This is a genomic window from Streptomyces sp. NPDC001480 (assembly GCF_042894725.1).
Taxonomy (GTDB): Bacteria; Actinomycetota; Actinomycetes; order Streptomycetales; family Streptomycetaceae; genus Streptomyces.
In genome coordinates this window covers 177,463-273,505 of the sequence record NZ_JBIAVX010000013.1, presented here as the reverse complement: position 1 = coordinate 273,505, position 96,043 = coordinate 177,463, and the positions used below count along the sequence as shown (strand labels likewise).

Here is a 96,043-nt window from a genome sequence, read left to right as displayed (position 1 = left end):
TCTATCAGATCTTTTCTCGATCCGATTTCCTCGGTGCTTTCCAGGTTCCCGCTCTCGCGTTTCCCTTTCCGGCGTTTCCGACTCTATCAGATCCTCGCGGTGTCTGATTCCCAGTCAGAGGGGGTTGCCGTCCCGGCTGTTGGGCCGTTCCGACGTCTCAAACCTTAGCGGATCCGCTCGGCGATTCCCAATCGGGCCGCCGTGCTCCTATTCGAATTGAATTCGGGCACGCCGAAATCAACCCCGTCAGGAGATCGTGCTGTTGGCTTGAGGGTGCCGCTCGCGGCGGCGGAGGTGCTGCCGCAGAACCGTTACGGCTCCGTGGCAACCCGAAGAACTTTACGGATCGGGCAGGGGGCTGTCAAGCGCCCTGCCGCAGGCACTTCGGTCGGTTTCAGTCGAGGTCGCTGAGCCGGCCGCCGGCGTCCGGCTGGGCGTATTCCACCCGGCGGAGGAGCCTGGTCAGGACCTCGCCGAGGGCGGCCCGCTCTGCGGGGGAGAGGTCCTGGAGCAGATCCTCCTCGAAGACCGTCGCCAGGCGCATGGCCTCGAGCCACTTCTCACGGCCGTCGGGGGTCAGCTCCACGATGACTCGGACGCGGTTGGACTCGTCCCTCTCCCGGGTGACCAGACCCTCGGCGACCATGCGGTCGATCCGGTGGGTCATGGCGGCCGGCGTGAGGCCCAGCCGCTTGGCGAGGTCGCTGGGGCCCAGCCGGTAGGGGATGCCGGAGAGGACGAGGGCCTTGAGGACCTCCCACTCGGCGTTGCTGATGCCCAGGCCGGCGGTCTGGCGGCCGTAGGCGACGTTCATCCGGCGGTTCAGACGGGACAGCGCCGAGACGATCTGCTCCACCTGGGGGTCGAGGTCCTGGAACTCGCGCTGATAGGCGGCGATCTGCTCGTCGAGGGTCGGCTCGCTGCTGACGCCGCCGGGGGTGTCGGCCATGGCCGCAGTATGGCACGCGGCGGCTTTGCCTCTAAGTCCTTGAGTGTGTACTCTTTAGCTTCGAACTTTAGGTTCTAAGTCTTCAGATCTAACTCGTGAGAGAGGTGAACGTGACCAGGGCGATGGGCGCAGCGATGCGCCGGATCCACGTGGGCAACGCACTCAGCGCGTTCGGGCTCGGCTTCACCGTCCCCTACCTGTACGTCTATGTGGCGCAGGTGCGGGGGCTGGGGGCCATGACGGCGGGGCTCGTCCTCGCCGTCTTCGCCGTGGCCGCGCTGATCGTGCTGCCGTTCGCCGGTCGGGCGATCGTGCGGCGCGGCCCGCTTCCGGTCCTGCTCGCCGCCCTCGTCATGGCCGCACTGGGCGCGCTGAGCCTGGGACTGGCGGGCAGCGCGGTGGCCGTACTGCTGTCGGCGGCGGCGCTGGGGGCCGGGCAGGCCGTGATGCAGCCGGCGCTGGCGACGATGATCGTGGACTGCTCCACGGCGGACACGCGGTCCCGGGCGTTCGCCATGCAGTTCTTCCTTCAGAACCTCGGGCTGGGCGTCGGTGGTCTCATAGGTGGCCACCTGGTCGACACGACCCGGGTCTCGTCCTTCACGCTGCTGTTCGCGATCGAGGCGGCGATCTTCCTGCTGCTGGTCGTGATGCTGTCGACCGTGCGGATGCCGCACTCTCCGCGGATCGAGGAGGCGCCGGCCGGGTCGGCGAAGGGCGGCTGGAGGCAGCTGCTCGGGAACCGGGCGATGGTGCAGCTGTGTGTGCTGGGCTTCGTACTGTTCTTCGCCTGCTACGGGCAGTTCGAGTCGGGGCTGAGTGCGTACGGCGTCGAGGCGGCGGGGATATCCACCTCCGCGCTCGGTTCCGCGCTGGCCGCCAACACGCTGATGATCGTCGTCGCCCAGTTCGCCGTGCTGAGGTTCGTCGAGCGGCGCCGGCGGTCGCGGGTGATCGCGGGTGTGGGGCTGATCTGGGCCGTCGCTTGGCTCACGGCGGGGTACGCGGGGCTCGGGCACGGCAGCCGGGAGATGGCGACCGCCGCGTTCGTGGCGACGTACGCCCTGTTCGGGCTGGGTGAGGCGATGCTGTCGCCGACGGTCGCCCCGCTGGTGGCCGATCTGGCGCCGGAGGGCATGGCCGGGCAGTACAACTCCGCTTTCGCCCTGGTGAAGCAGCTGGCGCTGGCTGTCGGCCCGGCGGTGGGCGGGCCGCTGGGGGCCGCGCTGGCCGCCCCGTACATCGTGACCTTCCTGCTGTTCTCGCTGGGGATCACCATCCTGGCACTGCGGCTCGGGCGGCGGCTCACCGCCGCCCAGGATCATCCGTGGGCCGCCGCGAAGAGCCGGGTCGTGGCCCGGGGCGGCGCTCCGGCGGAGTCCTTGGCCGCGTAGGCGGCGGGGCCCGCCCCCGGCCCCGGATGCCCCGCCAGCCCCGCTAGCCCCTCGGCAGCACGAACTCGCACCACACGGCCTTGCCTCCGCCCGGTGTACGTCTGGAGCCCCAGTTGGAGGCGATCGTCGCCACGATGGCGATGCCCCTGCCCGACTCGTCGCCCGGTTCCGCGCGGCGGCGGCGCGGGAGGTGGTCGTCGCCGTCCGTGACCTCGATGATCAGGCGGCGGTCGGTGCGGCGGAGCCGCAGCCGCATGGGCGGGGTGCCGTGCTGGAGGGAGTTGGCGACCAGCTCGGACGCGGCGAGGACGCCGAGGTCGTGGAGGTCGGCCGGGAAGCGCCAGCTGGTCAGCACGCCGGAGGCGAAGGCACGCGCGCGTGGGGCCGCTTCCACGCCGCCGAGGAGTTCCAGGGCGGCGTTGCGGAAGAGCTCGCCGTCGGGGCCCGTGCGGGCGGGGTGCTGGAGGACGAGGACCGCCACGTCGTCGTCGTGGTCGGCGGTGACGCCGGCCGAGCGGACCAGGCGGTCGCAGATGACCTGGGGGGTGCCGGTCGCGCCGGCGAGGGCGCGCTCCAGGGCGGCGATGCCCTCGTCGAGGTCCTCGTTGCGCCGTTCCACCAGGCCGTCCGTGTAGAGGACGGCCGTGGAGCCGGGGGTCAGCGGCACCGAGCCGGAGGCGTGCATCCAGCCGCCGGTGCCGAGCGGCGGGCCGGTCGGTTCGTCGGCGCGCTGGACGGTGCCGGTCTCGTCGCGGACGAGGATCGGCAGGTGGCCGGCGGACGCGTACACCAGCCGGCCCTCGTTCGGGTCGTGGATGGCGTACACGCACGTGGCGATCTGGTTGGCGTCGATCTCGGCGGCGAGGCCGTCGAGGAGCTGGAGGACCTCGTGCGGGGGGAGGTCGAGGCGGGCGTACGCGCGGACGGCCGTACGGAGCTGGCCCATGACCGCGGCGGCCCGCACGCCTCTGCCCATGACGTCGCCGATGACGAGTGCGGTGCGTCCGCCGCCGAGGGTGATGACGTCGTACCAGTCGCCGCCGACCGCGGCCTCCGTGCCGCCGGGCTGGTAGGTGGCGGCGATGCGGAGGTCGTCGGGCTGTTCCAGTTCCTGCGGGAGCAGGGAGCGCTGGAGGGTCACGGCCGTCTCGCGTTGGCGGCGTTCGCTGGCGCGCAGGCGGGCGGCGGCCTCGGCGTGGTCGGTGACGTCGGTGGCGAAGACCAGCACGGCCCCGCCGCCGTCGTGTTCGCCGTCCTCGGGGACGGGCGTGCAGGTGAAGGTGTAGGAGCGGCCGTCGACGGCCTTGCGGGACTTGAGGGTGCGTGGCTTGCCGCTGCGCAGGACCTGGTCGAGGAGGGGCAGCAGGCCCAGTTCGGCCAGTTCCGGGAGGCCCTCGCAGGCGGGCTTGCCCAGGTTGCGGGCGCCGAAGGCGGCGGTGTAGGCGTCGTTGAGGTAGGCGATGCGGTGGTCGGGGCCGTGCACCAGGGCGACGAGGGCCGGGACGCGGTCGAGGACCTCACGCGCGGGCAGTTCGTCGACGGCGGGTACGGGTGGGGTGCCGTCGGCCGGCTGTTCGGCGCGGGCCGCGGGCACGGAGCCTTCTCCCCGCCGGTCCAGGGAGACCGCGTGCTCGGTCCGCGCTGCGGCGCGGCGCTGCGTTCCGGGGAGCCGGGCGCTCCAGCGCGTGAAGTTCACAGTGGGGAAAGCCTCGTGGGTGCTGAGGGCGGGCGGGTGCCCGTCGGAGGTCGTGGGGAAGTCTGACAGGTGGCCGTCCGCGGCGACATCCGTCAGACGCCGGGGTGGGCCTGGGAGTTCCTGGATCCGGTCAGGACGACCCCTTCGGGTTGTCCTTGGGGCTGTGCGGAGGCTTTCCACCGGCTGCCAGTTCGAACTCCGCACGGGGGTGTTCGAGTGAGCCGAGGGAGACGATCTCCCGTTTGAAGAGCCCGGCGAGGGTCCACTCGGCGAGCACGCGGGCCTTGCGGTTGAAGGTGGGCACCCTGCTGAGGTGGTAGACGCGGTGCATGAACCAGGCAGGGTAGCCCTTCAGCTTGCGTCCGTAGACCTGGGCGACGCCCTTGTGGAGGCCGAGGGAGGCGACGGAACCGAGGTAGCCGTGCGCGTACGTGTCGAGGGGTTCGCCGCGCAGTGCGTGGACGATGTTGTCGCCGAGGACCTTGGCCTGGCGGACGGCGTGCTGGGCGTTGGGGGCGGTCTCGGTGCCGGGTTCGGCGGCGGTGACGTCGGGGACGGCCGCGGCGTCACCGGCGGCCCAGGCGTGGTCGGTGCCGTCGACTGTCAGCTGCGGGGTGCACCTGAGCCGGCCGCGTTCGTTCAGGGGCAGGTCGGTGGCGGCGAGCAGGGGGCTGGGTTTGACGCCGGCGGTCCACACGACCGTACGGGTCGGGAAGCGCTGGCCGTCACTGAGTACGGCGACGCGGTCGGCGCAGGATTCGAGGCGGGTCCCGAGCAGGACCTGGATGCCCCGGCGGCGCAGTTCGGTGACGGTGTAGCGGCCCATCTCCTCGCCGACCTCGGGCAGGATCCGGTCGGAGGCCTCGACGAGGATCCATTTCAGGTCCTGGGGCTGGACGTTGTGGTAGTAGCGGGTGGCGTAGCGGGCCATGTCCTCGAGTTCGGCGAGGGCCTCGACGCCGGCGTAGCCGCCGCCGACGAAGACGTAGGTGAGGGCGGCGTCGCGGATGGCCGGGTCCCGGGTGGAGGAGGCGATGTCCAGCTGCTCGATGACGTGGTTGCGCAGGCCGATGGCTTCCTCGACGGTCTTGAACCCGATGCCGTGTTCGGCGAGGCCGGGGATGGGGAGCGTGCGGGAGATCGAGCCGGGGGCGAGGACGAGTTCGTCGTAGGTCAGGTGTTCGGTGGGAGCGCCTTCCTCGGTCGCGAGCGTGGTGAGGGTGGCGGTGCGTGCCGCGTGGTCGATGGACGTCACCTCGCCGACGACGATGTGGCACCGGTCCAGTACGCGACGCAGCGGTACGACGACGTGACGAGGGGAAATCAAACCGGCGGCCGCTTCGGGAAGGAACGGCTGGTACGTCATGTAGGGGTCGGGAGTGACGACAGTGATGTCGACGGTCCCCTGCCTGAGCTCCTGTTTCAGCTTTCGCTGAAGGCGCAGGGCCGTGTACATCCCGACGTAGCCGCCGCCGACAACGAGAATGCGCGCACGTTCCTTCACCATCCCATGACGCACCCGGCGCTGTTGTTTGTCCACAGCCCCGGCAAATTGTGTGACCGGCGCGCGGGCGTGCGCGGGGGTGGCAGGTTCGGCGGATCCGGGCGAAAGCGGGCAGGTCAGCGGGGGCGGGCGGAAGGGCGCGGGGGTGTGTAATCGGGACGTATGCGCCTCGTACTCCGATCGGGGGGCGCTCCGTGCGGAACCTGCCCCTTCTGAATTGACAGCCTCTCAACTATGTTCGTGTCGACGGGGTGTGGAGAATGTGGTCGAACGGGTTCGCGACGGGCGGTCCCGATCGGGGAACGGTGCCAGTTCCGCGCACTCCGGAATCAGTGGCGGGGAGAGTCTCCGGGGGGAGACGTCATTAACCGGGGGAACAACCATGCATATTCAGGACACTCATTGGGCATCCGCGTCCGCCATCGCGCCCGGTGGCGCGACGGTGGGCGGAGTGATGAGCGCGGCGGTGGGCAACGGACGCGGGGACGGTGCGCGGACGACGCCGCTGCGGGTGGACGCACAGCGCAATCTGGAACACGTGCTGCGTGCGGCGCGCGAGGTCTTCGGCGAGCTGGGTTACGGCGCGCCGATGGAGGACGTGGCGCGGCGCGCGCGGGTCGGCGTCGGCACGGTGTACCGGCGCTTCCCGAGCAAGGACGTCCTGGTGCGGCGGATAGCCGAGGAGGAGACCTCCCGGCTGACGGACCAGGCACGTGCGGCGCTCGGTCAGGAGGACGAGCCGTGGTCGGCGCTGTCGCGCTTCCTGCGCACGTCGGTGGCCTCGGGTGCGGGGCGGCTGCTGCCGCCGCAGGTGCTGCGGGTCGGTGTCTCGGAGGACGGCGGCGACGCCGTGGCCGAGGAGCCGCGGGTCCCGCAGCAGCGGACGCAGCCGGGCAACGGCGAACTGCGGCTGGTGTCCGAGCAGCCGGCGGTGGTGGCCGATGACGACGCGGGGGCGGCGGCGCTGCTCGACGTGGTGGGTCAGCTCGTGGAGCGGGCCCGCGCGGCGGGTGAGCTGCGGCCGGACGTGTCGGTGTCGGACGTGCTGCTGGTGATCGCGACGGCGGCGCCCTCGCTGCCGGACGCGGCCCAGCAGGCGGCGGCCTCGGCACGGCTGCTGGACATCCTGCTGGAGGGGCTGCGGTCCCGTCCGGCGTGATGGAACAGGGAAGTGGCACAGGGAAGTAGACCGCATCCGGGCGGGGCGGGCTCCTCGAGCCTTCCCCGTCCGGGTGACTTCCCGCACCGCTCGGCGGGAAGTCCGCCCGGTCGAGTGGATGGTCCGTGAAAGCGCGGTCCTGGACAAAAGCCGGTGTGGCACTCTGACCGGGTGATCGGGTCGGGCTGGGCTGGGCTGGCGGCGGGGGCTTCGCGCGATGAGTGGTGACGGGCGGGACGGGTCACTCGGTGACGGTGACGCGGAGACCGGCGGGCTGACCTCCCCGCAGGTGCCGAGCCAGGGCGGCCGGGCGCACACGCCGCCCGACCGCGCCGAGGGCGGCGTGCCGGCCCAGCGCGAGGGCGGTGCCCTGCCGCCGCGGATCCCGCCGCGGTCCGACGGCGAGCTGATCGGACGGATGCGCGCGGGCGACGACAGCGCGTACGAGGAGTTGTACCGGCGGCACGCGGACGCGCTGCTGCGCTATGCCCGGACCTGCTGCCGTGACGCCCACACCGCGGACGATCTGACCGCCGAGGTCTTCGCCCGCATGCTTCAGGCGGTGCGGGGCGGCTCGGGACCCGAGTACGCCGTGCGCGCCTATCTGCTCACCTCTGTCCGCCGGGTCGCCGCGCAGTGGGCGAAATCGTCCCGGCGTGAGCAACTCGTCGACGACTTCGCGGTGTTCGCCGCACAGTCCGCGCGGGCCCCGCAGGACGAGGGCACGTCGGGCCTGGGCGCCGATGTGCGCGCGCTGCACGAGGCCGAGCAGTCCCTGGCCATGCGGGCGTTCCGCTCGCTGCCGGAGCGCTGGCAGGCCGTGCTGTGGCACACCGAGGTGGAGGACGAGTCGCCCAGCCAGGTCGCCACGCTGTTCGGGCTGGACGCCAACGGCACGCGCGTGCTCGCCAGCCGCGCCCGTGAGGGCTTGAAGCAGGCCTATCTCCAGGCTCATGTCAGCACGGCCCTCACCGACGACGAGGGGTGCGCCCGGTACGCCGACCAGCTCGGCACCTATGCCCGGCGCCGCCTGCGCACCCGTGCCGAGCGGGGGTTACGCAAGCATCTGGAGGAGTGCGCCAGGTGCCGGCTCGCGGCCGCCCAGATCGAGGAGGTCGCCGGCGGCATCCCCGCCGTCGTGCCGGTCGCGGTCATCGGCTGGTTCGGTGCCGCGGGGTATGCCAAGGCGCTCGGGATCATCGCCGGTGGTGCGGGGGTGGGCGCAGCGGGCGCGGCCGCCGTCGCGGGCGGCTCGTCCGGTGGGTCCGGTGCGGGCGGCGGCGGGGCCGCCGTCGCGGAGGGCCTGGGCGCGCCGGTGAAGGCCGGTATCGCGGCCGGGGTGGTCGCGGTCTCGGTGGCCGCTGTGGCGCTCGCGCTGGCCCACCATGACGAGCCGGTCAGGCAGACGGCAGCGCCCCCACCGTCCGCCCCGGCGGTCCGGCCCGAGTCCGGGGCCCCCACCCCCGCGCCCCCGGAGAAGGAACCCGCGCCCGCCCGCCCCGCTGCCGCGCCCGGGCCGAAGGCGACCCCCGCGGCGCTCACCCGGTCTCCCGCACCCGCACCCGCGGGCGGCCCGAGCACCGGGCCGATCCCGGCCCCGGCCCCGACGTCGTCCCCCACCACCCCGGGCACCGGACCGGCCCCCGCCCCCGAACCGACGGGGACCACACCGGCGCCGACCCCGACACCGACCCCCACGCCCGCTCCCCCGCGGACGCCGGTCGTCTACGAGTGGAGCGAGCTGCGCTACGACGTCACCGGTGACGGCACGGCACCCGAGATGCGGATCGCCGACAGCAGCTGGGTGTGGCAGCGGTACGGCGTGACGGTCGCCGGGAAGTGGTACGCGCACGGGGTGACCGTCCACGGCGAGTCATCCGTCACCGTCGACCTCAACCGGTCCTGCTCCGCCTATGACGCGCTGGTCGGCGTCGACGACCTGCCGCTGGGGCTCGGCAAGGTCTTCTTCTCCGTCTACGCGGACGGCGTGCGGCTGTGGAAGTCCGGCGTGGTCGAGGGCGGGGACCCGGCCGTCCCGGTCCATGTGGACCTGGCCGGGCGCCGGACGGTACGGCTGGTGGTCGAGCCGCGCCACGCCCTGGACTCCGCCGCGCTCGCGGACTGGGCTCAGGCGCGGTTCACCTGCCGGTAGCGGTCGGTGTCCTGGCCGCCAGTTCGCGCAGCACGTCGTCCACGGTGAGGGTGGCGCCCCGGGCCCGCTCGGCCGTGTAGCGGTCGCCGGGCAGGGTGGCGCGGGCGGTGGCGTCGATCTGCTCGGCGCGGGTGTGCTCCGGCTCCGAGCGCGGATGGCCGGCACGCCAGTGCTCACCCGTGGCGTACAGCCGGACCGCGCCCGCCAGGTCGCCCATCCGGGCCAGCAGGTCCGCCGCGATGTCCACGAGCACCGCCGTGATCGTCTCGGCGCACCGCTGTTCCGCTGCCTCCCGCAGGGCGTCCGCGACGATCGGCAGCCCGCGCGCCGGGCCCGACTCGCCGGCGGTGATGAGGGCGTCCGTCGCGTGCAGCCCCGCCATGAACTGCGGCGGGGGCGTGCCCTGCCCGGTCGCCACGCGGGCCGCCTCCCACAGTTCGCGCGCGTGGGCGATGTCCCCGTCGTGCTGCGCGAAGTGTGCCCGCAGCAGCAGGATGAAGGCCCGGGCGTCCGCCACCCCGTACCGGTCGGCCGCCAGACCGGCCTCGTTCAGGCCGGTCCGCGCCTGCTCACGGTCCCCGGAGCGGTAGGCGATCTCGGCGAGCCGGGCGAGGAGGAACGGTGCCTCGGCGTACGCGCCGACCTCGTAGGCGAGCCGCAGCGCCTCCTCGTACTCGCTCCCGGCGTCCTCGAACCGGCCGCGCGCCATGGCCGCCTCGCCCGCCGCGCTGCACACCTGCGCCCGCATCCAGCGGTCCCCGGCCCGCCGGCTGAGCACGCGCAGCTCGGCCAGTTCGTCGTCCACGCCCCGCAGGTTGCCGGGCGAGTCCACCACCATGTGCGTGCGGAACATCAGGACGGCGCCGATCTCCCAGTCGCCTCCGTACCGGCGGCAGTTGGCGACCACCAGGTCCATGAGGGGCCGCAGGTCGACCGGTCCGCCCAGGTAGTAGGCGGCCATCGGCCAGAGGAGGCCGGGCATCCGGGCGGCGTGCGGACCGCCGTCCTGGAAGGCGTCCTGCACCCGGGCGATGTAGGCGGGGGCCCGCTCGTCCGCCGTGAGGGCCCGCGAGGAGGACTCGGACGTCAGGAAGAGGTGCAGCATCCGCAGGTCCATGCGCAGGGCGTGCCGGGTATGCCCTTTCTCCCCGTCCGGGGCTTCGAGCAGGGCGCCCACCGGGTCGGCGGATTCGGTCAGGGCGAACAGTTCCTCCGGCGAGGTTCCCTCGGGGGCGGTGTCCAGGGCCACGCCCAGGCGCAGGACGCGCTGCACCCACGCCTCGGACTCCTGACGGTAGTTGCGCAGCCACCAGAACCAGCCCATGCGGAGGACGAGCGCACCGGCCTGCGTCTCGTCGCCGGTCCGGACCGCGCGGTCGAGGGCCGCCCGGATGTTGTCGAGCTCGGTCTCCAGACGGGAGATCCACGGCAGCTGCTCCCCGGAGCGCAGCAGCGGATCGGCCTTCTCGACCAGCGCGCGCACCCACGCGCCGTGCCGCCGCTCGGCCGCCGCGCGCAGCTCGGGGAGCTCGGCGGCGCGCTCGGCGGCGTACTCGTGGATGGTCTCCAGCATGCGGTACCGCATGCCGCCGTCGTGGGCGGGGCCGTCGCGCTCGCACGGGGCGGCCACGATCAGGGACTTGTCGACCAGTGCGCCGATCAGGTCCGCCACCGGTCCGGTGCACACGGCCTCCGCCGCCGGGAGGTCCCAGCCGCCGGCGAACACCGACACCTCGCGCAGGACCGTCCGCTCCCGCTCGTCGAGCAGCTCCCAGGACCAGTCGACGACCGCGCGCAGGGTCTGCTGGCGGGGCAGGACCGTGCGGCTTCCGGAGGTGAGGAGGCGGAAGCGGTCGTCGAGGCGGTCGGCGATCTGCCGGGGCGTCAGCAGCCTGAGCCGGGCCGCGGCCAGCTCGATGGCGAGCGGCAGACCGTCCAGGCGGCGGCAGATCTCGTCCACGGCCTCGGTGTCCTTCAGCGCGGTGGCGGCGTCGGGGCGGACGGCCGCCGCGCGCTCCTCGAAGAGGCGGTGCGCCTGCTCGGGGACGAGGGGTTCGACCGGGCGCACCGACTCGCCGGGGACGCCCAGGGGTTCGCGGCTGGTGGCGAGGATCGTGAGGTCCGGGCAGCGGGTGAGCAGCGTCTCGGCGAGGTGGGCGGCCGCGCCGATGACGTGTTCGCAGTTGTCGAGGATCAGGAGCTGGCTGCGCGGGGCGCAGTACTCGACGAGCAGGGCGACCGGGTCGTCGTGGGGGGCCGCCAGGTCGTTGGTCATGAGCACGGTCTCGCGCAGACCGAGCGCGCTGACCACCGCGCCGGGGACCGCCTCCGGCCGGTCGAGCGGGGCGAGCTCGACCAGCCACGCCTGCGGATGCCCGGCGGCGGCCTCCTCGGCGAGACGGGTCTTCCCCGAGCCGCCCGGTCCGGTGAGGGTGACGAGACGGCCCCTGTGCAAGTCGGAACGAACGGCTTCGAGTTCGGGTTCCCGCCCGACGAAGGAGGTGAGGCGGGGTCGGAGGTTGCCGGTACGGCGGGGCGGGGCCGCCGGCGCCGAAAGCGATGGCGGTGGCGTGGCCTGGTTGAGCAACGAAGCGTGCAGGGCCTGGAGTTCCGGTCCCGGATCGGTGCCGAGGGCGTCGGCGAGGGTGCGGCGGGCGGACTCGTACGCGGCGAGCGCGTCGGCGGTACGGCCCGTGTCCCGCAGGGCGCGGATGAGGAGGGCGTGCAGCGGTTCGTCGTACGGGTGGGCCGTGGTCAGCTCCGTCAGCTCCGGTACGACGGCGTGGGCGCGGCCGAGTCGCAGCGCGGCGTCGGCTCGGGCCCGGGTCGCCTCCAGGCGGAGGGCCTCCGGGCGGGTGGCGGCGGTGCGGTCGGGGAGGTCGGCCAGGGCGGGGCCGCGCCACAGGGCGAGGGCGTCGGTCAGGACGCGGGAGGCGGTGGCCGGGTCGTCGCGGTCCAGGGCGGCGGTGCCGTCGCGGACCATGCGCTCGAAGACGAAGAGGTCGATGTCCTCCCGCGTCGCCGCGAGGCGGTAACCACCGGGTTCCGAGGCGACGGCGTGCTTGCCGACGGCCCGGCGGAGGCGTCCGACCAGGGCCTGGAGGGCGGCCGGGGCGTCCTGGGGCGGGTCGTCCGCCCAGACCTCGTCGATCAGGGTGTCGGGGGTGGCGGTGCGGTCCGGGCGCAGGGCCAGAGCGGTGAGAAGGGCACGCAGACGCTGACCGCCGAGGGGCAGGGGGGTGCCCTGGTCGTCCGTCGCTTGGGTTACGCCCAGGATTCTGTACCGCATCAGGTCATTGTGGTGCCGTGTGAAGCGCTGGGTGCGCGAATTTCAGCCCGTCCGGCGTTTGAGGACGAGGCCGTTCAGGCCGATCGGGGGTCTGGGGGCGCAGCCCCCAGGCACGACGAGCCCCCACTCACCCGCACCCGATACTCATCCGCAAGCCCCGCTTACCCACCCGAGGCCAACGCCCCCCGTCGCGGCGTGATCCCGGAGGGCACCGCACGCGCGCGTGCCGGTGTCCCCGTCCAGCAGGTGCCCCGGCGGGACAGCAGGCGGCGCAGCCACAGTTCCAGGGAGACGAGGTCGGCGAGGCCGTCCAGCGGGAGGGGTTCGCCGGCCGCCGCGCCGCGCAGGGCCTTGCGGACGACGCGGGCCTCGACCAGGCCGGCCTCGGCGAGCAGCGGGGTGCCGAAGAGGGAGACGAGGGAGTCGGCGGCCACCCTCAGCCCGGTGCGGGTGGCGGCGGCCGAGGAGGCGTGGGAGGGGGCGCCCCAGCCGGGCGGGAGGTCGGTGATGCCGGCGCCTTCCAGGACCGTGCGCAGGATGTCGGCGCGCGCTCCGGGCCGGACGCGGAGGGCCTCGGGGAGGTCGCGGCAGGCGCGGACGACCTGGTTGTCCAGGAAGGGTGCGTGCAGGCGCTGGAAGCGGATCTCGGCGGCCTGTTCGAGGACGCGGATGTCCGCGGCGTAGCGGGCGAGTGCGGCACGCGCGCGATGGTCGCCGGGACGCTGCCCGGGACCCACGCCGGAGCGGTTCACCGCCCCCTGGAGCAGAACCGATACTTCAGCGAGTGCCTCTCCGGTCAGCCAGCGTGCCGCCGGCCCGGGTCTGGCCCAGGTGAGCGCCGCGAGGGAGGCCCCGACCGCGCCGCCGGGCTCCTCGAAGCGGCGGCGCAGCAGCCGTTCGGCGAGGGCCTCCACTCCGGTGCGGTAGGGCGTCCGGGCCAGCCGCCGCGCCGCGCCGTACACGCGCGCGGGGACCATCACCGAGCCGTCCGCCTTGGCCAGTGCGGCGACCGGCCGTACCAGGTGGCGCCGTTTGCGGTCCATCAGCAGGTCCGCCAGGCGGGCGGGGTGCGCGTCCAGGACCTGGCGGGCACCGTGGCCCGTGAAGTGGTCCGCGCTGCCGGCGGCCAGGCGCGCGCGGTGGCGGGCCGCCGTGATCAGGGACGGACCCGGTTCGTCGGTGAGGGGCCCGTCCAGGTCGGCGTACGGCAGGACCTCCTCGCCGCCGGTCACCACCACGTGGTGCAGGCGCGGGTTGGCCGCGAGCGTCCCCGCGCGCTCCAGTTCGGCCTCCCGGCCGCCCACGGCCAGGTCGTTGAAGGTGACGGCCAGCAGTCGCTCCCCGGCTCCCGTGCCGTGCCCGAGGACCGTGCCCGGCATGCCCGGCAGCCCGGCCGCCAGCAGGGCCAGGGTGCCCGAGGCCGGTCCGCCGGACAGGTCGGCGCCGATCCCGGGTACGGGCATCCCCCGCGCGGCCCGTCGCTCGGCGGGCCCCATGCCGGGCACCGGGCCGGGGTCTATGTCGGCGCCGGGGACGTGCCGGGGCGCGGAGAGGCGGGCGCGGACGGCGTCCACGAGCGCGTCGCGCACCGCGTCCACGGCGCGGTCGGGGTCGGCCGACGGCGCCGCCACCGCGAGGGAGGCGACCGGCTCGTACCCGGCGATCTCACGCGACCCGGCGCGCAGGATGAGCGCATGCCCCGGCGGAACGCGCCGTACGCCGTCGTACGGCGTGGAGTCGTACAGCGCGGCCGGTACGTCGGGGGCGGCGAGCAGGGCCGCGAGGTGACCGAAGTCGAGGTTGGCCTCGATGAGGTCGGCGAGGGGCAGCGCGGCCGTCGCGTAGGCCGTGCCGCCCGCCCACGGGGTGTGGAACACCGGGCGGGCGCCCGCGAGGTCGCCGCAGACGGTGATGCGGCGGCCGACCTGGACGACGGCCGTGTAGCTGCCGGACCAGGTCGTCAGATGCCTCAGCGCGCCCCCGCGCGCGGTGAACAGGCCGAGCCGCAGCTCCTCGTCGGAGGCCCCGCAGGTGCCCAGGACGGCGATCCGGTTCTGGGCGTCGGCCTTGACCACCCGCACCTCGTCCGGCCGCCAGTCGCCGACCGCCCACAGCGGATCCGGGTCCCCCCACAGGAGTTGGGAGCCGATCGGGTGCACGGTCTCGCCGTCGTCCCCGACAGCGCCGGCGGAGCCGATTCCGGCGGCGCCCGCGGCGGTGCTGCTCCATCCCACCAACCACCGCATGGACGCCTCCACAGGCTGTGGACAACCAGTGCACCGTACGAACCGGGTCCCATGCTGCCATGAAGAACGCGCCCCCGAGGGGCGGCGGCGCCGCCTCGGCTGCCGTCGGCGCGCCCGTGCGCGCGCACTCGTGCGGAAGTCGAACAGAAGCCAACCCCCGTACGGCGCACGGCCGCTGCGACTCGAATGCGCCCCCGAAACGCTCCCCGAAAACGCCCTTCGCGCCCTCAACTCCCATGGTGGGAGCGGGGATCACACCCAAAAGAGGGGGGTCGATTTTCAGCCAATCTGGCGTGGCGTGGACAGGTTCGAGCACGCTCCGTACATGCTCTCCGCAGCGCACGGACAGCGCACAGTCCGGGAGGCGGGCATCGCCTCCCGGACCGGTCCGCCACCCGCGGGGATGAAGGTGGCGGTGTCCCCCAGCCCACTGGATCCAGTACAGCGGGCCGACCCACGCACGACCCATGGAACCGCTCCCCCCGTGGCCGGAGAAGAGCGCACGGACGGGCGCACGGCCACACGACGGGGGCACGGCGCGACAGCCCGTGCACGGTGCGTACAGGGCGAGTGGTCCGTGACGGACCACAATCCCGCCATCCGGAACAATGCCCCTTAACGCTTGGGATGCGGCGAACTACGCTGGGTTTACGAATGCCGCGTGGTTATGCCAGCGCGGCAGCCGTCTGTGTCGAGGGGTGGCGCATGTCCAGGGAGCAACGCGGGCCGAACGAAAAACTCGGCACCGTTCTCGCCCTCGCGGGAATCAGCAACGCAGGACTCGCGCGACGCGTCAACGATCTTGGCGCTCAACGTGGGTTGACTCTTCGCTACGACAAGACGTCGGTGGCGCGCTGGGTGTCGAAGGGCATGGTGCCGCAGGGTGCCGCGCCGCATCTCATCGCCGCCGCCATCGGCCAGAAGCTCGGCCGCCCGGTGCCGCTCCACGAGATCGGCCTGGCGGACGCGGATCCCGCCCCCGAAGTCGGCCTCGCCTTCCCCAGGGACGTGGGACAGGCGGTGCGGTCGGCGACCGATCTGTACCGCCTCGACCTCGCCGGGCGCCGGGCCGGCGCCGGCGGCATCTGGCAGTCGCTGGCCGGCTCGTTCGCAGTGAGCGCGTACGCAACGCCCGCCTCACGCTGGCTGATAACCCCCGCCGACAGCTCGGTCGCGCGGGACGCGAACCTCTCCGAGGGCTCCGGCGCACCGCTCAAAGTCGGCCACAGCGATGTGCAGAAACTGCGGGAGGCAGCCGAGGACGCCAGGCGCTGGGACTCCAAATACGGAGGCGGCGACTGGCGTTCGTCCATGGTGCCCGAGTGCCTCAGGGTGGAGGCGGCACCGCTGCTGCTCGGCTCGTACTCGGACGAGGTCGGCCGCGCCCTCTTCGGGGCCAGCGCCGAACTCACCCGGCTGGCGGGCTGGATGGCCTTCGACACCGGCCAGCAGGAGGCCGCACAGCGCTACTACATCCAGGCGCTGCGCCTCGCCCGCGCGGCCGCGGACGTCCCCCTCGGGGGCTATGTGCTCGCCTCCATGTCGTTGCAGGCGACGTACCGGGGCTTCGGCGACGAGGGCGTCGACCTCGCGCAGGCCGCCCTGGAGCGCAACCGCGGCCTGGCCACCGCCCGCACCATGAGCTTCTTCCGGCTGGTCGAGGCACGCGCCCACGCGCGCGCGGGCGACGCCCAGGCGGCCGGGGCGGCCCTGAAGGCGGCCGAGGGCTGGCTGGAGCGCTCCCGCGACGGCGACCAGGACCCGTCCTGGCTCGGTTTCTACGGCTACGACCGCTTCGCCGCCGACGCCGCCGAGTGCTACCGCGACCTGAAGGCCCCGCGCCAGGTCCGCCGCTTCACCGAGCAGGCCCTGTCGAAGCCGACGGAGGAGTTCGTGCGGTCGCACGGGCTCAGGCTGGTCGTCTCGGCGGTCGCCGAGCTGGAGTCGGGCAACCTGGACGCGGCCTGCGAGCAGGGGGTGCGGGCGGTGGAGGTGGCCGGGCGGATCTCCTCGGCGCGCACCACGGAGTACGTGAAGGATCTCCTGCACCGGCTGGAGCCGTACGGGGACGAGCCGCGGGTGGTGGAGCTGCGGGAACGGGCCCGTCCGTTGCTGATGGCGCCGGCGTAGGGGCCGCGTCTCCTCCGCGGGGTTTCAAGGCGTTGTCAGTGGCGCAGTGCACTATCGACGTGGGAGGTGGTGCAGGTGCGGCCGGGGATCGCTTATGACTGCGACGTGCTCGTGATCGGTGGTGGGATCGTCGGGCTGTCCACCGCGTACGCGATCACGCGTGCCGCGCCGGGCACCCGTGTGACCGTGCTGGAGAAGGAGCCGGGAGCGGCCCGGCACCAGACGGGGCGCAACAGCGGGGTCATCCACAGCGGGATCTACTACCGGCCCGGCTCCCTGAAGGCGCGGTACGCGGTGCGGGGCGCGGCCGAGATGGTGAAGTTCTGCGCGGAGTACGGCGTCGCGCACGCCGTCACCGGCAAGCTGATCGTCGCCACCGAGCGGGAGGAGCTGCCGCGGCTGCACGCGCTCGTGCAGCGCGGCCGGGAGAACGGGATTCCGGTACGGGAGCTCGGATCGGCCCAGATCGCGGAGTACGAGCCTGAGGTGCAGGGGCTCGCGGCGATACACGTCGGGACGACGGGGGTGTGCGACTTCACCGGGGTCGCGCGGCAGCTGGCCGAGGCGTCCGGGGCGGAGATCCGGTACGGGGCGCGGGCCGAGCGGATCGACCGGCGGCCGGAGCTCGGCGTCGCCGTGCGAACCGCGGGCGGGGACGTCGTGCGCGGGCGGGTGCTGGTGAACTGCGCCGGGCTGTACTGCGACGAGGTGGCCCGGCTGACCGGTGACGAGCCCGGGGTGCGGATCGTGCCGTTCCGGGGTGAGTACTACGAGCTGGCGCGTCCGGGGCTGGTGCGTGGGCTGGTGTATCCGGTGCCGGATCCGGCGTTCCCGTTCCTCGGCGTGCATCTCACGCGCGGGATCGACGGCGGCGTGCACATCGGGCCGAACGCGGTGCCGGCGCTGGCCCGCGAGGGGTACGGCTGGGGGGTCGTACGGCCGCGGGAGACGGCGGTGACGCTGGCCTGGCCGGGATCGTGGGCGATCGCCCGGCGGCACTGGCGGTACGGGCTCGGGGAGTTCCGGCGCTCGGTGTCGAAGGCCGCCTTCACCAAGGCCGTACGCAGACTGCTGCCCGCGGTGGAGGAGGCCGATCTCGTACGGGCCCCCGCCGGGGTGCGGGCGCAGGCGGTACTGCGGGACGGCACGCTGGTGGACGACTTCCTGATCAAGGAGGGTCCCCGCGCGGTGCACGTACTGAACGCCCCGTCACCCGCCGCCACCGCTTCGCTGCCGATCGGGCGGGAGGTGGCGAGCAGGGCGTTGAGCGCGCTGGAGGCCCTGGGGTGATCCCCGTCGCGCCGTGGTCCGGCCGGTGTCGCCGAGCGCGTGCGCCTCGGCGGCGTCGGCCTCGGTCGGGCGCCGGGGCGGCCCCGCGTAAAATCGAGTCACTGTGTCTGACTCGTTGAACGCTCCCGAAACCCCCGGCCCCCCGCATCCCGCCCCCGGTGTGTCCATCCGGCACAGCCGGGCCAAGGGGGAGCCACGGTTCCCGGACGGCCCGAAGGCGGACCCGGCGGGGTCGCACTTCGAGCGGCGGATCCGGAGTTTCCAGCCGCGGCGGAGCCGGGTGACGGCGGGGCAGGCCGACGCGTTGCAGCGGTTGTGGCCCAAGTGGGGGCTGGACATCGACGGGCGGCGGGACATCGATCTCGCCGAGCTGTTCGGCAACGACAACCCGGTCGTGCTCGAGATCGGGTTCGGGATGGGAGAGGCCACCGCTCGGATGGCCGCCGCGGATCCCGGCACCAACATCCTCGCGGTGGACGTGCACACCCCGGGCCAGGGCAACCTCCTGGGCATCGCGGACCGCGACGGGCTGTCCAACGTCCGCGTCGGCAACGGCGACGCCATCATCCTGCTGCGCGAGATGCTCACCCCGGACTCGCTGGACGGGCTGCGCGTCTACTTCCCGGACCCCTGGCCGAAGAAGCGGCACCACAAGCGGCGGCTGATCCAGCCGGAGTTCCTCACCCTGGCCGCGACCCGGCTGAGGCCCGGGGCGGTCGTGCACTGCGCGACCGACTGGGAGCCGTACGCCGAGCAGATGCTGGAAGTGCTGACCGAGCACCCGGACTTCGAGAACACCCGGCCCGACGGCGGTTTCGCGCCGCGTCCCGACTTCCGCCCGCTGACCCGTTTCGAGGGACAGGGCCTGGAGAAGGGACATGTGGTGAATGATCTGCTGTTCCGCCGCGTACAGCAGCGGGAGCAGCAGCGACGTTAGGGTCAATGCCGTGGCCACCTTTCCCCCGTATCCGACGCACCCCGCCGGTCCCGTCGACGGTGCGCTCCGGCACCCGCACTGGTGGCAGCGCAGGTGGGTGCGGTACGGGGCGCTGATCACGCTGCTGGCGCTCTCCGGGCTGGTCATCCTGGCCCTCGTGCGGCAGCAGACCGGCACGGAGGGGTTCCTCGTCGGGCTCGGGCTGGCCGTGCTGCCCGTCCCGCTGCTCATAGCCGCCTTCCGCTGGCTGGACCGGGTCGCGCCCGGCCCGTGGCGGAACACGGTCTTCGCCTTCGCCTGGGGCGCCTGCGCGGCGGCGCTGATAGCCATCGTCGCCAACAGCTTCGCCACCAAGTGGATAGCGACGACGGGCGACCCGTCCAGCGCCGACACCCTCGGCGCGACGGTGATAGCGCCGATCGTGGAGGAGTCCGCCAAGGCCGCCGCCGTCCTGCTCGTCTTCCTCTTCCGCAGACGGGACTTCACCGGGATCGTGGACGGCGTGGTGATAGCCGGGGTCACGGCCACCGGGTTCGCCTTCACCGAGAACATCCTCTACCTCGGCACCGCCTTCGGCACCGACCAGATCACCGGCGGCCGCGGCATCGCCTCGGTGACCGCGGCGACCTTCTTCGTGCGCGTCATCATGTCCCCGTTCGCGCACCCCCTGTTCACCGTCATGACCGGCATCGGCTTCGGCATCGCCGCCCTGTCCGCCGACCGGCAGCACGTGCGGCGCGTGCTGGTGCCGCTGGGCGGGCTGCTGCTCGCGATGGGCATGCACGCGCTGTGGAACGGCTCCTCCACCTTCGGCGAGTACGGCTTCTTCGCCGTGTACGGGACCTTCATGCTGCCCGCGTTCGGGCTGCTGACCTGGCTGGTGATCTGGACGCGCCAGCGGGAGCTGCGGACCGTACGGGAGGAGCTCCCGGCGTACGTCCTCGCCGGCTGGCTGGGCCCGGGCGAGCCGTTCGCGCTGGGCTCGATGCGGGCCCGGCGGATGGCCCGTGACTACGCCCGTCATCACGGGGGCAAGCCGGCCGCGCGGGCGGTGGCGCAGTACGAGGCGTACGCGACCTCGCTGGCGTTCCTGCGGCACCGGGGGCGCCGCGGGCGGGCGGGGGCCGACTTCGTCGTACGGGAGCGGGATCTGCTGGCCGAGCTGTGGAGCAGACGGCAGGCGGCACGGCCCGCGCTGGAGTACGCGGCGAGGGCGTCGGCTCCGGTGGTTCCGACACCCTGGCCGGTGTACGGGGTGCAGGGGGCGTACGGGTACGTACAGGGGCCGCCCGGCCCCGGGCCCGGCTACGGGTATCCGGCGGCGCCGTACACCGCCTACAACCCGTACCGGACGTAGCGGAACGGGGCGGGGACGGCTACGCCGACGCCTCGGTGAGCCGCGTCAGCTCCTCCCCGGTGAGTTCCAGCTCGGCCACCCCGAGCAGCGCCGGCAGCTGGTCCACCGTGCGGGCCGAGGCGAGGGGAGCCGCCACCGTCGGCTGCGCGGCGAGCCAGGCGAGGGCCACGGTGGCCACGGGGGCGTCGTGCGCGGCGGCGATCTCGTCGAGGGCCGTCAGGACCTTCTGCCCCCGCTCGGTCTCGAGGTGCTTGGCCGCACCGCCCGCCCGCGCGCTGTCCACGGTGGTACCGGGCCGGTACTTGCCCGTGAGGAAGCCGGAGGCGAGGGCGTAGTACGGCACGACCGCGAGGCCTGCGCGGTCGGTGACGTCCCGCAGCGGTCCCTCGTAGGTGTCGCGCGAGACGAGGTTGTAGTGCGGCTGAAGTGCCACGTACCGGGCGAGGCCCTCGCGCTCGGAGAAGTCGAGGGACGCCTGGAGGCGCTCGGCCGAGATGTTGGAGGCCGCGATGTAGCGCACCTTGCCCGTCCGGACGAGTTCGTCGAGCGCCCCGATGATCTCCTCGACCGGGACCTCGGTCTTGTCGAAGTGGGTGTAGTAAAGGTCGATGTGGTCGGTGCCGAGGCGGCGCAGGGAGGCGTCGGCCGCGGCCTTGATGTTGCCGGCGGTCAGGCCCTGGTACTTCGGGTGCTGGCTGACCTTGGTGGCGATGACGACGTCGGAGCGGTTGCCGCGGGACTTCAGCCAGTTGCCGATGACGGTCTCCGATTCACCGCCCTCGTTGCCGTCGACCCATGCCGAGTAGGAGTCGGCGGTGTCGACGAAGTTGCCGCCGGCGGCCGTGTAGGCGTCCAGGACGGCGAAGGACTGCGCCTCGTCGGCGGTCCAGCCGAAGACGTTGCCGCCGAGGGCGAGCGGGAAGACCTCGAGGTCGGAGTTGCCGAGTTTGCGAAGGGAAGTCATGCCTTGATCCAACAACCGCGGCGGTGGCGCGCATTCCGCGAAGACCGGCAGCCCTGACGTCGGGGGGTGTCGTCAGGGCTGCCGGGGAACTGAGGGACGCGTCAGGGGTTGAGGCCCTTGCTGTGCAGCCACGCCATCGGGTCGATGCCGGTGGCCTGGCCGCCGGGGTGGACCTCGAGGTGCACGTGCGGGCCGGTGACGTTGCCGGTGGCGCCGACGCGGCCGATGACCTCACCGGTGCCGACCTTCTGGCCGACCTTCACGTTGATCGAGGACTGGTGGCAGAACCACAGCTCGGTGCCGTCGTCGAGGGTGAGGATGGTGCGGTAGCCGTAGGCGCCGGCCCAGCCCGCCTCGGTGATCGTGCCGCTGTGGATGGCCTTGATGAGCGTGCCGGTCGGCGCCGCGAAGTCGAGGCCGGTGTGGTAGCCGGAGGACCACATGGCGCCGGGCTGGCCGAAGGTGCCGGTGATCGTGTACGAGGAGGTCGGCAGCGTGTACTGCTTGGCCAGCTTGGCGAGACGGTCGGCCTCGGCCTGCTTCTTGGCGACGGCCTCCGCCTTGTCCTTGGCGGCGGCGGCCTGGGCGGCGGCTTCCTTCTCCGCCTTGGCGGCCGCGGCGGTGGACTGCTTCTCGGCGGCGGCCACGGCGGCGGCGGTCGCCTTGCCGTCGACCTGGTTCTTCTGCTGCTCGGCCTGCGCCATGATCCGGTTGCGCAGGGCCTCGCCGGCGTCGGCGCTGTCCTGGTCGCTGGCGGCGGTTGCCACGCCGACGTGGGACAGGCTTGCCGTGGTGGCCTTGGCGCCGTCGGTGTCGTCGCCCAGCAGGGAGCCGACGGAGGGCAGGTCGGGCATGGAGATGTGGACCGGCGGCTTGCCGGTGTTGGCGCTGGCCATGCCGCCCGCGCCGACGGCGGCTATCACGCCGACGCCCAGGACGGTGGAGCTGCGGGCGAGCCCGCCGCCGCGCTGCTTGCTGACGCGGTGCCGGCCGCGTACCGGGGCGAGGGACTCCTCGGTGGGGTTCCACTCCTCCCAGGGGCCCTCGTCGGTGCGGTACTCGCCGTAGCCGAAGGTCTCGGTGCGCTGGCTCGGCACGAACGGGGCTGTGGGGGCAGGCGGGTTGGACGCCACGCGGGCGTGCTCCTTCCTTCCGTAACGCCTACCGGGTTAGCTGACGGGTTCGGAGCGGGAAGGTCTCCTACGCGCGTATACCGGTCGTGAACCCAAGCGGTTCACGGCGGTGTCGGCGTGATTCACCCCAAGGTGGTGGTTCCCCGGTTCCCTCGCGGGATTCGGCATGTGCGCACGGAGCCGTCTCGGGTGACGGCTGGGACGACCGCGCTGCGTTATCGAACGTTAATAGAGCTACCGGTCAGTTTCCAAGCGGTTCGGCTTGATCATTACGGTTTTCACAGGAGAACTTTCAGGCCATGACCGGCGAAAAACGGGCGAGTTGAGCCCGGCGCGGGGTGGCGGAGGCCGGGAAAGCACTCAGGGCCGGAATCCGTGTACTGGATTCCGGCCCTGAGCCTTCAGTAGCGGGGACAGGATTTGAACCTGCGACCTCTGGGTTATGAGCCCAGCGAGCTACCGAGCTGCTCCACCCCGCGTCGTTGTGTCACCAGTGTACGTCATCCGCGGGACCGCTCGCACACACCTTTTCGAGCAGGGCTTTTTCCGGAGTCCCCGGGGTTCGGGTCAGCCCGGCAGGTGCCGGTTCGGCGCCTTCGCCGCCTCCTCGTACTCCGGCAGGACGACCACGTCCACACCCCCGGCCGCCAGCAGCCCGCTCCCGTCGGCTCCGGTGACGAACGTGTCCGGCTCGCGCCAGGCCGTGACCACCCGCCGTACCCCCGCGTCGAGGATCAGCCGGGCACAGGGCGCCGGCCGGGAGGCCCGCCGGGCGCACGGCTCCAGGCTGCTGTACACCGTGGCGCCGGCCAGCCGGGGGTCGTCGGGCCGGATCTTGGCCAGCGCCGCCTCCTCCGCGTGGACCACGGGATCGTCCCCCTCGCGTGAGTGGCCGCGCGCGAGTTCCGTACCGTCGGCGGCCACCACCACCGCCCCGACGCTGAACGCCGTCTCCGAGGGCGGGCACAGCGCGGCCAGTTCACAGGCGGTCCGCAGCCAGTGGCGGTCGGCCGCGACGGCCGCCGGTCCGGTGCCGGGCGCGGTGGGCTCGTAGCGCATCAGGACGACGTCCTCGATGCGGCGCGTCTCCAGCAGTCTGAGGCGCCCGTCCTGGTAGCCCCCGGGCCCGAACAGGCGGGGTGCACGGGGGTCGCCGACGAGGAGGGGGGCCAGGACGAGCTGCAGCTCGTCGGCCAGGCCCTGCCGCAGCAGCTGGGTGTGGATGGTGCCGCCGCCCTCGACCATCAGGCGGCGCACTCCGCGCACTGCGTACAGATGTTCTAGAAGAGCGGGCCAGTCGAGATCCGGGCCCAGTGGGACGACGTCGGCCGCGATGCCCAGGGCGCGGGCCTGCTCGGCACCCTTGCCGGTCGTGTAGAGGACCTTCTCGCCGCCGGTGTGCCAGAAGTTCGCGTCCGGGTCCAGGTCGCCGGTGCCGCTGACGGTGACCTTGAGCGGGTACTCCGCCCGTCCCGCGGCGAGCCGGGCCGCCCGCCGCTCGTGCGAGTTGACCAGGAGCCTGGGGTTGTCGGCGCGGATGGTGCCGGCGCCGACCAGGATCGCGTCGACGGACGCCCGCACCTCGTCGACCCGGTCGAAGTCGGCCGGGCTGGAGAGCAGCAGCCGGTCGGGGCCGGTGTCGTCGAGGTACCCGTCGAGGGAGACGGCGGCGGACAGCAGGACGTACGGACGGGGCATCGACGCGCTCTCTTCGGGAGGCGGGCAACGGCGGACCCGGTGGACCGGCCAGACCCGGATCTTGGTTCAAGTTTGAAACAAACCTACACTGGTGGCATGACGACCCGCTGGCTCACCCCCGAGGAGCAGCGCGCCTGGCGCGCCTACATCGCCGGCAGCCTCCTCCTGGAGGACGCCATCGACCGGCAGCTCCAGCAGGACACCGGCATGCCGCACCTCTACTACTCCATCCTGGCCAACCTCTCCGAGGCGCCGGAACACAGTCTGCGCATGACCGACCTCGCGGAGAAGTCGAAGATCACCCGGAGCCGGCTGACCTACGCCGTGACCCGGCTGGAGAAGGACGGCCTGGTGCGGCGCGAAGGGTGCCCGTCCGACAAGCGGGGCAGCATCGCCGCGCTGACCGGCGAGGGGATGGCCGTCCTGGAACGTGCGGCGCCGTGTCACGTGGCGACCGTACGCGCCTCCCTCTTCGACCGCCTCAGCCCCGAGCAGGTGCGGCAGCTGGAGGAGATCTTCAGCTCGGTCGCCGACGCGCTCCAGGGCGAGGACGCGGGGTGCGCGCCGGACGACGTGCCGTGGCGGCGCCGGTCGCCGAAGTCCTGTTCGTGACACTCACCCGAGGTCCGCAATTCCGTTGCTTCAAATTTAAAGCATGGGGTAGGGTCCTGGCATCTGCTTCAAATCTGAAGCTCCTTGGACCCCGGAGACCCGCATGCCCGACACCCCCGCCGCCACCCCGCGCGCCCGCGTCCGGGTACCGCTGCGCTTCCACGACGGCTACAGCCTCGACGCCGAACTGGTCACCTTCCACGGCCTCACCGACGGCCAGGAGCACGTGGCCGTCGTCCTCGGCCGCCCCGCCCCCGGCACCGTCCCGCTGGTCCGCCTGCACTCCGAGTGCCTGACCGGGGACGTGTTCGGCTCGGCCCGCTGCGACTGCGGCCCCCAGTTGCGCGAGGCGGTCGAGCGCATCGCCGACCGCGGCGGCGTCCTGCTCTACCTCCGCCAGGAGGGCCGCGGCATCGGCCTCTACAACAAGCTCGACGCGTACGCCCTCCAGGACCAGGGCCTGGACACCTACGAGGCCAACGCCGCCCTCGGCCTGCCGGAGGACGCCCGCGACTACACGTCGGCCGGCCAGATGCTCCGCGCCCTCGGCATCGACGAACTGGACCTGCTCTCCAACAACCCCGACAAGGCCGACCAGCTGCGCGGCCTGGGCCTGGCCGTCCGCGACCGGGTGCCCACGGGGGTCTTCACCACCGCCCACAACGTGCGTTACCTGCGGGCGAAGGTGCTCCAGACCCAGCACACGCTGCCCCTCGCGCAGCTGACGGAGCTCAGCGTGGGCTGAACCGGTGCCCCGAAGGTCATTCCCCGCCCGCTGACCGCCGACCCGGAAGCAGTGCCGCGGGCAGCAGGGCCAGGGCCAGCAGCCCCGCCGCGACGGCGTACGCGATCCGGAACCCAGCCGGGTCCGCGCCCGCCGCGCCCAGCACCACCGACAGCAGCGCGGTGCCCACCGAGGCCCACACCTGCGAGTTGATGCTCAGCGCGGTGCCGGCGGCGGCCACCCGGTCGCCGGGCAGCCCGCGGGTCGCGGTCGTCATCGTCGGCATAAGCACCATGCCGGAGCCGACGCCCATCACCGCCAGCGAGCAGACCACTCGCCAGGGCGCCACGCCGTCCTCCCCGGCCTGCAGCGCCCCCAGCGCCATCCCGGACGCGCCCACCACGATCCCCGCGCAGATCAGGCGCCGCGGCGACACCCGGTCGACTTGCCGCGCGGCGATCTGCATCGCCGTACCGACGGCGAGCCCGACCGGGGCGGCCAGCAGCCCGGCGGCCGTCGCGGTCATGCCGCGCTCCTGCTGCCAGTACAGCGGCCCGAGCAGCAACGAACCGAAGTAGCCGCAGCCGAACAGGGCGAGCGTGGCGGTCCCGGCGGCGAACGTACGGTCCCGCAGCAGCCGCAGGTCGAGCAGCGGGGCGCGCGCGGTGAGCGCACGTCGTACGAAGGCGGCGACGAGCCCGGCACCGGCGAGCGCGGGCGCGAACGCGCCGGGCGCGGCAAACTCGCCCCCCTCTCCGCCCCGGGCCAGCCCGAACAGCAGCAGCGCGAGCCCCGGGGAGAGGGTCAGCAGGCCCGGGACGTCCAGTCCGGGCGGTGTGGCCGCCCTCCCGGGCCGGTCCCGCGGCAGCAGTTTCCCGGCGAGGACCAGGGCCAGCGCGCCGACGGGCAGGTTCACCAGGAAGATCCAGTGCCAGGAGGCCACGTCGACGAGCCGGCCCCCGAGGACCGGCCCGGCCGCCGGGCCGACCAGGATCGGCAGCCCGAGCAGTCCCATGGCCCGGCCCAGCCGGGCACGGTCCGCGACCCGCATCACCATCGCCATCCCGACCGGCATGAGCAGCCCGCCGCCGAGCCCCTGCACCGCGCGGAAGGCGATGAGGCTGCCGGCGTCCCAGGCACAGGCGGCGAGCAGCGAGCCGAGGGTGAACAGGGCGAGGGCGGTCACATAGGTGTGCTTGGCGCCGATCCGGCCCATCGCCCACGCCGAGGTGGGGATGACGGCGGCGAGCGCCAGCGTGTACGCGGTGGCGGTCCACTGGATGGTCTCCAGCGGCGCGCCGAAGGACTCCGAGAGGCCGCGCATCGCGACGTTGACGACCGTCATGTCGAGCACCGACATGACGGAGCCGGTGATCACGACGGTGACGGTGCGGCGGAGCGCGGCGGCGGACGCGGCATCCCGCGCCCCGGCCCGCGCCCCGGCGGTCCCGGTCGCACTCATGTTCCCCGGCCTCCGGTCAGGCCGCGTACGGCCGTTCGGCGCGGGCCGTCCGCAACGCCCGCCCCCACCAGGCCAGTTGCCCGAGCATTCCCTTGGCGGCACCGGCGCAGACGGCCGCGTCGCGCGGGGTGCCGTCCTCCCCGAGGCCGGACCACGGCCCGTGCAGGCTGACGGAGTCGCGCACCGTGACGGCGTGCAGTTCGGCGAAGACCAGCCGGAGCTGCTCGACGGCGCGCAGCCCGCCGCCGAGACCGCCGTACGACACGAAGCCGACCGGCTTGGCCTGCCACTGGCCGTGGTGCCAGTCGATGAGGTTCTTCAGGGCCGCCGGGAAGCTGTGGTTGTACTCGGGGGTGATCACGACGAACGCGTCGGCGGCGTCCAGCCGCGGCGAGACGTCCTTCAGCGCGGCGACCGCCTCGGGGTCCGGCGTGCCGCCCCAGCCGGGCATGACCAGCGGCAGGGGGACGTCCGCGAGGTCGACGACGTCGAGTTCCAGTCCGTCGTCCCCGGCGGCCGTGCCGAGGAACCACTCGGTGACGGCGCTCGCCTGGCGGCCCTCGCGGACGCTGCCGACGATGACGGCGACGCGCAGCGGGGCGGTGTCGGTGTGGCCGGTGCTGGCGGTTGCAGACATGGGTGTCCCCTCGTATCCCTTTTGGGGTGAGCCGCCCTCCGCGGCTCCCTCAGGTAAGCTACAACGCACGTTGTTAAAATTACAACGTGCGTTGTAGATTCGGACGGCGAGGCTGGGAGACGACTGGTGGCCGACAGCAACGAGGACCGGATGGCACAGGCACGGCGCGAGATGTCACCGCGCAAGCTGGAGAAGCAGATCGCCATCGCGCGCGCGTCCTGCACCGTCTTCGGCCGCGATGGCTACACCCGGGCCGCGGTGGACGCGCTCGCCGCCGAGGCCGGCATCTCCACGCGCACGCTCTACAACCACTTCCCGGGCGGCAAGGCCCAGCTCTTCCGTACGGTCGTCGCCTGGACCTCCACCGACGTGCGCGACGCCCAACTCGCCCGCCTGCACGCGGTGCTGGCCCCCGGGCGCCCGCCACGCCCCGAGGACCTGGAGCGCGACCTCGTCGCCCTGGCCCGCGCGTTCGTGGACCTCATGACCGACTACCCGAACCACTTCGCGCTGGTCCGCCACATCCACGCCGAGGCCGACCACGTCCCGCCCGAGGTCCTCCAGGCATGGCAGGACGCCGGACCACGCCCGGTCGGGCAGGCCATGGCCGAGGCGATGACCGGCCTCGCCGACGCGGGCCTGCTCGACGTGCACGGCGACGCGGGCCTGGCGGGCGCCCACTTCTCGGCCCTGACCGCGCACGCGATCGTGCAGCTGTCCCACTACGGGGTCCGGCCGCTGCCCAAGGAGGAGACGGACCGCCTGATCACAGGGGGCGTCGCGGCCTTCCTCCGCGCCTACCGGGCCACCGGGCCGACCGCTCCCACCGGCTGAACCACAGCTGCCCGGCCACTTCGGGCCGCCGCTACCGAACCTGCGCGAGCTCTTCCTGCGCCGAGCCGCCCGGGTCCGCCTGGGCGAGCGGCGTACTCGGCTCCGGCACCTGGGGGACCCCCGGTGCGACGGCCGAGGGGCAGCCGGCCCACCCCGGCGGCTTCACGAGCCCCGCCACGGGGCGGCCCGGCACGGGGGGCGCGTCGACGAAGCCGACCACCGGCGGATACCCACGGCACAACGCGCCGTGCGCCCCCTCGCGCTCCCCGGGGCGGCACGGTCGTCCTCCTCGGTGATCGTGCGCGCCGTGCGAGAGGACGACGACGGGCAGTCGTCGGCCCGTTCGCAGCACCGGTGCGCCCTCGTGGCCGGCCGTGAGCGGCGCCATCGCGATATCGGCCGGAAAGCCAGCCGACGCGAGGAGTGCCCGCGCCACGGCGGGGGACGTCCAGCGGGCCAGTGGATACCGCTCGACGCCCCGGGCGGGGTACCAGACGGCGGCCTTCAACTCGCGGTGATGCCCGGGGCCGGCCACGGGATCGGGACGTGAGGTGTCGACGAGGTGCAGGGGCACCGTCCCCACCGGATACGGTCCGGTGGGCGCGGGAAGGGTGAGCCGCACCGGGCCCGCGCCGGCCGGAGCCGCCCACGCCGGGCGTGCGACGCCCATCGGCACGGCGGTCCCGGCCGCGAGCGCGGCTTTGAGCATGCGCCGGCGCGGCATCCCTTCTCGGTTCGTGAAGGGCGTGGTTGTCACGGATCCTCCCTGGGCGTCTCAGTGGCTCGGTGGCGTACGGCCGTCGCGCGGCGCGGACATGAGGTGGGCGAGTACGGCCAACACCCGGCGGTTGTCGTCGTCAGAAGGGGCGAGCTCCAGCTTGGTGAAGATGCTCGTGCTGTGCTTGGACACGGCCTTCTCGCTGATGAAGAGCCGGTTCGCGATGGCGCTGTTGGAGCGTCCCTCGGCCATGAGCTCCAGCACCTGGCGCTCCCGCTCGGTGAGCCTGGAAATCGGTTCGCGTTCGCCGCGGCTGCGGCGGCCGAGCAGTTTGGTGACCACTTCGGGGTCCATGACCGTGCCGCCCGCGGCGACCGTACGGATCGCGTCGACGAACTCGTCGTCGCTGAACACCCGGTCCTTGAGCAGGTAGCCGACCCCTCCGGCCTGGTCGGCGAGCAGCTCCTGGGCGTAGATCTGCTCGACGTACTGCGAGAGCAGCAGGATCGGCAGCCCGGGTATCCGCTCCCGGGCGGCGAGTGCCGCCCGGAGACCGTCGTCGGTGTGGGTGGGCGGCAGCCTGATGTCCACGATCGCGAGGTCCGGCCGGAACTCCAGCAGTGCGCCGAGCAGGCCCGGCGCGCTGTCGGTGGCCGCCACGATCTCGAACCCACGCGCCTTGAGGAGCCGGACCAGCCCCTCCCGGAGCAGGAAGAGATCCTCCGCTACGACTACGCGCACGGCAGCTCCATGACCACGATCGTCGGCCCCCCGGGCGGGCTGCTGACCGCAAGGACACCGTCGAAGGCCGCCAGCCGCCGCTCCACCCCGGCCAGTCCGGTGCCCAGGGCGGGATCCGCGCCTGTCGATGGATATGCCGGAGAGAACCATGTCTCCGTCGGCCTAGTCGAAGTCGACGCCGTCGAATCGAACGTGCCCGCGTGGGTTGACGAGCGGCACCGGGGCCGTGGGCTCGGGGACGTCGACGGGAAGGTCCAGGTACTCGAAGACACGGTCGAACAACGCGAGTGAGCTCTGCTTCGCGATTCCCGTCTGGAGCAGTGACACCACGGGGCCGAAGAGTCGCTGCTGGAGGGTGGTGAAGGCGACGAGAGTGCCTATGGAGATACGCGGTTCCCCATGGCTGCCGAAGGCTCCTGCCGTCCAGTAGATGACCACCGGCATCGCAGCCATGATCACCGAGATCACCGACTGCCGCCAGCGGCCTGCCATCGAGGAACGCACGGTCAAGTCGGTGAGGGCTCGGGAGTGGCCTGCGAACTCGTTGGTGAAGGTCGCCGTGCGTCCCATCGTGGGCCCGAGGAGGAAGCCGCTCACGGAGAGCGACTCCTCGATCAGCGCGGGCATGACCGCTAGCAGTTCCTGGCGCTTCTGGGTGAGTTCTCGGCGCTCGGCTCCGACGTTGCGGCTGATCCACGCGAAGAGGGGTCTCAGCCCACGCCTGCGTAGGAGTGCTTGCCGGTCACGAAGATGTTCACGCCGTAGAAATTGAAGAGGACGCAGGCGAAGCCCGCCAGGGCGAGGTACGCCGCCTTGCGGCCCTTCCAGCCGGCAGTGGACCGGGCGTGCAGGTAGCAGGCGTAGGCGACCCAGGTGATGAAGGACCAGGTCTCCTTGGGATCCCAGTTCCAGTAGCGCCCCCAGGCCTGTTCGGCCCAGATGGAGCCCGCGATGACGGCGAACGTCCACAGCGGGAAGACCAGGGCGTTGAGGCGGTAGGAGAGCCTGTCGAGGTTGGCGGCGGCGGGCAGCCGTTCCAGGATGCCGTCGAGACGGCTTCCCCGACCTTCGCCTGCAGCAAGACGGCGTTCTCGGGAATCCTGCGCCAGATAGGACACGGTGACCGCGAAGCCGGCGCAGAAGACACCCGCACAGATGGTCATGGCGGAGACGTGGATGCCCAGCCAGTACGAGTGAAGAGCCGGAACCAGCTGCTCGGAGGCGGTGTACAGAACCGTGACGGCCAGGCCGAGGATCAGCAGCGCCGCGATGAGGATCGGCAGGCCGAGCCAGCGCACGTTCTTCCCGGCAGCCAGCAGGGCCAGGTGGGCCCCCACTACGGTCAGCGCGAAGACACAGGAGAACTCGTACATGTTCCCCCAGGGCAACCGCATCACCGACAGCCCTCGGGTGAGCACGCCCCCGGCGTTCAGGAGGAAGCCGAGGGTGGTCAGCGAGACCGCGATCCGCCCCAGCAGGTCGGCCTGCATGTCCGTCCCCGCGACCCCGGGGCCGTCCGCCGGCACATTGTCGCGGCCACCACGGCCGCCGTTGGTAACGACGACCGGCGCTGAGCGGATGAGCGTGGACACGGCACCATCGGGGCCCCCTGCGCGCTGCCCCTGCGGCGACGCTGTCTTGGATCCCGCCCCAGCGGGCGAGGCGTGTGCAGCAGAGATACGAGCAACCGTGCCCCGGCTACCGAAGGTCCACTCAGCGCAATAGGCGAACATCGCCAGCAGGTACACGGCAATCGCCGAGTAGACGAGGTAGTTCGAGATGTTGGCCAAGTTGATGTTGACCGTCGCGGCAGCGAGGCCCACCGTCTACTCCTTCCAGGTCAGGGGAGCGGGAAACGACTCGGCGACCCCTTCGATGGCACGGCATGAATCACCAAACCGGCAGGCACACCGCCGCGCGCCGTCACATGTGCCACCAGGAAACCCGCTACGCGGAAAGGAAGCTGGGATCACACTGTGAGTGTTGCACGCGGCATCAACGGCCTTGACACCAGGTGCTGTTGCGGTGACCCCCGTGTCGAATCCGCCAACGGCGCCGGGCGCTCCACCATCACAAGCGTGATGGTGGAGTGCCGCAGCGTTTCCTTCACGGTGTGGATGTCGCCGCCTCCGTGCGTGAGCGTTGCGGCGACGTGGCGTAGATCCCGGGGACCTCGGACACGTACACGAGCCTGCTCCCTGAGCTGGACCGCGAAATCGCCGAGAAGGCAGCGAAGCCGACCCCCAGGTCGCGTCAGGCAACTGCTGATGCGTCCGCCCAAGCGGCACCCGATCCGCAGGCCACGAGCGCATCCGCTCACGCATCGCTCACGCAGTGGCTCGAAAACGAAGCAGCGCCCGAGCCAGCCGAAGCCGACCCAGGCGCTGCGTAGCAGGTCAGAGGCCATATCCCCCGACCACCAGCGGTAGGCCCTGTGGGACTCGAACCCACAACCAATGGATTAAAAGTCCACTGCTCTGCCAATTGAGCTAAGGGCCCAGGCGATGTTGCCTCCCCGAGCATAGCCGGACGAGGCCGTGTCTCCGATCGGGTATCGGCGACGCGGCCGCGTCGGGCGGTGGAACACGCCGGAACCGTCAGGGATCTACCGGTTCGGGCGCCCCGGCGCGGGAGGCCTCGCGGGCCAGGTTGCGTTCGTGGTCGGCGTTCAGGAACCAGTGGCGGGCGGAGGCCAGCCACCAGGCCACGGCGAAGCCGAGGACGACCAGGACGGCGACCGGGGCGTAGTTGAAGCTCTCCCAGGTGACCGGGGAGACCTGGGGGAGCATGAAGAGGACCGTGATCACGCCGACCCACACCACCGAGACGATCCCGACCGGCTGCGACCAGCGGCCCAGGTGCCAGGGGCCCCGAGCGAAGGCGGCGCCCTTGCGGACCCGCAGCAGGGTCGGGACGACGTACGCGATGTAGAGGCCGATCACCGCGATCGAGGTGACGGCCGCGTACGCCGTGTTGTTGATCAGGTAGGGCAGGCCGAGGACCAGGGCGCCGGTCGTGGCCAGCCAGACCGCCGCCACGGGAGTGCGGGTGCGCGGGCTCACGGTGTGCCACAGGTGCGAGAAGGGCAGCGCGCCGTCGCGGGAGAAGGCGTAGATCATGCGGCTGTTGGCCGTCACCGACGCCATGCCGCAGAACAGCTGGGCGCCGATCACCACGAGCAGCAACAGCTTGCCGGAGGTCGCGCCCAGCGCGTCGAGGAGGATCTGGGCGGGGGGCGCGCCGGTCGAGGACTTCAGCTCCTTGCCGTACGACTGGATCGCGAAGGTGAAGCCGAGCAGGAGGACGAAGCCCGCGATCCAGGACGTCCAGATGGATCTGACGATGCCCTTCGGGCCGGCCGTCGCCGCGTCGTGTGTCTCCTCCGTCATGTGGGCCGAGGCGTCGTAGCCCGTGAAGGTGTACTGGGCCATCAGAAGTCCCAGGAGCACCACGTACGGGCCGCTGCCCCAGCCGGTGTTGTTCACGAACTTCGTGAACACGAAGGAAGCCGACTGGTGGTGGTCCGGTACGAAGGTCAGCGCGCCGACGATGACGGCCACCCCGAGGACGTGCCACCACACACTGACGTTGTTGAGGAAGGCGACGATCCGGACGCCGAAGGTGTTCAGCAGGCCGTGCAGCAGCAGGATCCCGGCGAAGAGCAGGACCGTCCGGCCCGGGGTGACCTCGAAGTCGAACTGGAGGTTCAGATAGGCGCCCAGGAAGGACGCCGCGCCGAAGTCGATACCCGCCGTCACCGCCACCTGGCCCAGCACGTTGAACCAGCCGGTGAACCAGGCCCAGGCGGCGGCCGAACGCGGCGGCGCCAGCCGGTGCGCCCAGAAGTACAGGCCCGCCGACGTCGGGTACGCCGAGCAGATTTCGGCCATCGACAGGCCGACGAACAACGTCATCAGTCCGACCGCCACCCAGCCCCAGGTGATCACCGCGGGGCCGCCGGTGTTCATCCCGAAGAGGTAGAGGGTCAGACAGCCGGACAGGACCGAGATGATCGTGAAAGAGACGGCGTAGTTGGAGAACGCCGACATACGGCGGGCGAGGACCTGGGTGTAGCCGAGCTGGGCAAGCCGTTCCTCGTCCGACAGCCCACTCGCTATCGCGTCATCTGTCATGCCCCCAGCGATTCCCTCACCGGGGGCGTGACATGCGTCACGGGTGACTGAAAAGGGCCCGTACGACGGAGTCGTACGGGCCCTCGCAGGTCACTGGGCGTCAGCCGTTGCGCTTCCAGCGCGGCTTGTCGTCGCGGCGGCCGAAGGAGCCGCCGGTGCCGCGGTGGTCGTCACGACGGCCGTAGGGGCGCTCGTGGCCGCCGGAGCGGAAGCCCGGGCGGTCGCCCTGGCGGTCGCGGTTGAACGGGCGGTCGCCGGCGCGGTGGCCGCCACGCTCGTCGCGACGGGCCGGACGGTCGTCCCGGCGGAACCCGCCCCGGTCGTTGTCACGACGCTCGAAGCCACGGTCGTTGTCACGACGCTCGAAGGAACGCCCGCCGCGGTCGTCACGGCGGAAACCGCCACGGTCACCGTCGCGACGGTCGTCACGGCGGAAGCCGCCCCGGTCGTTGTCACGGCGCTCGAAGCCACGGTCGTTGTCACGGCGCTCGAAGGAACGCCCGCCGCGGTCGTCCCGGCGGTCGTCACGGCGGAAACCGCCACGGTCACCGTCGCGACGGTCGTCACGGCGGAAGCCACCCCGGTCGTTGTCACGGCGCTCGAAGGAACGCCCGCCGCGGTCACGGTCGAAGGAACGGCCGCCGCGGTCGTCCCGGCGCTCACGACGCTCGTACGACGACGAAGCCGCCGGACGCTCCTCGCGCTCGGCCCGGTCGACGTCCGGCGCGGCCGGCTGCTCCGGGACCGAGGCCTCGACGACGGCCTGCGCCTCGGCCTGTGCCTCGGCGACCGCCGCCTCCGGGTCCTCGCCGCGCTCGCGGGCGACCCTGGCGACCAGCCGGTCGGCCTCCTCGCGGAGCTCGGCGGCGCGGCGCTGGGCGCGCTCCAGCTGCTTGGTGAGCTGGGTGACCTCGCGCTCGGCCTGCTGGGCGGCGTTGCCCGCGGACTCGGCCTGGACCTCGGTCATGGAGCGGGCGCCGGTGATCTCGGCGACCTCCGGGTCGAAGGCGGCACCGCCCTGGATGATGTGACGCCCCGCGTCGACGCCGGCGTCCTCCATGAGGCGGAAGATCTGGCGCCGCTGGTGCGGCAGGGAGAGGGAGACGACCGTACCGGTGCGGCCCGCGCGGGCGGTGCGGCCGGCCCGGTGCAGGTAGTCCTTGTGGTCGCCGGCCGGGTCGACGTTCAGGACCAGGTCGATGCCGTCGACGTGGATGCCGCGGGCGGCGACGTCGGTGGCGACCAGGACGTTGACGTAGCCGTCCTTGAAGTCGGCCAGCGTGCGGGTACGGGCGCCCTGGGTCATGCCGCCGTGCAGCGCGTCCGCCTTCACGCCCGCGTCGCGCAGCTGCTCGGCGACGCGGTCGGCGCCGAGCTGGGTGCGGACGAAGATGATGGTGCGGCCCTTGCGGGAGGCGATCGCGGCCGTGACCGGCGCCTTGTCCTTGGGCTTCACGATCAGGATGTGGTGGGACATCGTCGTGACCGCGCCCTGGGCGGCGTCGACCTCGTGCGAGACCGGGTCGTTGAGGTACCGGTCGACGAGGGTCTTGATCTCGTTCTCCATGGTCGCGGAGAACAGCATGCGCTGGCCGCCCGCCGGGACCTGGTCGAGGAGTTCGGTGACCTCGGGCAGGAAGCCCAGGTCGGACATCTGGTCGGCTTCGTCGAGGACCGCGATCTGCACGTCCTCGAGGGAGCAGGCGCCGCGGTTGATGATGTCGCGGAGGCGGCCCGGGGTGGCGACCAGGATGTCGACGCCCCTCTCCAGGGCGTAGATCTGGTTGCCCATGGACGTACCGCCGCAGACGACCTTCATCTTCAGGCCGAGGACGTCACCGTACGGCTGGAGCGCGTCGGCGACCTGCATGGCGAGCTCACGGGTGGGCGTGAGGATGACGGCGCGCGGCTTGTGCTTCTCGGTGCGGCCGCCGGCCAGCGTGGCCAGGGTCGGCAGACCGAAGGAGAGCGTCTTGCCGGAGCCGGTGCGGCCACGGCCGAGGATGTCCTTGCCGGCCAGGGCGTCCGGGATGGTCGCGGCCTGGATCGGGAAGGGGACGGTCACGCCGTTCTGCGCGAGCTTGCGCACGACGCCCTCGGGGAGACCGAGGTCCGCGAAGGTGACCTCGGGCGTGCTGGTCTCGTCGGCGGTCTGGAACTCGGCGTTGTCGGCCTCGATGTTCTCGGGCACCACGACGTGATCAGTACTGGAAATGGACATGCGAATGCGAAACCTTCCGGAGTCTCGTCGGCACGCGCCCGTCAACTCCGTGAGTCGCATGATGACCGCCTCTATGCGGTCCGCCACGGCAAGGGAGAGTACGCGCCACACGGCGCGCTCTGTGGTGGCGCCGGGCAAATGGGATCAAACGATCTACCACCATACGCACCCTCCACCCCCGAAGGCAAACCGAGTCCGGTAGACGTACGTCACACGCCCTTACACCGGTGATCCGGCCACCGGCGCCGGCTCCCGCTGGGCCAGCTGCGGCCCCGTCTCCTCGTGCGCCGACGAGGACGGCTCGGCGGTCGGCGGCTCGCTGGACGCGGGGGGCGGCGGCGGAGGTGGGGGCGGTGGCGTGGGCGTCGGCTCTGCCGTTCGCGAGGGGGTGGGCTGGGCCTGGGTCGGCGCCGGGTCGCCCGGCTTCTCGGTCCTGCCCGGCCCGCTCGGCGCGGACGCGGGGGCGCTGCCCTTCGCCGACGGCGCGGCCGAGGCGGAGGCCGACTTCTTCCCCTGCTTGCGCTTCCCGCCGTGCCCGTGCTTTCCGTCGGCCACCTCGCCGCCGTATCCCCCGCCGCGCCCCGACACCACCGTCAGACCGTCGGGCGCGTCGCCGTCCCGCCGCCCCGCCGAGTGCGACGCTCGGGCCGGGCCCGCGTCGTCACCCACGTTCACACAGCCGGAAGCGGCGGCGAGGACCATCGCGGTGGCGGCCAGACGGACGGGTACGGGAAAGGGGCGCACGGCGGCCACCTCCGATGGAGGAGTGAAGGAGTCAACCTGCCCAACTCCCGCCGCCCACAAGAGGACACGCGACCCGCCGGAAAGGGCCCGGTGACGACTCCGCCCGGACGGCTCAGCCGTAGCCGAGCGTGTGCAGCCGCTCGTCGTCGATCCCGAAGTGGTGTGCGATCTCGTGCACCACGGTCACCTCGGTCTCCGCGACGACGTCCTCCCGCGTCTCGCACATCCTGAGCGTCGGCCCCCGGTAGACGGTGATCCGGTCCGGCAGCACGCCCGCGTACCACTCGCCGCGATCGGTCAGCGGGGTCCCTTCGTACAGCCCGAGCAGCTCGGGATCGTCGGTGGGCGGTTCGTCCTCGACGAACACCGCGACGTTGTCCATCAGCCGCGTCAACTCCGGCGGGATCCGGTCGAGCGCCTCGGCGACCAGTTCCTCGAACTCCTCGCGCGTCATCTCCAGCACAGGGCCATTGTCCGGTACGGCGCCACCGTACGAGAGTCGCGGACCGCCGCATATCCATCCCCGGACCCGGGCATACGGCACCAATGGCCCGCGTCCCCGTCGCAGCCCTGGACCACATGCTGAACCGGACCAAGAACCGCATTCGCAAGCCCCACCCGCGCAAGGGCACCGGCGCCCTCCCCGCGCTCGAACTCTCCGCCCGGCCGAACCCCTGGGTCCGCGCCCTCGGGCTGACGGGCGTCGTACTGGTCGGCGCCTGGCTGGGGCTGCTGATCGTGGGCGACGTACGGGCCCCGGTCGGCCCGATGAACACGACCATGACGCTGCGCCCGTCCCTGACCGGCGGCACCAAGATCAACGTCGCTCCGCTCGGCGCGCTCTCGCTCGACAGCCACATCGCGCCGGTCCGCCTCGACGTCAGCGTCGACCAGCTCGACCCGGTCCGCTCCCAGGCCCTGGTCGACCACCCCGAACGCATCGCCGGGCTCCAGGACGAGATCGCCCGGGACGTCGAGCACGGCACCGTCGACCTGGCCGTACGCTCCTGCGTCGCCGTGGTCGCCGGCGCGACGGCGCTCGGCCTCGCGGTCTACCGCCGCCCGCGCCGCGCCCTGGCGGCCGGCGGGCTCGCGTTCACCCTCCTCGCGGCGTCCGGCGCGACGGCGTACGCCACCTGGAACCCCGAGTCGGTCCTGGAGCCGCGCTTCTCCGGCCTGCTGTCCTCCGCGCCCTCGCTGGTCGGCAACGCGCGCAGCATCGTGACGGAGTTCGACGTCTACCAGAAGGAGCTGGCCCGCCTGGTGACGAACGTGACCAAGCTGTACGACGTCACCTCCACGCTGCCGACCTACCAGCCGGACCCCAGCACCATCCGGGTGCTGCACGTGTCGGACATCCACCTCAACCCGGCGAGCTGGAAGATCATCGGCTCGCTGGTGCAGGAGTACAAGGTGAACGTGATCGTGGACACTGGCGACACCATGGATCACGGCTCGGCGGCCGAGAACGGCTTCCTGGACCCGATCGCCGACCTGGGCGTGCCGTACGTGTGGGTGCGGGGCAACCACGACTCGCGGGTCACACAGAAGTACCTGGGGCGGATGAAGAACGTGCGCGTACTCGACGACGGCAAGGCGGAGTCGGTGGCCGGCCTGCGCTTCGCGGGCATGGGCGATCCGCAGTTCACCCCCGACCGCTCGGGCCACCTCAGCGACGACCAGGAGCGGCTGGCGGGCGACCGGCTGGCCTCCGCCCTGCGCGACCAGCGGACGGCGGGGACCCCGGTGGACGTCGCCCTGATCCACGAGCCCTCCGCCGCGCGGGAGACGGACGGCGAGGTGCCGCTGGTGCTGGCCGGGCACGTCCACCACGAGGGCGACGAGGTCATGAAGCGCGGTACGCGGCTGCGTATCGAAGGCTCCACGGGCGGCAGCGGGCTGCGCGCCGTCGAGCACAAGTACCCGGCGCCGATCGAGGCGTCGATCCTCTACTTCGACCGTGACACCCGTCGCCTCCAGGCCTGGGACGCGATCAAACTGGGCGGCCTGGGCCTGACGACGGCCGAGGTCAGCCGCCACCTCCCGGAGGACAACCAGCCGGGCGCGCACCCGAGCCCGACGAATCCGACACCCTCGTCACCGGCCTCGCCGTCCACCTCCTCGTCCGTGTCGCCGTAAACCGTTTTGGCGATACCCCTCGGCATCCCATATGCTTCTCACGTCCCCGACGCGCTGATGAAGCGCCCAGGCGGGCCGATAGCCCTCATCGTCTAGCGGCCTAGGACGCCGCCCTTTCAAGGCGGTAGCACGGGTTCGAATCCCGTTGGGGGCACGCAAGACCGTGTGCGACACTGTCGTACGCAACGCTTGGTCCTGTGGAGCAGTTTGGAGTGCTCGCCACCCTGTCAAGGTGGAGGCCGCGGGTTCAAATCCCGTCAGGACCGCTGGGGTTTTGTTTCACGTGAAACCCCGTGGCTGGGTAGCTCAGTTGGTACGAGCGATCGCCTGAAAAGCGATAGGTCGCCGGTTCGACCCCGGCCCCAGCCACAACCGCCCTACCAGGGCAAACAGCCCCGCTGGAGATCATCCAGCGGGGCTGTTCTCATGTCATGGCTCCTCGGGGTCGTCGTCGCGCAGCCTGCGCCAGAGGCGGGTGCGGTGCAGTACATAGAGGGCTACGCACAGGACGGCCACCTGCAACCCCACGGCGAGCAGCCAGAAGACGATCTTGCTCTCCAACTCGTCGGTCATGTAGGTGAAGTTCATTCCGAAGAATCCGGTGAGGAACGACAACGGCAGGAAGATCACCGACACGATGGCCAGCCGGTTGATCACACCGTTCTGCTCGCCGGACACGAGGGTGGAGTAACTGACGAAGGCCCGGCGACCGGCCTCCTGGAGTGACTCGATGTCCTTGAGCACCAGCCTCGCACTGTGCTGGAAGGCGCGCGCCAGCCGCTGCCGCTCCTCCGGGAATCGGGGGTTCATCATCCTGCGCGTGAAGGCCTCGTCCGTCACCTCCAGGTAAGGGAGGAGCGTGTGGTGCAGGAGGGCCGAGCGGCGTCGTAGCAGTGTCAGCCGGTAGACCTGCTGGGGGTTCCGCCGCTGGAACATGTCGTCCTCCAGCTCCTCCACCTCCAGCAGGGCCCGCACGGCCGACCGGCGGAACGTCTCCAGGGCCTCCTGGAGGAGCAGGAAGAGCGTGGCAACGGTGTCCGGGGGCCGCTCGCTCGGCAGCCGGGCCGTCACACCGCGCATCAGGGCGATCGGACCCCGGTGAGCCGTGACCAGGTACCGCTCGGTGACGAAGGCATGGACGTGAGTGACCTGGTCCTCCTCGACCACGGGCACGACGAAGCCGGCGCTGTCCCCGAGGAACTCGGCGCGTGCGGCTTCGCCCTCCGTGCCGAACCACGCCAGGTCCACGGCCTCCAGACCGAGCAGGCGGGCGACCGGTGTCTCGTCGGGCTGGGCCGGCTCGGACAGTTCGAGGTCGACGAACAGGAAACGGGATGCCGCGAGTCGCTCACGGGCCTCGGACACGTGTGTTTGAGTGACGGTCCCTTCCGGCATCGACATCACCGATACGATCATCGTCCCTCACCGTGGGTACAGGTTGCGGCACTCTCCAGCCTGCGCAAGTGAGGGGGCCCACGCATACGGACGGACTCGTTCGGGGGACGGTTTGCAGGGATTCGACATCGCACGGCGTGGTTACGACCGGGACCAGGTCGACGCCTACCTGGCGCTGCTGACGGCCGGCGCGGGCCCCGACGCGCCGCCGCCCGCCTTCGACATCGTCCGCCGGGGGTACGACCGGGCGCAGGTCGACGCACGGGTGGCGGAACTGCGGGACCGGGGGCCTGACGTCTGACCGTACGGCCGCTTGGCCGCCGCTTGCCCGCTTGCCCGCTTGGCAGCGGGCCCGACCGGCGCTACGTTCTGGCCGATCGACCGTGACTTGTGGGGGGCGAGGGACGATGAGCCGGGACGGGGCGAAAGCCATCGGGGACGTCGAGCTTGAGAAGGACCGGGCGCGGTACGGGCTGCTCGCGGTGGTCGTGAGCAACCTCGCGATCGCCGGGGTCGCGATCTTCGGGGTGTGGCGGCTCGACGGGGACAAGGCGGTGATCGTCGGCGTACTGACGTCCGCGTTCACCGCGGTGAGCAGCATGACCACGGCCTACCTCGGGATCAAGGCCATTTCCAACACGGCGAGATCGATCGCCCTGGGCGACGGCCCCCGCCGCGAGCCTCCGGCGGCGACGCCGCCCCAGATCCAGCCCCAGCGAGCCGAATAGAAAGCCACCCGGGGCTACCGCCGGGGCAAGAACCGCGCAACCCGGCGCGACGGGGTGCCTCCCCCACTCTCGGCATCGCTCGAGCGGGGGGACCCCCAGCGCCCACCCGTGCCGCCCCAGCGGCACGACTGCCCGCAGCCAGCGCGACACGACACCGACGGCGGACCACCCCGCGGGGACCCTCCGCCCCCCGCCCGACGACCGCCCCGCAGCCGCCGACGGCGGTCAGCCCCTGCAAGGGCCACCCGCACCCGGCGACGAGAGTTGTACGGGTGGGCGGGTGGGAAGGAACCCCCTGCTGAACCGCCGGAGGCAAATCGTTAGCCAGGAATTTCGCCGAGGTGAGATCCTGGACCCCGTATGTCTACGCACCCCGCCCCCGCCCTCGGCACCCTCGCCCCCCGCCTGACCGAGCTGTCGCTGCGCGACGCGCACCGGCTCGGGCGCAGGCTCGAGGGCGCGCGCAAGATCCGTAAGCCGGAGGCCCGCGCCGCCGTCCTCGCCGAGATCGAGGCGGAGGTCGGCAAGGCCGAGGCCCGGATGGACGAGCGGCGCTCCCACGTGCCCGCCGTCACCTACCCCGAACAGCTGCCGGTCAGCCAGAAGAAGGACGAGATCGCGGCCGCCATCCGCGATCACCAGGTCGTCATCGTCGCCGGTGAGACCGGTTCGGGTAAGACCACCCAGATCCCGAAGATCTGTCTCGAACTGGGGCGCGGCGTCCGCGGCATGATCGGCCACACCCAGCCCAGGCGGATCGCCGCCCGGACCGTGGCCGAGCGCGTCGCCGAGGAGATGGACACGCCCCTCGGTGAGGCCGTCGGCTGGAAGGTGCGCTTCACCGACCAGGTGAACCCGGACGCGACCTTCATCAAGCTGATGACGGACGGCATCCTGCTCGCCGAGATCCAGACCGACCGCGAGCTGCGCGCCTACGACACGATCATCATCGACGAGGCCCACGAGCGGTCCCTGAACATCGACTTCCTGCTCGGCTACCTCGCCCAGCTGCTGCCGCGCAGGCCGGACCTCAAGGTCGTCATCACCTCCGCCACCATCGACCCCGAGCGCTTCTCCCGGCACTTCGGCGACGCGCCGATCATCGAGGTCAGCGGCCGGACGTATCCGGTGGAGGTGCGCTACCGGCCGCTCCTCGAAGAGGACTCGGAGGACGCGGACCGGGACCAGATCACGGCGATCACCGACGCCGTCGAGGAACTCATGGCCGAGGGTAAGGGCGACATCCTCGTCTTCCTCTCCGGTGAGCGGGAGATCCGGGACACCGCCGACGCCCTCAGCAAGAAGCAGTACCGCTTCACGGAGATCCTGCCCCTGTACGCCCGGCTCTCCCACGCCGAGCAGCACCGCGTCTTCCAGCAGCACACCGGCCGCAGGATCGTTCTCGCGACGAACGTGGCGGAGACGTCCCTGACCGTCCCCGGCATCAAGTACGTCATCGACCCCGGCTTCGCCCGGATCAGCCGCTACAGCCACCGCACGAAGGTGCAGCGGCTGCCCATCGAGCCGATCTCGCAGGCCAGCGCCAACCAGCGCAAGGGCCGCTGCGGTCGTACGTCCGACGGTATCTGCATCCGCCTCTACACCGAGGACGACTTCCTCGCCCGTCCGGAGTTCACGGACGCGGAGATCCTCCGTACGAACCTGGCCTCCGTCATCCTCCAGATGACCGCGGCCGGCCTCGGTGACATCGAGAAGTTCCCCTTCATCGACCCGCCGGACCACCGCAACATCCGCGACGGCGTGCAGTTGCTCCAGGAACTGCACGCACTGGACCCGGCGCAGAAGGACCCGCGCAAGCGTCTGACGGACACCGGCCGCAAGCTCGCCCAGCTGCCCGTCGACCCACGTCTGGCGCGCATGGTGCTGGAGGCGGAGAAGAACGGCTGTGTCCGCGAGGTCATGGTGATCGCCGCCGCGCTGTCCATCCAGGACCCGCGCGAACGCCCCGCCGACAAACAGACCCAGGCCGACCAGCAGCACGCCCGCTTCAAGGACGAGACCAGCGACTTCCTCGCCTACCTCAACCTGTGGCGGTACGTACGCGAGCAGCAGAAGGAACGGGGATCCAGCTCCTTCAGGCGGATGTGCAAGCAGGAGTACCTGAACTTCCTGCGCATCCGGGAGTGGCAGGACATCTACACGCAGCTGCGTACGGTCGCCAAGCAGATGGGCATCCACCTCAACGACCAGGACGCCCCGGGCGACCGCATCCACGTCTCCCTCCTCGCCGGTTTGCTTTCGCACATCGGCATGAAGGACGTGAAGGACGGCGCGAAGAACGAGTATCTGGGCGCGCGCAGCGCCAAGTTCGCGATTTTCCCGGGCTCGGCGCTGTTCAAGAAGACGCCCCGGTTCGTCATGTCCGCCGAGCTGGTGGAGACCTCCCGGCTCTGGGCCCGGGTCAACGCGAAGATCGAACCCGAGTGGGTCGAGCCGCTCGCCGGCCACCTGCTGAAGCGGACGTACAGCGAACCGCACTGGGAGAAGGACCAGGCGGCCGTGATGGCGTACGAGAAGGTCACGCTGTACGGCGTGCCGATCGTCGCCGACCGGAAGGTCAACTACGGCCGTGTCGACCCGGAGGTCAGCCGCGAGCTGTTCATCCGGAACGCGCTGGTCGAGGGCGACTGGCGGACGCACCACAAATTCTTCGCCGACAACCGCCGGCTCCTCAGCGAGGTCGAGGAGCTGGAGCACCGGGCGCGGCGCCGGGACATCGTGGTCGACGACGAGACGCTGTTCGACTTCTACGACCAGCGGGTGCCGGAACACGTCGTGTCCGGCGCCCACTTCGACTCCTGGTGGAAGCGGAAGCGGCACGAGCAGCCGGAGTTCCTGGACTTCGAGCGGGAGATGCTCATCCGGGAGTCGGCGGAGGCGGTCACCAAGGCCGCCTACCCGGACTCCTGGCGCCAGGGCCCGCTCAAGTTCCGTGTCACGTACCAGTTCGAGCCGGGCGCGGACGCCGACGGTGTCACGGTCCACATCCCCCTCCAGGTCCTGAACCAGGTCACGGACGAGGGCTTCGACTGGCAGATCCCGGGTCAGCGGGAGGAGCTGGTGACGGAGCTGATCCGTTCCCTGCCCAAGCCGATCCGCCGCCACTACGTGCCCGCGCCGAACTACGCGAAGGCCTTCCTTCAGAAGGCGACGCCGCTCGCCGAGCCCCTCACCACGACCATGGCGCGTGAGCTGAGGCTCATGGTCGGCGTGCCCTTCGAGGCCGACGACTTCGACTGGTCGAGGGTCCCCGACCACCTGAGGATCACCTTCCGGATCGTCGACGAGCGACGGCGGAAGCTGGCGGAGGACAAGGACCTTCAGGCGCTGAAGCTGCGCCTGAAGCCGAAGGCGAGGCAGGCCATCTCGCAGGCCGCGGCGGCCACCGCCTCTCGCCAGGGCGGGGAGTCCCTGGAGCGCGAGGGCCTCACCGACTGGACCATCGGCACGCTCAGCCGGGTCTTCGAGACCCGCCGGGCCGGCCAGCCGGTGAAGGCGTACCCGGCGCTGGTGGACGACGGCGACACCGTCTCGGTCCGGCTCTTCGACACGGAGGCGGAGCAGGCGGAGGCCATGTGGAAGGGCACCCGCCGCCTCATCCTGCGCAACATCCCGGTGAACCCGGCGAAGTTCGCGTCCGAGAAGCTGACCAACGCGCAGAAGCTGGGGCTGTCCGCGAACCCCCACGGTTCGATCCAGGCCCTCTTCGACGACTGCGCGATGGCGGCGGCGGACAAGCTGATGGGGGACTTCGGGGGGCCGGCGTGGGACGAGGAGTCGTACCGCAAGCTCTACGACAAGGTGCGCGCGGAGATCGTCGACACGACCGTGCGGACCGTGGGCCAGGTGCAGCAGGTGCTGGCCGCCTGGCAGGCCTGTGAGCGGCGTCTGAAGTCCGTGCGCAGCCCTTCCCTGCTGGCCAATCTGACGGACGTGCGCAAGCAGTTGGACGCCCTCGTGAAGCCCGGCTTCGTGACCTGGGCGGGCATTCGGCGCCTGCCCGACCTCATGCGGTACCTGGTGGCCGCGGACCGGCGGCTCCAGCAGATGCCGACGAACGTCCAGCGGGACATCACGCGCATGCAGAAGGTCCACGAGATGCAGGACGAGTACGCCTGGCTCCTGGAACAGCTTCCCCAGGGCCGCCCTGTCCCCTCCTCCGTCCTGGACATCCGCTGGATGATCGAGGAGCTCCGGGTCAGCTACTTCGCCCACGCGCTGGGCACGGCGTACCCCGTCTCGGACAAGCGGATCGTGAAGGCGATCGACGCGGCTGTCCCGTAGTCGCCCACGTACGGAGGGTGAGTTCGACCAGGACCCTCACCCTCCTGTACAGTCTCTTCTCGCAGCGCAACGCAGCAAAAGCGCCGCGAAACCTGGTCCTGTGGAGCAGTTTGGAGTGCTCGCCACCCTGTCAAGGTGGAGGCCGCGGGTTCAAATCCCGTCAGGACCGCAACAAGAAGAGGCCCGCATCCCGCAAGGGACGCGGGCCTCTCTCATGCCCGCCTCCACCCCTGTCGATGCCGGCCGGCGTAATTCAGCCCGTCCGGCGCTCGAGGACGAGGCCGTTCAGGCCGAAAGCGGGGGCCTGGGGGCGGCAGCCCCCAGCAGGCGGCCACGCGGGCGCCCCGCGGCGGTCTTGACGGCGTCACATTCCGCCGGTACCCCAGAAACCAGGGCTCGGTCCCCCGAGCGGCTCCGGAGGTGGCGTATGGCGGCATCGGCCAGGCACGAGACGCGGGCGCTGCTCAGGGCGCACCTGTCGGCCGCCACGTCCTACCGGCATCTCACGCGCCACTGCCCGATCTGCCACCGCTTACTGCGCTTGGCCCTGGATTCCGCCCCGCGCGGCGCACAGGCCCCGGACGAGGCAGCCGAGGACGAAAACCCGTCCAGGGCTTGACTGTTAGCGCACATACGCCAGTGGCAACAAGCACTCTGGCATGTGACGGGTGTCACCGCATGAGTTTCCGGAACCGAGGTATTTACACACCTCCTACAACTGGTCAATTTAATATGTGCAATTGCACCAGCCCGGAGGGTCGGCCACAGCGGATCCGACAGCGCCCCCCAGAGACCGACAAGCCCGCTCACAGGGACCCCGCACACACCCGGTTCAGCGCACAAAAAAGATCGCGCTGGACCCGGCGGAGTCCAGCGCGATCTACGACGCACCCTGTGTCGCTTGCCCAGAAAGTTCTGTTCGGCTTGGGAGAGGGGCCTGTTGGGGCAGGTCCCGCGTCGCTTGGAGCCAGGGTTTCGGGCGCCTCGGCCGGTTGGGGGAACCTGCCGCAGTGCCCGGTTATTCAGTTGTTCAGGCCTCGCTGCGCTGCTGCGGGATGCCCGCGAGCAGAGCGCGGACCTCGGCCTCGCGGTAGCGGCGGTGCCCGCCGAGCGTACGGATCGACGTGAGCTTGCCGGCCTTCGCCCACCGCGTGACCGTCTTGGGGTCGACACGGAACATGGTGGCGACCTCAGCCGGGGTCAGCAGCGGCTCGGCATCAGGGGTGCGAGCGGTCATGAGCGGCCTCCTCGGGAGAACCGAACCTTCTCGGTTCTTTCCTCTAAATTCTGCACCTTGACCCGCGTTGCCCGAAATGGCGGACGCGAGTCGAGTCGGTTATAGGACGAACGGCTTGTCCTCGGCACTACAACTACACCATCTGTCCAGCCGCGTCGGCCAAACCGATGGAATTGCCCTCCCAGGTGTTCATCAGCGACGGAAGCCGATGGACCATGCCATAGCGGACAGTCACGCCTCTGTGACGATCAGTCACAGGGGCGATCAGGAGTCACCAGACCCCCCAAAGCAGTGCAATGCTGAGATTTCCCCCCACAATCAAGCACAAGTGGACGGAGGAGCCCTCCCCGGACTCCTTGTCCTATTTTGGCATGAGGGGGGGCAAGTGACGCAAGGGTGGTGTACGTGCGGTCCATCACCCTTGTGCCGCCCTCGGAACAAACGCCCGGATCGAGACCAACGTCCCGTCAGGTCACCAAGGTGGCGTTACCGTACGCTGTTCGACGCGGAATCGGCCGTGACGTACGTCACTTACGCCCCGTCAGTTCGCGGAACGCCTGTCCCGCACCGACCGCCAGCGCTCCACGAGCCGCCCGTACGCCTCCCCGGCGGCGGCCCCGTCCCCCCGGCGCAGCGCGTCGATGCCCTCGGCCACGTCGGCCGCCGAGTGGTCGCCCTCCAGCTCGCCGGCGGGCAGCACATGCACCAGGCCGCCGTAGTCCAGCTCCACCAGCGAGCGCGGGTGGAACTCCTCCAGCCAGCGGCCCACGTCCACCAGGCCGTCGATCAGCGGCCCCTCCTCGATGGCGTCCTTCAGCGCGCGCAGCCCGCGCGCCACCCGTCGCCGGGCCTGGACCATGGGTGTGCGGTAGCGCAGCACGGGCGGTTCGGCGCCGGCCGCCCCGGGGTCCCCGGTGCCCTTGGCGTACTCCCGCTCCGCATCGGAGACCAGGACGAACCAGTTGATCGGCACCTGCCAGGTCGCGGTGCGGATCCAGGGGCGGGCGTCCGGGTTGCGGGCGAGCCAGCGCTCGTAGTCCCGCGCGGCCTGCTGGCGTACGACCGGGGGCAGCGCCGCGTCCAGGACCGGCGGCGGCAGCTCCTCGGCGAGATCACCGAGCGCCTGCCAGCCGCGCAGCCGGGTCCGCCAGGGGCAGACGCAGACCACGCCGTCCACATCGAGGACGAAGGCGTCGCCGCTCTCGTGCACCGGCACCGGGACCGGCGGGGTGGGCAGCAGGTCGGCCAGGGAGCGGCGGAGCTCGTCCTGGTAGGAGGGGCGGTCGGAACGCCGGGCGTACCGCGCCCAGTGGCCGCGCTCCGGCTCGGGGAAGGCGGCCAGCGGTTCGTACACGCGCAGGTACGTGGCGTAGGGGACGACCACCGAGGACACCTTGGGCACGCCTGCTCCCTCCCCACCGGATTCGGCTCGAAACCCTCGCGGGACGGGCACGGGATCCGCACGAGAAGGCCTCGACGCGGACGGGAACCACTGCAAATCGTGCCACGCCGATACGTGCGCGAAGGGCACCGGAGAGTGATCCTGAACACTGCGCGGATGGCGCGCGGGCACAGGCTCTACGCTCATGCCAAGCACCCGCCACCCGCACGGGAGCTGGTCTCAAGGACCACCGCCGCTACTCGCTTCAGGAGTCACCACAGTGACCGACGTAACCGGCGCACCTGCTGATGTACTGCACACCCTGTTCCACTCGGACCAGGGCGGTCATGAGCAAGTCGTGCTCTGCCAGGACCGCGCCAGCGGACTCAAGGCCGTCATCGCCATCCACTCCACCGCCCTGGGCCCCGCGCTCGGCGGTACGCGCTTCTACCCGTACGCGACCGAGGCGGAGGCCGTCGCCGACGCCCTCAACCTCGCGCGCGGGATGTCGTACAAGAACGCCATGGCCGGTCTCGACCACGGCGGCGGCAAGGCCGTGATCATCGGCGATCCCGAGCGCCACAAGACCGAGGAGCTGCTGCTCGCCTACGGTCGGTTCGTGGCCTCGCTCGGCGGGCGGTACGTCACCGCCTGCGACGTCGGCACGTACGTGGCCGACATGGACGTCGTGGCGCGCGAGTGCCGCTGGACGACGGGCCGCTCCCCGGAGAACGGCGGGGCCGGCGACTCCTCCGTGCTCACCGCCTTCGGCGTCTACCAGGGCATGCGGGCCTCCGCCCAGCACCTGTGGGGCGACCCCTCGCTGCGCGGCCGCAGGGTCGGCATCGCGGGCGTCGGCAAGGTCGGGCACCACCTGGTCCGGCACCTGCGGGACGAGGGCGCCGAGGTCGTGGTCACGGACGTGCGCGCGGACGCCGTACAGCGCGTCCTGGGCCAGTACACCGAGGGCGTCACGGCCGTCGCGGACACTCAGGCGCTGATCCGCGTCGAGGGTCTCGACATCTACGCCCCCTGCGCGCTCGGCGGGGCGCTGAACGACGACAGCGTGCCCGCGCTGACCGCCAAGGTGGTGTGCGGCGCCGCCAACAACCAGCTCGCCCACCCGGGCGTGGAGAAGGACCTCGCCGACCGCGGGATCCTCTACGCGCCGGACTACGTGGTGAACGCCGGCGGGGTCATCCAGGTGGCCGACGAGCTGCACGGGTTCGACTTCGACCGGTGCAAGGCGAAGGCGGCGAAGATCTTCGACACCACGCTAGCCATATTCGCACGTGCGAAGGAAGACGGTATTCCGCCGGCCGCCGCGGCCGACCGGATCGCCGAGCAGCGGATGGCCGAAGGCAGGGCTTCGCACAGCTGAGCGGTACCCGTCGGCGGGAACTTCGAGAGAACTCTCACTTCCGTCGGCGGGTCGCCCCCGGATAAGTGGTTAAAATCGCCACTGACCAGCAAGGACGGGGCATCTCGAAGCTCCTGTGCACACGCGCGTGCTGCGGGCGACGTACCGTATGGGCGCGGGCTCAGGTACCGTGGAAGCCCTACGGACCGGCTCTCCACGGAGGGTCCGTTCCGGATCATGAACGCGTGTCAGACTCTGGGGCCGTCGAGCCCCGTCACCGAGGGGGTCGAGCCATGGGGCGCGGCCGGGCCAAGGCCAAGCAGACAAAGGTCGCCCGCCAGCTGAAGTACAACAGCGGTGGGACTGACCTGTCACGTCTGGCCAGTGAACTGGGCGCATCGACTTCGAGCCAGCCGCCGAACGGCGAGCCGTTCGAGGACGATGAAGATGACGAGGACGATCTTTACTCTCGATACGCCGACCTCTATGAGGACGACGACGAGGGTGAGGATGAGGGTCCTTCACAACACCGTCGCGGCGCTTGACCTTGCACTGAGCACTCACCCGGTCGGTGGCTCTGCCACCGACCGGGTTCTGTGCTACCCGCAGGTCCGGACGGCGGCGCCGTCAGGCTGAGTACGTGCCGACCAGCTCGGCGCCGGTCTCCTTGTCGCCACGGTCGGTGATCTCGCCCGCCACCCAGGCTTCGACCCCGCGGTCGGCCAGCGTCGCGAGGGCGACGTCCGCCGATTCCTCGGGCACGATCGCGATCATGCCCACGCCCATGTTGAGGGTCTTCTCCAGCTCGAGGCGCTCGACGTCACCGGTCCTGCCGACGAGGTCGAAGACCGGGCCCGGCGTCCAGGTGGAGCGGTCGACGGTCGCGTGCAGTGTGTCCGGGATCACCCGGGCCAGGTTGGCGGCCAGCCCGCCGCCGGTGACGTGGCTGAAGGCGTGCACCTCGGCGGTCCGGGTGAGGGCCAGGCAGTCCAGGGAGTAGATCTTCGTCGGCTCCAGCAGTTCCTCGCCCAGCGTGCGGCCGAACTCCTCGATCCGCGAGTCGAGCGAGAGGCCCGCGGTCTTCAGCAGCACATGGCGGACCAGGGAGTACCCGTTGGAGTGAAGCCCGGAGGCCGCCATGGCGATCACCGCGTCACCCTTACGGATGCGATCCGCGCCGAGCAGCCGGTCGGCCTCCACGACGCCCGTACCGGCGCCCGCGACGTCGAAGTCGTCCTCGCCCAGCAGACCCGGGTGCTCGGCCGTCTCACCGCCCACCAGGGCGCAGCCGGCCAGCACGCAGCCCTCCGCGATGCCCTTGACGATGGCGGCGACCCGCTCGGGGTGGACCTTGCCGACGCAGATGTAGTCGGTCATGAACAGCGGCTCGGCACCGCACACGACGATGTCGTCCATGACCATGGCGACCAGGTCGTGGCCGATGGTGTCGTACACGCCCAGCTGCCGGGCGATGTCGACCTTGGTGCCGACGCCGTCCGTGGCGGAGGCGAGCAGCGGGCGTTCGTAGCGCTTGAGGGCGGAGGCGTCGAAGAGCCCGGCGAAGCCGCCGATGCCGCCGAGGACCTCGGGGCGCCGGGTCTTCTTGACCCATTCCTTCATGAGCTCCACCGCGCGGTCGCCCGCCTCGATGTCGACGCCCGCGCTCGCGTAGCTGGCGCCGCCCACGGCATTACTGGTCTCGGAAGACATGACCTTGAGAACTTTCGTGTCGTACGACGGGGCTTACGGGCGGCGGATCGCGTCGGACGCGGCCGTGGCCGCCGGACCGGCCGCCAGCTCGGTCTCCAGCAGCTGCTTGCCGAGCAGCTCGGGATCCGGGAGCTCCATCGGGTACTCGCCGTCGAAGCAGGCGCGGCACAGGTTCGGCTTGGCGATGGTGGTCGCCTCGATCATGCCGTCGATGGAGATGTACGCCAGCGAGTCGGCGCCCAGCGAGGTGCCGATCTCGTCGATGGTCATGCCGTTGGCGATGAGCTCGGCGCGGGTGGCGAAGTCGATGCCGAAGAAGCAGGGCCACTTCACGGGCGGCGAGGAGATCCGGATGTGGACCTCGGCGGCGCCCGCCTCGCGGAGCATCCGGACCAGGGCACGCTGGGTGTTGCCGCGCACGATGGAGTCGTCGACGACGACCAGGCGCTTGCCCTTGATGACTTCCTTCAGCGGGTTCAGCTTCAGCCGGATACCGAGCTGGCGGATCGTCTGCGAGGGCTGGATGAAGGTCCGGCCGACGTAGGCGTTCTTGACCAGGCCGCTGCCGAAGGGGATGCCGCTGGCCTCGGCGTAGCCGATGGCCGCCGGTGTGCCGGACTCCGGGGTCGCTATGACCAGGTCGGCCTCTACCGGGGCCTCCTTCGCCAGGCGGCGGCCCATCTCGACGCGCGAGAGGTAGACGTTGCGGCCGGCGATGTCGGTGTCCGGGCGGGCCAGGTACACGTACTCGAAGACACAGCCCTTGGGCTTCGCTTCCGCGAACCGGGAGGTGCGCAGGCCGTTCTCGTCGATGGCGACGAACTCGCCCGGCTCGATCTCCCGGACGAAACTGGCGCCGCAGATGTCGAGGGCGGCGGACTCCGAGGCGACGACCCAGCCGCGCTCGAGGCGGCCGAGGACCAGCGGGCGGATGCCCTGCGGGTCGCGGGCGGCGTACAGGGTGTGCTCGTCCATGAAGACGAGGGAGAAGGCGCCGCGGACCTTCGGCAGGACCGCGTGGGCGGCTTCCTCGATGGTCAGCGGCTTGCCGTCGTCGTCGACCTGGGCCGCGAGGAGCGCGGTGAGCAGGTCGGTGTCGTTGGTGGCCGCGACCCGCGTGGAACGCCCGTTGGTGTCCTTGGGCAGGTCGGCGACCATCTCGGCGAGCTGCGCCGTGTTGACCAGGTTGCCGTTGTGGCCGAGCGCGATGGAACCGTGCGCGGTGGCCCGGAACGTCGGCTGGGCGTTCTCCCACACGGAGGCGCCAGTGGTCGAGTAGCGGGCGTGTCCGACCGCGATGTGACCCTGGAGCGAACCGAGCGAGGTCTCGTCGAAGACCTGGGAGACGAGGCCCATGTCCTTGAAGACGAGGATCTGGGAGCCGTTGCTGACCGCGATTCCCGCGGATTCCTGACCCCGGTGCTGGAGGGCGTAGAGCCCGAAGTACGTGAGCTTTGCGACCTCTTCACCCGGAGCCCAGACACCGAAGACGCCACACGCGTCCTGGGGGCCCTTCTCACCGGGGAGCAGATCGTGATTGAGTCGACCGTCACCACGTGGCACGCTCCCGAGTGTAGGCGAGGTCGACCACTGGTCCGAATTGGGGATACGTGCCCGTAACCGGGCAGGCGGTGTCGATCACCTTGGGGCTTTCTGCGTTCCCCCTGGTCAGAGCGGTGCAGCCGCAAGCGGCTCCGCTTCCGCGCCCGCCGTGGGACGCCGTCGCGGGGCTCTCGTACCCGTACATGAGTGAGCTGTCGCACATCATTCGGGTGTGCCGCGGGTGAGGTGCACGCGGTCGCCGTGACTGTTGGTGACGGTGAGCTTCCCGTGGTCGGTACTGGCGGTGAGGGTCTGGCCGGCGATCACCCGGGCGAGGGTGCGCTCGAAGGTCATACGGGGGCGGTCGCAGGCCATCCGGGTGGTGCGCAGGTCCCCGAAGGTGATCCGGTCGCCGTGGACGGCGGCCCGGGCGCTGAACTGGTTGCAGCCGAGGTTTCCGGCCGCCTTGCCGCCCTCGTCGACGCGGAGGCGGGCGGAGGCGGGGGCGCGGAGGGCGGTGCCGTCGGCGGTGACGCCGGTGACGTGCCAGTCGACGCCGGTGACCGGTTCCCGGACCGCCACCGAGCCGCTGCCCGCCCGTTCGGTGCCGCAGGCCACGGCGAGGGGGACGAAAGCGGCGGCCGCGGTCCGGGTGATGCGCTGCTTCCTGATCCGGTTCATGCCGATTCGACGGGGTTCACACCGGCCCGGTTCCGCGGCACCCGACCCCGCTCACGACATCAACGGCAGCAGGCCCCCGAGGTCCGCCCGCTCCCCGCTCGCACTGACCCGGGCCTCCGCCAGGGCGTCCTTCCAGGCCAGTCGGCCGGTGGCGAGCCGGATCCAGGTCAGCGGGTCGGTCTCGACGACGTTGGGCGGGGTGCCCCGGGTGTGCCGGGGGCCTTCGACGCACTGCACGACGGCGTACGGCGGGACGCGCACCTCGGTGGAGCCGCCGGGGGCCTTCACGGCGAGCGCGTCGGCGAGGACCCGGGTGGTGGCGGCGAGCGCCTGACGGTCGAACGGCACCTCGATGCCGGGCACGGCGGCGTTCAGGTCGTCGGTGTGGACGACGAGTTCCACGGCGCGGGTGACGAGGTAGTCGGCGAGCGGCAGTGCGCCCGCGTTGGTCTTGAGCAACCGGCTCCCGGGGTGGGTGTCGAGCTGCTCGGCAAGGTCGCGGGCGACGCCGTCGAGGTAGGTGTCGAGATCCGGGTGCTGTTCGGCGAGCCGCCGGGTGAACTCGTCGATGGCCGCGGAGTTGGCGGAGGTCGCGAACGGCCAGTCGAGCAGTACGGCGTCCTGCTTCGCCGGTTCCGGCAGACCGAGGGAACGCTCGACGGCCGTGAGTGCCATGCCGATGTGCGCGACCAGTTCCCGTACGGTCCACTCCCCGAGCCGGGTGGGGAGCGCCAACTGCTCGGGGGCGAGCCCGCGGACGGCTTCCCGCACGTGGGCGAGCTGGCCGAGAACCGCCGAACGGGTCTTGGCGGGATCGTACGTCCGGGTGCGCTTCTTGGCCGTGGGCATGACGGGGAGCCTATTGCTTCACGGCGTAACCGCTCAGGCCGTTTTCGATCAGGCCGAAGGCGAGCCGGGCGCGTTCAGCCGCGTCGGCGGCGACCTGGTCGGGACTCTCGCCCTCGGCGATACGGCGGTGGTGCTCCTCGACGAGGGCGTTGCGGGCGGCGCTGAGCGTGGCGGCGGCGACCGTGGCGCACATCAGGTCGCCGGTCTCGGCGGCCAGCAGGTCGGCCAGCTCCCGGGTGCCCTTCTGCGAGGCGACGAAGGCACGTTCCATCAGGACCGGGGTCTCCACGACGAGCTGGCGGACCTGCCGGGCGAAGGGCTCGGGGTTCAGCCCGACCGAGGGGTCGCGCTGCTCGACCATCTCCAGGAACTGCCGGCGCACGGCGTCCACGGCGGACTCACCGGGTTCGCGCTCGCGGACCGCGCGGGCCGCGTCGCCGAAGTGGTCCTCCATGGGCCGGAAGATCAGGTCTTCCTTGGTGCCGAAGTAGTTGAAGACGGTCATCTTCGAGACTTCGGCGGCGTCGGCGACCTCCTGCACGGAGACGTTGTCGAATCCCCGTTCGACGAACAGCTCGACCGCGACCCGGTAGATCCGCCGAGCCGTCTGCATCTTCTTCCGGTCGCGCAGACCCATCACCTGATCAGCCATGACGCCACTGTACCAAGCCGAAATTTAGGTCAGGATGAAATTTAATCTGAGCTGAAACATTGACCGGGTACATAAACTTGCGGCATGGTGCTGCCCATGACCGGAACCCAGCGCAAGATCGGTATGTTCGTCTGCCTCGTCACGATCGTCCTGGCCGTCCTGGACATGCAGATCGTGTCCGCGGCCACCGTCCCGATCGTCCGGGACCTCGACCCCCACCACGGCATCGACAGAATCCCCTGGCTGATCAGCGCCTTCTCGCTGGCGTCGGCCGCGATGCTCCCGCTGTACGGCCGGCTGTGCGACGTACTCGGCGCCAAGCGGGTGTTCCTCGGCGCCATCGGAACCTTCCTGCTCGGCTCGGCGCTGTGCGGAGCCGCCCAGTCCATCGGCCAGCTGATCGCGGCCCGGGCGGTGCAGGGTCTCGGCGCGGGCGGCCTGATGAGCGTGACCATGGTCGTGATGGCCCACCTCAAGGAGCCCGGTGCGAAGAAGGACGGCAAGGGCGCCGGGATGGGCGGGATCGTCTCCGGCGGCGGCATGGCGATCGGGCCCTGGATCGGCGGGGTGCTCTCCGACCACGCGAGCTGGCGCTGGATCTTCTACGTCAACCTGCCGCTGGGCCTCGCCGTCCTGACCGTCGGCGCGCTCGTCCTGAAGCTGCCCCGGCACACGCGCAGCCACTCGATCGACTTCCCCGGTGCCGCCCTCGCCGCCGTCTTCTCCACCGCGCTGCTGCTGGTCACGCAGTGGGGCGGCAAGCAGTACGCCTGGTCCTCACCGCGGATCCTCGGCCTCACCCTCGCCGCAGCGGCCGCGCTCGGCCTGTTCCTGTGGCGTCAGGTCACGGCCGCCGAGCCGATCCTGCCGCTGTCCATGTTCCGCGTCCCGGAGCTGCGCTGGGGCTTCGCCATCCAGGGGCTGGTCGGCGCGGGCATGGCCGGGGCGATGTACTACGTGCTGGTCTACCTCCAGGTCGCGCGCGGCATCGCCAGCTCCTCGGCCGGGCTCTACCTGCTGCCCATGGCGGCCGGCATGGGGGTCGTCGGCGTGGTCGTCGGCAGGCTCACCGAACGCGGCCGGCCCGAGAGGACCTTCGTCATCGGCGGCGCGGCCGTCACCGCGACCGCCTTCCTCCTGCTGTCCACGACCGGCACCGGCACGTCCCTGTGGGTGATCCGCGCCGAACTCCTCCTCTTCGGCATCGGCTTCGGCCAGCTCGTCGGCCAGCTCATCCAGCTGGTCCAGGAAGCGGCCCCCCACCACCAGCTCGGCGTCGCCACCACCGGCATCCGCTTCTTCCAGACCCTCGGTACCGCCCTCGGCGCCGCCCTCTTCGGCACCCTCCTCAGCCGCCTCTACGACGGCCCCGGCGACATCGGCGCCCTGGCCGCCCTGCGGGGCCCGGCACGGGCGGCGGCCGTGTCGGCATACGTCGACGCGATGGACGCCGTGTTCCTGTGCGGAGCGGGCGTGATGGCCCTGTGCGTGGCCCTGGCCCTCCTCCTGCCGAAGCCCCGCCCGACCGAGGCCCCGGGAAACGGACCGTCACCCGCGGTGGACCCCGTCCGGGTCTGAGCGGCGGCTGTCAGGAGGTGAGGTCGGAGCTCGGGGTGATCACCCAGTGGTTGCTGCGGATGACCCGGTCGGCGAAGTCGACGTCGGTCTCGCCGAGGAGGCGGAAGCCGAGGGATCGGCAGATGCCGTTCGAGGGGCCGTTGCTCGTCGCGGGGAAGGCGTGGATGTCCCCCCAGCGGTCCTCGTCCCGGGCCCGTTCCAGGAGGGCGCGGGCGGCGAGCTTGGCGAAGCCGCGGCCCTGGAACTCGGGCAGCACCATCCAGCCGATCTCCGACATCGGCTCCTCGCCGGACTCGCCGGACTCGTGCGACCAGACGCACACATGGCCCGCGACCGTTTCGGGGGCGCCGGGATCAGGGACGATCATCTTGATCCACGAGGTGTCGGCCAGTGCCGCCTCGGCGTCCCTGCGCACCTTGTCCTTCATGCCCTCACTGGGCAACGGCCCGCCGAGGTCCCGCATCATCACGGGGTCGCAGCGCATCCGGACGTACGCGTCCACGTCGTCCGCGGTGACATCACGCAACAGCATCGTCGGTCTCCGTCCTCGGGGTCGCCGAAGAGTGACACGGTTTCCCGTCCGCGGTCCACGAGATGACGGAAGCGGAGACAGAACACGGGCAACGGCCCCACCCGCCGAGACAGATGGGGCCGTCCAGCGAACCGCGCCTACGCCAGCAGCGCCGGAATGGTCCCCTCGTGGGCCTCGCGCAGCTCCTCCAGGGACAGCGTGAACTCGCCCTGGATCTCCACCGTCTCACCGTCCACGACACCGATCCGCGTGGCCGGCAGGCCCCGCGCACCGCACATGTCGTTGAAGCGGACCTCCTCCGAACGCGGCACGGCGACGATCGCGCGGCCCGCGGACTCGGAGAGGAGGAAGGTGAAGGCGTCCAGACCGTCGGGGACGACCAGTCGGGCGCCCTTGCCGCCGAGCAGCGCCGACTCCACGACCGCCTGCACCAGACCGCCGTCGGACAGGTCGTGCGCGGAGTCGATCATGCCGTCGCGGGAGGCGGAGATCAGGATCTCGGCCAGCAGCCGCTCGCGCTCCAGGTCGACCTTCGGGGGCAGACCGCCGAGGTGGTCGTGGACCACCTGCGACCAGGCCGAACCGCCGAACTCCTCACGCGTGTCGCCGAGGAGGTACAGCAGCTGGCCCTCCTCCTGGAAGGCGACCGGCGTGCGGCGCGCGACGTCGTCGATCACGCCGAGGACCGCGACCACGGGCGTCGGGTGGATGGCCGCCTCGCCCGTCTGGTTGTAGAGCGAGACGTTGCCGCCGGTCACCGGGGTGCCGAGCTGCTGACAGCCGTCCGCGAGACCCCGTACCGCCTCCGCGAACTGCCACATCACCGCCGGGTCCTCGGGCGAGCCGAAGTTCAGGCAGTCGGAGACCGCGAGCGGCTTGGCGCCGGTCGTCGCGACGTTGCGGTAGGCCTCCGCGAGGGCCAGCTGCGCGCCCGCGTACGGGTCGAGCTTGGCGTACCGGCCGTTGCCGTCGGTGGCGATCGCCACGCCGAGGCCGGTCTCCTCGTCGACGCGGATCATGCCGGAGTCCTCGGGCTGGGCGAGGACGGTGTTGCCCTGCACGAAGTGGTCGTACTGCGAGGTGATCCACTTCTTCGACGCCTGGTTCGGCGACCCGACCAGCTTGAGGACCTGGTCCTTCAGCTCCTCGGACGTCGCCGGCCGCGGGAGCTTGTTCGCGTCGTCGGCCTGGAGCTCGTCCTGCCAGGACGGGCGGGCGTAGGGGCGCTCGTAGACCGGGCCCTCGTGCGCGACCGTGCGCGGGTCGACGTCGACGATCTTGCCGCCGTGCCAGTAGATCTCGAGGCGGTCGCCGTCGGTCACCTCACCGATGACGGTGGCGATGACGTCCCACTTCTCGCAGATCTCCAGGAACCGCTCGACCTTCTCCGGCTCCACGACCGCACACATGCGCTCCTGCGACTCGCTCATGAGGATCTCCTCGGGCGAGAGCGTGGAGTCGCGCAGCGGTACGTCGTCCAGCGTGACGCGCATGCCGCCGGAACCGTTCGAGGCCAGCTCGGACGTGGCGCAGGACAGGCCGGCCGCGCCGAGGTCCTGGATGCCGACGACCAGCTTCTCCTTGAAGGCCTCCAGGGTGCACTCGATGAGGAGCTTCTCCTGGAAGGGGTCGCCGACCTGGACCGCCGGGCGCTTCGACGGCTTGGCGTCGTCGAAGGTCTCGGACGCCAGGATCGACGCGCCGCCGATGCCGTCGCCGCCGGTACGGGCCCCGTACAGGATGACCTTGTTGCCGGCTCCGGACGCCTTCGCGAGGTGGATGTCCTCGTGCCGCATCACACCGATGGCACCGGCGTTGACCAGCGGGTTGCCCTGGTAGCAGGCGTCGAAGACGACCTCGCCGCCGATGTTGGGCAGGCCCAGGCAGTTGCCGTAGCCGCCGATGCCCGCGACGACACCGGGGAGGACGCGCTTGGTGTCGGGGTGGTCGGCGGCGCCGAAGCGCAGCGGGTCGACCACGGCGACCGGGCGGGCGCCCATCGCGATGATGTCGCGGACGATGCCGCCGACACCCGTGGCCGCGCCCTGGTAGGGCTCGACGTAGGACGGGTGGTTGTGCGACTCCACCTTGAAGGTGACCGCGTAGCCCTGGCCGACGTCGACGACACCGGCGTTCTCGCCGATGCCGACGAGGAGGGCGTCGGACTCGGGGGCCTTCTCGCCGAACTGGCGCAGGTGGACCTTGGAGGACTTGTACGAGCAGTGCTCGGACCACATGACGGAGTACATGGCGAGTTCGGCGCCGGTCGGGCGGCGGCCGAGGATCTCCACGACCCGCTCGTACTCGTCCTTCTTCAGGCCGAGTTCGGCCCAGGGCAGCTCGACGTCGGGGGTCGCGGCCGCGTGCTCGACCGTGTCCAGAGGCGTCCGGCTCATGCGTTGACCAGCTTCTTGAGGATCGAGGTGAAGAAGGGGAGGCCGTCGGTGCGGCCGGACCCGATGAGGGGCTCGACGGCGTGCTCCGGGTGCGGCATCAGGCCCACGACGTTCCCGGCCTCGTTGGTGATGCCGGCGATGTCCCGGAGGGAGCCATTGGGGTTGAAGTCGAGGTACCGGAACGCGACCCGGCCCTCGGCCTCCAGCTTGTCGAGCGTGTACTCGTCGGCGACGTACCGGCCGTCCATGTTCTTCAGCGGAATGTGGATCTCCTGGCCCGCGCGGTAGTCGGTGGTCCAGGAGGTCTCCGCGTTCTCCACCCGCAGCTTCTGGTCGCGGCAGATGAAGTGGAGGTGGTCGTTGCCGAGCATCGCGCCCGGGAGCAGGTGGGCCTCCGTGAGGATCTGGAAGCCGTTGCAGATGCCGAGGACCGGCAGACCGGCCTTCGCCTGTTCGATGAGGGGCTCCATCACCGGCGAGAAGCGGGCGATGGCGCCGGCGCGCAGATAGTCGCCGTAGGAGAAACCTCCGCACAGCACCACGGCGTCGACCTGCTTGAGGTCCTTGTCCTTGTGCCAGAGAGCGACCGGTTCGGCACCCGCGAGACGGATCGCCCGCTGGGTGTCCCGGTCGTCGAGGCTTCCCGGGAAAGTGACGACGCCAATACGAGCGGTCACTTCACGGCCTCCGCGACTTCCTCCACCTTGACGGTGAAGTCCTCGATCACGGTGTTGGCGAGGAAGGATTCGGCAAGATCGTGAATGCGGGCGAGCGCGGCCTCGTCGACCGGCCCGTCAACTTCCAGTTCGAATCGCTTTCCCTGACGTACGTCGGAGATGCCGTCGAAACCCAGGCGCGGCAGTGCGCGCTGCACCGCCTGGCCCTGGGGGTCGAGGATCTCCGGCTTGAGCATGACGTCGACTACGACGCGTGCCACTGGCACTCCCGGTGTGTGGTGCTGAGCAGGTTCCTTCAGACTACCCGCACAAAATTTCTACGCGGGTAGAGTTGTAGGAACCTACGTGAGGGCTGTCACGATCCGGTGTCGGACGGCGACCGGCGCGAAAAATTCTGGGAAAGTTCCGGGATCCACCCGTGACCCCTATTGCGCTCGGACACGCGGACGGATTTAGTCGGGCTTCACTTTGCAATGCCGGGCACTGTACAAATGAATTGGCAATAGTCGATACTTTGCCCAATAACAGGCGGACAGTCGACATCTCCCGGGCGTCTTGGCACGTCATCACCGGCGGGGTGTCGCACGAAGGGACCGATATTCGTGGCGCAGAAGGTCGTGGTCACTCTCTTTGACGACATCGACGGCTCGGAAGCGGCGGAAACGATCGCCTTCGGACTCGACGGCAAGTCGTACGAGATCGACCTGAACCAGGTCAATGCCAAGAAACTGCGTAAGGCTCTTGAGCCCTACGTGACGGCCGGCCGCAAGCGGTCGAAGTCGGGCAAGGCGTACCGCCAGACGGAGGTCGCCCCCGATCCCGCGGCGGTCCGCGCCTGGGCCCAGGCGAACAAGATGGACGTACCCGCGCGCGGCCGCATCCCCAAGAAGGTCTACGAGGCGTTCAGCGCGGCACAGTGACGCCCGCGAGGGGTGGCTCCCAGGGTCCGTCAGCGGGCCCTGGGAGCAGCCGAGTTACGCGGGGGACGGCCCCCGGGAGCAGCCGACTTGCGCAACCCCCCTGCTGGTCAGCTAATGTTCGGAGCACGCCGAGGGGCGAAGCCGAAAGGCTGGAGCCCACGGAGTACATGCGGGTGTAGTTCAGTAGCAGAACATCCCCCTTCCAGGGGGAAGGCGCAGTGTGCAATTCCTGTCACCCGCTCTGCACCGCCGGTCCTGAGCAGCTTGTGGATCAGGTAGGCTGGTGCTCGCACCGATCGGTGGGAGCCGGTCGGGAGCAGTGCGGACGTAGCTCAGTTGGTAGAGCGCAACCTTGCCAAGGTTGAGGTCGCGAGTTCGAGCCTCGTCGTCCGCTCCAGTGAGAAGCCCCGGTCAATGGCCGGGGCTTTTTCGTTCCCTCCAGGCTTCTGACATTTGTCACGCCGAGCCATGACACCGCGCACTGCCGACGCCTCCCGTCCGCCGGGACGCTGAAGGCATGAACAGCGACGAACACGAGCACGTGATCGAGGTCACCGACCTCCGGCGCGTGTACGGGGACGGGTTCGAGGCGGTGCGCGGAATCAGTTTCTCCGTGGCCCGCGGGGAGGTTTTCGCCCTGCTCGGCACCAACGGCGCCGGCAAGACCTCGACGGTCGAACTCCTGGAGGGGCTCGCGGCACCGGCCGGGGGCCGGGTACGTGTCCTCGGCCACGACCCCTACCTGGAGCGGGCCGCCGTACGCCCGCGCACCGGCGTGATGCTCCAGGAGGGCGGCTTCCCCTCCGAACTGACGGTCGCCGAGACCGCGCGGATGTGGGCGGGGTGCACGAGCGGGGCCCGGCCCGAGGGGGAGGCACTGGGCCTGGTCGGGCTGACCGGGAAGGCCGGGGTGCGGGTGAAGCAGCTGTCCGGGGGTGAACGGCGGCGGCTGGACCTCGCGCTGGCCCTGCTCGGCGAGCCGGAAGTCCTGTTCCTGGACGAGCCGACGACCGGCCTGGACGTCGAAGGGCGGCGGGAGACCTGGGAGTTGGTGCGGGCGCTGCGTGACACCGGCACCACCGTGCTGCTGACCACCCACTACCTGGAGGAGGCCGAGGGCCTCGCCGACCGGCTCGCGATCCTGCACGAGGGGCGCGTCGCGGCCGCCGGGACCCCCGCCGAGGTGACCGCCGGGCGGCCCTCGCGGATCTCCTTCGACCTGCCCGAGGGCTACTTCCTCGGGGACCTGCCCCCGCTCGACGGGCTGGGGGTGTGCGGACACGAGGTGACCGGCAGGTCCGTACGGCTGCGCACGCGTGAACTCCAGCGCACGGCGACCGGACTGCTGGTGTGGGCCGAGCGGGCCGGGGTGGAACTGCGCCGGCTGGACGTGCGGTCGGCCTCGCTGGAGGAGGCGTTCCTGGGGATCGCGCGGGAGGTCGCCGTATGAGCGCCCTGGCCCCCGCCGCACGGCGGCTGCGTGCCCTCGCCCGCGCCGAACTCGCCCTGCTCGGCCGCAACCGGGGGGCGGTGACCACCGCGCTGCTCATGCCGCTCGCACTGCCCTTCACCGTGCGGCCGGCGGTCGACCAGATCGACCTCAAGGCCGAGGGACTGACCGTCGGCACGGTGACGCTGACCGCCGCGGTCGGCTTCTCCCTCCTCTTCGCCGTGTACACCTCCCTGGTGAGCGCCTACGTCGCCCGCCGCGAGGAACTGGTCCTCAAACGGCTGCGCACCGGCGAACTCGGCGACGTCGAGATCCTCACCGGCACCGCCCTGCCCGCGGTCGGCCTCGGCCTCGCCCAGTCGCTGCTGCTGGCCGCGGCCTGCACGGCCCTCCTGGACGCCGGGGCGCCCAAGGCCCCGTACCTGACAGTCCTGGGGCTGCTGCTGGGCCTGGTGCTGTCCGCCGCGCTCGCGGCGCTCACCGCCTCCTTCACCAGGACCGCCGAGAGCGCCCAGGTGACCGCGCTGCCGCTGGTGCTGGTCTCCATGATGGGCTCGGGCATGGCGATCCCCACGGAGATCCTGCCCGACCGCCTCGCCTCCGTCTGCGAACTCCTCCCGCTGTCCCCGGCGATCCGGCTGGTCCGCGCCGGCTGGACCGGCGAGCTGAGCGCGTACGAGGTGCTGGGCGCCCTGGCCACCGCGCTGGCCTGGACCGTGGTGGCGGTGTTTGCTGTAGGGCGGTGGTTCCGCTGGGAACCGCGGCGCTGACCTACGGGGGGCAGGACATGCGGGGCACCGCGGACACGGGCAGGCCCGCCGGCTGGTGGCGGCGCAAGAGCACGCCGGAGAAGGTCGAGACGTACACGCGGTGGTCGTTCCACCTCTTCGGCGTGATCGAGGTCGCGGCGATCGGGCTGCCGGTGTTCGGGCAGGTGCGCGCGGGCGTCGCGGGCTGGCTGACGGCCATGGTCACCGTCCACGCGGTGACCGGCTGCGTGACCGCCTCCCGGACGCTGGACTGGACGCGCGGGCGGCGCGGGCGACCGGTGCGGCTGTTGTGGGCGCTCGCCATCCTCACCTACGTATTCGCGAGCGTCGCTCTCGGACTGAAGAAGTACGGGCCCGGGGGACCGGGCATGGAAACCGCCGCCGGAACGGTCTTCGCGGGCGTCCTCACCTTCGGCGCGGGCACCCTGGCGCTGGGTGTGCGCAGGCGGCGGCGCGTGTTCGCGGCCGTGCTCGGATCCGTGTTCGGCGCGAGCGCGACGTCGTTCCCGTTCGGCGCGCCCCTGGCCGAAGTGGTGGTCATGACGTTCGTGGTCGTCATCGGCGCCGGATCCCTCGCCACCACCTGCCTCTTCTCCGTCTGGCTGCTCGACTGCGTCTACGAACTCGACGCCGCCCGCGAGACCCGGGCCCGGCTCGCGGTCGCCGAGGAGCGGCTGCGGTTCGGGCGGGACCTGCACGACGTCCTGGGGCGGAACCTGTCCGTCATCTCGCTGAAGAGCGAACTGGCCGTGCAACTGTCCCGGCGCGGGCGGCCGGAGGCGGTGGAACAGATGATCGAGGTGCAGCGCATCGCGCAGGAGTCCCAGCGGGAGGTGCGGGAGGTCGTACGGGGCTACCGGGAGGCCGATCTCGGCGTGGAACTCCTCGGCGCCCAGGGCGTGTTGACGGCGGCCGGGATCGACTGCGAGGTCACCGGGGACGCCGACGGGCTGCCCCCCGAGGTGCAGTCCGCGCTCGGCTGGGTGGTGCGGGAGGCGACGACGAATGTGCTGCGGCACGGGGACGCGGGGCGGTGCGCGGTGGGACTGCGGGCACGGGAGGGGTCTGTGGTGCTGACGGTCGAGAACGACGGGGTCGCCGGACCCGGCGGGAGCGGCGGGGCCGTCCGCTCCGGCGAGGGCGGCGGTTCGGGGCTCGCCGGGCTGCGGGAACGGCTGGCGGCGGTCGACGGGTCGCTGGAGGCGGGGCCGGTCGGGCCGGACGGGTTCAGGCTGGTCGCGGAAGTGCCCTTGGCGCGTGTGACCGGTGCGGCCGGTGTGAGTGAGGTCGCGTCATGAGTACTCCGACTCCGGTACGACTGCTGCTCGCCGACGACGAGCATCTGATCCGGGGCGCGCTGGCCGCGCTGCTCGCGCTGGAGGACGACCTCCTGGTCGTCGCGGAGGCGGCCACCGGCCCGGAGGCGCTGGCGATGGCGCGGGCCCACGCACCCGATGTGGCGGTCCTGGACCTCCAGATGCCGGGTGCCGACGGTGTGAAGGTCGCCACAGCCCTGCGTGCCGAACTGCCCGGCTGCCAGGTGCTGATCGTCACCGGTCACGGGCGGCCCGGACATCTGAAGAGGGCCCTCGCGGCGGGTGTGCGGGGATTCGTTCCGAAGACGGTCAGTGCGCAGCGGCTCGCGGAGATCATCCGTACCGTGCACGCCGGGAACCGCTATGTCGACCCGGAGTTGGCCGCCGACGCGATCTCCGCCGGGGACTCGCCGCTGACCGCGCGGGAGGCGGAGGTGCTGGAGCTGGCCGCGGACGGGGCGCCGGTCGCGGAGATCGCCGAGCGGGCCGCGCTGTCGCCGGGGACCGTGCGGAACTACCTCTCCTCGGCCGCGACGAAGCTCGGTGCGGAGAACCGGCATACGGCTGTGCGTCTCGCTCGGCAGCGAGGTTGGGTATAGTTGCTCTCGCGCCACGGCGCACTGCGGACGTAGCTCAGTTGGTAGAGCGCAACCTTGCCAAGGTTGAGGTCGCGAGTTCGAGCCTCGTCGTCCGCTCTGATCAAGCCCCCCGGTTTTGCCGGGGGGCTTCTTCGTGTGCCCCTTCGAGCGCTGCTTCCCGCGTTACGACCAGCGGACGCCCGTCAGACGCTCGTACGCCTCCACGTACTTCGCCCGGGTCGCGTCCACGACCTGCTGCGGCAGGGCGGGCGGGGGCTGCTCGCTCCTGCGGTCCCAGCCGGACTCGGCGGAGGTCAGCCAGTCACGGACGAACTGCTTGTCGTACGAGGGCTGCGCACGGCCCGGCTGCCACTGGTCGGCCGGCCAGAAGCGGGAGGAGTCCGGGGTGAGGACCTCGTCGGCGAGGACGAGGGTGTCGCCGTCGAAGCCGAACTCGAACTTGGTGTCGGCCAGGATGATCCCGCGGTCGCGGGCGATGTCCCGGCCGCGGGTGTAGACGGCGAGGGTGGCCTGGCGCAGCCGGGCGGCGGTGTCGGCGCCGACCTGGCGGGCGACCTCCTCGTAGGACACGTTCTCGTCGTGCTCGCCCACCTCGGCCTTGGTGGCGGGGGTGAAGATCGGGGCGGGCAGCTCGGAGCCGTCGACGAGGCCCTCGGGGAGGGCGAGGCCGCAGACCGTGCGGGACTCCTGGTACTCGGCGAGGCCCGAGCCGGTGAGGTAGCCGCGGGCCACGCACTCCACCGGGAGCATCTTCAGGGACTTGCAGACCAGGGTGCGGCCCCGCCAGTCGGCGGGGGCCCCGGCGGGCAGCTCGGTGCTGATCACATGGTTGGGGACCAGGTCGCGCAGCTGGTCGAACCACCACAGGGAGAGCTGGGTGAGGACCCGGCCCTTGTCGGGGATCTCGGTCGGCAGCACCCAGTCGTAGGCGGACAGGCGGTCGCTGGCGACCATCACGAGGTCCCCCGCCTCGTTCTGGTACAGCTCGCGCACCTTGCCGGTGTGCAGATGCACCAGACCCGGAACCTGGATCGGTTCGGGCTTTTCGACGAATCCGGACACGGTTCCTCCCCGTGGTTCTGTCCAATGACTTGATTGTCCCGTATGGGACGGGGGTCGCGGACGGCGGGTCGGTCGTGACGGCGCTCGGCGGTCAGTCGCGCTTGCAGATACGGTCCAGCAGATTGGCGGTGGCGCGCTGGATACGGGGGTCCACGTGGCCGGGGCGGTCCAGGGCCGGAGACCAGGCGAAGGTGCCGGCGGCGAACACCAGGGCGCCGGAGGGGGCGCGGTAGAGGGAGGTCTCCTGGTGGCGCAGCACGCCCTCGCTGTCGGTGTACGGGGAGTGGGAGAGCAGGATGCGCTCCTCGTGCTCGGGGAGCGGGGTGCGCGGGAAGTAGCGGTCGGCCTCGCCGGCGACCATGCCCGCGATCTCGTCGCCCTCGTGCGCGCCCGTCGCCTCCCACAGCCAGTGCTTGGCGTTGCGCACGACCAGGGGATGCGGCTCGGGGACCCGGCCCGCGTACTGGATGCCGACCAACTGCTGCTCGGGGCGGTCGATCTCGCGCCAGAGCACGGGCTTGCCCGGGCCCTTGCGTTTGCGGCAGGTCAGCAGCCGGTCGGGGACGCCGGAGGGGGACGGGCCGAGCTCGACCTGCCAGTACATGGTGTTGGCGGAGAGGAAGACCAGGGAGGTGCCGTTCTCCCGGGCCAGCTCGGCCGTGCGGCGCATCTGCGTCGACCAGTACTCGTCGTGGCCGGGGAAGACCAGGCCCCGGTAGCGGGTGGGGTCGACCCGGCCGGCGTGCAGGTCGCGGGCGTCGGCGTAGGCGATGTCGTAGCCGTAGCGCTCGGCCCAGCGGATGAAGTCGTAGGCGTGACCCACGTGCAGGGGCAGGCCCGCGCCCGCGTAGGGGCGGTCGAAGGAGACCGTGGTCGCGGCGTCGGCCTCGCCCAGCAGGCGGCCCTTCTCGTCCCAGGCGTGGTAGAGGCTGGCGCCGGTGTGGCCGTCCTCCGGGTAGAGGTTGTAGGCCTGCCAGGTGATGTCGGGCAGCAGCAGGAGCAGGTCCGCCGGGTGGTTGTCCCGGACGGTGAACGGCACGTGGGAGCGGTAGCCGTCGGCGGTGGTGAGCACCGCGACGTACGCCCCGATCGTCCAGTACGACGGCACCTGTAGGCGCCAGGAGAGCCACCAGTGGTGGCAGGAGACCGTGCGGTCGGCGGTCAGCGGCGGGGACTGGACGATGCCGGAGAGGCGGGGGCTGGTGGTGATCTTCGCCGCGCCGTCGCCGCCGTAGTGGCCGATGCGGTAGATGTCCACGCTGAACTGCTGGGGCGGGTCGACGGTGATGTGGAAGTCGACGGCCTCGCCGGGCGCGACCGCTCCGGTGGAGGTGAAGCCCTTGATCTGGCTGTGCACGTCGTCGGCGGAGCGCGGACCGCCGCCGGAGGCGCGGGGGGCCGGGACGCGCGGGGTGTCCCGGCCGCCGCGGGCCGTCTGTGTGTGCTGCTGGGTGGTGTCCACGTACCAGGGGACGACGTGTCCGGTGTCGTCGAAGTACGTCTCGCTGCCACGCAGCCAGGGAACAGGGCCCTGCCCGAAGGGGTCCGTGACAGCGTGCGCGAGTGCTCCCGACTCCCAGCGGCGGATGTGGTCCGAGGCCATGGCCGCTCCCCTCCCTCGTGCCCCCGTGATCTCGTCTGTGCGACTCGTACGTGTGCGGCGCTCGTGTGCCTGTCGTATGTCGTATGCGCTTGCCATGCGCGTGGCCGGTCCCAGCACATCACATTCAGCACGCGTACGGTCACTATTCGTTGCGAATTGACCTGAACTGGAAGTGCCCGCTCCGGAAAAGCGGCCGTCAGACGAGGCGTACCGGCTTCTCCGGACGTATGCCCCACTCCACCAGCCAGGCCCGCAGCGGGGCCGGGTCCCCCTCCTCGATCAGGCTGAGCACCCGGGAGGAGAGGTCGGCGGCTCTTTCGCCGTTGACGAGAAGCAGCGGGCCGTCGAGCCAGTCCATCCCCGGGCTCGCGCCGGCCGTGTCGACCGCGGCGCAGCACACCATCGCCGTGACGTGGTCGGCGAGCAGGTCACGGCCGACTCGCGGGGGCTGGAGCGGGAACAGGGGCAGCGCGCCGTCGTCCCAGAGGTCGGTGGCGGGGCTCTGGCCCGCGGCGCCCGGACCGGCCGGGGCCGCCGGGCCCGGCCCGGCGGACTCCTCACGGGCCACCTCGGCACTGAGCCTGGCGGCGAGCATGGCGCTGCGCTCGTTCAGGGGGTCGGCGTCGGCGGGCTCCTGACCGGATTCGGCGGGCTCGTGGCCGGATTCGGCGGCCTTAGCACCCGGCGGCCGCTGCCCGCCCGGGCCGGCCTGCGCGGCGTCGGTGGCCGGCGGGGACGCGAGGTGGTCCAGGACCCGGGACAGGGTCGGCCCGTAGGGCGCCGTGGGGGCGGCGGGGGCGGGGCGGACGCCCAGGGAGTCCAGGACCCGGTGGAGGCGGGCCGCGTCGGTGCGCCAGGTGCGGTCGACGACCTCCTCCGGGTACTCCTGCCAGTCGACCGGGGCCCACTGCGGGCAGGGCTCGGCGGGACCGCCGTGGAAGAGGCGGGCGGCGAGCAGGGAGGCGGCCTCGTCCACCGCGCCGGGCTCCTCCAGCAGGTCGCAGGCGGGACGCTCGCCCAGCCGGGAGGCGAAGCCCTCGGCCAGCCGGTCGCGCCGGGACAGTTCGGTGAGCGCGGCGACGACGCCCGCGTCCAGCCGGGACGGCCAGCGGCCCATCCGCCAGGCGGGCAGCGCGACCCGGGTCAGCAGCCGGTCCCAGCCCGCGTACGCCAGCCCCACCTGCTCCTGGGCGACGATCCGCAGCCCGTAATCCACAGCCTGTGCACGCTCGGCGGCCGCCGCCGCGATCCCGCGTTCCATCAGGGCCGCGTGCTCCCGGCACCCCCGCAGCAGCAGCCGGGCCACCCAGCCGAGGCCCGCGCACACTCCCCGGGTCAGCGGACAGCGGCCGGGCGTCGAGGCCACCGCCACCGCCGCGTCCAGTCCCCGTACGAAGCGCCGGGCCGCCGCTATGTCCGGGTGCGCGGAGGGCCCGGTGCCGGCGACGACCGGGGCGAGGACCGCCCGTAGCTCACCGACCCGCATCCACCACAGGAACGGGGAGCCGATGACGAGGACGGGCGCGGCGGGCGTACGGCGGTGGCGCCGCCCCGGCCCCGCTATCTCGTCGCCGGACTCGCGCGGCGGCGGGCCGTGGGCCGGGTGCGTACGGTCCTCCAGCCAGCTGTCGCAGTCCGGCGTGAGCGCTATCGCGGACGGCACGGGCACGTCGAGGCGGTCGGCGAGGTCGCGCACCATGCGGTACAGGTCCGGCGCGGAGTGCTCGGCGATCGGCACCGTGGGGGTCACCGCGGGCCTGGCGCGGGCGACGACCAGGCCGATGCCCACGGCGGCCAGCAGTACCAGCAGCGCCAGCGCGCCCACGACCCACCGGGCGACGTCCCAGCCCCGGCCGACGAGGTGGCCGCTGGAACCGCCCGCCAGCAGGATCACGGCGACCGCCGCGGGCAGTACGGCGACGGCCAGCGCCCGGCCGCGCACCCGCAGCACGGCGAGGGCCCGGGAACGCGCGGCCTGTGCGCCCGCCTCCACACCCATACCGGTCACGACCGGACCTCACCCCCTCCGTGCTGTCCTCGCGCTGTCCTGGCGTTGGTCACTCCCCCACTGTGGCACCCGCCACCGACATCGCAATGCCGGTGGGCCAAGTGCCGGAACGCTTGCGCCGCACCCTAGTTGGGGCCTGCGCCCCCGTCAGCCGGATGGGGCATCGGTCACTCGATGGAATGGCCTTGGTCAGAGGTGTACGACGCACAGCAAGGATCGGGCCCCGGATTCGCATCCGGGGCCCGGGTGTCCACAAGGCGCTCACGACCGGCGGTTTTACGCGCCGGCCGCCTCCAGGGCCGCCTTCGCCGCGATGTCCGTACGGTGCTGGGATCCGTCGAGGCGGATGCGGGCGACGGCGGTGTACGCCCGGTCGCGCGCCTCGGTCAGGTCCTTGCCGGTGGCTGTGACGGACAGCACACGTCCGCCCGCGCTCACGACGGTGTCGCCGTCGCGCCTGGTGCCGGCGTGCAGGACGTAGGCGTGCGGGGCGTCCACGGCCGCCACGTCGTCGAGGCCGGTGATCGGGTCGCCGGTGCGCGGGGTGCCGGGGTAGTTGTGCGAGGCCACGACCACGGTGACGGCCGCTTCGTCGCTCCAGCGCAGCGGCTCCAGGTCGCTCAGGGTGCCGTTCGCGGCGGCGAGCAGGACTCCGGCCAGCGGGGTCTTCAGCCGGGCCAGCACGACCTGGGTCTCGGGGTCGCCGAAGCGGGCGTTGAACTCGATGACCCGTACGCCACGGCCGGTGATCGCGAGACCGGCGTAGAGAAGGCCGGAAAACGGCGTGCCCCGGCGGCGCATCTCGTCGACGGTCGGCTGGAGGACGGTCTGGAGCACCTCCTCGACCAGCTTCGGGTCGGCCCACGGCAGCGGGGAGTACGCCCCCATGCCGCCGGTGTTCGGACCCTGGTCGCCGTCCAGCGCCCGCTTGAAGTCCTGGGCGGGCTGAAGCGGGACCACCGTCCGGCCGTCGGTGATCGCGAAGAGCGAGACCTCCGGGCCGTCGAGGAACTCCTCGATGACGACGCGCTCACAGCCGGCCGCGTGGGCCTTGGCCGCCTCGATGTCGGAGGTGACCACGACACCCTTGCCGGCGGCCAGCCCGTCGTCCTTGACCACGTACGGGGCGCCGAAGGCGTCGAGGGCCTCGGCGACCTCGTCGGCGCTCGTGCACACGTACGAACGGGCGGTGGGTACGCCGCCCGCCGCCATCACGTCCTTGGCGAAGGCCTTGGACCCCTCGAGCTGGGCGGCTTCCCCGGAGGGGCCGAACACCGGAACGCCCGCCTCGCGCACGGCGTCGGCGACCCCGGCGACCAGCGGGGCCTCCGGGCCCACCACCACCAGGTCGGCGCCCAGCTCGCCGGCCAGCGCGGACACGGCCTTGCCGTCGAGCGCGTCGACCTGGCGCAGCTCGGCGACCTCGGCGATGCCGGCGTTGCCGGGCGCGCAGTACAGCGCGGTGACGTCGGGGTCGAGGGACAGGGAACGGCACAGGGCGTGTTCGCGGGCGCCGCTTCCGATGACGAGGACCTTCACGGGGTCAGCCTATCGGGCGTTCCTCATAAGAGCCGGGGGGTGGGGAGCTTGTGCGTTCCTACGAAGCGCACTGAAGCGGACGCCGAAGCTGACGCCGAACCGAACGCCGGAGCGGACGCGGGCCCCCGGAGGGCTACTCGTTGGTGAACTCCTCCACCACCGTCGCGCCCAGCTCCCGCACGATGAGTTCGTGGCCGGAGAGGGCCGACTCGTCGAGATCGGGGTCGTCGTCCTCCGGGATGTCGTCCTCGGGGGAGACGGGGGCCGGCTCGGGCGCGGGGGCCGGACGGGGCGCGGGGGCCGCCGGGGCCGGAGGTCCGGCCTGCGGCGCGGACGGGGCGGACGCGGTCGGCTGGGGAGCGGCCGGGCGCTGCGCGGAGGCGCTCGCGGGACCGGGGCCGCCGTAGCCACCACCGCCACCGGCGCCGCCGCCTCCGCCGTACCCGGAGGGGCCGGATCCGCCGAAGCCGCCGCCCCCGCCGCCGGACGGGGGCGCCGAGCCGCCGGAGGGGTCGACGACGGCCTCGATCTTCCACTGCACGTTGAACTGCTCGGCCAGCGCCTGCCGCAGCACGTCCTCGCTGCCGCTGCTCGCGAAGTTGTCGCGGGCACCGGCGTTGACGAAGCCGAGTTGCAGGGTGGTGCCGTCGAAGCCGACGACCTGGGCGTTCTGGCTGAGCAGGATCCAGGTGAAGCGGCGGCGGTTCTTGACCGTCTCCAGGATGTTCGGCCAGAGCATGCGCGGGTCGAGGCCACCGGGGGCGGGGGCCTGCTGCGCGGGTGCGGGCTGGGCAGGTGCGGACTGGGCGGCCGCCGGGGAAGGGGCGGGGGCAGGGGGTGCCGTGGGCATGGGCGGCTGTCCGCCGCCGGCCGGGGCCGCCGTGGGCCAGCCGCCGGGCCGTCGGCCGCCGCCGGCGGGCGCGGCGGTGGGCCAGGCGCCGGGGGCCGGAGCGGCCGGGGTCGCCGGAGCGGGGGCCGGGGTGCGTTCGGGGACCTGCGGGGAGACAGGGGGCGCCGGGGAGGGGGCGGGCGCGGGTGCCGGGGAGGAGGCGGGGGCGGGCGGGGGCGTGGCGGCGGCAGGCGCACCGCTGCCGCCGGAACCGCGCACGGCGGCGCGGGCCGCCGCGGCCCCACCACCGGGCGGCACCTCCACACCGCCGCCGCCGACACCACCGCCGCCGCCCGGGTGGGCATGTGCGTCGGGACCGGGGACGTACCCCGCCGCGGGTGCGCCCGCGGGCCCCGCGGAGAAGTTGACCCCCCGCTCCAGGCGGTCGAGGCGGGCCATGACGGAGCGCTCGTCGCCGTAGGCGGCGGGCAGCAGCACGCGCGCGCAGATGAGTTCGAGCTGGAGACGCGGCGAGTTGGCCCCGCGCATCTCGGTCAGGCCCTCGTTGACGAGGTCGGCGGCGCGGCTGAGCTCGGCGGCGCCGAAGGTGCCGGCCTGGGCCTGCATCCGCTCCAGGACGTCGGCGGGGGCGTCGATGAGCCCCTTCTCCACGGCGTCCGGGACCGCGGCGAGGATCACCAGGTCCCGCAGCCGCTCCAGCAGGTCGGCGACGAACCGCCGGGGGTCGTTGCCGCCCTCGATGACCCGGTCGACGACCTCGAAGGCGGCGGCGCCGTCCCCGGTGGCGAAGGCCTCGACGACGGAGTCGAGCAGCGATCCGTCGGTGTACCCGAGCAGCGAGGTGGACATGGCATACGTCACACCCTCCTCCCCCGCACCGGCGAGCAGCTGGTCCATGACGGACATGGAGTCACGCACGGAGCCCGCGCCGGCCCGTACGACGAGCGGGAGGACGCCGTCCTCGACGGGGATGTTCTCCTTCCCGCACACCTCGGCGAGGTAGTCGCGGAGCGTCCCGGGCGGCACGAGCCGGAACGGGTAGTGGTGGGTCCGCGACCGGATCGTCCCGATGACCTTCTCGGGCTCGGTGGTGGCGAAGATGAACTTCAGATGCTCCGGGGGCTCCTCGACGACCTTCAGCAGAGCGTTGAAGCCGGCCGGCGTGACCATGTGGGCCTCGTCGATGATGTAGATCTTGTACCGGCTGCTCGCGGGCCCGAAGAAGGCCTTCTCGCGCAGTTCACGGGCATCGTCGACACCACCGTGCGAAGCGGCGTCGATCTCGATGACGTCGATCGAGCCCGGCCCGTTCCTGGCCAGGTCACGGCACGACTGGCACTCCCCGCACGGGGTCGGCGTCGGCCCCTTCTCACAGTTCAGGCAGCGGGCCAGGATCCGCGCGCTGGTCGTCTTGCCACAGCCGCGCGGACCGCTGAACAGGTACGCGTGATTGACCCGGTTGTTCCGCAGCGCCTGCTGCAACGGGTCGGTGACATGCTCCTGCCCGATGACCTCGGTGAAGGACTCCGGTCGGTAGCGGCGGTACAGCGCGAGAGACGACACGCCTACGAGGTTATAGGCGCCCACCGACAACGGACCCCGCCCGCGCCCCGGCCCCCGGCCCTCGCCCCCGGCCCACAACGCAAGCGCCCCCCACGCACCCGCCAGAGCCGACCTACCCTTGCTGCCTTCCGGCCCTGGGGGAGTTCAGTCAGATAGCGCCGCGTGAGGGGCTCCGCACAGAGTACCCGATGCCGGCCTGCGGGAACGAGTTCGCGAGCACTCCCCTCGGTCATGTAATGTTTCCGGCGGAGGATTCGCCTAGAGGCCTAGGGCGCACGCTTGGAAAGCGTGTTGGGGGCAACCCCTCACGAGTTCGAATCTCGTATCCTCCGCCAGTGCCTCACCGGGCACGATGTCGAAGGGCCCCACCGCTTGCGGTGGGGCCCTTCGACGTTGTCCGTCTCGGTTTCCGTCGACTGCACGGCCCGGCGAAGACGCCTTCGAAGACCTCCAGCCGCGTCTGCTCACCCCGGCTGTCGAGTCCGGCGGGTGGGGAGGGTCAGGAGGACCAGGCCCAGGCCGAGGACGGTGAGGCCGCACCAGGAGGCGGCCGGGAGGCGTTCGCCGAGGACGGTGACGCCCAGGACCGCTGCGACGGCGGGCTCGGCCAGGGTCAGTGACGTGGCCACCGACGCGGGCGTGCGGCGCAGCCCGTACCCGAAGAGCCGGTAGGCCAGGTAGACGGTGAACAGGGCGAGGTAAACCGCCACGGCCGCGCCCCGGGCGGTGGTGAGCCAGTGTGTGTCGACGGACAGCACGAGCGGCAGGACGAGCAGCCCGGCCGCGCCGAACAGCACGCCCATCACGGCGTCGGAAGGGTGGCCGTCCGTGATGAGCGTGCCGCCGATCAGTGAGTAGGCGGCGTACGACAGTCCGGCGCAGGCGGCGAGGACGACGCCTGTCAGGTCCATCGGCGTGGCACGGCCGGTGAGTTCGGGGCCCAGTACCAGGAGGGTGCAGCCGAGCACGGCGGCCGCGGTCGCGCCGGTCCAGCGCGCGGTCGGCCGGGCCTGTCCGGTGGCCCAGGACAGGAGCCCGGCGAAGACCGGCGCGCTGCCCAGCGCGATCACGGTGGCCGCCGCCACCCCGGTCCTGGCCACGGCCGGGTAGAAGCTGACCGGATACCCGGCCACCGCGAGCGCCCCGAGGACGAGCAGCCACCGCTCGCGCCCCGTGCAGGCGGCGGGCAGCGAACGGGCGCCTCGGGAGGTGAGGAACAGCAGGACTCCGCCGAGGACGAGGCCGGCGCAGCCGATGGCCGCCGCCGGTGCGCCGGCCGGTGCCAGGGTGCTCGCCGTCCCGGTGGTGCCCCACAGCACGGCCGAGGTCAGGATGGGTGCGGGGCCGCCGAGGAGGCCGGCGCGGGACGGGCGCGGGCCCATGGCGTCAGGGCGCGCGGGGGTACGGGGAGTGAGGGGAGAGGTGCGGTTCGGCACAGTCGTGAACTTCCGTCATCGAATTCGTCCGGGACTCGATCCGAAACGGGCGCACGACAGGAGCCCCTGACCGGACTGCCGGTCGACGGGGGCCGGGGATCAAACCGCCGGTGTCCGCGCCCGGTCAGGCGTGGAGAGGCGGCAGGACGACGTGCCAGTACGTGTTCACCCCGCGATGGTACCCACGGGAACGCGGCCCCTCCGGCGTCGCCCTCAGGGGTTCACGTCACGGGTCCGCCGCCGGCCCGGTGGGCCGGACCGTGACAGCGGTCCGGTCCCCTGGTGCGTCTGCGGTCGCCGCGCCGGCCGTGGGAGGAGGGCCGCTGCGCCGAGGCCGCCGAGGCCGATGACCGCCAGGGTGATCATGGCGGCCGCGTAGGCGCCGCTGGTGAGGCCGGAGACCAGGATGGTGCCGGCGATCGCCGTGCCGAAGGAGGAGCCGAGGTTGGAGACGCTGCGGGACAGGCCGGAGATCTCGCCCTGCCGCTCCTCGGGGAAGCTCGACTGGACGACGTTGACCGACGGGGTGAGCATCACACCGAGGCCGAGCCCGAGCAGCAGGAGCCCGGGGACGAAGGCCCATGCGGTGGTGAAGCTGCCGGCCAGGGCGACGAGCACCGCGATGCCCGCCACGGACACGAGGAAGCCGGTCATGACGAGCGTGCGCTGGGGACGCCGTTCGGCGAGGCGTTCGGCGGCCAGTGAGGAGGCCAGCAGTCCGAGCGTGGCCGCGGTGAAGACGACCCCGGTCCGGATGGCGTCGTAGTGGCGGACGACCTGGAGGTAGGCCGCCACGGTGAACGAGGAGCCCATCAGCAGCAGCCACTGGACGTTCTGGGTGATGAGCCCGAGGTTGGACGTGCGGTTGCGGAACAGGCCGAGCGACAGCAGGGGCTCCCTGCCGGACCGTTCCTCGGCGCGCACCCGGCGGAAGAACCACATCAGTACGAGGGCCCCGAGAACCAGCAGGCCGATCATCAGCCAGATGTTGTTGTCGGCGGCCAGGATGCCCGTCACGACGAGGACGAGCCCGGCGGCGGAGAGTACGGCCCCGCCGGTGTCGAAGGAGCGGGTCGGGTCGGGCGGCAGGGGATCGTCGATGTGCCGGCTGAGCCAGACGATCACGGCGATGACGAGGGCCTGGAACACGAAGGCCGCGCGCCAGCTGATCCCCGTGGTGATCAGTCCGCCGATCAGCGGTCCGGCGGCGGCCCCGACACCGCCCAGCGCCATGATGATCCCGAACGCGCGGGCCCGGGAGGTGACGTCCGGGTACAGCAGGGTCGTGAGGATGTAGACGGGCGGGATGAGCAGGGCGGTGCCGATGCCTTCGAGGATGGAGTTCCCGAGGATCAGCACACCGAGTCCCGGCGCGGCGGCGCTGAGCAGGGCGCCGATCGCGTAGACGACGAGGCCGGTCACGAAGCAGCGCTTGCGGCCGTGGCGGTCGGTCAGTTTGCCGCCCGGGATCATCAGCGCGGCCATCACCAGCAGGAAGACCGTGATGGCCACCTGCACGCCCTGGACCGTGGTGTCCAGGTCCTTGCTGATGTCGTTGATCATCACGTTCATGTTGGAGCCGGCGAAGCTACAGATGAACTGCGCGAGCGCCAGCGCGGCGAGAACCCGCCCCTGCCCTCCTGACGCCTGCCCCGGCGCCTGCCCCGACGCCCCTCCCGACGCCCGCGCGCCGACCGGCTCAGCCACCTGCACCGCCCCCTGCGCCGCCCCCGCCCTCGGCGGGCACCGTCAGGCCATGGGTGGCCGGATGCACGTGATCACCGGTTCCCGGCCGGGCCTGAGCCTTCCCCAGCTCCTCGTCCAGCGCCATCGCCGCGACGACGAGCGAGAGGTGCGTGAACGCCTGCGGGAAGTTGCCCAGTTGCTCCCCCGACGGCCCGATCTCCTCGGCGAACAGCCCGACGTGGTTGGCGTAGGTGAGCATCTTGTCGAAGGCGTGCCGGGCCTGGTTCAGCCGGCCGGTGCGGGCCAGCGCCTCGACGTGGAAGAAGCTGCACAGGTTGAAGGTGCCCTCGGAGCCCCGCAGGCCGTCCGGGGACGCCGTGGGGTCGTAACGGTAGACCAGGCTGTCGCTGACCAGTTCCTCCTCCATGGCGTCGAGCGTGCTGAGCCAGTCCGGGTCGCGCGGGGAGAGGAAACCGACCCGGGGCATCAGGAGCAGCGAGGCGTCGAGCACGTCGGTGTCGTAGTGCTGCACGAAGGCCTGCCGCTTCTCGTGCCATCCCTGCTCGACGATCTGGTCGAACACCTTGTCCCTGATCTCGGTCCAGCGCTGGACGTCGGCCGGGCGGGAGAACTCGACGGCCGCGTGGATGCCGCGGTCGAACGCCACCCAGGTCATCAGCCGGCTGTAGGTGAAGTTCTGCCGGCCGCCCCGGGTCTCCCAGATGCCCTCGTCGGGCCGGTCCCAGTGGTCGGCGAGCCAGTCGAGGACACCGCGCAGCGCCTTCCAGCCGCGGACGGCGCCCATGTCGCCGCCCACGACCAGGGCGTCGGCGGCCTCGCCGTAGATGTCGAGCTGGAGCTGGCCGGCCGCCGCGTTGCCCGCCCGCACCGGACGTGAGCCCAGGTAGCCCTCCAGGTGGTCGAGGGTCTCCTCGGTCAGGTGCGGGTCGCCGTCGACGCGGTACATGATCTGCAACGGGTCACCCGAGGCGGTGCCTCCGGCCTCGATGCGGTCGCGGAGCCAGCGGCGGAAGGCGTGCGCCTCGGACTCGAAGCCCAGGTCCATCAGAGCCCTGACGGAGAGCGCGGCGTCGCGGACCCAGGTGTACCGGTAGTCCCAGTTGCGCTCACCTCCGACCTGCTCGGGCAGTCCCATGGTGGCCGCGGCGATCGGCGCTCCCGTGGGGGCGTACGTGAGCAGCTTGAGCGTGATCGCCGAACGGTTCACGACGTCCTGCCAGCGGCCCCGGTACGTGCACGAACGCAGCCACGACAGCCAGAAGCCGCGGCACGCCTCCACGTCCTCGGCGATGCCGTCGAGGGAGGGCGGGGGCGGGGCGGAGCCGCCGCTCACCGAGCTCGTCAGCACGACGGCGGCGGCCTGCCCGGCCGAGAGGGTGAAGCGGGCGGTGATGTCGTCGTCGTCCGGGCGGAGCGGTACGCCGGTGGTGGACTGGAGGTGCAGGTCGGTGCCCGGCCCGTGGAAGACCACGGAGTGGTCGTCGTGCCGCGTGAGCGTGTGCGGGGCACGTCCGTAGTCGAAGCGCGGGCGGCACGTGAGGGTGAAGGGCAGGCTGCCCCGGACGACCCGGGCGACCCTGATGAGGGTGTGCCGGTCCGTGGGCTCGGCGGAGTCGACGGGTGTCATGAAGTCGGCGATCTCGCCCACCCCGCCGGGTGCCATGAACCGGGTGACCAGGATGGCCGTGTCCGACAGGTAGAGCTGCCGGACCGTCATTCCGTTGCCGTCCGGGAGCTCCGCGGCGAGACGGCAGTTGCCTCCTCGCTCACTGTCCAGCAGCGAGGCGAAGACGCTGGGCGAGTCGAAGCGGGGCGTGCACCACCAGTCGATCGTGCCGCCGGACGACACGAGGGCCACGGTCTGGAGATCGCCGACCATGCCGTGCTCCGCGATGGGCGGGTACCGGTTCACGAGACCTCCTGGGCGATGCCGCACCGGTGCCGCACCGGCGACGCACGTCCCGCGCTCGGGCCGACCCCGTCGCGACTGCGCAGGCCAAGCGTCAGGCGCCGCCGGGCCGGCGGCCTCACCCCTCGCGGGTGAAACCGGACCAGCCCGAGCACGGGCCCAGGAAAAGTCACGGCCGAAGCCGAAGGGGGTCGTGGGGGAAGCGGAGAGCGCCGCGGGCGGCCCGCCCGGTCGCTTCCGTTCCCGTCGCCCGGTGAGAGGGGCGCGCCGGTGTTATGAAGGGTGCATGAGGGTATTTTCCGGGCATGCTCGGAGCCCTACCGGGCCGGTGGTCGTCGGGGGGTCGCATGAGCGGCGTGTTTCGCTGCTCGATCCGCGCTCCATGGCGGGACGGGTGTTCCTGATCGAGGCCGGGATCGTGGTGCTGCTGGTGCTGGCCGCGGTGGTGGCCGTGGTGCTCCAGGCGGCGCGGGACGCGGTGGAGCAGGGGCGGCGGGAGTCGGTCATCGCGGCCCAGTCGTTCGCGAGTGCGCCCGGCATGGTGCAGGCGCTGCGCGGTCCGCACCCGTCCCTGGTGCTCCAGCCGCGGGCCGAGGAGGCGCGGAAGCGGACGGGCGTGGACTTCGTGGTCGTCCTGAACACCCAGGGGATCCGGTACACGTACCCCTATCCCAGGGAGATCGGGAAGAAGTTCGTCGGGAACATCGAGCCCGCGCTGCACGGACGTACCGTCGTCGAACAGGCCGGGGGGCCGCCCCTGCCGGCGGGCCGGGGGACGGCCGTGCAGGCGATCGTGCCGGTGACCGACGCGCGCGGCGGCGTCGTGGGGCTGGTGTCCGCCGGGATCACGGTCAAGAACGTGCTGCGGATGTGGATACCGCAGGTACCGATCGCCCTCGGCGCCGGTGCGGCCGCCCTGGCGCTGGCGGGGGCCGGGACGACGATGGTGGCCCGGAGCCTGCTGCGGCAGACGCGTGGGCTGGCTCCCGCGGAGCTCGCGGCCATGTACGATCACCATGAGGCGGTGCTGCACGCGGTGCGCGAAGGCGTGCTGATCACCGACGCCGAAGGGTGCCTGGTGCTGGCCAACGACGAGGCGGCGCGGCTGCTGGGGCTGCCGGCGGAGGCGGCGGGGCGGCGGGTGGCGGAGCTGGGGCTGCCGGTGTCGCTCGAACGCCTGCTGACGGCACCGGAGGCGGTCGACGACGAGGTGTTCTTCGTGGGGGACCGGCTGGTGGCGGTCAACAAGCGGCCCACCTTCCCGCGCGCGGGCCCGGGCGGCAGTGTGGTGACCCTGCGGGACACCACCGAGCTGGCGGCGGTCACGGGGCGGGCCGAGGTCGCGCGGGAGCGGCTGGACCTGCTGTACGAGGCGGGGGTGAAAATCGGGACGACGCTGGACGTGGAGCGTACGGCCCGGGAGCTCGCGCAGGTGGCGGTGCCCCGGTTCGCCGACCTCGTGACGGTGGAGCTGCTCGACGCGGTACTGCGCGGCTGGGAGCCGACGGCCGAGGGGTGGCGGCATCTGCGGCGGGTGGCGATCGGCGGCGATCAGCGGACGATGCCGGTGTACCAGCTGGGCGAAGTGATCACCTTCTCGACCGCGACCCCGCAGATGCGGACCCTGCGGGAGGGCCGGGGCGTGCTGGAGACGGACCTGCGGCAGGCGCCCGGCTGGCAGGAGCAGGACCCGGAGCGGGTCCGCAAGGCACTGGACAGCGGTCTGCGTTCGCTGGTGACCGTGCCGCTGCGGGCGCGGGGCGTGTCGCTGGGCGTGGCGAACTTCTACCGGACGGCGGACTCCTCGGCCTTCGAACCGGACGACCTGGCCTTCGCGGAGGAGCTGGCCGCGCGGGCGGCGGTGGCCATCGACAACGCCCGCAGGTTCGCCCGGGAGCACGCGATGGCGGTGACGCTCCAGCGCAGTCTGCTGCCCCGGGGGCAGCCGGAGCAGGACGCGCTGGAGGTGGCCTGGCGGTATCTGCCGGCCGAGGCGGGGGTGGGCGGGGACTGGTTCGACGTCATTCCGCTGCCGGGCGCGCGCGTGGCGCTGGTGATGGGCGACGTGGTCGGCCGGGGGCTGCGCGCGGCGGCGACGATGGGGCGGCTGCGCACGGCGGTGCACAACTTCGCCGCGCTGGACCTGCCGGTGGACGAGGTGCTCGGGAGCCTGGACGAGCTGGTCGTGCGCATGGACAACGAGGAGGGCACCGGCGCGGAGGGCCACGAGGGGGAGGGTGTGTCGGGGGCGACCTGCCTGTACGCGATCTACGACCCGGTGTCGGGGACGTGCACGGTGGCCCGGGCGGGGCATCCCGACCCGGTGGTGGTTCGTCCGGACGGTACGGTCGTCTGTCCCGAGGTACCGGCCTCGGCCCCGCTCGGCCTGTGCGGCTACCTCTTCGAGACCGCCGAACTGCACCTGCCGGAGGGTTCCCAGCTGGTGCTGTACACCAACGGCCTGGTCGAGGACCGCGGCCGGGACATCGACGTCGGGCTGGCGAGGCTGCGCCGGGCGCTGGACGGCGCCGGGGGACGCGCCCCGGAGGAGACCTGCCGGGCGGTGATCGACGCGCTGAAGCCGGCCCACCGCAGCGACGACATCGCCCTGCTGGCGGCCCGTACCCGGCTGTTCCCGGCCTCCCGCGTGGCCGAGTGGGACGTGCCGCAGGACCCGGCGGAGGTGCCCTCGGTCCGGGGCGAGTGCAGGCGCAAGCTGCGGGAGTGGGGACTGGACGAGGCCGGCTTCACCACCGAGCTGATCCTGAGCGAGCTGCTCACGAACGCGATCCGGTACGGATCACCGCCGGTCCGGGTACGGCTGCTGTACGGGCGCTGCCTGATCTGCGAGGTGTCGGACGGCAGCAGCACCTCGCCCCGGCTGCGGCGGGCGGCGCACACCGACGAGGGCGGGCGGGGACTGTTCCTGGTGGCCCAGTTCGCGCAGCGCTGGGGGACGCGGTACACCACCCGCGGCAAGGTCATCTGGGCGGAACAGGACGTCCATGGCGGAGCCTCCGGGATGGCGGAGCGCATGCCGGTGGACGTCCTCCTCGAACAGTTCGGCGACCCCGCCGACTCCGCCCTGTGAGCCGGGGCGGAGTCGGCTAACGCGTGATCCTTACGGTCTGCGACACGGTCACCTGGTCCAGGTCCGACACCCGTACCGTCACCTTCATCGTCCAGGTGCCGGGGATGGGCACGTTGAGGGAGTCGGTGCCCCAGTAGCCGCCGCGGTTGGTGACCTTGGTGTCGATCGGGCCGATCTTCTGGGCGGGGAGGGTCAGGGAGATCCGGAGTTCGGGGACGGTGGACAGGCCGCCGTCGGGGCCGTAGACCACCGCCTCGACGGAGTTCCGGCCGACCCTGCCGGGGTCGAGGGTGACCTGCACCTTGCCCTGGCCGCCCTGGCCCACGTCGAAGGGGACCGTGGTGACGGAGGCGGTCGCGATACCGACGTCCGGCGCCGAGCCGTCCGCCGCGGCCGCGGCCTCCGCCCGGGCGGGCAGGGTGCCCGTGAGGACCGTGGTGACGCCCAGCACGGCGACGGCGACGGCCACTTCGGCCAGGGCCGAGCGGCGCAGGGCCCGGTGCACGTCGGGCACGGAAGGCGAGGCGGGCGAGGCGGGCGAGGAAGGCGAAGAACCCGACGAGGGCCGGGCGGGCCCGGAGGACCCGTCAACCGGCTCCGCGGCGGCCTCCGCCTCCGCCCCGGCCGCCCGTGCCCCGACCGGTTCCGGCACGCGCTCCGCCACGGCCCCGCTCACCTCGACGGCCGCCAGCCGAGCCGTCCACTGCCGTGAGAGTGCCGCCATCATCAACAGCACCGTCACCGCGGCCAGTTTGGCGACCAGGAGCCTGCCGTACGAGGTGTCGGAGAGCGCCTGCCAGGAGCCCAGGCCGCGCCAGGACTGGTAGACGCCGGTGACGACCAGGACGGTCACCGAGGCGAACGCGAGCCGGGAGAAGCGGGTCACGGTGGCCGCCGGCACGGCGCCGGACCCGGCCGTCCGGCTGAGCAGGGTGAGCAGCGCGGTCAGTCCGCCGAGCCACACCGCCATCGCCAGCAGGTGCAGCACGGAGGAGGTGATCGCCACCGGCACCTGGATGCCGGCCGAGGCGTGTTCGGCGGCCGCCCAGGTCACGGCGAGGCCCACGGCGAGCACGGCGCCGGCCGCGAGGACGGGACGGCCGGGCGGGGTGGCCCGGCGCCGCAGGAGCAGCAGGAGGGCGCCCGCGACGAGCAGCAGGGCCAGACGGGTGAGCAGGAGCAGGCCCGGGCGGCCGGTGGCGGTGCGGGTCAGCGCGGACATGTCGAAGGCGGTCGCCGGTGGCGTGCCCTCCTCGTAGGGGGCGCGCAGCACCAGCAGGAAGACGGTGGCCGCGGCCAGCGTCCACCAGCCGGTCCTGACCGCCCCCCGCAGCGGGGTGAAGTCGGGCGGACGGCAGACCGCGGCGAACGTCAGCGTGCCGATCAGCAGGGCCGCGGCCATGTACGCCGCGTACCGGCCGATGTTGTAGAGGCTGCCGGTGGCGGGGTCCTCGGTCTGGCCGGGGTCCACCCGCGCGGTGGTCGGGGAGGGTTTGCCGACGGAGAAGGTGAAGGCGCCGGACACCGGGTGGCTGTCGGCCGAGACCACCCGCCAGGCCACGGTGAAGGTGCCCGTGCCGAGCTTGGCGGGCAGGGTGACCCGGACGGTGTCGGAGCGGCCCGGGGCGTGCTGGGCCTCGCCCGTGGAGACCCGGTGGTTGGACGGGTCGTACATCCGCAGGGAGTCGTCGAGCAGGGCGACGGACTCGGTGAAGGTCAGGGTGACGGACCGGGGCGCGGACTTGAGGACGGTTCCGTCGGCGGGGTCGGTGCCGCGGAGGGCGGCGTGCGCCGAGGCGGGGCCGGCGCCCCCGAAGAGGAGCAGGACCAGCATGCTGCCCAGCAGCACCAGCCCTCGAACTCGCCGCTTGCCGCCCTGCGCGACACCGCCTCGTGCCGCTGGTCCTCGTACTCCGCCCACGTCACCGCTCCGCCTTCGGACTCGCGTACTTCCCTGTATGTACGTGGCAAACAACGGTCGTGCTCACCACGTGGGTCGCGCCGACACCCCGCCGTCCACCACCAGGTCGTGCCCGGTGATCCAGGAGGCGAGCGGGGAGGCGAGGAAGACGCAGGCGTCGCCGATGTCCTCGGGACGGCCCAGCCGGCCGGCGGGCACCGCCTGCTGCCAGCGCCGTACGCCTTCCGGCCAGGCCTCGGCCAGGTCCGGGCGGTCGACCAGGCCGGGCGAGACGGTGTTGACGCGGATGCCGTGCGGGCCGTACTCCAGGGCGGCGGCGCGGGCGTGCGTCACCACGGCCGCCTTGGACGCGCTGTAGTGGGCGTGGCCGGGGGCCGGGTGGGCGGCCTCGATGGAGGCGATGTGGGTGACGCTGCCGCCGCCGCACTCCCGCATCACCTCGGCGGCGGCCTGGGTGCAGGCGAAGACACCGGCGAGGTTGGTGTCCACGACCGCGCGCCACTCGGCGGCCGACATGCCGGGCAGCGGCCGGACCGGCTGGACGCCTGCGTTGTTGACCAGAGCGGTCAGCCGCCCGCCACCCCATGCGGCGGCCTCGCGGACCAGCCGGTGGCAGGCATCCTCGTCGGTGAGGTCGGCCTGGAGCACCACGGACCGGCCGCCCAGGTCCTCGATGGCCGCGGCGAGTTCGCGGGCGGCCTCCAGCGCCGTACGGCAGTGAACGGCGACCGCCGCGCCCTCCTCGGCGAACCGCAGCGCGATGCCCCGGCCGATGCCGCCGCCGGCGCCCGTGACCAGCGCGATCTGTCCCTGAAGCAGGCTCATGGGCGGCACAGTTCCGCGATCCGGTCCGCCTCGGACGGATAACGCGCGGTGAGGTCCGCCGCGTTCCCGTGTTCGTAGCCCGCGTAGGTGAATCCGGGTGCCATCGTGCAGCCGAAGAAGGACCATGCGCCGCCCGGCGCCACCCGCGCGCCCATCCAGGTGCCCGCGGGCACGGTCAGCTGCGGGTGCTGCCCGGCCAGGACGCCGGATCCCAGCACGGGGCTCGCCGATGTCCCGTCGGGGGCGAGGAGCAGCAGGTGGAGCGGGTCGCCGAGGTAGAAGTGCCAGACCTCGTCGGTGGGCAGCCGGTGCAGGGCCGAGTGGTCGTCCGCGGTGAGCAGGGCGACGATCGCCGTGCCCTCGGGGCGGCCGTCGGCCCGCTCCGGTCCCGCCCAGGTCTGCCGGTACATACCGCCCTCGCGCGGTATCGGCTCCAGGCCGTAGTGGGCGACCAGGAAGGCGGGCGTCACCGGTCCGTCGGGGGCCACCGGCCCGTCAGGAGTCACCGTCATCGGGGAAGGCTACCTCCCGCCGCAGGAAGGCCAGTTGGGCGCGCTTCTCCGGCAGGTACACGTCCGGGATGTCGATCTCCGGCAGTACGACGGCCTCGCCCGCCTCGAAGCCCTGCTTGAGGAAGCGGGCGATCGCCTTGTCGTTGCGCACGTCGGGGTCGACCACGATCCGCCGCCGGTCCGCACCGCGCAGCGCGTACGAGGTGACGGCGTCCAGCAGCGACGCCGACCATCCGGTGCGCGCGCCGCCGGGTCCCGCGGGCGCGAGCAGCAGGTGGAGGCCGATGTCGCCGGGGCGGACGTCGTAGCACTCGCCGACCCGGTCGGCCTCCGGCTCGTACGTCTGGAGGAGCCCGGCCGGAACGCCGTCCTTGACGAGCAGGAAGGCGTGGTGGGTGTCGAGGGTGTCCATGTGGGCGTAGACCTCGGCGACCTGCTCCCGCGTCAGGCCCGTCATGCCCCAGAAGACGGCCCGCTCCTCGCGCACCCAGGCGTGGACCGTCCCGGCGTCGGCGTGCGGGTCGAGGGGCAGGACGCGGACGGTGCCGAAGCCGTCGACCACCTGTTCGTGGACGGCCTCGCGGACGGCGTACGGGTCGGGCGTCGACGTCACATCGGGCTCCTTCGTGAGCTGGTCGAAGTCGGTGACCACGGGGACGAGGTCCCCGGCGAGCCACAGCGGGAGCTGGTCGCGGTGGTGGGGTGAGCCGGGCATGCCCGAGGCACCGAAGGGGACCACCCAGCGGCTGTCCTCGCGCCGGGCCAGGTCCCACACGTACCGGGCGGCCGGGCCGCGCGCGCTCAGGTCGGTCAGGCCGGGCACGGCGGAGGTGCACAGCACGCAGTCGTGGTCGCCGGACAGCCCCGGTTCGTCGTACGCCGTCGTCGGCAGCGCCCGCCAGGGGGCGAGGCGGTGGCTGTCACCCCAGGTACCGGTGGGCTCGGCGGCGGCGACCTCCTCGACGGCCGCGCGGACGGCGGCGGGGCGGTCGACGCCGTACAGGTCCTCGGCGGTCAGCAGGTGTTCGAGGGCGAAGCCGACGCGCGGGAGGAGGGCGAGCCAGGGGAGGAGGACCTCGGGGTAGGCGGGCGGTTCGGTCAGGGCGGCGAACGCGGGGTGGGCGGCGAGCCGGCGTACGACCGCGCCGCGCACCGCCGCGTAGACGGCTGCCCCGGGGCTGTCCGCGTCCATGCGGCGGTCCCAGGCGAGGAGGCGGTCGCGCAGCGCGGCGGCCCCGGCGGACAGGCCGTCCAGGGTCGCCAGGTGGTGCAACAGGGGTGCGGCGGAGGCGAGGTGGGTGTCCATGTGAACGGCGGGCATGTCACCGGCCGACCACTGCCCCTTCTCGCGCAGCAGGGCGGTGATGCGGTCGGCGCGGTGCGGCGGGGCGAACTCCACGCCGAGCGGTGCCGCGGGGCCGCGCTGGTTGGCCATGACCGCGATGCCGTCGGTGAGCCCGGCCCGGGGTGTCTCGTGCCGGCCGCGCCACTCGTGGCCGGGCTCCCAGGCGGGCACCAGCCGGACGCGGTCGGCCTCCGCCCTGACGGGCACACTGCCCGCGACCCGGTGCAGCAGGCCGCCCTGGGTGTCGGCGGCCAGTACGACGTTGACGGGCTCGGCCCAGGCGTCCAGCGCGCGGTCCACGTCGGCGACCCGGCGGGCGCGCAGGAGGGGCAGCAGGGCGCTGAAGCCGAGGTCCCCGGTCACCCGGGGCGGGTGGCGCAGGGCGAGGGCGGTGGGCGTGCCGAGGAGGCCGGCGGCGGGGTCGTGTCCGTCGAGGCCCTCCGGTCCACCGGCGATCACCGGCCCCCGCTCCGTCTCGATCACCTCGACCTCGACCGGCCCCTCCCCCGCGACCTCAACCGACTCGGTGTGCCGGTGGGCGCGGCGCCAGACGCCGTCCGGGCCGAGCGCTTCCACTCCCGCCCCCGTGCGTCGCAGCCGCTCCCGGTAGAGGTCCTGGTAGTCGGCCATCGCGTTGGTGATGGCCCAGGCGACCGTGCCGGTGTGGCCGAAGTGGGCGATGCCGGGGACGCCGGGGACGGCGAGGCCGACGACGTCGAACTCCGGGCAGGACAGGTGGATCTGCTGGTAGACACCCGGGTCCTCGATGAAACGGTGCGGGTCGCCCGCGATGAGGGCGTGACCGGTGGTGGTCCGCTCGCCGGCGACCAGCCAGCCGTTGCTGCCGGAGGTGCCCGGCCCGTCGGTGGCGAACAGGCCGACCGCCTCCGGGCCCAGGTGGTGTGCGACCTGCTCGCGCCAGAGCTTGGCCGGGAAGCCCGCGAAGAGGATGTGGGTGGCCAGCCAGACGCCGAGCGGGGTCCAGGGCTCCCAGCGGCCGGGGGTGAGACCGGTACGGGCGAACTCCGGCGCGCCGCCACCGTCCAGCCCTTCATTGACGCCGTCGACGTACGCCCGCAACCAGTCAGCCGTCTCGGGATCCTGCTCCTCCAGGGCCGCGAAGCAGCGCCGGGCCGTGTCGTCGAGGCGGGCCCGTCTGACGAAGACGTCCCAGCCGAGGGCCTGCGCGCCGAGGAAGGAGGCCGAGGTGCCCCGCGCCCGGTGCCGCTCGACCTCCAGCTGCCAGGCCCGGTCGCGGGCGGTGACACGGCCCTGGGCGCGGGCGAGTTCGCGTGCGCTGTCGGCGCGCAGGTGCGGAATTCCCCAGGCGTCGCGGTAGGTGCCGGTGGTCACCCGGTGGGCCCCCATATCCCTTCAGGTTCTTCAGGTTCTTTAGCTTTTTTAGGTAAGCCTTCCCTAACTCATCTCAGGAGATCGTACGCGATACGACGCCCACATCGGGGCGGGCGGCGTCGCCAGCCGCTTCGAGGGATGATCGGGGTCATGGACGTCACCCTGCACCTCGCCCAGGACCCCGAGGCCGACGAGCTCCTCGGGCGGTCCCCGCTCGCCGCGCTGACCGGGATGCTGCTGGACCAGCAGGTCCCGATGGAGTGGGCGTTCAAGGGGCCGTCGACCATCGCCCGGCGCATGGGCGCCGACGACCTCGACGCGCACGACATCGCGGCCCAGGACCCGGATGCCTTCGCGGCCCTGCTCTCGGAGAAGCCGGCCGTGCACCGCTACCCCGGCTCCATGGCCAAGCGCATCCAACAGCTGTGCCAGTACCTCGTCGAGCACTACGACGGCAACGCCGAGCTCGTCTGGAGGGGCGTCGACGACGGGCGGGAACTGCTGCGGCGACTCCAGGACCTCCCTGGCTTCGGCAAGCAGAAGGCCCAGATCTTCCTGGCCCTCCTCGGCAAGCAACTCGGCGTACAGCCCAAGGGCTGGCGCGAGGCCGCGGGCGCCTACGGCGAGCCGAAGTCCTTCCGCTCCGTCGCCGACATCACCGGCCCGGAATCCCTGACCAAGGTCCGCGCCCACAAACAGGAAATGAAGGCAGCGGCGAAGGCCTCCGGCAAGTAGGCGGGCCCGGGGCGGCTGCGGGGCTCCCTCGCCGGGGGGCTCGCGCCGACGCGGGGCCCGTGGGAGTGCAGGGGCGCAGCCCCGGCGGGGTTGAAGGGGCGGAGCCCCGGGGGGCGGGAAGGGTAGGGGCGGCGGGGGCGAGAACCCGGCGTCGACCGCCGCGCTGCGGGCCGCAGGCCGCAGGCCGCAACGTACCCCCGACCCGGGGAGGGCCGGATCGGGCGCCCCCGCCGCAGCAGGCCGGAAACCCCGGTTCATCCTTGCGGCCCCGCTCGGATGGCGGGCCGGTCCGGGCCGGGCCGAGCATGGAGCATGACCGAGTCACCGAGTAGCGATCCGACCTGGGGCCGGGAGTTCGACGACCGGGCCGCGCACGCGCACACGGCCGGCCGGGCCGCGGGCGGGCACGAGCCGGAGCCGCCGTTCGAGGGGCCGTTGCACGCCCTGTCCCGCGCCGCCTGGCAGGTCGTCCTGGTCACCGGCATCGCGTCGCTGGTCGTGGGGATCCTGGTGCTGGTCTGGCCGGGCCCCTCCCTGCTCGCCGCCGGTGTGCTCTTCGGCATCTACCTGCTGATCAGCGGCGTCTTCCAGCTGGTCGCCGCGTTCGGCACGCACAGGGCGACCTCGCTGCGCGTGCTGGCCTTCATCAGCGGCGCCCTGTCGATCCTGCTGGGCCTGTTCTGCTTCCGCGGGCCGATGCAGTCGATCCTGCTGCTCGCCCTGTGGATCGGCATCGGCTGGCTGATCCGCGGGATCACCCAGACCCTGGCCGCCGCCCACGACAGCACCGTGCCCGCCCGGGGCTGGCAGATCTTCCTCGGGATCGTCACCTTCGTCGCCGGGATCGTGCTGATCGTCTCGCCCTTCCGGTCGGTCGCCCTGCTCACCCTCATCGCCGGCTGGTGGCTGGTGATCGTCGGCATCGTCGAGATCGTCACCTCGATCGGCATCCGGAGCCGGGTCAAGCAGATCCCGGTCAACGTGTGACCGCCTTCCGCTGCCACCCGCGCGGCCGCGCCTGGCTGCGGGTGCTCGTGCTGCTGCTGGCGCTGGCGGTCCCGGGCGCCCAGACACAGGCCGCCCCGATGACGTCCGCGCCGCCCGGGTCGGCCGTGGCATCCGGCGAAACCGTCGAGTACGACCTCCTCGAGCCGGCCCTGCGTCCTCCCCCCTGCTCCGTACACCGGGCCGGCGTCCCCCTGCGGCCCGCATCCCTTCCCGACCCGGCCCCCGGTCACCCGCGGGGCCGCTCCCTCCCCCCGCCGCTCAGGCCCCCGCACGCCTCACACACCCTGCGCTCCGTGGTCCTGCGCTGCTGACGGGCCCCGCCCCGGACGCTCAGTCAGCCGCCCAGTCCAGTACGAGGCAAGGAACACAGGCACATGCCCACAGACCCGTACGCGGTCCTGCGCGCCCTGCTGCGCGCCGAAGCCGTACGCAGCACGGCCAAACCGCACGCGAGGAAACCCGAGCCGCAGGTCCCGCCCGAGAAGCGCCGGGACCGCTGACGCACCGGCGGGGGCGGGTCTACCGCCTCCGCCGTGCCGTGCCGAACAGGGAGCGGGTGATCTCCCGGCCGATCTGCGTGCCCACGGAGCGGGCCAGGGACTTGAACACACCGCTCCCGACGACCTGTTCCACGACGGACGGCTCCTCCCTGGGAGCCTTCGTGGGCGCGCTCACCCGCTGACCCGCCCCCTCCTCCTCCCGCCCCGCCGCGAGCCTCTCGTACGCCGACTCGCGGTCCACAGCCTGTGCATAACGCTGATGGAGCGCGGACGACCGCACCGCGTCGTCGAGGGCCGTCGCGTCGATCGGGCCCATCGACGACTGAGGCGCGCACAACCGGGTGGCGGCCACCGGGGTCGGGGCACCCTTCTCGCTGAGGACGGTCACCACGGCCTCGCCGGTGCCGAGGCCGGTGAGGAGCTCCTCCAGGTCGTACGCGGAGTCGGGGAACGTCTTCACCGTGGCCCTGAGGGCTTTCTGGTCGTCCGGGGTGAAGGCCCTGAGCGCGTGCTGGACGCGGTTGCCGAGCTGGCCGAGGACGTCGGACGGTACGTCCTTCGGTGTCTGGGTGACGAAGAAGACTCCGATCCCCTTCGAGCGGACGAGACGCACGGTCTGCGTGATCGACTCCAGGAACGCCTTGGATGCGTCGTCGAACAGCAGGTGCGCCTCGTCGAAGAAGAAGACCAGCTTCGGCTTGTCGAGATCACCGGCCTCCGGAAGGTCGTGGAAGAGGTCGGCCAGCAGCCACATCAGGAACGTGGAGAACAGCCGCGGCTCCTCCTGCACGGCGGCCAGTTCGAGGACGGAGACGACGCCCCGCCCGTCCTCGGCCGTGCGCAGGAACTCCCCGGTGTCGAACTCCGGCTCCCCGAAGAAGTCCGCCATGCCCCGCGCCTCGAAGGCGGTCAGGGAGCGCAGGATCACCCCGGCCGTGGCGGTGGACAGCCCGCCGACGGCCTTCAGTTCGGCCCTGCCCTCGTCGGAGGTGAGGAAGGCGACGACCGCCCTGAGGTCCTTGAGGTCGATCAGTTCCAGGCCCTTGGTGTCGGCGTAGTGGAAGATCAGGCCGAGGGACTGCTCCTGGGTCCGGTTGAGCTGGAGCACCTTGGCCAGCAGCACCGGGCCGAAGCCGGTCACGGTGGCCCGCACCGGGATCCCGTGGCCGAGGCCGCCGAGGGCGAAGTACTCCACCGGGAACGCGGTCGGCGTCCACCGCTGGTGCACCTCGGCGGAGCGGGAGCGGACCTTGTCGTTCGACACGCCCGGCGCCGAGATCCCGGACAGATCACCCTTGACGTCCGCCAGGAAGACCGGCACGCCCTGCGCCGACAACTGCTCGGCGACCAGTTGGAGCGTCCTCGTCTTGCCGGTGCCGGTGGCACCCGCCACCAGGCCGTGGCGGTTCAGCATGGGCAGGGGGACGCGGACCCGGACGTCCGGGAAGCAGTCGCCGTCCCAGAGAAGGGCTCCCAGGTCCAGGGCCGGACCCGTGAAGGCGTAACCCGAGGCGATCCGCAAAGCCTCCGCGGGAAGGGCCCGGCCACCGGCCAAGACCTCGGAAGGGGTGGCGGGCCGCACGGTCTCACTGTCACTCATCGCAGCCCCTGTTCCCGGTACGAGCTCCCGGTATGACCGGAATGCGGCGTCTTTTCCAGCGTCGCACTGCGTCGCCTAGGCTGCGCCCGGAACGTCAGGACCGGTAGGCTTTCCGTGTGATCTTCAAGCGCATCGGAAACGGCCGGCCGTACCCCGACCACGGCCGGGAAAGCACCCGGCAGTGGGCGGACGTCGCGCCGCGCCCGGTCCGCCTCGATCAGCTCGTGACGACCAAGGGCCAGCTCGACCTGGAAACCCTCCTCGCCGAGGACTCGACCTTCTACGGCGACCTCTTCGCGCACGTCGTGAAGTGGCAGGGCGACCTGTACCTGGAGGACGGTCTGCACCGCGCGGTCCGCGCGGCGCTCCAGCAGCGTCAGGTGCTGCACGCGCGCGTGCTCGAACTCGACTGATCACCCGGGACTTACTCGCCTTTTCGGGTGTTGTTGACCCTTTCGGGTTCCGCTGACCGGCGTCGAATGATCATCTAGTAGGCATCGCCGCCCGAGCGCACTACGCTGCGCTCATGAGCATGCTGACTCCTCCCGGCATGGGCGGCCAGTACCGGATCACGGGAGGCAAGTACCCGCGGATGCGTCCTCCCCGCCGGCGCGGCAGGCTCGTCTTCCTGACGTTCGTCTGCGTCACGGCGCTCGGGGTCGCCGGCTGGGGCACCGTGCAGCTCATCGACGTGTTCACCGGCGGCGGGGACAAGGACACCGTGTCCGGCGCGAAGGCGAAGTGCCCGGCCACGACGAAGGTGAGCCCCGCCGCGCGCACCGAGCAGCTGCCCGCGCCCGGGAAGATCACCGTCAACGTCTACAACGCCACGGCCCGCACCGGCCTGGCCAAGCACACCGCGGACGAGCTGAAGAAGCGCGGCTTCCGCATCGGCGACGTGGGCAACGCGACCAAGCAGTACGACAAGAAGATCAAGGGCACCGGGATGCTCCTCGGCCCCGCCTCGGCCCTGAACACCTCGCTGCCGGTCCTCGCCGCCCAGCTCGCCGGCGCCGAACAGCGTACCGACGCCACCCGCAAGGGCGACGCCGTCGACCTGATCATCGGCAACGGGTTCAAGGACCTCAGCAAGCGGGCGGACGCCGACAAGGCGGTGGCCGAACTGACCACGCCCGTGGCGTCCACCGTGAAGAAGAAGGACTGCTAGGGCCGGCGCCTTCCCGGCACCTGGCCGCCGCGCCGGGCGCCCCGTGCCGCCGCCGTGCCGTCCCCGCCACCGCCGACTGACTCGGCCGACTGACACGGCGGACCGTCGCGGCCGACTGACACGGCCGCCGGACACCCGCGTCAGTCGCCGTCGAACACGTGCCGGCGGCCGGCGCCGGCCGGCCGCCGCGGGGCGGACGGGAATCCGGCGACGGGCGCTGTGGCGCTGTGCCTACTCGGCCGCCCCGTACAGCCGGTCGCCCGCGTCTCCCAGGCCGGGGACGATGTAGCCGTGCTCGTTGAGGTGGTCGTCGACGGCCGCGGTCACCACGGTCACCGGGGTGCCCGCCAGTTCGCGCTCCATGACCTCGACGCCCTCGGGCGCCGCGAGCAGCACCACGGCCGTCACGTCGTCGGCGCCGCGCCTGATCAGCTCCTGGATCGCCGCGACCAGCGTGCCGCCGGTGGCCAGCATCGGGTCGAGGACGTACACCTGGCGGCCTGAGAGGTCCTCAGGCATGCGCGTGGCGTACGTGGAGGCCTGGAGCGTCTCCTCGTTGCGGATCATGCCCAGGAAGCCCACCTCGGCGGTCGGCAGCAGCCGCATCATGCCGTCCAGCATGCCGAGGCCGGCGCGCAGGATCGGCACGACCAGCGGGCGCGGGCGGGCGAGTTTCACTCCGGTGGTGGCGGCGACCGGGGTCTCGATGTCGACCGCTTCGGTGCGCACGTCCCGCGTGGCCTCGTAGGCGAGCAGGGTGACCAGTTCGTCGGCCAGCCGGCGGAAGGTCGGGGAGTCGGTGCGCTGGTCGCGCAGCGTGGTGAGCTTGTGGGCGACCAGGGGGTGGTCGACGACGTGGAGACGCATGCCCATAACAGTAACCGCGCCGACCCGCACCTCGCGCTGGCATCAAACCGCCCGCCCGGGGGAACGTGGAGGGACGGACTGGGGTGGTGTGACTGTGCCTGACCTGCCAGAGAACCGATCCGACATGCCCGATGACACCGCCGGGAAGGGGCACCGCGTGCCGCCGCAGGAGACGGAAGCCGAACGCCGGCGCCGCCGGGCCCGGTTCCTGCGCGAGCTCGCCGAGGCCCGGGAGTTGCGTGACCGTGTCCAACCCCGCCGGGCGAAGGCGGCCAGACTTCGACACGCCATGCGCATGCGCACGTTCCGCTGGTAGCCGGTAGGAAGATCCGCCTTCCCCGGGGTGTTCCCGGTAATGCTGTGCGTGGAGCGCGGGAAAAGCCGCGTACGATCCGCAGGTGGCGGCAACGAGTGCGCTGGTGGTTCCGTCGCGGACACGCGGAGGCCTCTGCGCGTCCGTGCGAGCAGAACTGCCGGACACAGGGAGCCGAAGACGTCCCCTGGACGCCTTGTTTCTGCCACGATTCCGAGTGGGTGGGGCTCGGAGCCTGAGCTCTCTCCGCCCAAGAACCTCCGCCGGGGGGACCCCCAACCGGCACGCCTATGACCAGTGGGAGAGTCACGGTGTACTTCGCCGCACTGCTCGCGCGCACCGAAGACGGGTGGGAAGCGAGCGACACAGAGCTCGACGATGTGGAAACCCTGTCGGATCTGGCCGACCTGGCACGGGAGGCCAATCCCGATGACGACACGGTGCTCGTCCTGATCGAGCAGGAGGACGCCTGGTTCGGTGTCGTCCGCGTGGACGGCGAGGACGACCCTCGCATCTACGTCTCGGACGCCGCCGCCGCTGCCCGCAGTGCGTACGGCGAGCTGCTGCTCACGGACGAACTGCTCGGCCGCGAGCCCGGCTCCGACGGTCCCGACCTGGACGCCCTGGACCTCGACGGCACCGAGGACGGCGAGTCCGAGGACGATGACGACGAGGACGGCACCTCCGCCGACGCGGTGCCGCACAGCCCGGTGGGCGACAGCGAGATCCTCGACGACCTGGGCATCAACCAGAAGGAGCTGCGTGCCCTGGACGCGGAGGACGCGCTGAGTGCGATCGCCGAGGCCCTGGGCGCCTCGGAGGTGCTGGAGACCGTCCGCTGACCGCCCCGGACGGGACGCCGCGGGGCGGGACAGCGGACCCGGTGCGCGACCGCTGGCGGGCAGCGATGCGGCTCGCCCTGGACGAGGCCCGTACGGCCGTCCGGGGCGGGGACGTCCCCGTCGGCGCCGTCGTGCTGTCCACGGACGGTACGACGGTGCTCGCGACCGGGCACAACGAGCGCGAGGCGACCGGCGACCCCACGGCCCACGCCGAGATACTCGCCCTGAGGCGGGCCGCCGCCAAGCTCGGCGAGTGGCGGCTGGGCGGCTGCACGCTCGTGGTCACTCTGGAGCCCTGCACGATGTGCGCGGGCGCGCTCGTGCAGTCCCGCGTGGACCGGGTGGTGTACGGCGCCCGTGACGACAAGGCGGGCGCGGCCGGTTCGCTCTGGGACCTGGTCCGCGACCGGCGGCTCAACCATCGCCCGGAGGTCGTCGAGGGCGTGCTGGCCGAGGACTGCGCCCGGCTCCTCACCGACTTTTTCCGGGATCGCTGAGGAACCCGGCCCGGCGTTTCCGGGTGCGCCGGAAAACGGATTTCTGAGCACGGCCCACCGTGCTGTAAGGTCTCCCTCGGTAGCGTGTCCGAGCGGCCGAAGGAGCTCGCCTCGAAAGCGAGTGTGGCGCAAGTCACCGAGGGTTCAAATCCCTCCGCTACCGCTGTAAAAGGGCCCCGTCCATTGGACGGGGCCCTTTGTGCGATTATCAACAGCGCTCGGGCCAGTCAGCGACAGCAGGGGGAGGCCGCGGTGGCGGTGAACGCCAAGAAGATCGCCATCTACGTGCTCGTGGTCTTCGCGCTGTACGTGATCATCACAGACCCGGCCAAAGCCGCTGATTACGTCCAGATAGGCTTCGAGGGCATATCGGACGCCGCGAAGGCCATAGGCGACTTCATGACCTGGGTGGCCAACGGGGCGAAGAACTAGCGGAAAGAGCCGGAGCCCATGATCCGCCACCTGGTCCTGTTCAAGCTCAACGAGGGCGTCGGGCGCGACGATCCGCGGGTCGTCGCGGGCGAGGAGGCCTTCCGCGCCCTGGACGGCGAGATCCCCGAGATCCGCCACTGGGAGCTGGGCTGGAACACCAGCGACCGGCCCATCGCGTACGACTTCGCCATCAACTCCGCCTTCGACGACCCGGACGCGCTGCGCCGCTACGCCGAGCACCCGAAGCACCAGGCCGGCGTCGGCCTGTGGCGGGAGTTCGCCACGTGGGTGATCGCCGACTACGAGTTCTGAGCCCCCAGGGTCCGCGCAGCCCCTCGGGGGGGGGGGGGGGGGGGCGCGGGGGGGGGGGGGCGGCGGCCGGCGGGGGGGGGGGGGGGGCCCGGGGGGGGGGGGCC

The 96,043-nt window shown here is 72.0% G+C and carries 79 protein-coding genes, 11 tRNA genes, 1 other RNA gene, 1 pseudogene and 1 riboswitch; of the genes and pseudogenes, 44 read left to right on the top strand and 48 right to left on the bottom strand.

Features of this window, described 5'->3' with window-relative positions; genetic code table 11:
• Nucleotides 1–394 precede the first annotated feature (394 nt).
• Nucleotides 395–949 (bottom strand): MarR family winged helix-turn-helix transcriptional regulator, encoded by a 555-nt coding sequence (locus ACFY01_RS31370; protein WP_390739109.1) that lies wholly within the window; start codon nucleotides 947–949, stop codon nucleotides 395–397.
• Nucleotides 950–1,083: 134 nt separating this feature from the next.
• Here ACFY01_RS31370 and ACFY01_RS31365 point away from each other — a divergent pair, with 134 nt between their 5' ends.
• Nucleotides 1,084–2,343, top strand: coding sequence for an MFS transporter (locus tag ACFY01_RS31365; RefSeq protein ID WP_390739126.1), 1,260 nt, complete (start codon nucleotides 1,084–1,086; stop codon nucleotides 2,341–2,343).
• Nucleotides 2,344–2,386: 43 nt separating this feature from the next.
• Here the strand turns inward: ACFY01_RS31365 and ACFY01_RS31360 are convergent, their stop codons facing one another.
• Both ACFY01_RS31360 and ACFY01_RS31355 read right to left on the bottom strand, forming a co-directional pair.
• Nucleotides 2,387–4,039, bottom strand: coding sequence for a SpoIIE family protein phosphatase (locus ACFY01_RS31360; protein ID WP_390739108.1), 1,653 nt, complete (start codon nucleotides 4,037–4,039; stop codon nucleotides 2,387–2,389).
• 130 nt (nucleotides 4,040–4,169) lie between these two features.
• Nucleotides 4,170–5,546 (bottom strand): NAD(P)/FAD-dependent oxidoreductase, encoded by a 1,377-nt coding sequence (locus tag ACFY01_RS31355; protein WP_390739107.1) that lies wholly within the window; start codon nucleotides 5,544–5,546, stop codon nucleotides 4,170–4,172.
• 379 nt (nucleotides 5,547–5,925) lie between these two features.
• Here ACFY01_RS31355 and ACFY01_RS31350 point away from each other — a divergent pair, with 379 nt between their 5' ends.
• Both ACFY01_RS31350 and ACFY01_RS31345 read left to right on the top strand, forming a co-directional pair.
• Nucleotides 5,926–6,702: a TetR/AcrR family transcriptional regulator gene (locus ACFY01_RS31350; protein WP_390739106.1), complete on the top strand. Its 777-nt coding sequence runs from the start codon at nucleotides 5,926–5,928 to the stop codon at nucleotides 6,700–6,702.
• A gap of 217 nt (nucleotides 6,703–6,919) precedes the next feature.
• The gene (locus tag ACFY01_RS31345) at nucleotides 6,920–8,854 is read left to right on the top strand and encodes a sigma-70 family RNA polymerase sigma factor (protein WP_390739105.1); all 1,935 of its coding nucleotides are present in this window, start codon (nucleotides 6,920–6,922) and stop codon (nucleotides 8,852–8,854) included.
• On the opposite strand, the gene ACFY01_RS31340 is transcribed toward ACFY01_RS31345, so the two are convergent.
• On the bottom strand, nucleotides 8,841–12,143 hold the full coding sequence (locus ACFY01_RS31340) for a BTAD domain-containing putative transcriptional regulator (RefSeq protein WP_390739104.1): 3,303 nt from the start codon (nucleotides 12,141–12,143) through the stop codon (nucleotides 8,841–8,843). The genes ACFY01_RS31345 and ACFY01_RS31340 overlap by 14 nt on opposite strands.
• 161 nt (nucleotides 12,144–12,304) lie before the next feature.
• On the bottom strand, nucleotides 12,305–14,389 hold the full coding sequence (locus tag ACFY01_RS31335) for an asparagine synthase-related protein (protein WP_390739103.1): 2,085 nt from the start codon (nucleotides 14,387–14,389) through the stop codon (nucleotides 12,305–12,307).
• A gap of 705 nt (nucleotides 14,390–15,094) precedes the next feature.
• On the opposite strand from ACFY01_RS31335, the gene ACFY01_RS31330 reads away from it, so the two are divergent.
• From ACFY01_RS31330 to ACFY01_RS31315, 4 genes are all read left to right on the top strand, one after another.
• Nucleotides 15,095–16,519: an MFS transporter gene (locus ACFY01_RS31330; RefSeq protein ID WP_390739102.1), complete on the top strand. Its 1,425-nt coding sequence runs from the start codon at nucleotides 15,095–15,097 to the stop codon at nucleotides 16,517–16,519.
• Nucleotides 16,520–16,585: 66 nt separating this feature from the next.
• Entirely contained in the window at nucleotides 16,586–17,809 is a 1,224-nt protein-coding gene (gene lhgO / locus ACFY01_RS31325) for an L-2-hydroxyglutarate oxidase (RefSeq protein WP_390739101.1), read from the top strand.
• Nucleotides 17,810–17,912: 103 nt separating this feature from the next.
• Nucleotides 17,913–18,746: a tRNA (guanosine(46)-N7)-methyltransferase TrmB gene (gene trmB / locus ACFY01_RS31320; RefSeq protein ID WP_390739100.1), complete on the top strand. Its 834-nt coding sequence runs from the start codon at nucleotides 17,913–17,915 to the stop codon at nucleotides 18,744–18,746.
• Nucleotides 18,747–18,756: 10 nt separating this feature from the next.
• Nucleotides 18,757–20,103 carry a PrsW family intramembrane metalloprotease gene (locus tag ACFY01_RS31315; RefSeq protein WP_390739099.1) on the top strand — a complete coding sequence of 449 codons (1,347 nt, stop codon included), beginning with the start codon at nucleotides 18,757–18,759 and terminating at the stop codon, nucleotides 20,101–20,103.
• Between the two features lie 19 nt (nucleotides 20,104–20,122).
• On the opposite strand, the gene ACFY01_RS31310 is transcribed toward ACFY01_RS31315, so the two are convergent.
• The 4 genes from ACFY01_RS31310 to ACFY01_RS31295 all read right to left on the bottom strand — a co-directional run bounded on the left by ACFY01_RS31310 (nucleotide 20,123) and on the right by ACFY01_RS31295 (nucleotide 23,898).
• Nucleotides 20,123–21,067 carry an aldo/keto reductase gene (locus ACFY01_RS31310; protein WP_390739098.1) on the bottom strand — a complete coding sequence of 315 codons (945 nt, stop codon included), beginning with the start codon at nucleotides 21,065–21,067 and terminating at the stop codon, nucleotides 20,123–20,125.
• A gap of 101 nt (nucleotides 21,068–21,168) precedes the next feature.
• Nucleotides 21,169–22,200 (bottom strand): M23 family metallopeptidase, encoded by a 1,032-nt coding sequence (locus ACFY01_RS31305; RefSeq protein ID WP_390739097.1) that lies wholly within the window; start codon nucleotides 22,198–22,200, stop codon nucleotides 21,169–21,171.
• A 10-nt stretch (nucleotides 22,201–22,210) separates the two neighbouring features.
• Nucleotides 22,211–22,377: riboswitch (cyclic di-AMP (ydaO/yuaA leader) on the bottom strand.
• A gap of 228 nt (nucleotides 22,378–22,605) precedes the next feature.
• A tRNA-Met gene (locus tag ACFY01_RS31300) sits at nucleotides 22,606–22,679 on the bottom strand.
• Between the two features lie 88 nt (nucleotides 22,680–22,767).
• Entirely contained in the window at nucleotides 22,768–23,898 is a 1,131-nt protein-coding gene (locus ACFY01_RS31295) for a dihydrofolate reductase family protein (RefSeq protein WP_390739096.1), read from the bottom strand.
• A gap of 96 nt (nucleotides 23,899–23,994) precedes the next feature.
• Between ACFY01_RS31295 and ACFY01_RS31290 the strand changes: the two genes are divergently transcribed.
• Nucleotides 23,995–24,510, top strand: coding sequence for a MarR family winged helix-turn-helix transcriptional regulator (locus ACFY01_RS31290; protein WP_390739095.1), 516 nt, complete (start codon nucleotides 23,995–23,997; stop codon nucleotides 24,508–24,510).
• A 103-nt stretch (nucleotides 24,511–24,613) separates the two neighbouring features.
• Nucleotides 24,614–25,255 carry a GTP cyclohydrolase II gene (gene ribA / locus ACFY01_RS31285; protein ID WP_390739094.1) on the top strand — a complete coding sequence of 214 codons (642 nt, stop codon included), beginning with the start codon at nucleotides 24,614–24,616 and terminating at the stop codon, nucleotides 25,253–25,255.
• 16 nt (nucleotides 25,256–25,271) lie between these two features.
• Here ribA and ACFY01_RS31280 read toward each other — a convergent pair whose 3' ends face one another.
• The gene (locus tag ACFY01_RS31280) at nucleotides 25,272–26,696 is read right to left on the bottom strand and encodes a DHA2 family efflux MFS transporter permease subunit (RefSeq protein WP_390739093.1); all 1,425 of its coding nucleotides are present in this window, start codon (nucleotides 26,694–26,696) and stop codon (nucleotides 25,272–25,274) included.
• Nucleotides 26,697–26,712: 16 nt separating this feature from the next.
• Nucleotides 26,713–27,333, bottom strand: coding sequence for an NADPH-dependent FMN reductase (locus ACFY01_RS31275; protein ID WP_390739092.1), 621 nt, complete (start codon nucleotides 27,331–27,333; stop codon nucleotides 26,713–26,715).
• Between the two features lie 126 nt (nucleotides 27,334–27,459).
• Here ACFY01_RS31275 and ACFY01_RS31270 point away from each other — a divergent pair, with 126 nt between their 5' ends.
• On the top strand, nucleotides 27,460–28,167 hold the full coding sequence (locus ACFY01_RS31270; protein WP_390739091.1) for a TetR/AcrR family transcriptional regulator: 708 nt from the start codon (nucleotides 27,460–27,462) through the stop codon (nucleotides 28,165–28,167).
• A 31-nt stretch (nucleotides 28,168–28,198) separates the two neighbouring features.
• On the opposite strand, the gene ACFY01_RS31265 is transcribed toward ACFY01_RS31270, so the two are convergent.
• The 10 genes and pseudogenes from ACFY01_RS31265 to ACFY01_RS31220 form a co-directional block, all read right to left on the bottom strand.
• Nucleotides 28,199–28,924, bottom strand: coding sequence for a hypothetical protein (locus tag ACFY01_RS31265; RefSeq protein ID WP_390739090.1), 726 nt, complete (start codon nucleotides 28,922–28,924; stop codon nucleotides 28,199–28,201).
• An 18-nt stretch (nucleotides 28,925–28,942) separates the two neighbouring features.
• Nucleotides 28,943–29,626, bottom strand: a complete 684-nt coding sequence (locus ACFY01_RS31260) for a LuxR C-terminal-related transcriptional regulator (RefSeq protein WP_390739089.1) — start codon at nucleotides 29,624–29,626, stop codon at nucleotides 28,943–28,945.
• Nucleotides 29,617–29,748: pseudogene (locus ACFY01_RS31255) on the bottom strand (sensor histidine kinase); the annotation flags it as partial. The pseudogene ACFY01_RS31255 and the gene ACFY01_RS31260, both read right to left, overlap by 10 nt.
• 40 nt (nucleotides 29,749–29,788) lie before the next feature.
• On the bottom strand, nucleotides 29,789–30,253 hold the full coding sequence (locus ACFY01_RS31250; RefSeq protein ID WP_390739088.1) for a hypothetical protein: 465 nt from the start codon (nucleotides 30,251–30,253) through the stop codon (nucleotides 29,789–29,791).
• Nucleotides 30,254–30,336: 83 nt separating this feature from the next.
• Nucleotides 30,337–31,449 (bottom strand): c-type cytochrome biogenesis protein CcsB, encoded by a 1,113-nt coding sequence (ccsB, locus tag ACFY01_RS31245; protein WP_390739087.1) that lies wholly within the window; start codon nucleotides 31,447–31,449, stop codon nucleotides 30,337–30,339.
• A gap of 603 nt (nucleotides 31,450–32,052) precedes the next feature.
• Nucleotides 32,053–32,125, bottom strand: a tRNA-Lys gene (locus ACFY01_RS31240).
• Between the two features lie 98 nt (nucleotides 32,126–32,223).
• The gene (locus tag ACFY01_RS31235; RefSeq protein WP_390739086.1) at nucleotides 32,224–33,759 is read right to left on the bottom strand and encodes an amino acid permease; all 1,536 of its coding nucleotides are present in this window, start codon (nucleotides 33,757–33,759) and stop codon (nucleotides 32,224–32,226) included.
• Between the two features lie 100 nt (nucleotides 33,760–33,859).
• Nucleotides 33,860–35,980: a DEAD/DEAH box helicase gene (locus ACFY01_RS31230; RefSeq protein WP_390739085.1), complete on the bottom strand. Its 2,121-nt coding sequence runs from the start codon at nucleotides 35,978–35,980 to the stop codon at nucleotides 33,860–33,862.
• A gap of 219 nt (nucleotides 35,981–36,199) precedes the next feature.
• A complete protein-coding gene (locus ACFY01_RS31225) occupies nucleotides 36,200–36,724 on the bottom strand; it encodes a hypothetical protein (RefSeq protein ID WP_390739084.1) in 525 nt (174 codons plus the stop codon).
• Nucleotides 36,725–36,836: 112 nt separating this feature from the next.
• Nucleotides 36,837–37,187 (bottom strand): metallopeptidase family protein, encoded by a 351-nt coding sequence (locus ACFY01_RS31220; protein WP_361799312.1) that lies wholly within the window; start codon nucleotides 37,185–37,187, stop codon nucleotides 36,837–36,839.
• 83 nt (nucleotides 37,188–37,270) lie between these two features.
• Here ACFY01_RS31220 and ACFY01_RS31215 point away from each other — a divergent pair, with 83 nt between their 5' ends.
• The 4 genes from ACFY01_RS31215 to ACFY01_RS31200 all read left to right on the top strand — a co-directional run bounded on the left by ACFY01_RS31215 (nucleotide 37,271) and on the right by ACFY01_RS31200 (nucleotide 39,232).
• On the top strand, nucleotides 37,271–38,863 hold the full coding sequence (locus tag ACFY01_RS31215) for a metallophosphoesterase (protein WP_390739083.1): 1,593 nt from the start codon (nucleotides 37,271–37,273) through the stop codon (nucleotides 38,861–38,863).
• Nucleotides 38,864–38,944: 81 nt separating this feature from the next.
• Nucleotides 38,945–39,017: transfer RNA gene (locus tag ACFY01_RS31210), tRNA-Glu, on the top strand.
• 37 nt (nucleotides 39,018–39,054) lie between these two features.
• A tRNA-Asp gene (locus ACFY01_RS31205) sits at nucleotides 39,055–39,129 on the top strand.
• 29 nt (nucleotides 39,130–39,158) lie between these two features.
• Nucleotides 39,159–39,232: transfer RNA gene (locus ACFY01_RS31200), tRNA-Phe, on the top strand.
• Between the two features lie 60 nt (nucleotides 39,233–39,292).
• Here the strand turns inward: ACFY01_RS31200 and ACFY01_RS31195 are convergent.
• The gene (locus tag ACFY01_RS31195; protein WP_390739082.1) at nucleotides 39,293–40,228 is read right to left on the bottom strand and encodes a CorA family divalent cation transporter; all 936 of its coding nucleotides are present in this window, start codon (nucleotides 40,226–40,228) and stop codon (nucleotides 39,293–39,295) included.
• A gap of 142 nt (nucleotides 40,229–40,370) precedes the next feature.
• On the opposite strand from ACFY01_RS31195, the gene ACFY01_RS31190 reads away from it, so the two are divergent.
• The 5 genes from ACFY01_RS31190 to ACFY01_RS31170 all read left to right on the top strand — a co-directional run bounded on the left by ACFY01_RS31190 (nucleotide 40,371) and on the right by ACFY01_RS31170 (nucleotide 45,910).
• Complete coding sequence (locus tag ACFY01_RS31190; RefSeq protein WP_390739081.1) at nucleotides 40,371–40,559, top strand: DivIVA domain-containing protein; 189 nt, start codon at nucleotides 40,371–40,373, stop codon at nucleotides 40,557–40,559.
• Between the two features lie 106 nt (nucleotides 40,560–40,665).
• A complete protein-coding gene (locus ACFY01_RS31185; protein ID WP_390739080.1) occupies nucleotides 40,666–40,986 on the top strand; it encodes a hypothetical protein in 321 nt (106 codons plus the stop codon).
• A gap of 360 nt (nucleotides 40,987–41,346) precedes the next feature.
• Nucleotides 41,347–45,291, top strand: a complete 3,945-nt coding sequence (hrpA, locus tag ACFY01_RS31180; protein WP_390739079.1) for an ATP-dependent RNA helicase HrpA — start codon at nucleotides 41,347–41,349, stop codon at nucleotides 45,289–45,291.
• 94 nt (nucleotides 45,292–45,385) lie between these two features.
• Nucleotides 45,386–45,460 (top strand) — tRNA-Asp (locus ACFY01_RS31175).
• A 258-nt stretch (nucleotides 45,461–45,718) separates the two neighbouring features.
• Nucleotides 45,719–45,910, top strand: coding sequence for a DUF6274 family protein (locus tag ACFY01_RS31170; protein WP_390739078.1), 192 nt, complete (start codon nucleotides 45,719–45,721; stop codon nucleotides 45,908–45,910).
• Nucleotides 45,911–46,321: 411 nt separating this feature from the next.
• Here the strand turns inward: ACFY01_RS31170 and bldC are convergent, their stop codons facing one another.
• Together bldC and ACFY01_RS31160 are read right to left on the bottom strand one after the other, a co-directional pair.
• Entirely contained in the window at nucleotides 46,322–46,528 is a 207-nt protein-coding gene (gene bldC / locus ACFY01_RS31165) for a developmental transcriptional regulator BldC (RefSeq protein ID WP_003949541.1), read from the bottom strand.
• A gap of 541 nt (nucleotides 46,529–47,069) precedes the next feature.
• The gene (locus tag ACFY01_RS31160) at nucleotides 47,070–47,930 is read right to left on the bottom strand and encodes a hypothetical protein (protein WP_390739077.1); all 861 of its coding nucleotides are present in this window, start codon (nucleotides 47,928–47,930) and stop codon (nucleotides 47,070–47,072) included.
• A gap of 259 nt (nucleotides 47,931–48,189) precedes the next feature.
• Between ACFY01_RS31160 and ACFY01_RS31155 the strand changes: the two genes are divergently transcribed.
• Nucleotides 48,190–49,290 carry a Leu/Phe/Val dehydrogenase gene (locus ACFY01_RS31155; protein WP_390739076.1) on the top strand — a complete coding sequence of 367 codons (1,101 nt, stop codon included), beginning with the start codon at nucleotides 48,190–48,192 and terminating at the stop codon, nucleotides 49,288–49,290.
• A gap of 272 nt (nucleotides 49,291–49,562) precedes the next feature.
• Nucleotides 49,563–49,814 carry a DUF3073 domain-containing protein gene (locus ACFY01_RS31150; RefSeq protein WP_390739075.1) on the top strand — a complete coding sequence of 84 codons (252 nt, stop codon included), beginning with the start codon at nucleotides 49,563–49,565 and terminating at the stop codon, nucleotides 49,812–49,814.
• 82 nt (nucleotides 49,815–49,896) lie between these two features.
• On the opposite strand, the gene purM is transcribed toward ACFY01_RS31150, so the two are convergent.
• The 5 genes from purM to ACFY01_RS31125 form a co-directional block, all read right to left on the bottom strand.
• Entirely contained in the window at nucleotides 49,897–50,979 is a 1,083-nt protein-coding gene (gene purM, locus ACFY01_RS31145) for a phosphoribosylformylglycinamidine cyclo-ligase (protein ID WP_390739074.1), read from the bottom strand.
• 33 nt (nucleotides 50,980–51,012) lie between these two features.
• Entirely contained in the window at nucleotides 51,013–52,542 is a 1,530-nt protein-coding gene (gene purF / locus ACFY01_RS31140; RefSeq protein WP_390739073.1) for an amidophosphoribosyltransferase, read from the bottom strand.
• A 201-nt stretch (nucleotides 52,543–52,743) separates the two neighbouring features.
• Nucleotides 52,744–53,202 carry an META domain-containing protein gene (locus ACFY01_RS31135; RefSeq protein WP_390739072.1) on the bottom strand — a complete coding sequence of 153 codons (459 nt, stop codon included), beginning with the start codon at nucleotides 53,200–53,202 and terminating at the stop codon, nucleotides 52,744–52,746.
• 51 nt (nucleotides 53,203–53,253) lie between these two features.
• Complete coding sequence (locus ACFY01_RS31130) at nucleotides 53,254–54,051, bottom strand: sterol carrier family protein (RefSeq protein WP_390739071.1); 798 nt, start codon at nucleotides 54,049–54,051, stop codon at nucleotides 53,254–53,256.
• 10 nt (nucleotides 54,052–54,061) lie between these two features.
• Nucleotides 54,062–54,703, bottom strand: coding sequence for a TetR/AcrR family transcriptional regulator (locus tag ACFY01_RS31125; RefSeq protein ID WP_390739070.1), 642 nt, complete (start codon nucleotides 54,701–54,703; stop codon nucleotides 54,062–54,064).
• Nucleotides 54,704–54,799: 96 nt separating this feature from the next.
• Between ACFY01_RS31125 and ACFY01_RS31120 the strand changes: the two genes are divergently transcribed.
• Nucleotides 54,800–56,281, top strand: a complete 1,482-nt coding sequence (locus ACFY01_RS31120; protein ID WP_390739069.1) for an MFS transporter — start codon at nucleotides 54,800–54,802, stop codon at nucleotides 56,279–56,281.
• A 10-nt stretch (nucleotides 56,282–56,291) separates the two neighbouring features.
• Here ACFY01_RS31120 and ACFY01_RS31115 read toward each other — a convergent pair whose 3' ends face one another.
• The 4 genes from ACFY01_RS31115 to purS all read right to left on the bottom strand — a co-directional run bounded on the left by ACFY01_RS31115 (nucleotide 56,292) and on the right by purS (nucleotide 60,146).
• Nucleotides 56,292–56,813, bottom strand: coding sequence for a GNAT family N-acetyltransferase (locus ACFY01_RS31115; RefSeq protein ID WP_390739068.1), 522 nt, complete (start codon nucleotides 56,811–56,813; stop codon nucleotides 56,292–56,294).
• Between the two features lie 137 nt (nucleotides 56,814–56,950).
• On the bottom strand, nucleotides 56,951–59,209 hold the full coding sequence (gene purL, locus ACFY01_RS31110) for a phosphoribosylformylglycinamidine synthase subunit PurL (RefSeq protein ID WP_390739067.1): 2,259 nt from the start codon (nucleotides 59,207–59,209) through the stop codon (nucleotides 56,951–56,953).
• Nucleotides 59,206–59,886: a phosphoribosylformylglycinamidine synthase subunit PurQ gene (purQ, locus tag ACFY01_RS31105; protein WP_390739066.1), complete on the bottom strand. Its 681-nt coding sequence runs from the start codon at nucleotides 59,884–59,886 to the stop codon at nucleotides 59,206–59,208. Before purQ ends, purL begins: the two co-directional genes overlap by 4 nt.
• A complete protein-coding gene (gene purS / locus ACFY01_RS31100; RefSeq protein WP_062041421.1) occupies nucleotides 59,883–60,146 on the bottom strand; it encodes a phosphoribosylformylglycinamidine synthase subunit PurS in 264 nt (87 codons plus the stop codon). Before purS ends, purQ begins: the two co-directional genes overlap by 4 nt.
• A 342-nt stretch (nucleotides 60,147–60,488) precedes the next feature.
• Here purS and ACFY01_RS31095 point away from each other — a divergent pair, with 342 nt between their 5' ends.
• The 8 genes from ACFY01_RS31095 to ACFY01_RS31060 all read left to right on the top strand — a co-directional run bounded on the left by ACFY01_RS31095 (nucleotide 60,489) and on the right by ACFY01_RS31060 (nucleotide 65,037).
• A complete protein-coding gene (locus tag ACFY01_RS31095; protein WP_132855081.1) occupies nucleotides 60,489–60,806 on the top strand; it encodes an Lsr2 family protein in 318 nt (105 codons plus the stop codon).
• A gap of 169 nt (nucleotides 60,807–60,975) precedes the next feature.
• Nucleotides 60,976–61,047 (top strand) — tRNA-Gly (locus ACFY01_RS31090).
• Nucleotides 61,048–61,127: 80 nt separating this feature from the next.
• Nucleotides 61,128–61,203 (top strand) — tRNA-Gly (locus tag ACFY01_RS31085).
• Nucleotides 61,204–61,323: 120 nt separating this feature from the next.
• Nucleotides 61,324–62,256: an ABC transporter ATP-binding protein gene (locus tag ACFY01_RS31080; RefSeq protein WP_390739065.1), complete on the top strand. Its 933-nt coding sequence runs from the start codon at nucleotides 61,324–61,326 to the stop codon at nucleotides 62,254–62,256.
• Nucleotides 62,253–63,026, top strand: coding sequence for an ABC transporter permease (locus ACFY01_RS31075; protein ID WP_390739064.1), 774 nt, complete (start codon nucleotides 62,253–62,255; stop codon nucleotides 63,024–63,026). Before ACFY01_RS31080 ends, ACFY01_RS31075 begins: the two co-directional genes overlap by 4 nt.
• Nucleotides 63,008–64,324: a sensor histidine kinase gene (locus ACFY01_RS31070; RefSeq protein ID WP_390739125.1), complete on the top strand. Its 1,317-nt coding sequence runs from the start codon at nucleotides 63,008–63,010 to the stop codon at nucleotides 64,322–64,324. The genes ACFY01_RS31075 and ACFY01_RS31070 overlap by 19 nt, the downstream gene beginning before the upstream one ends.
• A complete protein-coding gene (locus ACFY01_RS31065) occupies nucleotides 64,321–64,941 on the top strand; it encodes a response regulator (RefSeq protein ID WP_390739063.1) in 621 nt (206 codons plus the stop codon). The genes ACFY01_RS31070 and ACFY01_RS31065 overlap by 4 nt, the downstream gene beginning before the upstream one ends.
• Before the next feature lie 23 nt (nucleotides 64,942–64,964).
• Nucleotides 64,965–65,037: transfer RNA gene (locus ACFY01_RS31060), tRNA-Gly, on the top strand.
• A 66-nt stretch (nucleotides 65,038–65,103) separates the two neighbouring features.
• On the opposite strand, the gene ACFY01_RS31055 is transcribed toward ACFY01_RS31060, so the two are convergent.
• The 6 genes from ACFY01_RS31055 to ffs form a co-directional block, all read right to left on the bottom strand.
• Nucleotides 65,104–66,003 (bottom strand): phosphoribosylaminoimidazolesuccinocarboxamide synthase, encoded by a 900-nt coding sequence (locus ACFY01_RS31055; RefSeq protein WP_390739062.1) that lies wholly within the window; start codon nucleotides 66,001–66,003, stop codon nucleotides 65,104–65,106.
• Between the two features lie 91 nt (nucleotides 66,004–66,094).
• Nucleotides 66,095–67,606, bottom strand: a complete 1,512-nt coding sequence (locus tag ACFY01_RS31050) for a N,N-dimethylformamidase beta subunit family domain-containing protein (protein WP_390739061.1) — start codon at nucleotides 67,604–67,606, stop codon at nucleotides 66,095–66,097.
• Nucleotides 67,607–67,802: 196 nt separating this feature from the next.
• The gene (locus tag ACFY01_RS31045) at nucleotides 67,803–69,605 is read right to left on the bottom strand and encodes a hypothetical protein (protein WP_390739124.1); all 1,803 of its coding nucleotides are present in this window, start codon (nucleotides 69,603–69,605) and stop codon (nucleotides 67,803–67,805) included.
• A 285-nt stretch (nucleotides 69,606–69,890) separates the two neighbouring features.
• Nucleotides 69,891–71,153 (bottom strand): phosphoribosylamine--glycine ligase, encoded by a 1,263-nt coding sequence (purD, locus tag ACFY01_RS31040; protein ID WP_390739060.1) that lies wholly within the window; start codon nucleotides 71,151–71,153, stop codon nucleotides 69,891–69,893.
• Between the two features lie 133 nt (nucleotides 71,154–71,286).
• Entirely contained in the window at nucleotides 71,287–73,566 is a 2,280-nt protein-coding gene (locus ACFY01_RS31035; protein ID WP_390739059.1) for a DNA polymerase III subunit gamma and tau, read from the bottom strand.
• 76 nt (nucleotides 73,567–73,642) lie between these two features.
• Nucleotides 73,643–73,741: signal recognition particle sRNA small type (ffs, locus tag ACFY01_RS31030), an RNA gene on the bottom strand.
• 72 nt (nucleotides 73,742–73,813) lie between these two features.
• On the opposite strand from ffs, the gene ACFY01_RS31025 reads away from it, so the two are divergent.
• A tRNA-Ser gene (locus tag ACFY01_RS31025) sits at nucleotides 73,814–73,901 on the top strand.
• A 129-nt stretch (nucleotides 73,902–74,030) separates the two neighbouring features.
• Here ACFY01_RS31025 and ACFY01_RS31020 read toward each other — a convergent pair.
• The 3 genes from ACFY01_RS31020 to ACFY01_RS31010 all read right to left on the bottom strand — a co-directional run bounded on the left by ACFY01_RS31020 (nucleotide 74,031) and on the right by ACFY01_RS31010 (nucleotide 78,621).
• Nucleotides 74,031–74,948: a DMT family transporter gene (locus ACFY01_RS31020; protein ID WP_390739058.1), complete on the bottom strand. Its 918-nt coding sequence runs from the start codon at nucleotides 74,946–74,948 to the stop codon at nucleotides 74,031–74,033.
• 267 nt (nucleotides 74,949–75,215) lie between these two features.
• Nucleotides 75,216–76,709 carry an MFS transporter gene (locus ACFY01_RS31015; protein ID WP_390739057.1) on the bottom strand — a complete coding sequence of 498 codons (1,494 nt, stop codon included), beginning with the start codon at nucleotides 76,707–76,709 and terminating at the stop codon, nucleotides 75,216–75,218.
• Nucleotides 76,702–78,621, bottom strand: a complete 1,920-nt coding sequence (locus tag ACFY01_RS31010; protein ID WP_390739056.1) for a glycoside hydrolase family 15 protein — start codon at nucleotides 78,619–78,621, stop codon at nucleotides 76,702–76,704. The genes ACFY01_RS31015 and ACFY01_RS31010 overlap by 8 nt, the downstream gene beginning before the upstream one ends.
• Before the next feature lie 379 nt (nucleotides 78,622–79,000).
• Between ACFY01_RS31010 and ACFY01_RS31005 the strand changes: the two genes are divergently transcribed.
• Nucleotides 79,001–81,709 carry a SpoIIE family protein phosphatase gene (locus ACFY01_RS31005; RefSeq protein WP_390739055.1) on the top strand — a complete coding sequence of 903 codons (2,709 nt, stop codon included), beginning with the start codon at nucleotides 79,001–79,003 and terminating at the stop codon, nucleotides 81,707–81,709.
• Nucleotides 81,710–81,725: 16 nt separating this feature from the next.
• On the opposite strand, the gene ACFY01_RS31000 is transcribed toward ACFY01_RS31005, so the two are convergent.
• The 4 genes from ACFY01_RS31000 to ACFY01_RS30985 form a co-directional block, all read right to left on the bottom strand.
• Nucleotides 81,726–83,558, bottom strand: coding sequence for a copper resistance CopC/CopD family protein (locus ACFY01_RS31000; protein ID WP_390739123.1), 1,833 nt, complete (start codon nucleotides 83,556–83,558; stop codon nucleotides 81,726–81,728).
• Nucleotides 83,559–83,693: 135 nt separating this feature from the next.
• Nucleotides 83,694–84,455 carry an SDR family NAD(P)-dependent oxidoreductase gene (locus tag ACFY01_RS30995; RefSeq protein ID WP_390739054.1) on the bottom strand — a complete coding sequence of 254 codons (762 nt, stop codon included), beginning with the start codon at nucleotides 84,453–84,455 and terminating at the stop codon, nucleotides 83,694–83,696.
• Nucleotides 84,452–84,925: a cupin domain-containing protein gene (locus ACFY01_RS30990; protein ID WP_390739122.1), complete on the bottom strand. Its 474-nt coding sequence runs from the start codon at nucleotides 84,923–84,925 to the stop codon at nucleotides 84,452–84,454. Before ACFY01_RS30990 ends, ACFY01_RS30995 begins: the two co-directional genes overlap by 4 nt.
• Nucleotides 84,926–84,950: 25 nt before the next feature.
• Nucleotides 84,951–87,665: a GNAT family N-acetyltransferase gene (locus ACFY01_RS30985; RefSeq protein WP_390739053.1), complete on the bottom strand. Its 2,715-nt coding sequence runs from the start codon at nucleotides 87,663–87,665 to the stop codon at nucleotides 84,951–84,953.
• 150 nt (nucleotides 87,666–87,815) lie between these two features.
• Here ACFY01_RS30985 and ACFY01_RS30980 point away from each other — a divergent pair, with 150 nt between their 5' ends.
• The 4 genes from ACFY01_RS30980 (at nucleotide 87,816) to ACFY01_RS30965 (ending at nucleotide 89,908) form a co-directional block, all read left to right on the top strand.
• Complete coding sequence (locus ACFY01_RS30980) at nucleotides 87,816–88,400, top strand: HhH-GPD-type base excision DNA repair protein (RefSeq protein WP_390739052.1); 585 nt, start codon at nucleotides 87,816–87,818, stop codon at nucleotides 88,398–88,400.
• A gap of 312 nt (nucleotides 88,401–88,712) precedes the next feature.
• On the top strand, nucleotides 88,713–89,387 hold the full coding sequence (locus ACFY01_RS30975) for an HdeD family acid-resistance protein (RefSeq protein WP_390739051.1): 675 nt from the start codon (nucleotides 88,713–88,715) through the stop codon (nucleotides 89,385–89,387).
• Nucleotides 89,384–89,719 (top strand): hypothetical protein, encoded by a 336-nt coding sequence (locus ACFY01_RS30970; RefSeq protein ID WP_390739050.1) that lies wholly within the window; start codon nucleotides 89,384–89,386, stop codon nucleotides 89,717–89,719. The genes ACFY01_RS30975 and ACFY01_RS30970 overlap by 4 nt, the downstream gene beginning before the upstream one ends.
• A gap of 63 nt (nucleotides 89,720–89,782) precedes the next feature.
• Nucleotides 89,783–89,908, top strand: a complete 126-nt coding sequence (locus ACFY01_RS30965) for a hypothetical protein (RefSeq protein WP_390739049.1) — start codon at nucleotides 89,783–89,785, stop codon at nucleotides 89,906–89,908.
• A gap of 19 nt (nucleotides 89,909–89,927) precedes the next feature.
• Here ACFY01_RS30965 and ACFY01_RS30960 read toward each other — a convergent pair whose 3' ends face one another.
• Nucleotides 89,928–91,508 (bottom strand): helicase HerA-like domain-containing protein, encoded by a 1,581-nt coding sequence (locus ACFY01_RS30960; RefSeq protein WP_390739048.1) that lies wholly within the window; start codon nucleotides 91,506–91,508, stop codon nucleotides 89,928–89,930.
• 116 nt (nucleotides 91,509–91,624) lie between these two features.
• Between ACFY01_RS30960 and ACFY01_RS30955 the strand changes: the two genes are divergently transcribed.
• Both ACFY01_RS30955 and ACFY01_RS30950 read left to right on the top strand, forming a co-directional pair.
• Nucleotides 91,625–91,921: a type II toxin-antitoxin system VapB family antitoxin gene (locus ACFY01_RS30955; RefSeq protein WP_003999914.1), complete on the top strand. Its 297-nt coding sequence runs from the start codon at nucleotides 91,625–91,627 to the stop codon at nucleotides 91,919–91,921.
• A 113-nt stretch (nucleotides 91,922–92,034) separates the two neighbouring features.
• Nucleotides 92,035–92,676, top strand: coding sequence for a LytR C-terminal domain-containing protein (locus ACFY01_RS30950; RefSeq protein ID WP_390739047.1), 642 nt, complete (start codon nucleotides 92,035–92,037; stop codon nucleotides 92,674–92,676).
• A 231-nt stretch (nucleotides 92,677–92,907) separates the two neighbouring features.
• Here ACFY01_RS30950 and upp read toward each other — a convergent pair whose 3' ends face one another.
• Nucleotides 92,908–93,543 carry a uracil phosphoribosyltransferase gene (upp, locus tag ACFY01_RS30945; RefSeq protein ID WP_390739046.1) on the bottom strand — a complete coding sequence of 212 codons (636 nt, stop codon included), beginning with the start codon at nucleotides 93,541–93,543 and terminating at the stop codon, nucleotides 92,908–92,910.
• Between the two features lie 124 nt (nucleotides 93,544–93,667).
• Between upp and ACFY01_RS30940 the strand changes: the two genes are divergently transcribed.
• From ACFY01_RS30940 to ACFY01_RS30915, 6 genes are all read left to right on the top strand, one after another.
• A complete protein-coding gene (locus ACFY01_RS30940; protein ID WP_390739045.1) occupies nucleotides 93,668–93,859 on the top strand; it encodes a hypothetical protein in 192 nt (63 codons plus the stop codon).
• 308 nt (nucleotides 93,860–94,167) lie between these two features.
• Nucleotides 94,168–94,698 (top strand): hypothetical protein, encoded by a 531-nt coding sequence (locus ACFY01_RS30935; protein WP_390739121.1) that lies wholly within the window; start codon nucleotides 94,168–94,170, stop codon nucleotides 94,696–94,698.
• Between the two features lie 65 nt (nucleotides 94,699–94,763).
• On the top strand, nucleotides 94,764–95,195 hold the full coding sequence (gene tadA / locus ACFY01_RS30930; protein WP_390739120.1) for a tRNA adenosine(34) deaminase TadA: 432 nt from the start codon (nucleotides 94,764–94,766) through the stop codon (nucleotides 95,193–95,195).
• Between the two features lie 78 nt (nucleotides 95,196–95,273).
• A tRNA-Ser gene (locus ACFY01_RS30925) sits at nucleotides 95,274–95,358 on the top strand.
• 89 nt (nucleotides 95,359–95,447) lie between these two features.
• Nucleotides 95,448–95,627 carry a hypothetical protein gene (locus ACFY01_RS30920; RefSeq protein WP_390739044.1) on the top strand — a complete coding sequence of 60 codons (180 nt, stop codon included), beginning with the start codon at nucleotides 95,448–95,450 and terminating at the stop codon, nucleotides 95,625–95,627.
• Nucleotides 95,628–95,645: 18 nt separating this feature from the next.
• The gene (locus ACFY01_RS30915) at nucleotides 95,646–95,939 is read left to right on the top strand and encodes a Dabb family protein (RefSeq protein WP_390739043.1); all 294 of its coding nucleotides are present in this window, start codon (nucleotides 95,646–95,648) and stop codon (nucleotides 95,937–95,939) included.
• Nucleotides 95,940–96,043: the final 104 nt, after the last annotated feature.

Excerpts from the sequence above, each read along its gene's own strand:
- ACFY01_RS31355 (WP_390739107.1), bottom strand. The coding sequence starts at position 5,546 with ATGGTGAAGGAACGTGCGCGCATTCTCGTTGTCGGCGGCGGCTACGTC.
- ACFY01_RS30915 (WP_390739043.1), top strand. The coding sequence starts at position 95,646 with ATGATCCGCCACCTGGTCCTGTTCAAGCTCAACGAGGGCGTCGGGCGC.
- purM (WP_390739074.1), bottom strand. The coding sequence starts at position 50,979 with ATGTCTTCCGAGACCAGTAATGCCGTGGGCGGCGCCAGCTACGCGAGC.
- ACFY01_RS31130 (WP_390739071.1), bottom strand. The coding sequence starts at position 54,051 with ATGCCCACGGCCAAGAAGCGCACCCGGACGTACGATCCCGCCAAGACC.
- upp (WP_390739046.1), bottom strand. The coding sequence starts at position 93,543 with ATGCGTCTCCACGTCGTCGACCACCCCCTGGTCGCCCACAAGCTCACC.
- ribA (WP_390739094.1), top strand. The coding sequence starts at position 24,614 with ATGCCCGACACCCCCGCCGCCACCCCGCGCGCCCGCGTCCGGGTACCG.
- ACFY01_RS31215 (WP_390739083.1), top strand. The coding sequence starts at position 37,271 with ATGGCCCGCGTCCCCGTCGCAGCCCTGGACCACATGCTGAACCGGACC.
- ACFY01_RS31135 (WP_390739072.1), bottom strand. The coding sequence starts at position 53,202 with ATGAACCGGATCAGGAAGCAGCGCATCACCCGGACCGCGGCCGCCGCT.
- ACFY01_RS31365 (WP_390739126.1), top strand. The coding sequence starts at position 1,084 with ATGCGCCGGATCCACGTGGGCAACGCACTCAGCGCGTTCGGGCTCGGC.
- ACFY01_RS31150 (WP_390739075.1), top strand. The coding sequence starts at position 49,563 with ATGGGGCGCGGCCGGGCCAAGGCCAAGCAGACAAAGGTCGCCCGCCAG.
- ACFY01_RS30960 (WP_390739048.1), bottom strand. The coding sequence starts at position 91,508 with ATGAGTGACAGTGAGACCGTGCGGCCCGCCACCCCTTCCGAGGTCTTG.
- ACFY01_RS31075 (WP_390739064.1), top strand. The coding sequence starts at position 62,253 with ATGAGCGCCCTGGCCCCCGCCGCACGGCGGCTGCGTGCCCTCGCCCGC.
- ACFY01_RS31080 (WP_390739065.1), top strand. The coding sequence starts at position 61,324 with ATGAACAGCGACGAACACGAGCACGTGATCGAGGTCACCGACCTCCGG.
- ACFY01_RS31020 (WP_390739058.1), bottom strand. The coding sequence starts at position 74,948 with ATGGGCCCGCGCCCGTCCCGCGCCGGCCTCCTCGGCGGCCCCGCACCC.
- ACFY01_RS30995 (WP_390739054.1), bottom strand. The coding sequence starts at position 84,455 with ATGAGCCTGCTTCAGGGACAGATCGCGCTGGTCACGGGCGCCGGCGGC.
- ACFY01_RS31280 (WP_390739093.1), bottom strand. The coding sequence starts at position 26,696 with ATGAGTGCGACCGGGACCGCCGGGGCGCGGGCCGGGGCGCGGGATGCC.
- ACFY01_RS30980 (WP_390739052.1), top strand. The coding sequence starts at position 87,816 with ATGGACGTCACCCTGCACCTCGCCCAGGACCCCGAGGCCGACGAGCTC.
- ACFY01_RS31340 (WP_390739104.1), bottom strand. The coding sequence starts at position 12,143 with ATGCGGTACAGAATCCTGGGCGTAACCCAAGCGACGGACGACCAGGGC.
- bldC (WP_003949541.1), bottom strand. The coding sequence starts at position 46,528 with ATGACCGCTCGCACCCCTGATGCCGAGCCGCTGCTGACCCCGGCTGAG.
- ACFY01_RS31250 (WP_390739088.1), bottom strand. The coding sequence starts at position 30,253 with ATGCCCGCGCTGATCGAGGAGTCGCTCTCCGTGAGCGGCTTCCTCCTC.
- ACFY01_RS31345 (WP_390739105.1), top strand. The coding sequence starts at position 6,920 with ATGAGTGGTGACGGGCGGGACGGGTCACTCGGTGACGGTGACGCGGAG.
- hrpA (WP_390739079.1), top strand. The coding sequence starts at position 41,347 with ATGTCTACGCACCCCGCCCCCGCCCTCGGCACCCTCGCCCCCCGCCTG.
- ACFY01_RS31290 (WP_390739095.1), top strand. The coding sequence starts at position 23,995 with ATGACGACCCGCTGGCTCACCCCCGAGGAGCAGCGCGCCTGGCGCGCC.
- ACFY01_RS30940 (WP_390739045.1), top strand. The coding sequence starts at position 93,668 with ATGCCCGATGACACCGCCGGGAAGGGGCACCGCGTGCCGCCGCAGGAG.
- ACFY01_RS31275 (WP_390739092.1), bottom strand. The coding sequence starts at position 27,333 with ATGTCTGCAACCGCCAGCACCGGCCACACCGACACCGCCCCGCTGCGC.
- ACFY01_RS31050 (WP_390739061.1), bottom strand. The coding sequence starts at position 67,606 with ATGGCCTCGGACCACATCCGCCGCTGGGAGTCGGGAGCACTCGCGCAC.
- ACFY01_RS31335 (WP_390739103.1), bottom strand. The coding sequence starts at position 14,389 with ATGCGGTGGTTGGTGGGATGGAGCAGCACCGCCGCGGGCGCCGCCGGA.
- ACFY01_RS31310 (WP_390739098.1), bottom strand. The coding sequence starts at position 21,067 with ATGACTTCCCTTCGCAAACTCGGCAACTCCGACCTCGAGGTCTTCCCG.
- ACFY01_RS31235 (WP_390739086.1), bottom strand. The coding sequence starts at position 33,759 with ATGACAGATGACGCGATAGCGAGTGGGCTGTCGGACGAGGAACGGCTT.
- tadA (WP_390739120.1), top strand. The coding sequence starts at position 94,764 with ATGCGGCTCGCCCTGGACGAGGCCCGTACGGCCGTCCGGGGCGGGGAC.
- ACFY01_RS31065 (WP_390739063.1), top strand. The coding sequence starts at position 64,321 with ATGAGTACTCCGACTCCGGTACGACTGCTGCTCGCCGACGACGAGCAT.
- ACFY01_RS31295 (WP_390739096.1), bottom strand. The coding sequence starts at position 23,898 with ATGCCCCGTCCGTACGTCCTGCTGTCCGCCGCCGTCTCCCTCGACGGG.
- ACFY01_RS31120 (WP_390739069.1), top strand. The coding sequence starts at position 54,800 with ATGACCGGAACCCAGCGCAAGATCGGTATGTTCGTCTGCCTCGTCACG.
- ACFY01_RS31370 (WP_390739109.1), bottom strand. The coding sequence starts at position 949 with ATGGCCGACACCCCCGGCGGCGTCAGCAGCGAGCCGACCCTCGACGAG.
- ACFY01_RS30965 (WP_390739049.1), top strand. The coding sequence starts at position 89,783 with ATGCCCACAGACCCGTACGCGGTCCTGCGCGCCCTGCTGCGCGCCGAA.
- ACFY01_RS31350 (WP_390739106.1), top strand. The coding sequence starts at position 5,926 with ATGCATATTCAGGACACTCATTGGGCATCCGCGTCCGCCATCGCGCCC.
- ACFY01_RS31125 (WP_390739070.1), bottom strand. The coding sequence starts at position 54,703 with ATGGCTGATCAGGTGATGGGTCTGCGCGACCGGAAGAAGATGCAGACG.
- ACFY01_RS31170 (WP_390739078.1), top strand. The coding sequence starts at position 45,719 with ATGGCGGCATCGGCCAGGCACGAGACGCGGGCGCTGCTCAGGGCGCAC.
- ACFY01_RS31005 (WP_390739055.1), top strand. The coding sequence starts at position 79,001 with ATGGCGGGACGGGTGTTCCTGATCGAGGCCGGGATCGTGGTGCTGCTG.
- ACFY01_RS31330 (WP_390739102.1), top strand. The coding sequence starts at position 15,095 with ATGTCCAGGGAGCAACGCGGGCCGAACGAAAAACTCGGCACCGTTCTC.
- ACFY01_RS31230 (WP_390739085.1), bottom strand. The coding sequence starts at position 35,980 with ATGTCCATTTCCAGTACTGATCACGTCGTGGTGCCCGAGAACATCGAG.
- purL (WP_390739067.1), bottom strand. The coding sequence starts at position 59,209 with ATGAGCCGGACGCCTCTGGACACGGTCGAGCACGCGGCCGCGACCCCC.
- ACFY01_RS31185 (WP_390739080.1), top strand. The coding sequence starts at position 40,666 with ATGAGCCGGGACGGGGCGAAAGCCATCGGGGACGTCGAGCTTGAGAAG.
- ACFY01_RS30975 (WP_390739051.1), top strand. The coding sequence starts at position 88,713 with ATGACCGAGTCACCGAGTAGCGATCCGACCTGGGGCCGGGAGTTCGAC.
- ACFY01_RS30950 (WP_390739047.1), top strand. The coding sequence starts at position 92,035 with ATGAGCATGCTGACTCCTCCCGGCATGGGCGGCCAGTACCGGATCACG.
- ACFY01_RS31045 (WP_390739124.1), bottom strand. The coding sequence starts at position 69,605 with ATGGGTGTGGAGGCGGGCGCACAGGCCGCGCGTTCCCGGGCCCTCGCC.
- ACFY01_RS31115 (WP_390739068.1), bottom strand. The coding sequence starts at position 56,813 with ATGCTGTTGCGTGATGTCACCGCGGACGACGTGGACGCGTACGTCCGG.